General features: G+C 53.8%; 91 protein-coding genes, 1 tRNA gene, 3 rRNA genes and 1 pseudogene. 50 read left to right on the top strand and 46 right to left on the bottom strand.

Annotated elements, in window-relative coordinates:
• Positions 1-126 precede the first annotated feature (126 nt).
• From coaBC to slmA, 3 genes are all read left to right on the top strand, one after another.
• Entirely contained in the window at positions 127-1,344 is a 1,218-nt protein-coding gene (gene coaBC, locus D9980_RS20500; RefSeq protein ID WP_162304304.1) for a bifunctional phosphopantothenoylcysteine decarboxylase/phosphopantothenate--cysteine ligase CoaBC, read from the top strand.
• Complete coding sequence (gene dut / locus D9980_RS20495) at positions 1,322-1,780, top strand: dUTP diphosphatase (RefSeq protein ID WP_039996197.1); 459 nt, start codon at positions 1,322-1,324, stop codon at positions 1,778-1,780. The genes coaBC and dut overlap by 23 nt, the downstream gene beginning before the upstream one ends.
• A gap of 258 nt (positions 1,781-2,038) precedes the next feature.
• Positions 2,039-2,635, top strand: coding sequence for a nucleoid occlusion factor SlmA (slmA, locus tag D9980_RS20490; RefSeq protein ID WP_021181838.1), 597 nt, complete (start codon positions 2,039-2,041; stop codon positions 2,633-2,635).
• Positions 2,636-2,823: 188 nt separating this feature from the next.
• Here slmA and pyrE read toward each other — a convergent pair whose 3' ends face one another.
• Together pyrE and rph are read right to left on the bottom strand one after the other, a co-directional pair.
• Positions 2,824-3,465: an orotate phosphoribosyltransferase gene (gene pyrE, locus D9980_RS20485; protein WP_121608301.1), complete on the bottom strand. Its 642-nt coding sequence runs from the start codon at positions 3,463-3,465 to the stop codon at positions 2,824-2,826.
• 82 nt (positions 3,466-3,547) lie between these two features.
• Positions 3,548-4,264, bottom strand: coding sequence for a ribonuclease PH (gene rph, locus D9980_RS20480; protein ID WP_024482927.1), 717 nt, complete (start codon positions 4,262-4,264; stop codon positions 3,548-3,550).
• 126 nt (positions 4,265-4,390) lie between these two features.
• Between rph and D9980_RS20475 the strand changes: the two genes are divergently transcribed.
• Positions 4,391-5,254, top strand: a complete 864-nt coding sequence (locus D9980_RS20475) for a YicC/YloC family endoribonuclease (protein WP_021181835.1) — start codon at positions 4,391-4,393, stop codon at positions 5,252-5,254.
• A 77-nt stretch (positions 5,255-5,331) separates the two neighbouring features.
• Positions 5,332-5,715, top strand: coding sequence for a hypothetical protein (locus tag D9980_RS20470; RefSeq protein ID WP_121608300.1), 384 nt, complete (start codon positions 5,332-5,334; stop codon positions 5,713-5,715).
• 70 nt (positions 5,716-5,785) lie between these two features.
• On the opposite strand, the gene D9980_RS20465 is transcribed toward D9980_RS20470, so the two are convergent.
• From D9980_RS20465 to D9980_RS20445, 5 genes are read right to left on the bottom strand one after another with little or no spacing between them, the layout of a single operon-like run.
• Positions 5,786-6,463 (bottom strand): ABC transporter ATP-binding protein, encoded by a 678-nt coding sequence (locus tag D9980_RS20465; RefSeq protein ID WP_121608299.1) that lies wholly within the window; start codon positions 6,461-6,463, stop codon positions 5,786-5,788.
• A complete protein-coding gene (locus tag D9980_RS20460; protein ID WP_370454356.1) occupies positions 6,463-7,122 on the bottom strand; it encodes an energy-coupling factor ABC transporter ATP-binding protein in 660 nt (219 codons plus the stop codon). The genes D9980_RS20465 and D9980_RS20460 overlap by 1 nt, the downstream gene beginning before the upstream one ends.
• Positions 7,119-7,829 carry an energy-coupling factor transporter transmembrane component T gene (locus D9980_RS20455; RefSeq protein WP_121608298.1) on the bottom strand — a complete coding sequence of 237 codons (711 nt, stop codon included), beginning with the start codon at positions 7,827-7,829 and terminating at the stop codon, positions 7,119-7,121. Before D9980_RS20455 ends, D9980_RS20460 begins: the two co-directional genes overlap by 4 nt.
• On the bottom strand, positions 7,829-8,407 hold the full coding sequence (locus D9980_RS20450; protein WP_021807285.1) for an ECF transporter S component: 579 nt from the start codon (positions 8,405-8,407) through the stop codon (positions 7,829-7,831). The genes D9980_RS20455 and D9980_RS20450 overlap by 1 nt, the downstream gene beginning before the upstream one ends.
• A gap of 27 nt (positions 8,408-8,434) precedes the next feature.
• On the bottom strand, positions 8,435-8,854 hold the full coding sequence (locus D9980_RS20445; RefSeq protein WP_121608297.1) for a PPC domain-containing DNA-binding protein: 420 nt from the start codon (positions 8,852-8,854) through the stop codon (positions 8,435-8,437).
• A gap of 227 nt (positions 8,855-9,081) precedes the next feature.
• Here D9980_RS20445 and D9980_RS20440 point away from each other — a divergent pair, with 227 nt between their 5' ends.
• Positions 9,082-9,465: a hypothetical protein gene (locus D9980_RS20440; protein WP_121608296.1), complete on the top strand. Its 384-nt coding sequence runs from the start codon at positions 9,082-9,084 to the stop codon at positions 9,463-9,465.
• A 42-nt stretch (positions 9,466-9,507) separates the two neighbouring features.
• Here the strand turns inward: D9980_RS20440 and D9980_RS20435 are convergent, their stop codons facing one another.
• On the bottom strand, positions 9,508-9,897 hold the full coding sequence (locus D9980_RS20435) for a hypothetical protein (RefSeq protein WP_024482934.1): 390 nt from the start codon (positions 9,895-9,897) through the stop codon (positions 9,508-9,510).
• 467 nt (positions 9,898-10,364) lie between these two features.
• Between D9980_RS20435 and fdnG the strand changes: the two genes are divergently transcribed.
• From fdnG to fdnI, 3 genes are read left to right on the top strand one after another with little or no spacing between them, the layout of a single operon-like run.
• On the top strand, positions 10,365-13,412 hold the full coding sequence (fdnG, locus tag D9980_RS20430; RefSeq protein ID WP_121608295.1) for a formate dehydrogenase-N subunit alpha: 3,048 nt from the start codon (positions 10,365-10,367) through the stop codon (positions 13,410-13,412).
• 12 nt (positions 13,413-13,424) lie between these two features.
• Positions 13,425-14,318 (top strand): formate dehydrogenase subunit beta, encoded by an 894-nt coding sequence (gene fdxH, locus D9980_RS20425; RefSeq protein WP_121608294.1) that lies wholly within the window; start codon positions 13,425-13,427, stop codon positions 14,316-14,318.
• The gene (gene fdnI / locus D9980_RS20420) at positions 14,305-14,946 is read left to right on the top strand and encodes a formate dehydrogenase-N subunit gamma (RefSeq protein ID WP_024482937.1); all 642 of its coding nucleotides are present in this window, start codon (positions 14,305-14,307) and stop codon (positions 14,944-14,946) included. The genes fdxH and fdnI overlap by 14 nt, the downstream gene beginning before the upstream one ends.
• 43 nt (positions 14,947-14,989) lie before the next feature.
• Here the strand turns inward: fdnI and D9980_RS20415 are convergent, their stop codons facing one another.
• On the bottom strand, positions 14,990-15,877 hold the full coding sequence (locus D9980_RS20415) for a LysR family transcriptional regulator (protein ID WP_121608293.1): 888 nt from the start codon (positions 15,875-15,877) through the stop codon (positions 14,990-14,992).
• Between the two features lie 108 nt (positions 15,878-15,985).
• Here D9980_RS20415 and D9980_RS20410 point away from each other — a divergent pair, with 108 nt between their 5' ends.
• Complete coding sequence (locus tag D9980_RS20410) at positions 15,986-17,065, top strand: linear amide C-N hydrolase (protein ID WP_121608292.1); 1,080 nt, start codon at positions 15,986-15,988, stop codon at positions 17,063-17,065.
• Positions 17,066-17,255: 190 nt separating this feature from the next.
• The gene (locus D9980_RS20405) at positions 17,256-18,440 is read left to right on the top strand and encodes a NupC/NupG family nucleoside CNT transporter (RefSeq protein ID WP_024482940.1); all 1,185 of its coding nucleotides are present in this window, start codon (positions 17,256-17,258) and stop codon (positions 18,438-18,440) included.
• A gap of 44 nt (positions 18,441-18,484) precedes the next feature.
• Here D9980_RS20405 and D9980_RS20400 read toward each other — a convergent pair whose 3' ends face one another.
• On the bottom strand, positions 18,485-18,922 hold the full coding sequence (locus D9980_RS20400) for a DUF3574 domain-containing protein (protein WP_121608291.1): 438 nt from the start codon (positions 18,920-18,922) through the stop codon (positions 18,485-18,487).
• A 232-nt stretch (positions 18,923-19,154) separates the two neighbouring features.
• Here D9980_RS20400 and D9980_RS20395 point away from each other — a divergent pair, with 232 nt between their 5' ends.
• Entirely contained in the window at positions 19,155-19,772 is a 618-nt protein-coding gene (locus tag D9980_RS20395; protein ID WP_024482942.1) for a trimeric intracellular cation channel family protein, read from the top strand.
• Here D9980_RS20395 and ligB read toward each other — a convergent pair.
• Positions 19,769-21,493 carry an NAD-dependent DNA ligase LigB gene (gene ligB / locus D9980_RS20390; RefSeq protein WP_121608290.1) on the bottom strand — a complete coding sequence of 575 codons (1,725 nt, stop codon included), beginning with the start codon at positions 21,491-21,493 and terminating at the stop codon, positions 19,769-19,771. The genes D9980_RS20395 and ligB overlap by 4 nt on opposite strands.
• Positions 21,494-21,777: 284 nt before the next feature.
• On the opposite strand from ligB, the gene gmk reads away from it, so the two are divergent.
• From gmk to recG, 5 genes are read left to right on the top strand one after another with little or no spacing between them, the layout of a single operon-like run.
• Complete coding sequence (gene gmk, locus D9980_RS20385; RefSeq protein ID WP_024482944.1) at positions 21,778-22,401, top strand: guanylate kinase; 624 nt, start codon at positions 21,778-21,780, stop codon at positions 22,399-22,401.
• Between the two features lie 54 nt (positions 22,402-22,455).
• The gene (rpoZ, locus tag D9980_RS20380) at positions 22,456-22,731 is read left to right on the top strand and encodes a DNA-directed RNA polymerase subunit omega (RefSeq protein ID WP_024482945.1); all 276 of its coding nucleotides are present in this window, start codon (positions 22,456-22,458) and stop codon (positions 22,729-22,731) included.
• Positions 22,732-22,749: 18 nt separating this feature from the next.
• The gene (gene spoT, locus D9980_RS20375; RefSeq protein ID WP_024482946.1) at positions 22,750-24,864 is read left to right on the top strand and encodes a bifunctional GTP diphosphokinase/guanosine-3',5'-bis pyrophosphate 3'-pyrophosphohydrolase; all 2,115 of its coding nucleotides are present in this window, start codon (positions 22,750-22,752) and stop codon (positions 24,862-24,864) included.
• A gap of 5 nt (positions 24,865-24,869) precedes the next feature.
• On the top strand, positions 24,870-25,568 hold the full coding sequence (trmH, locus tag D9980_RS20370) for a tRNA (guanosine(18)-2'-O)-methyltransferase TrmH (RefSeq protein WP_024482947.1): 699 nt from the start codon (positions 24,870-24,872) through the stop codon (positions 25,566-25,568).
• Positions 25,565-27,646 carry an ATP-dependent DNA helicase RecG gene (gene recG, locus D9980_RS20365; protein ID WP_121608289.1) on the top strand — a complete coding sequence of 694 codons (2,082 nt, stop codon included), beginning with the start codon at positions 25,565-25,567 and terminating at the stop codon, positions 27,644-27,646. The genes trmH and recG overlap by 4 nt, the downstream gene beginning before the upstream one ends.
• A gap of 40 nt (positions 27,647-27,686) precedes the next feature.
• On the opposite strand, the gene gltS is transcribed toward recG, so the two are convergent.
• Positions 27,687-28,889 carry a sodium/glutamate symporter gene (gene gltS / locus D9980_RS20360; protein WP_037411300.1) on the bottom strand — a complete coding sequence of 401 codons (1,203 nt, stop codon included), beginning with the start codon at positions 28,887-28,889 and terminating at the stop codon, positions 27,687-27,689.
• A 237-nt stretch (positions 28,890-29,126) separates the two neighbouring features.
• Between gltS and D9980_RS20355 the strand changes: the two genes are divergently transcribed.
• Together D9980_RS20355 and D9980_RS20350 are read left to right on the top strand one after the other, a co-directional pair.
• Entirely contained in the window at positions 29,127-30,524 is a 1,398-nt protein-coding gene (locus tag D9980_RS20355; RefSeq protein WP_121608288.1) for an NCS2 family protein, read from the top strand.
• A 141-nt stretch (positions 30,525-30,665) separates the two neighbouring features.
• Positions 30,666-32,330, top strand: a complete 1,665-nt coding sequence (locus D9980_RS20350; protein ID WP_121608287.1) for an AsmA family protein — start codon at positions 30,666-30,668, stop codon at positions 32,328-32,330.
• 64 nt (positions 32,331-32,394) lie between these two features.
• On the opposite strand, the gene bamE is transcribed toward D9980_RS20350, so the two are convergent.
• The 14 genes from bamE to typA all read right to left on the bottom strand — a co-directional run bounded on the left by bamE (position 32,395) and on the right by typA (position 57,850).
• Complete coding sequence (bamE, locus tag D9980_RS20345; protein ID WP_094981547.1) at positions 32,395-32,745, bottom strand: outer membrane protein assembly factor BamE; 351 nt, start codon at positions 32,743-32,745, stop codon at positions 32,395-32,397.
• Positions 32,742-33,269 (bottom strand): hypothetical protein, encoded by a 528-nt coding sequence (locus D9980_RS27105; RefSeq protein ID WP_223498631.1) that lies wholly within the window; start codon positions 33,267-33,269, stop codon positions 32,742-32,744. The genes bamE and D9980_RS27105 overlap by 4 nt, the downstream gene beginning before the upstream one ends.
• A gap of 283 nt (positions 33,270-33,552) precedes the next feature.
• Positions 33,553-33,858, bottom strand: a complete 306-nt coding sequence (locus tag D9980_RS20335; protein WP_121608286.1) for a hypothetical protein — start codon at positions 33,856-33,858, stop codon at positions 33,553-33,555.
• Between the two features lie 7 nt (positions 33,859-33,865).
• Positions 33,866-34,927 (bottom strand): hypothetical protein, encoded by a 1,062-nt coding sequence (locus D9980_RS20330; protein WP_121608285.1) that lies wholly within the window; start codon positions 34,925-34,927, stop codon positions 33,866-33,868.
• An 825-nt stretch (positions 34,928-35,752) separates the two neighbouring features.
• Entirely contained in the window at positions 35,753-36,790 is a 1,038-nt protein-coding gene (gene xerC / locus D9980_RS20325) for a site-specific tyrosine recombinase XerC (protein WP_121608284.1), read from the bottom strand.
• A gap of 3 nt (positions 36,791-36,793) precedes the next feature.
• Positions 36,794-38,476: a hypothetical protein gene (locus tag D9980_RS20320; protein ID WP_370454277.1), complete on the bottom strand. Its 1,683-nt coding sequence runs from the start codon at positions 38,474-38,476 to the stop codon at positions 36,794-36,796.
• A gap of 382 nt (positions 38,477-38,858) precedes the next feature.
• Positions 38,859-39,242 carry a hypothetical protein gene (locus D9980_RS20315; protein ID WP_121608283.1) on the bottom strand — a complete coding sequence of 128 codons (384 nt, stop codon included), beginning with the start codon at positions 39,240-39,242 and terminating at the stop codon, positions 38,859-38,861.
• A 6-nt stretch (positions 39,243-39,248) separates the two neighbouring features.
• The gene (locus D9980_RS20310; protein ID WP_121608282.1) at positions 39,249-50,873 is read right to left on the bottom strand and encodes a hemagglutinin repeat-containing protein; all 11,625 of its coding nucleotides are present in this window, start codon (positions 50,871-50,873) and stop codon (positions 39,249-39,251) included.
• A gap of 22 nt (positions 50,874-50,895) precedes the next feature.
• Complete coding sequence (locus tag D9980_RS20305) at positions 50,896-52,566, bottom strand: ShlB/FhaC/HecB family hemolysin secretion/activation protein (RefSeq protein WP_074029786.1); 1,671 nt, start codon at positions 52,564-52,566, stop codon at positions 50,896-50,898.
• A gap of 357 nt (positions 52,567-52,923) precedes the next feature.
• On the bottom strand, positions 52,924-53,871 hold the full coding sequence (gene fabY / locus D9980_RS20300) for a fatty acid biosynthesis protein FabY (RefSeq protein WP_121608281.1): 948 nt from the start codon (positions 53,869-53,871) through the stop codon (positions 52,924-52,926).
• 21 nt (positions 53,872-53,892) lie between these two features.
• Positions 53,893-54,330: a D-aminoacyl-tRNA deacylase gene (gene dtd, locus D9980_RS20295; RefSeq protein WP_024482958.1), complete on the bottom strand. Its 438-nt coding sequence runs from the start codon at positions 54,328-54,330 to the stop codon at positions 53,893-53,895.
• Positions 54,327-55,220 carry a virulence factor BrkB family protein gene (locus D9980_RS20290; RefSeq protein WP_121608280.1) on the bottom strand — a complete coding sequence of 298 codons (894 nt, stop codon included), beginning with the start codon at positions 55,218-55,220 and terminating at the stop codon, positions 54,327-54,329. Before D9980_RS20290 ends, dtd begins: the two co-directional genes overlap by 4 nt.
• Before the next feature lie 50 nt (positions 55,221-55,270).
• The gene (gene yihX / locus D9980_RS20285) at positions 55,271-55,861 is read right to left on the bottom strand and encodes a glucose-1-phosphatase (RefSeq protein ID WP_024482960.1); all 591 of its coding nucleotides are present in this window, start codon (positions 55,859-55,861) and stop codon (positions 55,271-55,273) included.
• A 165-nt stretch (positions 55,862-56,026) separates the two neighbouring features.
• On the bottom strand, positions 56,027-57,850 hold the full coding sequence (gene typA / locus D9980_RS20280) for a ribosome-dependent GTPase TypA (protein WP_121608279.1): 1,824 nt from the start codon (positions 57,848-57,850) through the stop codon (positions 56,027-56,029).
• Positions 57,851-58,220: 370 nt separating this feature from the next.
• Between typA and glnA the strand changes: the two genes are divergently transcribed.
• The 4 genes and pseudogenes from glnA to D9980_RS26745 all read left to right on the top strand — a co-directional run bounded on the left by glnA (position 58,221) and on the right by D9980_RS26745 (position 62,701).
• Positions 58,221-59,630, top strand: coding sequence for a glutamate--ammonia ligase (glnA, locus tag D9980_RS20275; protein ID WP_024527823.1), 1,410 nt, complete (start codon positions 58,221-58,223; stop codon positions 59,628-59,630).
• 194 nt (positions 59,631-59,824) lie between these two features.
• Positions 59,825-60,873 (top strand): annotated as a pseudogene (glnL, locus tag D9980_RS20270) (nitrogen regulation protein NR(II)).
• Positions 60,874-60,883: 10 nt separating this feature from the next.
• Complete coding sequence (glnG, locus tag D9980_RS20265) at positions 60,884-62,296, top strand: nitrogen regulation protein NR(I) (protein ID WP_024527821.1); 1,413 nt, start codon at positions 60,884-60,886, stop codon at positions 62,294-62,296.
• A gap of 282 nt (positions 62,297-62,578) precedes the next feature.
• Complete coding sequence (locus D9980_RS26745; protein WP_137751101.1) at positions 62,579-62,701, top strand: YshB family small membrane protein; 123 nt, start codon at positions 62,579-62,581, stop codon at positions 62,699-62,701.
• A gap of 48 nt (positions 62,702-62,749) precedes the next feature.
• On the opposite strand, the gene hemN is transcribed toward D9980_RS26745, so the two are convergent.
• Both hemN and yihI read right to left on the bottom strand, forming a co-directional pair.
• Positions 62,750-64,123, bottom strand: coding sequence for an oxygen-independent coproporphyrinogen III oxidase (gene hemN, locus D9980_RS20260; RefSeq protein ID WP_121608278.1), 1,374 nt, complete (start codon positions 64,121-64,123; stop codon positions 62,750-62,752).
• Positions 64,124-64,309: 186 nt separating this feature from the next.
• On the bottom strand, positions 64,310-64,858 hold the full coding sequence (gene yihI, locus D9980_RS20250; RefSeq protein ID WP_024482966.1) for a Der GTPase-activating protein YihI: 549 nt from the start codon (positions 64,856-64,858) through the stop codon (positions 64,310-64,312).
• Positions 64,859-65,604: 746 nt separating this feature from the next.
• On the opposite strand from yihI, the gene yihA reads away from it, so the two are divergent.
• The gene (gene yihA, locus D9980_RS20240) at positions 65,605-66,252 is read left to right on the top strand and encodes a ribosome biogenesis GTP-binding protein YihA/YsxC (protein ID WP_024482967.1); all 648 of its coding nucleotides are present in this window, start codon (positions 65,605-65,607) and stop codon (positions 66,250-66,252) included.
• A gap of 554 nt (positions 66,253-66,806) precedes the next feature.
• On the opposite strand, the gene polA is transcribed toward yihA, so the two are convergent.
• Entirely contained in the window at positions 66,807-69,602 is a 2,796-nt protein-coding gene (polA, locus tag D9980_RS20235) for a DNA polymerase I (protein WP_121608277.1), read from the bottom strand.
• A 402-nt stretch (positions 69,603-70,004) separates the two neighbouring features.
• A complete protein-coding gene (locus tag D9980_RS27100) occupies positions 70,005-70,244 on the bottom strand; it encodes a hypothetical protein (RefSeq protein ID WP_230326676.1) in 240 nt (79 codons plus the stop codon).
• On the opposite strand from D9980_RS27100, the gene D9980_RS20230 reads away from it, so the two are divergent.
• Positions 70,129-70,992, top strand: a complete 864-nt coding sequence (locus D9980_RS20230) for an acyltransferase (protein ID WP_238393736.1) — start codon at positions 70,129-70,131, stop codon at positions 70,990-70,992. The two genes, D9980_RS27100 and D9980_RS20230, sit on opposite strands and share 116 nt — an antisense overlap.
• A 49-nt stretch (positions 70,993-71,041) precedes the next feature.
• Here the strand turns inward: D9980_RS20230 and dsbA are convergent, their stop codons facing one another.
• From dsbA to D9980_RS20215, 3 genes are all read right to left on the bottom strand, one after another.
• Positions 71,042-71,665 carry a thiol:disulfide interchange protein DsbA gene (gene dsbA / locus D9980_RS20225; RefSeq protein ID WP_121608275.1) on the bottom strand — a complete coding sequence of 208 codons (624 nt, stop codon included), beginning with the start codon at positions 71,663-71,665 and terminating at the stop codon, positions 71,042-71,044.
• 29 nt (positions 71,666-71,694) lie between these two features.
• Positions 71,695-72,681 carry a serine/threonine protein kinase gene (locus D9980_RS20220; RefSeq protein ID WP_121608274.1) on the bottom strand — a complete coding sequence of 329 codons (987 nt, stop codon included), beginning with the start codon at positions 72,679-72,681 and terminating at the stop codon, positions 71,695-71,697.
• A gap of 93 nt (positions 72,682-72,774) precedes the next feature.
• Complete coding sequence (locus D9980_RS20215) at positions 72,775-73,044, bottom strand: YihD family protein (protein ID WP_024482972.1); 270 nt, start codon at positions 73,042-73,044, stop codon at positions 72,775-72,777.
• 151 nt (positions 73,045-73,195) lie between these two features.
• Between D9980_RS20215 and mobA the strand changes: the two genes are divergently transcribed.
• Positions 73,196-73,786 carry a molybdenum cofactor guanylyltransferase MobA gene (gene mobA / locus D9980_RS20210; RefSeq protein WP_121609057.1) on the top strand — a complete coding sequence of 197 codons (591 nt, stop codon included), beginning with the start codon at positions 73,196-73,198 and terminating at the stop codon, positions 73,784-73,786.
• Positions 73,783-74,304, top strand: coding sequence for a molybdopterin-guanine dinucleotide biosynthesis protein MobB (gene mobB / locus D9980_RS20205; RefSeq protein ID WP_121608273.1), 522 nt, complete (start codon positions 73,783-73,785; stop codon positions 74,302-74,304). The genes mobA and mobB overlap by 4 nt, the downstream gene beginning before the upstream one ends.
• A gap of 314 nt (positions 74,305-74,618) precedes the next feature.
• Here the strand turns inward: mobB and rrf are convergent.
• The 4 genes from rrf to D9980_RS20185 all read right to left on the bottom strand — a co-directional run bounded on the left by rrf (position 74,619) and on the right by D9980_RS20185 (position 79,743).
• Positions 74,619-74,734, bottom strand: a 5S ribosomal RNA gene (gene rrf, locus D9980_RS20200).
• Positions 74,735-74,832: 98 nt separating this feature from the next.
• Positions 74,833-77,739 (bottom strand): 23S ribosomal RNA (locus D9980_RS20195).
• Between the two features lie 242 nt (positions 77,740-77,981).
• A tRNA-Glu gene (locus tag D9980_RS20190) sits at positions 77,982-78,057 on the bottom strand.
• 145 nt (positions 78,058-78,202) lie between these two features.
• Positions 78,203-79,743: ribosomal RNA gene (locus tag D9980_RS20185) — 16S ribosomal RNA — on the bottom strand.
• The 16S, 23S and 5S rRNA genes sit together here with 1 tRNA gene alongside, the layout of an rRNA operon.
• Before the next feature lie 519 nt (positions 79,744-80,262).
• Between D9980_RS20185 and D9980_RS20180 the strand changes: the two genes are divergently transcribed.
• Entirely contained in the window at positions 80,263-80,952 is a 690-nt protein-coding gene (locus D9980_RS20180) for a FadR/GntR family transcriptional regulator (RefSeq protein ID WP_121608272.1), read from the top strand.
• Positions 80,953-80,989: 37 nt separating this feature from the next.
• Positions 80,990-82,408 (top strand): multidrug transporter subunit MdtD, encoded by a 1,419-nt coding sequence (gene mdtD / locus D9980_RS20175; protein WP_121608271.1) that lies wholly within the window; start codon positions 80,990-80,992, stop codon positions 82,406-82,408.
• Here mdtD and rbsR read toward each other — a convergent pair.
• The 7 genes from rbsR to kup form a co-directional block, all read right to left on the bottom strand.
• On the bottom strand, positions 82,405-83,406 hold the full coding sequence (rbsR, locus tag D9980_RS20170; protein ID WP_024484667.1) for a ribose operon transcriptional repressor RbsR: 1,002 nt from the start codon (positions 83,404-83,406) through the stop codon (positions 82,405-82,407). The genes mdtD and rbsR overlap by 4 nt on opposite strands.
• A 4-nt stretch (positions 83,407-83,410) precedes the next feature.
• On the bottom strand, positions 83,411-84,337 hold the full coding sequence (gene rbsK / locus D9980_RS20165; RefSeq protein WP_121608270.1) for a ribokinase: 927 nt from the start codon (positions 84,335-84,337) through the stop codon (positions 83,411-83,413).
• Between the two features lie 62 nt (positions 84,338-84,399).
• A complete protein-coding gene (gene rbsB, locus D9980_RS20160) occupies positions 84,400-85,287 on the bottom strand; it encodes a ribose ABC transporter substrate-binding protein RbsB (RefSeq protein ID WP_021181448.1) in 888 nt (295 codons plus the stop codon).
• Between the two features lie 25 nt (positions 85,288-85,312).
• Positions 85,313-86,281 carry a ribose ABC transporter permease gene (gene rbsC / locus D9980_RS20155; RefSeq protein WP_121608269.1) on the bottom strand — a complete coding sequence of 323 codons (969 nt, stop codon included), beginning with the start codon at positions 86,279-86,281 and terminating at the stop codon, positions 85,313-85,315.
• 6 nt (positions 86,282-86,287) lie between these two features.
• On the bottom strand, positions 86,288-87,793 hold the full coding sequence (rbsA, locus tag D9980_RS20150; protein WP_121608268.1) for a ribose ABC transporter ATP-binding protein RbsA: 1,506 nt from the start codon (positions 87,791-87,793) through the stop codon (positions 86,288-86,290).
• 7 nt (positions 87,794-87,800) lie between these two features.
• The gene (gene rbsD / locus D9980_RS20145; protein WP_121608267.1) at positions 87,801-88,220 is read right to left on the bottom strand and encodes a D-ribose pyranase; all 420 of its coding nucleotides are present in this window, start codon (positions 88,218-88,220) and stop codon (positions 87,801-87,803) included.
• A 166-nt stretch (positions 88,221-88,386) separates the two neighbouring features.
• Positions 88,387-90,255, bottom strand: coding sequence for a low affinity potassium transporter Kup (gene kup / locus D9980_RS20140; RefSeq protein ID WP_121608266.1), 1,869 nt, complete (start codon positions 90,253-90,255; stop codon positions 88,387-88,389).
• Positions 90,256-90,564: 309 nt separating this feature from the next.
• Here kup and ravA point away from each other — a divergent pair, with 309 nt between their 5' ends.
• The gene (gene ravA / locus D9980_RS20135; protein ID WP_121608265.1) at positions 90,565-92,073 is read left to right on the top strand and encodes an ATPase RavA; all 1,509 of its coding nucleotides are present in this window, start codon (positions 90,565-90,567) and stop codon (positions 92,071-92,073) included.
• Positions 92,074-92,075: 2 nt separating this feature from the next.
• A complete protein-coding gene (viaA, locus tag D9980_RS20130; protein WP_121608264.1) occupies positions 92,076-93,539 on the top strand; it encodes an ATPase RavA stimulator ViaA in 1,464 nt (487 codons plus the stop codon).
• A 3-nt stretch (positions 93,540-93,542) separates the two neighbouring features.
• Here the strand turns inward: viaA and asnA are convergent, their stop codons facing one another.
• Positions 93,543-94,535, bottom strand: a complete 993-nt coding sequence (gene asnA, locus D9980_RS20125) for an aspartate--ammonia ligase (protein ID WP_121608263.1) — start codon at positions 94,533-94,535, stop codon at positions 93,543-93,545.
• Between the two features lie 155 nt (positions 94,536-94,690).
• On the opposite strand from asnA, the gene asnC reads away from it, so the two are divergent.
• The 18 genes from asnC to D9980_RS20035 all read left to right on the top strand — a co-directional run bounded on the left by asnC (position 94,691) and on the right by D9980_RS20035 (position 113,646).
• Positions 94,691-95,152 carry a transcriptional regulator AsnC gene (gene asnC, locus D9980_RS20120; protein ID WP_021181440.1) on the top strand — a complete coding sequence of 154 codons (462 nt, stop codon included), beginning with the start codon at positions 94,691-94,693 and terminating at the stop codon, positions 95,150-95,152.
• Positions 95,153-95,524: 372 nt separating this feature from the next.
• The gene (locus D9980_RS20115) at positions 95,525-96,133 is read left to right on the top strand and encodes a DUF308 domain-containing protein (protein WP_162304303.1); all 609 of its coding nucleotides are present in this window, start codon (positions 95,525-95,527) and stop codon (positions 96,131-96,133) included.
• 49 nt (positions 96,134-96,182) lie between these two features.
• A complete protein-coding gene (gene hdeB, locus D9980_RS20110; RefSeq protein ID WP_024484677.1) occupies positions 96,183-96,497 on the top strand; it encodes an acid-activated periplasmic chaperone HdeB in 315 nt (104 codons plus the stop codon).
• Positions 96,498-96,691: 194 nt separating this feature from the next.
• Positions 96,692-98,158 (top strand): basic amino acid/polyamine antiporter, encoded by a 1,467-nt coding sequence (locus tag D9980_RS20105; RefSeq protein ID WP_121608261.1) that lies wholly within the window; start codon positions 96,692-96,694, stop codon positions 98,156-98,158.
• A 106-nt stretch (positions 98,159-98,264) separates the two neighbouring features.
• The gene (locus D9980_RS20100; RefSeq protein WP_370454354.1) at positions 98,265-100,607 is read left to right on the top strand and encodes an Orn/Lys/Arg decarboxylase N-terminal domain-containing protein; all 2,343 of its coding nucleotides are present in this window, start codon (positions 98,265-98,267) and stop codon (positions 100,605-100,607) included.
• 72 nt (positions 100,608-100,679) lie between these two features.
• Complete coding sequence (locus D9980_RS20095) at positions 100,680-102,191, top strand: basic amino acid/polyamine antiporter (protein ID WP_121608260.1); 1,512 nt, start codon at positions 100,680-100,682, stop codon at positions 102,189-102,191.
• A 470-nt stretch (positions 102,192-102,661) separates the two neighbouring features.
• Positions 102,662-103,102, top strand: a complete 441-nt coding sequence (gene mioC, locus D9980_RS20090; RefSeq protein WP_024484681.1) for an FMN-binding protein MioC — start codon at positions 102,662-102,664, stop codon at positions 103,100-103,102.
• 380 nt (positions 103,103-103,482) lie between these two features.
• Positions 103,483-105,372, top strand: coding sequence for a tRNA uridine-5-carboxymethylaminomethyl(34) synthesis enzyme MnmG (gene mnmG, locus D9980_RS20085; protein ID WP_021181433.1), 1,890 nt, complete (start codon positions 103,483-103,485; stop codon positions 105,370-105,372).
• 140 nt (positions 105,373-105,512) lie between these two features.
• Positions 105,513-106,133: a 16S rRNA (guanine(527)-N(7))-methyltransferase RsmG gene (gene rsmG / locus D9980_RS20080; RefSeq protein WP_024484683.1), complete on the top strand. Its 621-nt coding sequence runs from the start codon at positions 105,513-105,515 to the stop codon at positions 106,131-106,133.
• A gap of 635 nt (positions 106,134-106,768) precedes the next feature.
• Positions 106,769-107,152 (top strand): F0F1 ATP synthase subunit I, encoded by a 384-nt coding sequence (atpI, locus tag D9980_RS20075; protein WP_121608259.1) that lies wholly within the window; start codon positions 106,769-106,771, stop codon positions 107,150-107,152.
• Between the two features lie 21 nt (positions 107,153-107,173).
• Positions 107,174-107,950, top strand: a complete 777-nt coding sequence (gene atpB, locus D9980_RS20070; RefSeq protein WP_021181430.1) for a F0F1 ATP synthase subunit A — start codon at positions 107,174-107,176, stop codon at positions 107,948-107,950.
• 49 nt (positions 107,951-107,999) lie between these two features.
• Positions 108,000-108,239, top strand: a complete 240-nt coding sequence (gene atpE, locus D9980_RS20065; RefSeq protein ID WP_004393045.1) for a F0F1 ATP synthase subunit C — start codon at positions 108,000-108,002, stop codon at positions 108,237-108,239.
• A 58-nt stretch (positions 108,240-108,297) separates the two neighbouring features.
• Entirely contained in the window at positions 108,298-108,768 is a 471-nt protein-coding gene (atpF, locus tag D9980_RS20060) for a F0F1 ATP synthase subunit B (RefSeq protein WP_121608258.1), read from the top strand.
• 14 nt (positions 108,769-108,782) lie between these two features.
• Positions 108,783-109,316: a F0F1 ATP synthase subunit delta gene (gene atpH / locus D9980_RS20055; protein WP_024527380.1), complete on the top strand. Its 534-nt coding sequence runs from the start codon at positions 108,783-108,785 to the stop codon at positions 109,314-109,316.
• A 12-nt stretch (positions 109,317-109,328) separates the two neighbouring features.
• Positions 109,329-110,870 (top strand): F0F1 ATP synthase subunit alpha, encoded by a 1,542-nt coding sequence (gene atpA / locus D9980_RS20050; protein WP_021181427.1) that lies wholly within the window; start codon positions 109,329-109,331, stop codon positions 110,868-110,870.
• 57 nt (positions 110,871-110,927) lie between these two features.
• Positions 110,928-111,791, top strand: coding sequence for a F0F1 ATP synthase subunit gamma (atpG, locus tag D9980_RS20045; RefSeq protein WP_059199283.1), 864 nt, complete (start codon positions 110,928-110,930; stop codon positions 111,789-111,791).
• A 32-nt stretch (positions 111,792-111,823) separates the two neighbouring features.
• Complete coding sequence (gene atpD / locus D9980_RS20040; RefSeq protein ID WP_024484688.1) at positions 111,824-113,206, top strand: F0F1 ATP synthase subunit beta; 1,383 nt, start codon at positions 111,824-111,826, stop codon at positions 113,204-113,206.
• 20 nt (positions 113,207-113,226) lie between these two features.
• Positions 113,227-113,646, top strand: coding sequence for a F0F1 ATP synthase subunit epsilon (locus D9980_RS20035; protein ID WP_004933814.1), 420 nt, complete (start codon positions 113,227-113,229; stop codon positions 113,644-113,646).
• Here D9980_RS20035 and D9980_RS26740 read toward each other — a convergent pair.
• Positions 113,627-113,893 (bottom strand): hypothetical protein, encoded by a 267-nt coding sequence (locus tag D9980_RS26740; RefSeq protein WP_162304302.1) that lies wholly within the window; start codon positions 113,891-113,893, stop codon positions 113,627-113,629. The genes D9980_RS20035 and D9980_RS26740 overlap by 20 nt on opposite strands.
• Positions 113,894-113,940: 47 nt before the next feature.
• On the opposite strand from D9980_RS26740, the gene glmU reads away from it, so the two are divergent.
• Entirely contained in the window at positions 113,941-115,311 is a 1,371-nt protein-coding gene (glmU, locus tag D9980_RS20030; RefSeq protein ID WP_121608257.1) for a bifunctional UDP-N-acetylglucosamine diphosphorylase/glucosamine-1-phosphate N-acetyltransferase GlmU, read from the top strand.
• Positions 115,312-115,343: the final 32 nt, after the last annotated feature.

Here is a 115,343-nt window from a genome sequence, read left to right as displayed (position 1 = left end):
TGATTGATAATATTGCGAAGTGTTACGAAAACCCGCATGTAACTGGCTGCATACACAGCAGAATCGCTCCACCTGGCAGCGGTTATGCTAAAATGTCCGCCTCTTTCGGATTTCAATCGGACAATCATGATGACGGGACTTTCCGGCAAACATATTGTGCTTGGCATCAGTGGCGGTATTGCCGCTTACAAATGCCCTGAGCTGGTGCGCCGCCTGCGCGACAGAGGCGCCGAGGTAAGAGTGGTAATGACCAGCGCTGCCAAAGCCTTCATTACCCCACTGACGCTGCAGGCCGTTTCCGGCTATCCGGTTTTCGACGATCTGCTGGATCCCGCAGCAGAAGCCGCCATGGGCCATATTGAATTGGGCAAATGGGCCGATCTGGTGATCCTGGCCCCGGCCACCGCCGATCTGCTGGCCCGCGTTGCCGCCGGCATGGCCAACGATCTGCTGACCACGGTCTGCCTGGCTACCGCTGCCCCGATCGCGTCAGCACCGGCCATGAACCAACAGATGTACCGCGCTGCCGCCACCCAGGCCAATCTACAGACCCTACAAGGGCGTGGTTTGCTGCTGTGGGGGCCAGACAGCGGTAGCCAGGCCTGTGGCGATATCGGGCCCGGTCGCATGCTGGATCCGTTGGCGATAGTGGAACTGGCTAACGCTCATTTCTCTGCGCCGCAGGATCTGCAACATTTAAAGATTATGATCACCGCGGGCCCCACCCGTGAGGCACTGGACCCGGTACGTTTCGTCAGCAACCACAGCTCCGGCAAGATGGGTTTCGCCATCGCCAAGGCCGCCGCCGCTCGCGGTGCGCAAGTCACGTTGGTCGCCGGGCCGGTCAGCCTGCCTACGCCGCCTTGGGTAACCCGTGTGGATGTCGTCAGCGCGCTGGAAATGCAGCAAGCGGTACAACAACACGCCGCGCAGCAGAACATCTTTATCTCCTGCGCTGCCGTGGCGGATTACCGGGCAGAACAGATTGCCGATGAGAAAATCAAAAAGCAGGGTGATGAAATCATCCTCAAGATGATCAAGAATCCGGATATTGTCGCGGGCGTTGCCGCGATGAGCAAAAATCGTCCCTTTGTCGTCGGGTTTGCGGCTGAAACCCAGAATGTGGAAGAATATGCGCGACAAAAACTACTGCGTAAAAAACTGGATTTAATCTGCGCCAACGATGTATCGCTTGCAGAGCACGGTTTTAACAGTGATACCAATGCCCTGCATCTTTTTTGGCAGGATGGAGACAAGCGCCTGCCGCATAGCGACAAGGCACTCCTTGGCCAACGTTTACTAGACGAGATAGTCAGCCGTTATGATGAAAAAAATCGACGTTAAGATCCTTGACCCACGTATCGGTCAAGATTTCCCACTGCCGACCTATGCCACCCCAGGCTCTGCCGGGCTTGATCTGCGCGCCTGTCTGGACAGCGCGGTTGAGCTGGCACCAGGCGAAACCACCCTGCTGCCTACCGGCCTGGCTATCCACATCGCCGATACCGGTCTAGCTGCAGTGATCCTGCCGCGCTCCGGTCTGGGCCATAAGCACGGCGTCGTGCTGGGTAACCTGGTTGGCCTGATCGACTCCGATTATCAGGGCCAACTGATGGTGTCCGTATGGAACCGTGGCCAGAAATCCTTCACTATCGAGCCGGGTGAACGCATCGCACAGATGGTATTTGTGCCGGTAGTGCAAGCCGAGTTTAATCTGGTGGAAGAGTTCGATAGCAGCGAACGGGGTACCGGTGGTTTTGGCCACTCTGGTCGCCAATAGAACCTGCCCGTAACCGAATGATTTACAGGGATGGCGCCTGCCACCGCGCCGCTAGCAATGCGGCACGGTTGGTCTGGCAATTGAGAGTAACGCACGGAGAATAAGGGTCTGAAAAGACCTGTTAGCCATTACACCGTACAACAGCGATCTTATAAGCCGCACAGAGTTTACTCTGCAACGGCCGGTGCGCGGGTTTTCGCAAATCTATACCCGAAGAGATTGAGGGGATAAGCCGTTTTAGCAAGGGTCTAATCAAACATGGCAGAAAAAGAAAATACCAAAAGGAATCGGCGTGAGGAGATATTGCAGGCGTTAGCCCAGATGCTGGAATCCAGCGACGGCAGCCAGCGCATTACCACAGCCAAGCTTGCCGCAAACGTTGGTGTCTCTGAGGCTGCCCTTTATCGGCATTTCCCCAGCAAGACGCGGATGTTTGATAGCCTGATCGAGTTTATTGAAGATAGCCTGATAACGCGCATCAACCTGATCTTGCAGGATGAAAAAGAGACGTTCAACCGCCTACGCCTGATTGTGTTGTTGGTACTGGGGTTTGCAGAGCGCAACCCAGGCCTGACCAGGATCATGACCGGCCACGCGCTGATGTTTGAGCAAGATCGCCTGCAGGGCAGGATCAACCAGTTGTTCGAGCGGATTGAAGCACAACTGCGTCAGGTGTTGAAGGAACGCAAGCTTCGGGAAGGAAAGGGCTTTATCGTCGATGAGACCTTGCTGGCCAGCCAGATCCTGGCCTTCTGTGAAGGGATGCTGTCGCGCTATATTCGCTCTGAATTCCGCTACCGCCCAACGCAGGATTTCGATGCCCGCTGGCCGCTGTTAGCAGCGCAACTGCAATAATAAAGGATTGAATCGGTAGTACTCCATAGCCGTTTATACCCTATGGATTTTGAGTTGCAGCTAGGCGACAAACTTACTCATCCCCAGGAGCTTACTTTTCGTAAGTGACTGGGGTGAGTAAGTGCAGGTAACAACGCTGCAGCTTGAAAGACGACGGGTATAACCGGGTTCAACCCGGCGCTATTATTTTAAACCCCGTACTGCTCGCGATAGGCCCGCACTGCCACCAGGCTTTCGGACATTTCCGGCTGCTCTTCCAGGTAAGCAATCAACTCCTTAAGCGTAATAATCGAGATCACTTTGCAGTGATAATCACGCTCCACTTCCTGGATCGCAGAAATGTCGGCACGGCCACGCTCCTGACGATCGAGAGAAATCAGCACACCTGCCAGGCTGGCGTTATGGGCACTGATAATCTCCATCGATTCGCGGATGGCCGTCCCGGCGGTGATAACGTCATCCACCAGCATCACACGCCCCTGCAACGGGCTACCTACCAGCGTGCCACCTTCACCATGTTCCTTGGCTTCTTTGCGGTTGAAGCAATAAGGCACATCGAGATTGTGATGTTCTGCCAATGCCACTGCGGTGGTGGTCGCGATCGGGATACCTTTGTAGGCTGGGCCAAACAGCAGATCGAACTCGATGCCGGAATCCACCAGCGCTTCGGCATAAAAACGCCCTAACAGCGCCAGATCACGCCCGGTATTAAACAGGCCGGCATTGAAGAAATAGGGGCTGGTACGGCCGGATTTCAGGGTGAACTCGCCGAATTTCAATACCTGCTTGCGGAGCGCAAACTCTATAAACTGGCGCTGGTAGGCTTTCATTACTGCTTCTCCTAATTTGGTCGGTAACTTTAGTTCTATTTTCCGGGCATAAAAAAGGCGACTGCTTGGTCGCCTTTAAAAATCAGTCTGCCAGCGCCGCTTTCTGCGCCTGGAAGATGGTTTCGATGCCCCCTCGGGCCAGCGCCAGTAGCGCCAATAGCTCATCGTGGCTGAACGGCTCACCCTCGGCGGTGCCTTGCACCTCGATCATGCGGCCATCTTCCATCATCACCACGTTCATATCGGTTTCTGCGGCGGAATCTTCCACATACTCCAGATCGCACAGCGCTTCGCCGCCAACGATACCGACAGAAACTGCGGCAACCATCCCTTTCATCGGGTTGGCTTTCAGTTTACCGGCGGCAACCAGCGCATTCAGCGCATCGGCCAGCGCCACACAGGCTCCGGAGATAGAAGCGGTACGGGTACCGCCATCGGCTTGCAGCACATCGCAGTCCAGAGTGATGGTGAACTCACCGAGCTTTTTCAGATCCACTGCGGCACGCAGTGAACGAGCGATCAGACGCTGGATCTCCAACGTACGGCCACCCTGCTTGCCTTTGGCCGCTTCGCGGGCATTACGGCTGTGGGTAGAACGCGGCAACATGCCGTATTCTGCGGTGATCCACCCTTGCCCCTGGCCTTTCAAAAAGCGCGGAACGCCCTCTTCTACCGTGGCGGTGCACAAAACTTTGGTATCGCCAAACTCAACCAGCACTGAACCTTCAGCGTGTTTCGTGTAGTGACGGGTCAGTGTCAGGGGGCGAACTTGTTGTGGTGCTCTGCCTGCAGGACGCATGGGCTCTCTCCGGCTTCTTATTAACGTTTGGCTGCGCATTATACGGGCTTCGTGACGTTATGCCTATCCTGCCCGCAGGTGCAACGCTATAATCGTTCCATCTTTTCCTATTTACGGGTACGCACAATGATCCGCAGCATGACCGCCTACGCCCGGCGTGAAATCAAGGGTGAATGGGGCAGCGCAGCTTGGGAGCTGCGTTCCGTTAACCAACGCTACTTAGAAACCTACATCCGCCTGCCTGAGCAGTTCCGCAGCCTTGAGCCAGTGATCCGCGAGCGTATCCGTGGCCGCCTGACACGTGGCAAAGTGGAGTGCAACCTGCGCTTTGAGCTCGACCCAAGCGCGCAAAGCTCGATGATCCTGAACGAAAAACTGGCCAAGCAGCTGGTTGAAGCCGCCAACTGGGTCAAAATGCAGAGCGACGAAGGGGAAATCGATCCAATCGACGTCCTGCGCTGGCCGGGCGTGATGTCCGCTCAGGAACAGGATCTGGACCTCATCAGCAACGAGCTGATGCAGGCGCTGGAAGGCGCACTGGATGATTTCATCGTGGCACGCGAAAGCGAAGGCACCGCGCTGAAAGCCCTGATCGAGCAACGCCTCGACGGCGTGAGCGCCGAAGTGATCAAAGTACGCGCCCAGATGCCTAATATCCTGCAATGGCAGCGCGAACGTTTGGTCAGCAAGCTGGAAGAAGCCCAGGTACAGTTGGAAAACACTCGCCTAGAGCAGGAACTGGTGCTGATGGCACAGCGTATCGACGTCGCCGAAGAGCTGGACCGCCTGGAAGCACACGTCAAAGAGACGCACAACATTCTGAAGAAGAAAGAAGCCGTTGGCCGTCGCCTCGACTTTATGATGCAGGAATTCAACCGCGAATCGAATACGCTGGCGTCCAAGTCGATCAATGCCGAAGTGACTACTTCAGCTATCGAGCTGAAGGTGCTGATTGAGCAGATGCGTGAGCAAATTCAGAATATCGAGTAAGTTTTAAGTGCCATCATTGAACAGAGAGCCCGCATAACAGCGGGCTTTTTAATATCACCACCAATCGAGGTTTTCCTATGTCCAAATATGCCCAGGCAGCCGTTGATACGGTAAGAAAAAACCAGGGAAAATCATCACTCGATATGCGTCAAGAATGGGATAAAACGATGATGGAGTATTTCCCCACTCAAAAACCGTCCAGAGTGAAGGGGTGTCCACGTAACGCATTTCTTGGGCTTAGCGAGGAAGGGTTGATTATCGGCATTCCTGCTGGCGATTATGGTGTTAGAAAGGGAAATGTTAATAAACAATATGCAGTTGATGCAGTAACACTTCTTAAAGCTGGCGACGAACCTGATAAAAAACAGTTGTGGGCAGTGGTCGCCGATGCAAAAAAGGCCCTGAATCATCAGATGGATATTGTCTTGGCTTTACTGCGAGAAGGTATGCTCAATATCTAGCAGCTATCGAGCCCACATGTTGGAAACCATTTCGTTGAAGTCACCAAAAAGCTAACCCTACATCGCAGGGCTAACTCAATATCAGGTCAGCCCCACCATCCTCCGCTATAACCCCATCGGCCAGGCGGATCACGCGCGGAAAGTGCGTTTTAACAAAAGCATAATCATGGCTAATGGCCAGCACGGTGGTGCCTTGCGAACGGCAAACCGCTAACCAGCGGGTAAATACCCCCAACCAATAGCTATCAAAGTCACGACTGGGCTCATCCAGCAGTATCAGAGGCGGTGCTACAGCTGCGAGGCTGGCTACCGCAACCATACGCCGCTGTCCGGCGTGTAAATCCAATGGGTGAGCATCCGCTACATCCGTTAGCTCACAAAGCGCCAGCGTTTGGGCAACTCGCTGCTCCAGACTATCGCCACGCATGCCCTGATGGCGTAAGCCAAAAGCGATCTCATCACGTACCCGGTTGAGAAATATCTGCCGTTCCGCTTCCTGAAATAATACCCCCAGCAACGGCGCACGCTTTGCCGCTTTAAGGGTGGCAATATTTTGCCCCTGTAAGAGAACCTTGCCGCCGGTCGGTTTTAGCAACCCGGCCATCAGGCGTAATAATGTGGATTTCCCGGCGCCGTTATCCCCGATCAAGGCCACCCATTCCCCGGCCCTAATGGTGAGATCCAAACCGTTAATGATGGGTTCGCTCACGCCTGGCCACTGATAGTCCAGCGATTCAATCGTCAGCATTATGAGAGCCAACCTTGCTCCAACGCCCAAGTTTGCAGGCAATAAGCGGCAACCTTGGTGAGCGACCGTTCAAAGAGCAAAATCACGCACTGCTGCTGGTTAGCGTAGGTGGCCAGCTGTTGTAACAGCTTGGTGGTAGCATCGGGTGTCAGGCGGCTAAAGGCTTCATCCAGCAGTAGTAGCCGGGGGCGCATCGCCAGCGCACAGGCCATCACTACCCGTTGCGCCTCGCCGCCAGAGAGCGTGGCCGGGTGACGATGGCGTAAAGCGTGGCAATCGGTAAACGTCAGCGCCTGTTCGATACGCGCCATGATCTCGGCTTCATCCAGGCACAGATTCTCCGGCCCGAAGGCAATCTCCTCTTCGACAGTGAAGGTACAGCCTGAGAGTTGCAGCTGTGGCGCCTGTTGGATGAGCTGCACCTGTTGCGCCATTTCAACCAGCGGGCGCGAACCTATCTCATCGCCGAGGACCTGTCCTGAACCCTGTAATGTGCCGGGTAAGAAGTCGGGGAAACAGCCTGCCAGCAGTTGGGCAAGCGTGGTTTTGCCGCTGCCATTCCCACCGCTAATGCCATATAAACCTGGAACCTCGCAATGTAGAACGATGCTTTCCAACTGCCAGCGACTACCTTGAGGAATAAAGCTCAGCGCATTCAGTGCCACAACCACAGCCAGGCTCCTATTTCCAATGCCGCCACCAACAGCAAGCCATAGCGCACGCTACGTTGCAGTGGGCTGTCGCTCGGTGCCCATAGCGTTGTGCGTCTGGGATGCAGCCGAAAAGCGCGCATATCCAGCGCCGTGCTGCGCGCGGTTAAATCATTCAACGCACTGTGGGTTAACGGGATAACCAATGCCGGAATGTAGCGCAATCGTTGATACCAATAACCGTCTAGCGGTACGCCTCGTGCCAGCTGTGCCTGGTAAATCGCGGCCAGTTGCGCTCGCAGCTGTTCGGCAACCAGCAACGGCCCCGCCAGCAGGTATGCCAGCCCGAGCGGCAAACGGCTGGCAAACAGGGCGCGAATAACACGCTGCGGCGGCACGTATTGCAGCCAGATTTGCCCAAAACTTAACAACGCCAACAAGCGTAGCCAGAGCGCGGCGGCGTTGAGCATTTCGCTATCATCACGCGCCTCCCCCCGTAACCACCACGCCAGCCAACCGCTATGCACCAGCCATAAGCCGCCCGCCATGGGTAACATGATCCACGCCACGTATCGCCAGCGATGCCGGGTACTTTTCATCAGGATCAGCAGAAGAAAGCTCGCCAGGCTATAGGCTAGCAACGGATAGCCAAACGGCATCAGCAAGCTGCTAGTACCCAGTACCAGCCAAAGAGCCAGCGAGGTAAACGGGTGCATTAACGCACGGCGGCCATTGCAGGGAAATTACGCAGTGTTCGCTGCGACATATTGCGCACCAATAACCAGACGATAATGGCAACCAGCACTTTATCTATCAGGTTGATCCCCAGCACGGTCATTGCGACGGATTCGATCAGGTTGCTGCCCATCGAATGCACATAGGCGACAAAGAAATCTGCGCCACTGCCAGTGACCCCGGCAAACAGATAAGTACGGATCGGTACGGCAACTATCGTCACGGCCAAGGTGATCACCACGCCACTCAGGATCACTTTTGGTAACGTCCGGAACCAGCCGATGCTAGCCAATAAGCCAGCCACCAAACCAATCACCATTGCCACCGGTGCGAACGCCGCCGCAATCGGGCCGGTGAGCAGGCCCCAGATCAGGTTGGTCAATAAACCGGTCAACATGCCGATAATCGGCCCGGCGAGGATCGCACTCAGCAAGGTACCGATAGAATCGAGGAAAATAGGCAGCTTCAACATCGATACCAACTGCCCGCCGATCATGTTGATGGCAATTGAAATCACCATCAACACCAACGTCTGACTCGATAACCCATTACGTGCCATAACAACCTCACTTAACTAGTAGGAAAATTAGCGTTGCTCGACGTTTAATTCGTCATAGCCCGAAAGCGCGCAAGGTTGTCGGCTAAATGCGACATCGTTCAGTTCCCCAATCACCAATTCGAGCGTGGTGCGCACGGTGCAGCCTGCCATCACATGGCCGCCGGTCATATGGCCATGCTCATCGGCCACTGCTAGATGCAGATGTTCGCCTCCGGCCTCCAACGTGCCAATCAGTGAGACCACTTCAAATTTTCCGCTCAATAACGTGGTGTCTTCGCACCCGGCATAACGCAAAGCCACGTCGCTCAAGCTGCCGACACAACCGCTGATCCAGGCGGCACGCAAATCCTGCTGCCGGATAAAATCACGTAGTGCAACCAGCAGGTCTTGTTGCGGTAACAGACGCAAGGCATAAAACAGTGCCGTAGACGGCGTTGATGTCTCCACGCTAAGATCCTTTACCCCAGTGGGTTTGGTGATACGGAAAATAGGGAAATGGCGTCGGGAAGGTAGGATGCTGCATGAGGGATGTGACTCCAAATAACTCCGAACCTCGGACGTTATGCAGCATGATAAAGATTGATGCGGCCTATGTATGTGACATAGGTCAGTAAAAGCGGCGGTGCTGGTATGCTGGCCAAAAGCTAAATTGGAATGGGTCTGAAAGAACACTGATGCCAAAAATAAAAAGCCAAGAAACTCTGGTACGCGAGCGTAAGCGCTGGGTAGCGGTAGCAATCCTGGTGGCGGCCATTGTTGGCTGCTACCTGTGGTGGAAACAAGGGACACTGCGATACGAAGAGTGGAGCCCCAACCAGCAGTATGTGGTGCGTTATTATAAAACCTTCGAGTTTATTCCGCGCTTCACCATGCCTGGCGATGGTGGGCATTACTCAGGCTACATGCGGGTTTATGACCGAAACGGCAAGCAGTTCTACGAAGAGTATTCCGACCTGCTCGACTTTGTCGAAGGCCCATTCTGGGCAAAAGAAGGCGTCTATTGGATGGGTAACGACAATCAGGACATCGTTCGCCTGCCCACCTCGCCGGTGGATTGAAGCTTGCTGACAAGTGGCCTCCAGAAGGGAGGCTTAACCCGGTCAGTTATAAGCAGCGGCCTGCTCTTCGGTGATCAACTCCATTTTTTCAAGCTGAACCGCAATGCCGCGCAGGGAGCGCCCAAACTCCACGCTTAACGCCTCTATCGTTTTGCCAGCGCTGTAACCTTCCTCCAATAGCTTCCTGTCTTCTTCCGACCAGGGGAAATTGAAGTTGGCTGGCCTGCCTTCGGCAATATTTTTCTGCCGCCGCTCCTCGGGTGATAACTTTGCCTTTTTCACTCGTTCTCGCTCGGCGTAAAACTCATCAGCCAGGGCAAACAGCATCCGGATCGTCTCAGGGGAATGAACCAGCGAGGTGTGATTCAAAAATTCCCCCGTTTCCGGGTTAATCCCCCTCGCTAACGCACGTAACGTCAGGTAGGTCTGCATCATGGTTTCCGTCCTTAAAAAATCTATCCGTCATTCTCGCGGCTAGTTCCCTACCTATTTTTGCTCATAAAACAAACTATTCAACGATTCGATCGGATTGCGTATTAACTTTGCGAAGCAAATTCCAAATTAACGCCATTTTTCGCAAGAAAATAACCACTTAAAAAAAATACCCATTCGGAAATGGGTAACAAAATACCGTCGATAATTCTCCCGGCAATCGGTGAAACAGGTTTATCTACAATATTCACAGATAGTTTTCACTTGAAATTAATAAGGTAAATTAACCACTTAACAAATTTAGACCTATCGCGATAAATTAAGGATTACTTGCCGCGCCGCTGGCTACTTATTAAGGAGTATTTTCCTGCTAACTCTCCCTTATTTTGATTTCCCTCAATAACGCTTGGGTTATTGCTGTTAGTTTGCCATGACTAAAAAACCACTGATAAGCATTAGGGAAAGCAATGGACGTCAATCGCAGACAGTTTTTTAAAATCTGCGCTGGCGGGATGGCTGGGACCACGGTGGCAGCATTAGGCTTCGCGCCCAAGGCTGCGTTAGCGGAAACGCGCAACTACAAATTATTGCGCGCCAAAGAAACCCGCAACACCTGTACCTACTGTTCCGTAGGCTGCGGTTTATTGATGTATAGCCTGGGCGATGGGGCAAAAAACGCCAAATCGACGATTTTCCATATCGAAGGCGACGCGGATCACCCGGTAAACCGCGGGGCACTGTGCCCGAAAGGCGCCGGCCTGCTGGACTATATCCACAGCGATAGCCGCCTGCGTTACCCAGAGTATCGCGCGCCGGGTTCAGATAAATGGCAGCGTATCAGTTGGAATGAGGCCTTTGACCGCATTGCCAGGCTGATGAAAAATGACCGGGACGCCAACTTCGAAGCCACCAACGCCGCTGGCGTGACGGTAAACCGTTGGCTCTCCACCGGGATGTTATGCGCCTCTGCGGCCAGTAACGAAACCGGCATGCTGACACAAAAGTTTGTCCGATCGCTGGGCATACTGGCAGTTGATAACCAAGCGCGTGTCTGACACGGACCAACGGTAGCAAGTCTTGCTCCAACATTTGGTCGCGGTGCGATGACCAACCACTGGGTTGATATCAAAAACGCCAACGTTGTGATGGTGATGGGCGGCAACGCCGCTGAAGCGCATCCGGTGGGATTTCGCTGGGCGATGGAAGCCAAAAACAACAACGACGCCACGTTAATCGTCGTCGATCCTCGCTTTACCCGTACTGCATCGGTCGCCGATATCTACGCGCCGATCCGCTCCGGCACCGACATTACCTTCCTGTCGGGCGTATTGCTGTACCTGATTTCCAACAACAAGATCAACGCTGAATACGTCAAGCATTACACCAACGCCAACCTGTTGGTCCGGGATGACTTTACGTTTGAAGATGGGTTGTTCAGCGGTTATGACGACAACAAACGTCAGTACGACAAAACCACCTGGAACTACCAGTTTGGTGAAGATGGCTATGCCTTGCGTGATGATACGCTCCAGCATCCGCGTTGCGTCTGGAACCTGCTGAAAGCACACGTCAGCCGCTACACGCCAGAAGTGGTGGAAAATATCTGCGGCACCCCGAAGGAAGATTTCCTGAAGGTATGTGAAGTCCTGGCTTCCACCAGCGCAGCAGACCGAACCACCACCTTCCTGTACGCCTTGGGCTGGACCCAGCACACGGTCGGCGCGCAGAACATCCGTACCATGGCGATGATCCAGTTGCTGCTCGGCAACATGGGCATGGCTGGCGGCGGCATCAACGCCCTGCGCGGTCACTCCAACATTCAGGGGTTGACCGATATTGGCCTGCTGTCCACCAGCCTGCCGGGTTACCTGACGCTGCCTTCGGATAAACAGACCGATCTGGCTATCTATCTGGCCGCCAATACGCCAAAGGCCACCTTGCCTGGCCAGGTTAACTACTGGAGCAATTACCCGAAATTCTTCGTCAGCCTGATGAAGAGCTTCTACGGCGACGCTGCCCAGAAAGAGAATAACTGGGGCTTTGATTGGTTGCCGAAGTGGGATCAGTCCTACGACGTCATGAAGTACTTCCAGATGATGGATCAGAATAAGGTCAACGGCTATATCTGCCAGGGCTTTAACCCGGTCGCCTCCTTCCCGGATAAGAATCAGGTGGTCGCCTCACTGGCCAAGCTGAAGTATCTGGTGATCATCGACCCGCTGGTCACGGAAACCTCCAATTTCTGGCAGAACCACGGCGAGATGAACGATGTCGATACCGCGTCGATCCAAACCGAAGTGTTCCGGCTGCCATCCACCTGCTTTGCCGAAGAAGACGGCTCAATCGCCAACTCCGGCCGCTGGCTGCAATGGCACTGGAAAGGCGGCGATGCCCCAGGTGAAGCGATTACCGACGGCGAGATCCTGGCCGGTCTGTACCATCGTCTGCGCCAGATGTACGGCAGCGAAGGCGGTAAAGGTGTCGAACCGTTACTGAAAATGGGCTGGCACTATGAACGGCCAGATCACCCTGAATCCGAGGAAGTGGCCAAAGACAGCAACGGCTACGCGCTGGAAGATCTGTATGACGCCAACGGCAACCTGCTGGCGAAAAAAGGCCAGTTGCTGGATTCCTTCGCGATGCTGCGCGATGACGGCAGCACAGCCTCAGCCTGTTGGATCTATACCGGCAGTTGGACCAGCAAGGGCAACCAGATGGCCAACCGTGATAACAGCGATCCGTCCGGGTTGGGCAACACGCTGGGCTGGGCCTGGGCATGGCCGCTGAACCGCCGCATTATCTACAACCGCGCCTCCGCCGACCCAATGGGTAAACCTTGGGATCCGCAACGCATGCTGATTGAATGGAACGGCAGCAAGTGGGTCGGGAATGATATTCCAGACTACAACACCGCCGCACCGGGCAGCGGCGTTGGGCCGTTCATCATGCAACCGGAAGGGCTTGGCAGGCTGTTTGCCCTCGACAAAATGGCGGAAGGACCGTTCCCGGAACACTACGAGCCGTTTGAAACGCCGTTGGGCACCAACCCACTGCATCCAAACGTGATCTCTAACCCGGCGGCCCGTCTCTATCCGTCCGACGCCAAGCGCATGGGTGATAAATCCGAGTTCCCTTACGTCGGTACCACCTATCGTCTGACCGAGCATTTCCACACCTGGACCAAGCACGCGCGCCTTAACGCGATCATGCAGCCGGAGCAGTTCGTGGAAATCAGTGAACGTCTGGCGAAGGAGAAAGGGATTGAGCAAGGCGATACCGTCAAGGTCAGCAGCAAGCGGGGCTTTATCAAGGCGAAAGCCGTGGTGACCCGCCGTCTGCAAACCCTGAAGGTTAACGGGCAGGATGTCGACACCATCGGTATTCCACTGCATTGGGGTTTTGAAGGGGCAGCCCGCAAAGGCTATCTGGCTAACACCCTGACGCCGTTTGTCGGCGATGCCAACTCGCAAACGCCGGAATACAAGGCGTTTCTGGTTAACGTGGAAAAGGTGTAAGGAGCCGAATTTATGTCCATGCAATCCCAAGACATTATCAAACGTTCGGCCACCAACACCCTGACACCGCCTCCGCAAGCGCGTGATTACAAGGTCGAGGTCGCCAAGCTGATTGACGTTTCCACCTGCATCGGTTGCAAGGCCTGTCAGGTGGCCTGTTCCGAGTGGAACGACATTCGCGATGAAGTGGGCCACTGCGTCGGGGTTTATGACAACCCCGCCGATCTGAGTGCTAAATCCTGGACGCTGATGCGTTTCTCGGAAGTAGAGCAGAACGGCAAGCTGGAATGGCTGATCCGCAAGGATGGCTGCATGCACTGCGCAGATCCGGGTTGCCTGAAGGCCTGCCCGTCTGCCGGGGCGATTATCCAATATGCCAACGGCATCGTGGATTTTCAGTCCGAGCACTGCATCGGCTGTGGTTACTGCATCAGCGGCTGCCCGTTCAACATTCCACGGCTGAACCCGCAAGACAACCGGGCGTACAAATGTACCCTGTGCGTTGACCGCGTCAGCGTGGGCCAGGAACCGGCCTGTGTGAAGACTTGCCCAACGGGCGCAATCCACTTTGGCACCAAGGCAGAAATGCTGGATGTGGCAGAGGAGCGGGTCGAAAAGCTGAAGAAACGCGGCTTTGAACATGCGGGCGTGTATAACCCGCAAGGCGTTGGCGGCACCCATGTGATGTACGTACTGCACCATGCCGATAACCCCGAGCTGTACCACAATCTGCCAAAAGACCCGCATATCGATCTGTCGATCGGGCTGTGGAAAAGCGTGCTCAAACCCTTATCCGTGGCGGGCTTCATCGCCACCTTTGCCGGTTTGATTTACCACTACATCGGCATTGGCCCGAACAAGGAAGTGGATGATGAGGACGAGGAGGACCATCATGAGCAAAAGTAAAATGATCGTTCGCACCAAGTTTATCGACCGGGCCTGTCACTGGACGGTGGTCATCTGCTTCTTCCTGGTGTCGCTGTCTGGCATTGCGCTGTTCTTCCCCACGCTGCAATGGCTGACCGAGACCTTTGGTACGCCGCAGATGGGCCGCATCCTGCATCCCTTCTTTGGCGTGCTGATCTTTATCGCGCTGATGTTTATGTTCTTCCGCTTTGTGAAACATAACATCCCCGAGAAAGAGGACTTGCCGTGGGTCAAGGGCATTGTGGAAGTGCTGAAGGGCAATGAGCATAAGGTCGCTGACGTCGGCAAATATAATGCCGGCCAGAAGATGATGTTCTGGAGCATCATGAGCATGATTTTCGTGCTGTTGATCACCGGTATTATCATTTGGCGCCCTTATTTCGCCCACAACTTCCCGATCCCGGTGATCCGCTATGCACTGTTGATCCACGCCGCGTCGGCGATCGTGCTGATCCACGCCATTCTGATCCATATGTATATGGCATTCTGGGTGAAAGGCTCGATCAAAGGCATGATTGAAGGCAAGGTCAGCCGCCGCTGGGCGAAGAAGCATCACCCACGCTGGTACCGTAAGGTCGAGGCTGAAGAGCAGAAAGACGAGCAGTAAACCGTTGAAATTCGCCCCTTCGCATGAGGGGGCGACAATCTCCTCAAGCGACCACTGAACCATCAAAGATCTGCTGCATGCTTTCGATCAGGCTCAGCAACTCGCTATTGGCCCCAGGCTTCCACAGTGCCACCATCGGGTGCATCAACCCCTGTTTCCCCAATTCCGTATCGAGCCGCTCAACCTGTGGCAAGTGCTGCATTTTCAGATGAGTTGGCAGGAATGCCCATCCCAGCCCGGCGGTTAACAACGTTTGCAGCAAAGCCGGTTCATTGACGACCTGGATGCGATCGGCGATTTGCAGGCGCTTCGCCATCGGCTCGGGTAGGTCATTAAAGGGAATAAGTTGGGTACTGGATGCTAGCGACAGTAAGGTGACCGGGCTGCCTACGGGGAAAAATCCCTCGCGAGCGTAGACGGCCAACTCAATGGCCCCCAAGGCTCGCCACTTAAACTTTTCGCCAATCGAACGGTTGATCGCCTGATAAACGCCAATATCCGCCACATCGTCTGCCAACGCCTGCTCACCCTCACCACGCTCCATCATCAGCAAATTAAGCTGAATGCCACGCTGGCCCAGAAACATCGCCAGTTCAGTTAAAAAAGCGCGCGGAGTAAACGGGTCATAACACAGCGTCAGTTTCTGCCGCACCTGCTGCGGAATATGCTGAGCCAGCAGGCTAAGGGCCTCTGCCTCCTGCAAAAACAGCCGAGCTTGCCGGTAAAGGCGTTGGCCCGCCTCGGTCAGTTGCAATGGGCGGGTACGGCGATCGCACAGTGAATAGCCTAGATCCAATTCCAGATTTTCGATCAGTTCACTGACAGTGGTGCGATCCTTCCCCAACCGCTTGGCGGCCTGGGTGAGATTGCCGGTCTCGCAAACGCTGGCGAAAGCTTCAATCTGCGCCAACGAAAAACCTATCTTCCCCATCTCTCCTCCACAAAATTGCGGGGGATTTCCCCCGTTCATCCACTCTACGATATTAGTTCGCGGGCTTACCATTATTTTGTTCACCTCATTCAGGTAAGGAAAATAACCATGAAAAAGTTCACACACAGCGTATCAGCCCTACTGGTGGGTGCCGCACTCAGCGCCAGCCTGGCAACCGGGGCGCAAGCCTGCACCCGTGCCTTTATGAATATGTACCCGGGCTATATGGTCAGCGCACGCAATCTGGATTTCTTCGGGCCGGTAGATCCCTCACTGGTGATCACACCACGCGGTATTGCGCATAACGGCGGGGATGCGAAGAACGCCGCCCAGTGGCAAACCCACTACGGCAGCGTCGTGGTATACGCCGATGGTGTGTTCCCAATGGACGGTATGAATGAAAAGGGGCTGGCGGGCCATACGCTGTTTTATATGAATGGCAGCCAAGTGCAGCAGGACAATCAGGACAAGCCAGTGATCGAAAGCCGTGCCTGGTTGAGCTATATCCTGGATAACTACGCTACCGTTGATGAAGCGGTTAAAGCAATCCGCAGCGATGTTCGCCTGGCCGCCGCCCATATGCCTATCGATTACGCTTCGGATACCAAACACATCGCGATCGAGGACGTTAGCGGCGATTCGGCCATCATCGAGATCGATAATGGCAAAGTGAATATCTATCACGACAAAAATTATCGGGTGATGACCAATCCCCCTTCTTACGATAAACAACTGCAGAACCTGGCCAAGTATCAGAATGCCAAGCGCAGCGAGATCCCTGGTGGCTTGGAAGCAGATGAGCGCCTGGTGCGCGCCAGCTATGATTTGAAAAATCTGCCGCAGCCGGACAATAAAAACCAGGCGCAGGGCTTCATCTTATCGGTGCTTAATAATGTGGCTTACCCGATCGGCTCACCGGCAGAGCCAAGCGAACAAAAGGTCACCGACATGTATGCCAAATACAGCAAGCGCCCGGACCAGAACAAAGGCATCGGGACTTACTGGACGGCGATTTCGGATCTGAGCCATGCGGAGTATCACTTCAAGTCTGCCTTTGCGGCCTCGCAGGTTTGGGTTCCGCTGCATGACATCAACTTCAGCCAAGGGCAGCCGGTACGTAAGATCGCCCATCTTAACGACTATGCCCAACAGGGCTGGGAAGGTAACGTGCTGGCCCAGGCGAAATAACGCTTAAGCCACTATTGTTATAGGGGTAATTTCACGATCAAACGCTGCTGGCCGCCGATGGCCAGCAATAATCTGAACGCATAACTCTCGCCCAAAGTATTTTGTTCTAATCGTCATGCAGGGTAATGAAAGGCACCACGGGCTGTGGCTAAATAGCGCTTTCCTAGCCTGTATGCCGTTCGGATTGTTTATGTCGCAAATTTTGCAATTTATTTTAGCCTTGGTGGTGATTGTCGTTCTCGCGTTATTGGTCAGTAATGACCGCAGGAAAATCCGCCCACGTTATATTATTCAGTTGCTGGTGATTGAAGCCGCGCTGGCCTATTTCTTCCTGCATTCAGCCAGCGGACTGGGCGTTATCAAGCACGTGGCCGATTTCTTTGCCATCCTGCTGGCCTTTGCCGCACAAGGCTCCGACTTTGTTTTTGGTGGCATGAGCAACCAGGGGCTGGCCTTTATCTTCCTCGGCGTGTTGTGCCCGATTATCTTTATTTCTGCGCTGATCGGTATTTTGCAGCACTTCCGCATCTTGCCGTTGGTAATCCGCGTCGTGGGCACCTTGCTTTCAAAAGTGAACGGCATGGGCAAGCTGGAGTCCTTCAACGCCGTCAGCACGCTGGTGCTGGGCCAGTCGGAAAACTTTATTGCCTATAAGGGCATCATTGCGGATATCTCCCCACGCCGGATGTACACCATGGCAGCCACCGCGATGTCGACGGTTTCGATGTCGATCGTGGGTGCCTATATGGCGATGATCGACGCACAATACGTGGTAGCCGCGCTAATCCTCAATATGTTCAGCACCTTTATCATTCTCTCGATCATCAACCCTTATCAGGTGGACGACGAGCCGGAACTCAAGCTGAATAAACTGCATGAAGAGCAGAGCTTCTTTGAAATGTTGGGGGAATATATTCTCGCAGGTTTCAAAATTGCGATGATCATTGCCGCCATGCTGATCGGCTTTATCGCCCTGATCGCCGCCGTGAACGCCATTTTTGCCGCCATTTTTGGCATCAGTTTCCAGCAGATCCTGGGTTACGTGTTCTACCCGCTAGCCTGGCTAATCGGCATTCCGGCACCTGATGCGCTGCGCGCTGGCAGCATTATGGCTACCAAGTTGGTCGCCAATGAGTTTGTGGCGATGATTGAACTGAAAAAAATCGCGGCAGAGCTGTCCCCACGTGGTTTGGGGATTCTCTCGGTGTTCCTGGTGTCCTTCGCCAACTTTGCTTCCATCGGCATTGTTGCCGGTGCCATCAAGGGGTTAAACGAACGCCAGGGCAACGTGGTTTCCCGCTTCGGCCTGAAGCTGGTTTACGGCTCCACGCTGGTCAGCCTGCTTTCGGCAGCGGTTGCCGGGCTGGTGCTGTAAAAACGCTACCCGGCTTGAAGCTTTTGCGGCAAGCCGGGTATTCATTAGAACGCGACGCACACCGGCGCATCGACACGCATCACCGAGTCTTGGGCAAACTGCTGTTTATAGCGGTTGCGCAGCGCCTCAATGTTTTGCTCACTGCCCGCATCAGGGCTATGGATCAGCATCAACGCCTTGCTGTTTTCCCGCGCCAGCTTGCCATCGTTCCCCAACCATTGCCCTTTGGCATCAAACACCGATAACCCTTCTTTAAAGCGTGGGGTTACCTGTTGATCGACAAAGGTCTGCCATTCCGCCGCCGTAATTACCGGCCCAGCCGGGCGATTCAAACCAAAATAGAGCGTGGTTTGGGTCATCGGTTCGCCGGTGCTACACGTTGCTGCCGGTTTTGACGGTGATGCCTTTTGTACAGGCGCTACGCAGCCGCTCAACAGCAAGGTTATGGCGACGGCGACTGCCAATATCGGGGTGTTTTTCATCTCGCTTTCATATTCCTTAAATAATCATCAACAGATACTAACGATAAATTTCTAATGCATTGTAAAAATCGCAAGTAGCACTAGAGACTATGAATAAGCAAAAATTACCTATTTAGCATTAGGTAAACTAATTCGAAAGCGACACCAACAAAAAAACTCAGTGGTGCGTTGCCACCAGGCTCGTTACCCTCCGGCGTTGACACTCTAGCCCTCCGACCCTGTGAATCCCCCTATGTTACTGAGCATTCTTTATATCATCGGTATCACCGCGGAAGCCATGACCGGCGCGTTAGCCGCAGGCCGCCGCCAAATGGATTTGTTTGGCGTGATTTTTATCGCTTCCGCTACCGCCATTGGCGGGGGCTCGGTGCGTGATATGCTGCTTGGGCACTTCCCGCTGAGCTGGGTAAAACACCCTGAGTATATTGTTATCATAGCCATAGCGGCAATTATCACCACCTGGATGGCTCCCCTGATGCGCCACCTGCGCCATCTGTTCCTGGTGTTGGACGCCGTTGGGCTGATCGTTTTCTCGATCATCGGCGCGCAGGTGGCTTTGGATATGGGCCATGCCCCACTGATCGCAGCCATTGCCGCCGTGATCACCGGCGTTTTCGGCGGGGTGCTGCGCGATATGTTCTGCAATCGTATCCCGCTGGTTTTCCAGAAAGAAATCTATGCGGGCATCGCCTTTGCCGCTGCCTGGCTGTATATCGGCCTGCAATACCTTAACTTGCCGCATAACATGGTGATTATTATTACCCTGGTTGCTGGCCTCAGCGCTCGCCTGATCGCACTGCGCTTTCGCCTTGGCTTGCCGGTGTTTAACTATCAGCATCCCGATCATTAATTCGCGAACGCATCGCCAAGCGGTTCGGCACGATCGGGAATCGCATCAAAGCCGCTGATATGGTGCTGCTGCAAGGTTTGAACCAGTGCCAGAAAGGCAGGGTATTGCAAAAATTCCTGCACTTTTCTGGCTTTTTGCGCACCCAAGCCAGCAAGTTCCTGCCACTGTGCCAACGTCATCTGCTGTAGCTGTGACCAATTTTGCAACGTGGCCGACTGCAATGGCGAAATGGGTACGCCGAGGGCGATCGGCCAACGCTCGAAAGGCTGCCGCCGCGCCTGACGAAATTGTTGGTAAAGGGCCTGTGCACGCTTTGCCCCCAAACTGGGCACCGCGCTGAGCTGTTCCGGTGTTAACTCCAACCAATCCAGCAGGTTATTCACCAATCCCTGATCGACCAGCACCTGCCAACCAGCTTTATTCAACCCGGTGATGTTCAGCCCATTGGCACTGCTCAACCAAACCAGCCGCGCCAGAAACTGCTGGCGGCATCCGGGTTGCAAGGTAAAGCAGCTCAGCGCATGATAATCTTCCGGTTTTGGCGCAATGGGTGTTGCCCTGGCAACCTCACGCCAGACCACCTGTTTCAAATGCGGGATGCCATGCCCCATCAGGCTAATCGCAATATGATCGCCGGGTACGATATCCCATTTTTGCCACAGGGCTAGCGAGCCCACGTTAACCCGCCGGATCCATTTATCGTCCATACGCACCGGATCCAGGCGTAGCATCACGGCAATTTTGCCGGTGCGGCCAATAGCAAACTCAACATCCGTGACTCTGGCCACTTGCTGGACCGGGGGATATTTCCAGGCAACCGCCCAATCATTGGGTTTGGCCTGCCAGTAGCGCCCCCGAGGTTCTTGCCCTTGGTGGATCACCACGCCATCGGTGACAAACGGCAAAGGGCCGCTGTACCAAGCTGCCCGCCACTGCTCCACCTCCGCCAACGTGGCGACCGGCTGTGAATATTGCTGCGGCAGCGTAAACCCCATGGCGGCAAGCTGTTGCAAGCGTTCGGCCATGGTTGGCGGGCCATCGGGCCACGCCCAGACGAACAGGCCAAGCTGCTCAAGTTGCGCAGTGCGCGGATTACGCATCAGCATCCCGGCAACCTTCGAGCGGGCGTTAATGCCCCCTTGGGTTTGCTGGTGATGATCGTTCACCATCAGGAACAGCTCCCCTTGCAGTACCAAATTGGCCGTAACCTCCGGTAAAACGTTGGGGATAGCGGGGATCGCCTTGACCTTTTCCAGCCAGTTTTCCCCCTTTTGCCCATCTCCCCGGCTAATGGCGTTCACCAATACGCCTTGCCGGTAAACCAAAGTGACCGCCACACCATCAACCTTGGGTTGCACCCACAGATCGTGACGGCCCTGCATCCATTGCTCAACGGCACGCGAGTTGCGCAGTTTACGCAATCCGGTATGCGCCACCGGATGCGGTACTTTGCCCGCTGGCAATGGCCGCGTATCCTCTTCCACTGCACCGACACAACGCCGCCAATCTTGCAGTTGCTGCAACAGGCTGTCGTAGAGCTCGTCGTCGATTGGGCTGTTGCCTAGGCGATAATAAGCCTCATCCCAGCGCCCCAGTTGATCATCCAGCGCCGTAATTTCCGCCTGTAAACGCTCTGGCGACCACACTGGACAGTCTCCAGCCCATACCGAGCTACACAGCATTCCAACCAACACTAGCGCCCGGTAAATACCTCTCCACATTGAGCACCTCCTTGCTTCCCGACAGTAAATACTCAATCGCCTTTGCTAGCTAACGCCAAAAACCGGAGGTGCGAAACGCTTTCCAAAACGAATGCGCATTTGCTGAAAACGGCAAAAATTTCCAGATCCGCCGCGCAAATTGACTTTTTCACGCTGTTTTTAGCAGAAAGCGACGGCCAAAATGCGAGCTAACGCTGCATACCGCCCGTTAGCCGTGTATACTGTGCGGAGAATTTACACATCCGCTGTAACTGACTCATCAACCGCTAGCAACGAACATCATCATGGCTCAAGGCACGCTTTATATTGTCTCTGCCCCAAGTGGCGCAGGGAAATCAAGTCTGATTCAGGCTTTGTTAAAGACGCAACCGCTGTACGATACGCAGGTTTCGGTTTCACACACCACGCGCGATAGCCGCCCGGGTGAAAATCACGGCGAGCACTACTTTTTCGTCTCCAAAGACGAATTCCGCCGGATGATTGAGCAGGATGCGTTTCTTGAGCACGCAGAAGTGTTCGGCAACTATTACGGCACGTCCCGCGCGGCCATCGAGCAGGTACTGTCGACCGGCGTTGACGTCTTCCTGGATATCGACTGGCAGGGCGCACAGCAGATCCGTGCCAAAATGCCCCAGGCGCGCAGCATCTTTATTCTGCCGCCGTCGAAGGAAGAGCTTGGCCGCCGCCTGCGTGGCCGTGGGCAAGATGCGGATGACGTGATCGCCAAGCGCATGGCGCAGGCCGTCGCGGAGATGACGCATTTCGCGGAGTATGATTATTTAATCGTGAATGACGATTTCGATCTGGCCCTGTCCGATCTGAAGACCATTATTCGCGCCGAACGCTTGCGTTTGGGCCGTCAAATGCTGCGGCATGATGCTTTAATCAGCAAACTATTGGCAGACTGAAGACAGTTTCAGTATTATGCCCAGTCTTTTCGTCACCTGTGGAGTAGCACAAATATGGCACGCGTAACTGTTCAAGACGCTGTAGAGAAAATTGGTAACCGTTTTGACCTGGTGTTGGTCGCTGCTCGTCGGGCACGTCAAATCCAGACCGGTGGTAAGGATGCACTGGTACCTGAAGAGAATGATAAGTACACCGTTATCGCTCTGCGCGAAATCGAAGAAGGCCTGATCAACAGCCAGATCCTCGATGTTCGTGAGCGCCAGGAGCAGCAAGAGCAGGAAGCCGCAGAGATCCAGGCGGTTACCGCGATTGCTGAAGGTCGTCGTTAATTAGACTGTGAGTCTGCCTTGTACCTGTTTGAAAGCCTGAATCTGCTGATTCAACGTTACTTGCCTGAGGAGCAGATTAAGCGCCTCAAACAGGCATACCTCGTCGCACGTGATGCTCACGAGGGACAGACACGCTCCAGTGGTGAGCCCTACATTACTCACCCGGTTGCCGTGGCCTGTATTCTGGCGGAAATGCGTCTCGATCATGAGACGCTGATGGCAGCTCTGCTGCACGACGTCATCGAAGACACCCCGGCCACCTATCAGGATATGGAACAACTGTTTGGCAAAAGCGTTGCCGAACTGGTTGAGGGCGTATCCAAGCTAGACAAATTAAAATTCCAGGATAAGAAAGAAGCGCAGGCGGAGAACTTCCGCAAGATGATCATGGCGATGGTGCAGGATATCCGCGTCGTGCTGATCAAGCTGGCGGACCGCACCCACAATATGCGAACGCTTGGCTCGCTGCGCCCGGACAAACGACGGCGTATCGCCCGTGAAACCCTGGAAATCTATAGCCCATTGGCCCACCGCCTGGGTATTCATCATCTGAAAACCGAGCTGGAAGAGCTGGGTTTTGAAGCGCTTTACCCGAACCGCTACCGCGTCATCAAAGAAGTGGTGAAAGCCGCGCGCGGTAACCGTAAGGAGATGATCCAGAAAATCCTCTCCGAGATCGAAGGTCGTTTGACCGAAGCGGGTATCCCTTGCCGCGTCAGCGGCCGGGAAAAGCACCTCTACTCCATCTACTGCAAGATGCACCTGAAAGAACAGCGCTTCCATTCCATCATGGATATTTACGCGTTCCGGGTGATCGTCAAGGAAGTGGATACCTGCTACCGGGTGCTGGGCCAGGCACACAGCCTGTATAAGCCGCGCCCGGGCCGGGTAAAAGACTATATCGCCATTCCCAAGGCTAACGGCTATCAATCGCTGCATACCTCACTGATCGGCCCGCACGGCGTGCCGGTTGAGGTACAGATCCGTACCGAAGATATGGATCAGATGGCCGAAATGGGGGTCGCCGCGCACTGGGCCTATAAAGAAAAGGAACAGGGCGAAACCGGCGGCACTACCGCACAGATCCGCGCCCAGCGCTGGATGCAGAGCCTGCTGGAGCTGCAACAAAGCGCCGGTAGCTCGTTTGAATTTATTGAAAGCGTAAAATCCGATCTGTTCCCCGATGAGATTTACGTTTTCACCCCGGAAGGGCGCATTGTCGAGCTTCCTGCCGGTGCCACACCGGTCGACTTTGCCTACGCCGTGCATACCGATATCGGCCACGCCTGCGTTGGTGCACGGGTCGATCGCCAGCCGCATCCGTTGTCACAAGCTTTAGCCAGTGGCCAGACGGTAGAGATCATCACCGCTCCGGGTGCGCGGCCAAATGCTGCCTGGCTGAACTTTGTGGTGAGCTCCAAAGCCCGCGCCAAGATCCGCCAGATGTTGAAAAACCTCAAGCGCGATGATTCCGTCAGCCTGGGCCGCCGTTTGCTCAACCATGCACTCGGGGGCAGCCGCAAACTTTCGGAAGTGCCGCCAGAGAATATCCAGCATGAGCTGGATCGCATGAAGCTGGCCACGCTGGACGATCTGCTGGCAGAAATCGGCCTCGGTAATGCCATGAGCGTGGTAGTCGCGAAGAACCTGCAGGGCGATCAGTCCAGCCTGGGCTCCTCGAACGGCGTGCGCAACCTGGCCATCAAAGGCGCCGATGGCGTCCTGATCACCTTTGCCAAGTGCTGCCGCCCAATTCCAGGCGACCCGATTATTGCCCATGTCAGCCCGGGCAAGGGCCTGGTGGTTCACCATGAATCCTGTCGTAATATCCGCGGCTACCAGAAAGAGCCAGAGAAATTCATGGCGGTCGAGTGGGATATGGAAACCGAGCAGGAGTTCATTGCGGAAATCAAGGTGGACATGTTCAACCATCAGGGTGCGTTGGCCAACCTCACGGCGGCGATCAACGCGGCCGAATCGAATATTCAGAGTCTGAATACCGAAGAGAAAGATGGCCGGGTCTACAGCGCCTTTATCCGCCTGACCACCCGCGATCGCATCCACCTGGCAAATATTATGCGTAAGATCCGTATCATGCCGGATGTGATTAAAGTTAACCGTAACCGAAACTAGCGCCTATGAGCCCCGAACGCTATGCGCGGATTTGTGAAATGCTGGCCACCCGGCAGCCCGATCTAACGGTCTGCCTGGAGCAGGTTCACAAACCGCATAACGTCTCTGCGATTATCCGTACCGCCGATGCCGTCGGCGTACATCAGGTGCATGCCGTGTGGCCTACTCCACGGATGCGTACCCTGGTCTCCTCCGCTGCAGGCAGCAATAGCTGGGTGAGCGTAAAAACCCATCCCACCATCGCCGATGCGGTCACGCACCTGAAAGGCCAAGGGATGCAGATCCTGGCAACTCACCTTTCTGCCCGCGCCGTCGATTTTCGCGAAATAGACTATACCCGCCCCACCTGCATACTGCTGGGGCAGGAAAAAACCGGCATCACCGAAGAGGCACTAGCCCTGGCCGATCAGGACATCATTATTCCGATGATCGGTATGGTGCAGTCGCTGAACGTCTCTGTCGCTGCGGCTCTGATCCTGTATGAGGCCCAACGCCAGCGGCAAAACGCCGGTATGTATCGCCGCGATCTCAGCGCGTTAGATGAGCAGGAACAGCAACGCCTGCTGTTTGAAGGCGGCTATCCGGTGTTAGCCAACGTGGCTAAGCGCAAAAAGCTGCCGCGCCCGCAGATTGACGATCAAGGCCAAGTGGTTGCCGACGCCGAATGGTGGGCAGCCATGCAGGCAACGACGGTACGCCGATGAAAGGCCGCCTGCTGGATGCCGTCCCACTCACTACGCTTTCCGGGGTTGGAGCCAGCCAGGCGGGGAAACTGGCCAAAATCGGCCTGAATACCATCCAGGATCTGCTGCTGCACCTCCCGTTACGTTACGAAGACCGCACCCGCCTCTACCCAATCAACGATCTGCTGCCTGGCATTTTTGCCACGGTGGAAGGGGAAGTGCTGCGCAGCGATATCAGCTTTGGCCGCCGCCGCATGCTCACCTGCCAGATCAGCGACGGCACCGGCATCCTGACTATGCGCTTCTTCAACTTCAACGCGGCGATGAAGAACAGCCTGGCGACCGGCCGCCACGTAACGGCCTATGGCGAAGTCAAACGCGGCACCCACGGCGCAGAAATTATCCACCCGGAATACCGTGTCCAGGGGGAAAACAGCGAGGTCGAGCTACAAGAAGTCCTGACGCCGGTGTATCCCACCACCGAAGGGATCCGCCAAGCCACGCTGCGCAAGTTGACCGATCAGGCGCTGGAGTTGCTGGATACCTGTGCCATTGCCGAGCTGCTGCCACCGGAATTAAGCGGTGGCTTGATGAGCCTGCCGCAGGCGCTGCATATGCTGCACCGTCCGCCGCCAGATATCCAACTGGCTGATTTGGAACAGGGCAAGCACCCGGCACAGAAACGCCTGATCCTTGAAGAGCTGCTGGCGCATAACCTCAGCATGTTGGCCGTCCGCGCCGGAGCGCAAAGCTATCGGGCATTATCGCTAACGCCTGACGATCGGCTGAAAAACCGCTTCCTGGCCCAGCTCCCCTTCTCGCCTACCGGTGCACAAACGCGGGTTGTGGCAGATATTGAAGCGGATCTGCAAAAAGGTTTCCCGATGATGCGCCTGGTGCAGGGCGACGTCGGCTCAGGTAAAACCCTGGTTGCTGCCCTGGCCGCACTACGCGTCATTGCTCACGGTAAACAGGTGGCGCTGATGGCTCCCACCGAATTGCTCGCCGAACAACATGCCAATAACTTCCGCCAGTGGTTTGAACCCTTGGGGATTGAGGTGGGTTGGTTGGCCGGCAAGCAAAAAGGCAAGGCACGCCTCGCCCAGCAGGAAGCTATTGCCAGCGGCCAGGTGTCGATGGTAGTCGGGACGCACGCCATCTTCCAGGAGCAGGTGCAGTTCAATGGCCTGGCCCTGGTGATTATCGATGAACAACACCGCTTTGGTGTGCATCAGCGGCTAGCGCTGTGGGAGAAAGGCGAAGAACAAGGGTTCCATGCTCATCAGTTGATCATGACCGCCACGCCAATCCCGCGTACGCTGGCGATGACCGCCTACGCCGATCTGGACACCTCGGTGATCGATGAATTGCCGCCGGGCCGTACGCCGGTGACAACGGTGGCGATCCCCGATACGCGCCGGGCCGATATTATCCAGCGGGTGAAAAGCGCCTGTATCGAAGAAGGCCGTCAGGCGTATTGGGTCTGCACGCTGATCGAAGAGTCTGATTTGCTGGAAGCCCAAGCCGCAGAAGCAACCTGGGAAGAATTGAAGATTGCGCTGCCGGAACTGAAAGTAGCGCTGGTGCATGGCCGCATGAAGTCAGCGGAGAAACAGGCCGTGATGCAGGCCTTCAAGCAGGGCGAACTGCAATTGCTGGTTGCCACCACGGTGATTGAGGTGGGGGTCGACGTACCAAACGCCAGCCTGATGATCATAGAAAACCCGGAGCGACTTGGTTTGGCCCAGTTGCACCAGCTGCGTGGCCGGGTTGGCCGTGGTGCGGTAGCCTCTCACTGCGTGCTGCTGTATAAAACCCCACTCAGCAAAACCGCCCAAAAACGCCTGCAGGTGCTGCGCGACAGTAACGACGGCTTTGTGATTGCCCAGCAAGATTTGGAAATCCGTGGACCAGGTGAGCTATTGGGGACGCGCCAAACCGGAAGTGCAGAGTTTAAAGTGGCCGATTTGTTGCGCGATCAGGCCATGATCCCCGAAGTTCAGCGCGTTGCGCGCCATATTCACCAGCAGTATCCACAGCATGCGCATGCCTTAATTGAGCGCTGGCTGCCGGAAACCGCTCGCTACTCCAACGCCTAATCAATTAACCCCTCTTGTCGCCAAGAGGGGTTATCTTCACTTAACCGAACACCGGCAGCATCAGGTACAGCTTAATCACGATGGCGTTAGCGATATCGATAAAGAACGCGCCCACCATCGGCACCACCAAAAATGCCAGATGCGAAGGGCCGAAACGATCGGTGATCGCCTGCATGTTGGCAATGGCCGTTGGCGTCGCCCCCATGCCAAAACCACAGTGCCCCGCAGCCAGCACGGCAGCATCGTAGTTTTTACCCATCACGCGGTAGGTCACGAAGATGGCATACAGTGCCATGACCAGCGTCTGCACCGCCAGGATCGCCAGCATTGGCAAGGCTAGCGAAGCCAACTCCCACAGGCGCAGGCTCATCAACGCCATCGCCAGGAACAGCGACAGGCTTACGTTACCCAACACGGAGACCGCACGCTCAAACACCTGGTAGAAGCCCGTTGCCGACAGGGTATTACTGAGGATCACGCCGACAAACAGCACGCAGACAAAGGTCGGCAGTTCGAAGGCGGTACCATTCAATAACCCGGCAATAAAGTTACCGAGGCTCAGGCAGATGGCAATCATGGCGATGGTTTCTACCATCACCAGCGAGGTGATCAGACGGCCACTTTCCGGCTTTTCAAAGCCGCTTGGCTGCACGCTGTCATCCGGTGTACCTTCAGGCGTTGAAGAGTGTTTCACCAGATAGCGAGCCACTGGGCCACCAATCAGGCCGCCCAGCACCAGACCAAAGGTGGCGCAGGCCATGGCCACTTCGGTGGCATTCTCAAACCCATAGCGCTCGATGAACACCTTGCTCCAGGCCGCCCCGGTGCCATGCCCGCCCGAAAGCGTAATCGAGCCCGCAATCAGCCCCATTAACGGATCCAGCCCCAGCATTTTCGCCATGCCGATACCGATGGCATTCTGTACCAACAGCAGACCCAGTACCACAAACAGGAACACGACCAATGCCTTGCCCCCCGCCCGCAGACGCGCCAGGTTGGCATTCAGGCCGATAGTGGCGAAGAAGGCCAGCATCAATGGGTCTTTCAGCGACATATCAAAGCCGATTTCCCAGTTCACCGTTTTCTTCAAAACCAAGAGCAGGACCGCCACCAGTAAACCACCAGCAACGGGAGCAGGAATAGTATATTTTCTCAGCAGAGGAATGGAGCGCACGCATTTGCCCCCAAGCAACAGGACCAGCGTGGCGGCAACTAACGTGCCGTAAGTATCGAGATGAAACATCTAGCTACTCCGTGTAGTAATTAAATCCAATAAATTAATAAGTTATAAAATTTACTCAGTTTTTTAACTTGATGAAGGGGGGATTAAAAGTAAAAACGGCTAATAACACAAGAAAAAATGAACGAAAATGCGACATTAATGGGTTCAGCATCGTAAAAAATATTAATGCGCAACCGTTTGCTTTTGTGAAGCAGATCATTAAAATGCCTTCTTTGCCGCCTTTGGGAAAGCCACACCATGTCCAGCCAAACCGCCGAGCTTGATGCCGAGCAAAAAGCATCAGCCCCCGTTTCACACAATAGTGAACTGATTTACCGCCTGGAAGACCGCCCGCCGCTGCCGCAAACATTGTTTGCCGCCAGTCAGCATTTGCTAGCGATGTTTGTTGCCGTGATCACCCCGGCCCTGTTGATCTGCCAGGCGCTTGGCCTGCCAGCGCAGGATACGCAGCACATCATCAGCATGTCGCTGTTCGCTTCCGGTTTGGCCTCGATACTGCAAATCAAAACCTGGGGCCCGGTGGGGTCTGGCCTGCTGTCCATTCAGGGCACCAGCTTCAACTTTGTCTCACCGCTGATTATGGGCGGGCTGGCACTGAAAAACGGCGGCGCAGACGTGCCCACCATGATGGCAGCGTTGTTTGGCACCTTGATGGTCGCCTCTTGTACCGAAATCCTGCTGTCGCGCGTACTGCATCTGGCACGCCGCATCATTACCCCGCTGGTCTCCGGCATTGTGGTGATGATTATCGGCCTGTCGCTGATCCAGGTCGGGCTGACCTCTATCGGTGGCGGCTATGCGGCGATGGGCGATCACACCTTCGGCGCGCCCAAGAATCTGCTGCTGGCAGGCGCGGTGCTGGTAGTGATTATTCTGCTTAACCGCCAGCGTAACCCTTACCTGCGCGTCGCTTCGTTGGTGATCGCCATGGCCGTGGGTTATCTGTTGGCCTGGGCCATGGGCATGCTGCCGGAAACCGAACCGGCCACCCAAACAACCTTGATCACCGTTCCTACCCCGCTGTATTACGGCCTGGGCTTTGACTGGAACCTGTTGCTGCCGCTGATGCTGATCTTTATGGTCACGTCGCTGGAAACCATCGGTGATATCACCGCTACCTCCGACGTTTCTGAACAGCCGGTCAGTGGCCCGCTATATATGAAGCGCCTGAAAGGCGGTGTGCTGGCCAACGGCCTGAACTCGATGCTGTCGGCGGTATTCAACACCTTCCCGAACTCCTGCTTTGGCCAGAACAACGGGGTGATCCAGCTGACCGGCGTTGCCAGCCGCTACGTCGGTTTTGTGGTGGCACTGATGCTGATCCTGCTGGGGCTGTTCCCGGCCGTTGCCGGTTTTGTGCAGCATATTCCTGAACCGGTACTGGGCGGCGCGACCATCGTGATGTTCGGTACCATCGCAGCCTCCGGCGTGCGTATTGTTTCCCGCGAGAAGTTAAACCGCCGCGCCATCATGATTATGGCGCTGTCGCTGGCCGTCGGTATGGGGGTTTCCCAACAGCCGCTGATCTTGCAGTTTGCACCGGACTGGCTGAAAACCCTGCTTTCTTCCGGTATCGCCGCCGGTGGTATCACCGCCATTGTGCTGAACCTGCTGTTCCCACCAGAAGAAAAATAAGCACTTCCCGCAGCAAACCAACGGCCATTGGCAAACCGCTACTGGCCGTTTTTTTATTGTCTTTCAGGCCATTGCCCTTGAGCTGGAAGGCTAATTGCGGCATAAACAGGGTATCTTTTCAGTCCGCTACGGATCCACACGATGAAATTTATCGGAAAACTATTGATCACGTTGCTGCTGCTGATAGTGCTGGCCATTGTGCTGCTCTACGTAGTGGGGCAAACCCGCTGGGCCGCAGGCTGGTTGAGTCACTGGATCAGCGATCGTGGTGATTACCAACTGTCGGTAGAAAAAATAACGCATTCGTGGAGCAAACCAGGGCAGCTCAGCCTGGAGGGTGTAACTCTCGCCCGTGCCAACCAACCGCAGCTCTTGGCGGCCAAGCAGGTCGATATGGCTTTCAGCCTGCGGCAAATTACCGAGCCACGCTATTTCGATAGCATCACGCTACGCGACGGCACCTTAAACGTTCAGCCTTTGCAGGGCGCACCGCTGCCAATACAGGCCGATGTGCTGCAACTGAGTAATATGGCACTGCAATCCAACGATGAGAGCTGGCAGCTTAACGCGCAGAAGGTCAATGCCGGGATCAACCCGTGGCAGCCAACGGCAGGCCATTTACTCGGGGATAACAATCAGTTCCAGTTCAGCGCCGGTTCGATGGTGGTCAACGGTATTCCAGCCTCGCAGGTGTTGATCCAGGGCGAAATCAAACAAAACCAGCTGATATTGAGCGACTTTGGTGCCGATCTGGCACAGGGCGATTTGACCGGGGTAGCCAGCCGAGCTGCCGATGGCAGTTGGTTGGTTGAACGGCTGCGGCTGAGCAACGTCCGCCTGCAAGTGCCAATGACGCTAGAACAGTTCTGGAGCCGCTTCACGGCGTTGCCACCCATTACGTTGAAACGCTTTGATCTGATTAACGCCCGCCTGGAAGGTAACGCCTGGGCGGCGAACGATCTCGATCTGTCGATGCAAAATATCACCTTCCAACAAGGGGATTGGAGCAGTCAGGATGGCGCGATCAACTTCACCGCCGACGACCTGATCAATGGCAACTTCCATCTCATCGATCCGATTATGGATATGCAGCTCTCGCCAGCCGGGATTGCCATTGGCCAGTTCAGCACCCGCTGGGAAGGTGGATTGCTGCGTACCACCGGCAACTGGCTGCGCGCCAATAAGCGCCTGCAACTTGACGAGGTGGCCGTCTCTGCGCTGGAGTACACCTTGCCTAGCAACTGGCGTGAACTCTGGTTACAGCCGCTGCCAAACTGGCTGGCGGAGGTGTACGTCGCCAAGATGAGCACCAACCGTAACCTGATCATTGATATCAATCCGGATTTCCCCTTCCAGCTCACCTCGCTGGATGGTAACGGCAGCAATCTGCTGTTGGCCAGTGACCATCAGTGGGGGATTTGGTCCGGCTCGCTGAAACTCAACGCCGGTGGTGCCACCTTTAACAAGATCGACGTACGCCGCCCTTCGCTGGCGTTGGATGCGGATGCACAGCAGATCAACGTTACCGAGCTGAGCGCCTTTATGCCCGATGGCCTGTTGGATGCCAAAGCCAACGTCAGCCAACTGCCTGGTAAACCATTCACCTTGTCCCTTAACGGACGTTCGGTGCCTGTTAATACCTTGCTGCAATGGGGTTGGCAGCATGTGCCGCTGGAGGGGGATGGAAATCTGCAGTTACAGCTGAAGGGATTACTCAACAGCGATGGGCCGTTTAAGGCGTCTTTGAAGGGCCAGTTGCAGGCTACCAGCAAGGATGGGCAGACGCTGGAGCAGCAGGTACCGTGACCTAAACAGGGTTCGGCATTGCCGAACCCTGTTTTCTTCTCTGAATAATGCAGTGAGACGCTATTTACTGTTTTAGTTCCTGATATTTCATATCCTTGAGGATCTTTGCATCATTAAATGTTAGTTCCAAAACTTGGTTTTTATCATTGATAACAGGAATTAAAAAAATTACTCTTCTATCAGTCTTTTTAGAATTATACAACCATACATTACGCCCGTTATAATCTTCTGGAGAATTTGGTCTACCAAGGAGTTTAATGACATCTTTTTTTGTTGTTGAGCCAACAATCAAAGATTCTTTGATTGTTTTTTCTGTATATTGGTCAAGCGCTGTAACCTTTGTTCTATCAACATTAGAAGCACAACCCACTAATAAAAAAAACATAAAAACAACTGGACACTTACTCATTTTCATTTTATTTTCTCTTCAATATAAGTTTCATTGATGCTGTCGTACTTGATTTCATTCCCATATAAAACACAATATCCAGATTTGTCTGAGTAGTTATATTTAAACTCATACAACCCTTTTTCATTAGGAGTAAAATCCAAACTTACGCTACATCCCCCTCCATCTGGATTACTAATTCTATGAGAAATTGTTGTTTTGATTCCTGGAGTTACCGTAACCTCAGTATAAGTGTCACTGTAATCACCTTGTGGTAACTTAGGCATACCTATTGACTTCGTACTATCAGGAATAATATTTAGGAAACGCCTATGCTTTTGTACATATCCACCACTAGACTCACCATTTGATTTTTTCTGACTAATCGAATAGGTCAGCGGGTTTCCTAGAAGTCGAACTTTTGCAACCGAACCATCATTTGGCGGTGGAACGTACATAGGCGGGTCAGGAAACAGACTACAACTGGCTAATGACATGGTAGCCATCAATGAAAAAAATATAACACTTACTCTGGTTTTCTTATAAAGCATATCAACTCCTTGATAAGATATAATTAATACACTACCCCCGACCGAAGTGGGAGCCCCTGCTCCGGTTGCAACGGTAGGAATTACAAATATTTAGGCCTTAGTAGTAAGAGTCCCGATCAGTTAGCAGAGATCCATCACAGGAAGCGATCCAACTGAAGATGTAGCTCAGAAACTAAAAACTTGGTGTAACATATTATATTTATTGACATATACCCTCATTTTACCGGTCGTGTCCCGTACACAACAAAGATCCCGGCCAACTGGCCGGGATTTATCACGAGATTTAGATTAGATCTTCACCATTTAAAAGCACGATGACATTGTCCGCCCCTAGAGCTTCCCTAACCATATCAGCCATTTCATCTGTAGATATTTTAAGAGATTTATCATTTACTGATATATAACAATAAGATATCGGATCCAATCCAAATTCATTCGATACCTCTTTTTGGATTGGATGTGGTATACCCGCAGTAGATAAATAGTAGTGTGCGGGAAATACATCCGGATATCTCGCCGCAAGTTCATTCAACTTATTTTGCAACTCAGCAAAAGCCAGTTTAGTAAAACATGTTAACCCTATAGACATACCACCCTCACTTCACCCTAATAGCATTGCCGGTTTTATCAATAACGATAACTTTATCCAGCCCCATTATTGGCCACTGAGTTAGCTGTTTTTGAAGTTCTGGAATGCTAACTTTAGTATCAGACATATTGATCACAACATTAGATGTCTGGCCTTTGTCTATTTTAGTTTTAACTTCGCTATAGATATTTCGCACACTATTAGATTTAGGGGCATAGTTATCAAAGATCTCGCCATTAATCCGGTAATCTGGATTCTTATTTCCAGCTACAGAAGGGTTCTGCTCCACATAAAATCCTGATTGTGAAAGAATTTGAGCACTCTCATTTTCCCGGTTGAGCGAGCGGATATTCTCCTTCGTCATCCCTGAGTCCATCTTGGTGACAGGCCCCGTTAACACCCCTTCAGATTTCGTAATCACATTACCGATAGAGCCGGTTTGCCATATGTTAGAGTTACCCGGTGACGCTATTGCACCATCAGTCTTGCCTATAACACTATTCCCAGCTACACCACCAAAGATAGCCGCTGTTCCCAAGCCGATATTTAATGCACCTTCACCATAATTACCATCAACGACCTGGCCAATCCCTGTCCCCGTCTGATAACCCCCACCCGCAGCCAGAGCTGAGCGGGCAATGATTCCTGGCGCGCCCGGCAAAGCGAGTAAAGCATCGGTTCCTAATGCAGCCTGGCCGGATTGTACGCTATACCCTTTCAGATAACTCAGCCCCTCGTTATACGCTTTGGTATCTCCTGTTGAGGCAACAAACGCCTTGCCTGCAACCAATGACTGAATAGCGTCAGCCGCTTGCTGTGGGGTATATCCGTACATAGACTGAAGTTCATAACCATACTGGTTAAGCAATCCAGCTAGCTCTTGCTTCTGGCCTTCTGTCAGTGGTTGGCCTGATTGGTACTGTTGCAGCAACACATTGCTAGCTCGGTCTTCATTCGTCAGCCTGACGATATTCTGTGAAGCCTCTAGCAGGTTTTTACCAGCTTTCTGATCCTCAATAGACTTATTCAGCGTTTCAGCTTGTTGTGGGCTAAGGAAGTTATTCTCCACAACAACTTTATCCAGTGCGGAGTCAACCAGCGAACAGCATTTTTCCTAGCACACTCAGCAGCTTACAACCACTTTTTCCCTGTGTATTTTGGCCCGGGCAACTTTTTTCCCAGACGCGCTTTTTCAGCCCGTTACGCCATTTTCCCCAACGCTGTTAAAGAGCAACCTCCAACACATCATAACCAGCATCCTCCCCAGCTGTCATTACGGGTTTTCTCCGGGCGCTGAGGAGGCCACAGCTTGCCTGTGGCCGACGAAGGGCCTGCCGGGTGCGGGCTGGCGAGGCCCGCTAGTGACGGAACGGCACTCGGGAACGCAGAAGGGGGAGGGAGCGCAGGGTGTGCATGCTAGCCCCGAACCAGGGCGGGTGCGGAAGCTGGCGAGGCGGGAACGAGCAAGGAGGTACGACTGCGAGCCGCCGCAGACAGACGCAGCCGGGCGGGCATTAAGCCCTTCAGCGGAGGCCGTCAGGCCGACTTCCGCTTGGGGTTGGCCGCGTGTTTGCACCCAACCTGACGCCGCCAGGGACGGCGGCCCCACCCCACAGCCCAACGCGGTGGCGCACGACATAATGCAGATTATCCGCATACGGACCGCTTATCGTGGGTGAGGTGGCCTTGGTGGCTCGCCGGGGCGGGTGCGCATAATCTCCTGCATTATGTTTAATGGACGTTCGGCCAGCAACTGACCACCAGAGAACGCCGATACCGAGGGCTGGACGGGCGACCATTGACCCCCGCGCACTCCGCACCTGATGAAGGCAGATCGCGGCATGGACGCCGCGCTCTGCCGTCCACCGAACGTCCCGCACTCACAGGGAGTGAGCTAGCTTGGCAGACTGTCCGGCGACTCCACACTGTCCGACTGCTCCGCCGGATGGGTCGAGGCATGCACCGCCTGCAACGCCCGGATCGACACCTGCGTGTAGATCTGCGTACTCTCCACGCTGCGGTGGCCCAACATCGCCTGGATCCAGCGCAGGTCCGCGCCGTTCTCCAGCATCTGGGTTGCCATCGCATGCCGGAACAGGTGGCAGCTGCCCTTCATGATCCCCGCCGCTCTCAGGTACGGTACAACAGCCATGGTCACACCGCTCGCCGTCAGCCCGGCCACGCCATCCATCGCCAGGAACAGCGCTCTGCACCCGGGGTTACTCAACATCTCCAAGCGGGTATGCTGCATATAATATTGTACCCACCACAACGCACGTTCTCCGACCGGGATCACCCGATCCTGCTTCCCCTTGCCCTGCACGATGGTGAGGATGTGCCGCGAACCGTCCACGCTGTAGAGGTCCAGCGCCGGCACCTCACCCCGCCGGATCCCCGTTGACCACAGCAGTTCCATCAGCGCCCGGTCACGGATCCCCTGTGCCGTCGTCAGATCGCAGTGGTTCAGCACATCCTCCACCTGTTCCACACTCAGGATGGTGCGCGGCAGTCGCTTCTCCAGCCTCGGCAGTTCGAGGTCCGCCGCCGGGTTCGCCAGTATCAGACGCTGTTTGGCCATCCAGCGGAACCACACCTGAAGTGGCTGTAACGCACTCCGTTGCGTCCGGCTACCCAGCGGTTCGCCGTTGGCTTTGCGGTAGTTGAACAGATGATGTTGGTAGCGTTCCAGGATCGGCAAGCTGATCTCTTGCGGGTAATGCAGCCCACGCTCGGCGGCCCACAGGATGAAGCGGTATTGATGGTGAGTCTGGGTTTTGAGGGTGGTTGCCGACCAGTTGCGCTCTCGCCGCCACACCACGAACCGCAGCAGCAAGGCATACAGGCTTTTAGGGTCATGCGCCGGACCAACCGGCTGGCGGTACACTTCATCGACGGTTAGCAGCGCATCGGCGCGGGGCTTGCGATAGGCCATCCGCTACACCTCCGGCAACGGGGGCGAAGGCAGTGAGGTCGCTTTCTTTTTTCCCTTTATTACTGCATTTTCGCCAACACCGACTGGCTGAGCCGCTGGGCCTTGGGCTGCCTGCTCTGAGGCCACTTCTCGACTACCCGACCGACCACCGACCACACCCCGACCGGGGGCCGACCGATGGCTCACCCCGTCCGACCGGTCAGCCTCAGACCCCGACCGGAGCATATTGCCCTCGCTGTTCGTTGCCGCCGTTTCTGCCTCGGCCACGTCCAACAAGCCACACAGATGCGTCCCGCCGTTATCCTCGCCGTCCCACAGCAACCCGTATTCATACGTCAGTCCGCGCCGGTGCAGCACGAGGTATTCCATTTCCAGCAGCCGGGCCAGGTGGACCTTGAGCTGGGTATCGCCCCACTGGAGCGCCGCCCGGATATCCCGCCGGGTGAACCGTACTTCTTCCGCCTTCAACGCCTGCCATCGAGCCGCTTCACCGACCCAGTCCTTCAGCAACACCAACAGCTTGCGCGTCTGCGGCGGCATCTCGTCCAGCGTCCGTCCCAGCACCTCATGGGCCAGCCGATTGGCCAACGCGATATCCTCCCGTGTCACCTCGATATACTCGATAACGCTGCCCCGGTGCTCGGCCCGTTTTACTTCCCGCTGGTACTGGTGCAGCAGCGCTATCGACTGTATCAGGGTGAGGTATTTCATATGGTCGCGCCGGGTGCGGGTCTTGTCAGACAGGAACGTGAGCCGATGCGCGAACGGGTTCACCACCTTCAGCGGCCTGAGCAACCGCTGCGCGTTCTGGTGCAACGCCGTCAGATAGCCCTTTTCACTCACCGCCAACAGCCCTTCCAGCGTCTGGCCGTGGCGCTGCATCGCGTGTATCGCCTGCGTCTGCTCCCGGCTTTCGTTCACCGTCAGTACCAGGCAGCGGTTCAACAGTTCCTCGTCCACGTCGATCGCCGTGGTGGTCAGCATCAGCATCACTGGCCCCTGCACCTTGTACTCCCGCGTCATCAGTTCGCCGCTCTGCTCGTCTTTGCCGGTCGAGGCGATCTTCAGCTCTCCGTCCGACTGCAACAGCTTCAGCGCATACGCCGCCTGCCGTACCCCTTCCTCTTCCGCTATCGCCAGGATCTTGTGTTGCAGACTGGTTTCACCCAGATAGTAGAGGCTCTGCCCAGTCATCGCCGAGTACTGTATGCGTTCTTCTTCCGGCATCATCCCCAGCACCGCATCCATCAGCGATGACTTGCCCGCCGCCGAGCTGCTCTGGATCAGCACCGCCAGCGGCTTGTCCAGTTTGCGACTGGTCGCCACCAGATACCCAGTCAACAGATTGGTGGACTCGCCCACCACCCCGCAGGCCGCCAGATCACTCACGATACGCCCGGCCAGATCCGGGGATTTCAGCAGTGCCAGCGCGGCGGCTTCATCCTCGGCACTCAACGCCACGGCAGCAGGCGCGGCCTGATCCACAGCCTGGCGGGCTTCATCCTGCTTCTGCTCCAGCATCAGCAACACCCGGCCACATTCACGCTTGATCACGCTCAGCTCACAGCCCAGCTCGACCACCGCCGTACTGATATAGCTCTGCCGCTGCTTGGCGTGGTACATGTCGAGCTGGTCAACATGGAACGCCCCGCTGGCCTCGTCCCGCACCTGCACATTGACCTTCATCACCTCCGGCAACGTATTCTTCTGCCAGCCCCGCACCCGCCAGACACGCGGGCCACAGCGTAACAACAGCTCACCCGTGGCGGTCTGCTCGCACGGCACGGCGTCAACGCCCGGCGCAGGGACGGCTAACGAAGAAGCGGATATTCCATCTCAGGTATACAGTTTGTAGTAATAGTTGAGAGTAGGAACGTTACTGAACGCTCCTGCAATTACAACTTTACTTGTAATCTTCTCCGCAACGGATCCCTGTCTTGCTTGTAGATGCAAGATTTCGAAGCCAACAGGCAAAAAAAACCCGGCTCAATGGCCGGGCTGCGGTGACAGGAAGTGAACGCATTTAGGGCTTAATAACATTAACTTCAGCCACTGGCCGGAGTTAATGTTACTTACTGATTGATATTGAAGGACTAATGGCGGCTAAAATATCTATAACATCGTCCACCGTCGAGAGCATATAATGAACGACTCCATCGTGCACATTACCATTTTGCTCATTAAACCATTCTAGATACTTAGATTTTTCAACGCGATAAAGTCCTGTAAGCATCTCCCCTTTCTGCTCTTCCTGCATTTTCAATAGGTCACCTTCATCGGTCACTCGGAAGGAATAAATCCAATCGAACAACACCTTAATTTTGCTGCCTTCAGCGTTATCCCCTGAAGATAAAATCAGCTCAAGGGAACCAGAGGAATATCGAAAATCCTCTAGTTGACTATTTTGAAGAGAACCCTCAGCAAGGGGGATTTTAATCAACTTTTCAGTCATATATGGTCACTTGTCATACCTAAACTTGATCCTGTTCTTCCCTGATTGGATCTCCAATGTTGGACGACCATCAGTACTACGCTCACGTACGATAACCGTTCGCCCATCGGGTAACTTACCGACCCTTCCACCTGGTATGTCTTTAATTTCTGTAGGAGATAAGGCATCGAACTCTTTGTTAGCCGCATTACTACCGCCTGTTCTTTCGAAGAGTTTTGAACGCCCTGTCGTCTCATTCCCTTTCGATGATGTCGAGGTTAAATCCTCAACGGTAATATTCTGCTTTTCACTGTTCCGCGCATTTTCTTCATCTTCCGGCCCATGACCGCCAGGAGTTCCAGACCCTACCCCACCCGCTTCCGCTTTCTCTTCATCCGTCAGATCCTTCGCCACATTCGGCTGACGCGCGTTCTCTTCACGAGACTTGCTTGGATCTGAGCCATCATCCGCATCCCAGGCTTCATTTCCGCCTGCACCATTGATGGACGTATTCGGCAGCGCTACCGGTGGCGGAACCGGCACAGGAACCGCCAAGAAGTTATTCTCCACCGCATTCTTACCGGCCTGAGCACCCGCCAGAGCATTCGCAGTGCTATCCCCCGTCACTCCACCAGCCAAACCTGCTGCCAGCGTCGATAGCGCACTGAGACTCTGCTTCTGCTCCTCACTCAGTTTAGCAATTTTTTCCGGCGTGTCTGCACCATATAATTTCTCTGCCAGATAACGCGCGGCCAATTCACCACCAGCAGCCCCCGCAGCACCAGCGGCGGCCGAGTTGCCACTCACCTGCGCCGCTATCGCCCCCCACACCGCATGGGCAAGCGCGTTGGCCGTTTCATTCGTACCGGTATACTTCTTGATTTGCTCTGCCGCGTACGGGCTCAAACCACCAGCAAGAGCCTGGGAGATATTTCCCCCTGCCAGCCCCTGCAACGCAGCCGTTACCGCCTGCGCCGCTTTCTGCAAGTCACTGCCCGTACCATACTGCTTCATGGCCTCTTTATACGCAGTGGTGTCTTTCAGGATGCTGACGTACTGATCAATCTCTTCCTGCTTGGCATTTTTTCCCGGCTCCGGCGGCAGTTTCCCATCTTTCGCCAGATCGGCCTTAGCCGCATTCAGCCCGTTTATCTCACCCTGCGTACGGATGATATCCGCTGCCTGCCCGCCGATCTCACCGATCAACTGCGCCTGTTTCAACCGGTTCTGCTCTTTCTCCTTGTCGAAGATCGGCGCAATGCTGCCGTTGGCATTCTCGGTATCCCGGCTCAGGTCGGCGACATTTTGTTGCTGGTTGTCCTTGTCACGGACAGTGATGTTACCTTCGCTCACCGCCGCCTGCGTAGTGCCGCTAGCATGGCCGCTGCCGTTCAGGCCCGATAGCATCCCGCCCGCCAGGTTGCCCTGAAACTCCTTACCACCAAAGTCACCACCGCCACTTATCCCGACCCCGACATGTTCGACGTTGTAGTCCGCCTTATTGTGCAGGTCACTGAAGCCCAACGTCCCCGTATCCAGGCTGTTTTTGTCCGCCGTGCCCGTTGAACTGATTACCGCGCCATCCAGTTGGGTATGCTCGCCGACCTTAACGTCAAAGCCGCCCTTGCCCGCATAGATCCCGGTCTGCTCCTGCACAGAGTCGTAGTTGCTGTGCATCTTGTCCTGACTCAGGTTCAAGTAGCCAGAACCGCTCATCGAGCCCCAGGTGAAGCTGCCACCCGCACTGGCGTTCTGCTGCTTCATGTCGTAGAGATCGCTGTCCTGCTGGCTGGAAAGTGTCAGATTACGTCCGACGTCAACATCCACCTTGTCACCGCTGACCTGTGCACCGGCCAGGGTGGTATCGCGCCCGCTGTTCATGGCAAGCGTCTTACCGCTGTCGATGGTTGTCTCTGTCCACTGCGTACCGGTGCCTTTCTCACTGCCTTTGCCAGCGTTGACGTTGGCGAACACCTTGATACCCGTGTCTTTACCCAGGCTCAGGCCGATACCGATTTCACCGCCGCTGCTCTTGTTACTCCCCGTCTGCTGCTGGGAATTAGCAGCCCCGGCAAGCAAGATGTCGCGAGAGGCATCGATGGTGGTATCGCCACCCGCCTTCAACTGGCTACCCGCAATCACCACATCGCCACTGTTGGCACCACTGCCTTTGCCGGTTGCGGTCACCGACAAATTATTACCCGCCGTCAACGTCGAACCGGTGACATTATCAGAGACCTGTTTTTGCGTGGATGACGACTTTTGGGCCCCCAGGGAAAGGCTGATACCAATCGCATTACCCGCATCGCCCTTGGTATTATCCAACACCGCGGCCTGCCCTGCCTGCACCCCAGACAACGCGGCTTTGGTGCCCTGCAAGGCAGCCAAACGGCCATCGCTTTCACTTTTGGCACTCTGCGCTGCCGCTATTGCTGAGTTGGCTGCTGCACCTGCCGCACCGGACAACGCCACCGTCAGGCCACTCTGCTTCTGCTCAAACCGTTCTTCTACCGTACGCAGGTCATGCCCCGGTTCGATAACGACGCTGTCGCCAGTAACGCTGAGATTTTTACCGGCAATCAGATCCGCACCGCCAATGTGTGCCTTGCCGCCCGCAACGATATTCACATCGCCACCGGTCGAGCCGATAGTGCTCACACTCTGGCTCTGCGTGGTACCGTCTTCGTTCACCTGATGGCGAGAGCTTGAGCTACCAATCGTCACCCCGATACCACCGGTGCCCATCAGTCCGCTCTTTTTCTTCTCATCCAACCGATAGCTGGACTGCTCTTCCGTCGCTGCCACGATCTCGATGTTGTTGCCTGCTTGCAGGTTAACTTTACCGTCACCCACAACCGAAGATCCCTTCACCGTCAGGTCATTACCCGCAGACAGCGACACATTATCGCCGCTCAGCAGCGTGCCTTTTTCCTGCGTGGCGTAATCTTCCCGCACCGTGTGGGTGGTGGTTTTCGACAGGAACCCTTTCTTGGTCTTGGTTTCTTCGAAGAAGGAGTAGTCACTTTCGGTGGCGCTGTTGAGCGTCAGATCGCGTCCGGCGCTTACCGCTATATCACCGCTGGCCTGCACCTGTGCCGCATTCAAGGTGGCATCTCGATCGGCGCGAATGGTGGTGTTGCCCCCGCTGGCAATTTCAGTACCTTGCTGACGGATAGACTCATCCACCTGCTGGCGTTTACCTTCCTTGCTCTCGCGGTATTCGCTGGTTTGCTGGGTGTTGAGGTTCACGTCACGCCCGGCGTTCAGGTTGACGTTGTTGTCCGCCACCATCGCTGCGGCCTGCGAGTTCACATCCCGGCCTGCATCCAGCGTTAAATCGCCGCCGCTGGTGAGGGTGGAGCGCGTGGCATCGTTACTGCGCTGTTCGGTGCCGTTATCTTTCTGCCGGGTGCTCGCTTCCTGCGTTTGCAGGTTGATATCGCGCCCAGCCATCACGGTGGTATCACTCTGGCTGCCAACCTGGCTGGCCTTCACGTTGACATCACGGCCTGCATCGGCCGTCAGCGGCCCACCAGCACTAATTTCGCTGCCCTGGCTGCTGTGAGTTTCGCTCTCTCTTACGTTCCGCCAGCTCTGATATTTATCGGCGCTGTAGGTGGTGTTGGCCAGGACGTTGATATCGCCCCCCGCCAGCAGGTCCATCGCACCACCGGAAGTCAATTTGGCCCCCAGGATATCGATGTTGTTACCAGCGCTCAGGCTCAAGCTGTCCAAGGCCTGGATGGTGCCGATATCGCCGATTTCCGTGCGTGACAGCGACAGGCTTTCCGGCATCCAACCGCCCAGGGAACCCTGGGTATTCCACTGATTCGTCAGCGTCTGGTTGATGATGCTGCCATCAAGGCTTTCCAACTGCACCGTTTTGCCGCTGATGATTGAGCCGATATTGTTGATATCGCCAATCGCGCTCAGTTGCAGGTTGCCGCCCGCATTGAGCAGGCCAGCATTGAGGTTGCTGATGCTGTTCTGACTATCAAGCGTCAGCGCGTTCTGTGCGGTCAGTGTGCTGCCGCTGTTGGTGATATTACCGGCGGTGAGCGAGACATTTTTCCCTGAAATCACGCTGCCGTTATTGATCGTCACATCTTTTGGTGACAGGTAGAGCTTCGGCACCATCACCGTCTGGCCATTGATGCTGGTCGCTTCCCACCACAAGATGCTGTGATCCAAAGAGGCGATCTGCTCCGCCGTTAGCGCAACCCCAAACTTCAGCCCCAGAGACTGTTGCGCCCTGGCGGCGTTGTCCATCAGGGTTTGCATCTGCTCCAGGTCTGAACCCACGCCGTTCAGATAACGGCTGCCCGTCTGATTCAGCATGGCATTGCTGACGTAACGGGTATCAAAGGCCGCATCCCCCAGGAAACGGTAGTCGTAATCCGGGTGGAGGTTCAGGCGGTCAAGGAAATAGGAAGAGCCGATAAATTTGTCTTCCACCGTGAACTGTTCGTTGGTTTCACGCGGGCTCTGGCCTGGGGTGATCCCCAGCAATGCGTAGAGATCGCCAAACAGGCTCGGATCGAGTTGCCCCAGCCCGTTAAGTTTCGGGTTGGTGGTGATCAGATACGGGCTGTCCGGATCGGTAGACGCCACAAAATAGCCATTCTCGCCCGTAGGCAGAGGATACGCACTGGTATCGACCGTTTTGCCTTGATACTGGTTTAAGGCCTTACCGTCCGTGCCGATCAGGTCCTTGCCATCGGTGGTGGTGTTTTGTAACTTGGCTCCATCACCCAGATTGGCGTTACCCTGGTCACCTTCGCTGTATTTTCCTAACCCGGTGAGCTCAGGCGTGACGTTATCCAGGCCGCTGCCCCCGTTAATCTGTTGCAGGGCATTTTGCAGGCTGTCTTGCCATTCAGGCGAATTGACCGCCGCCTTATCACCGGCTGACAACGCCTGTTTCTCTACGGCATTACCGATTGTCTGTTGGCTCAGGGTATTGAGCGTTGGGGCATTGATAGTGTGACTTACACCACCTGCGTTGGGTGAGGTGGTGGTATTACTCAGATCGTTGGCAAAGTTGGCCACGACATTACCACCCGCCTGAATAACGGCACGGTAGATCTCACCTTCTGAGCGCTCAGTGCGCACCTCTCCGTCGGAGGTATAGGTCACATAACGATCGGTGATCTTGCCAAACGCGTAGTCATTCATCGGCTGTAACTTGGACACCACGTACCCGCGCCTGGACTCAGGAAGTTCGTCAGTGCGATAGGTTTGATAGCGAGTTTCAGTTCCCGCCAGCCAAGACTGATTATTCAGCGTATTACCCATCAGGTAAGCATTGCTGTTAGCAAGAATATTGCTGGCCTGGTTATCAAACGCTTGCGCGGTAAGATAGAGATCTCTGCCAGAGGCAATGCGACCCGCACCACCGTTGCTGCTAACCTCAATGCTGGAAACGGATAACGCCAGATCTTTGGTTTTCTCAAAAGGCGCTGCGTAAGTATACGTACGAGTGACCTCTCGCCCGGCATCCCCTGCTAACTGAGTGGTCACATCTATCGTGTAGTAACCCAGCTCACCTTTCTCGAAGAAATCCAACGGAACCTTCACCAAGGCCCCGTTCAACCAAGGGTACTCGCTGGTCAGATCCTGGTTGGTTTGAGTCACACTCAGCCCATCGCGCTGATTCAGCAAATGGGCGGTGTTAATGGTGATATCACCATTTTGTGTCTCAATGGTGCCAGAGCTGTTCACCACCTCGGCGTTGGCATTGCCCGCCCTATCACGCTGCATCCACAGGCTGTTGCCCGCCAGGATGTCACCGCGCAGGTTTTTGATGCTGTTGGCCAGCAGGTACAGGTTGTTACCGGCATACAGCAAGGCGGTGTTAATCAGGCTGCCAGCCGCATTCAGCGTCATTGAGCCCTGCGTGCCGGTAAACCCGTCAACGGTGATATCGCTCTGGCTGTTCAGGGTTACGTCGCCCCCTGATTGCAGCGTTCCAGCCGCATTCATGGCAATGGCGCTGCCACTGAGGGTGCTGGCCCCACTTCCGCCGGTGATTTGCCCGTTGTTGGTCAAGATGCCGTACGCCGTGAGGTTGACGCTTTGCCCCTGGAGAGTGCCTTGGTTGGTCAACGCCCCCTGGCTGTTAACGTTCAGGCTCTGGCCTGCGGCAATCACATTCTGGCTGGTAAAGGCGTTTACCAGTTGTAGCGTCAGGTTACCCAACGCCACGACCTGGCCACGTTGGTCAAAATCGCCACTGCTCAGCAGTAAATCGCCCCCGCTGAATATTTTCCCTGTCTCTTGAAGCGCCACCTGACTGGCATTGATGCCAAGCCCGGAGGTGCCAAGCAGCGTGCCACCGTTAGTCAGTTGCTGGGTATTCAACGCCAGGTTGCTTCCCTGGATCGTGCCCTGATTGTTCAGGCTGCCTGCGGTCAACGTTCCCTGCAGTTCTGCCAGCAAGGTACCGCTGTTGTCCAACGCATCCGCATTCAGTAACAGGGAGCCTGCCTGTAGCCAACCGGTGTTGGTAAATTGCGAGCCATGGAGTGACAGATCGGAGCCAGCAAGCAGGCTACCGTCATTACGCCCTGATATCGTCCCCTCAAACCGGGTGTCAGCACCGCTTTGCATCAGACCGCTGTTGACCCAGTACGGCGAGGTAATGGTGAGTGAGTTCTGGCTGAGAAGGGTACCTGTGGCGTTATTGGTCAACCCACCGGTAAGGTTCAGCGTTAGACCTGTTTCACCTTGCACACGACCGCTGTTGGTTAGCGTACCGCTGTTAACCCACACGCCGTTCCCCTGGATACGCCCAAGGTTGGTGACCGAGGCCGCATCCAGTTTCAGGTCACCCGCCGTCAGCAGGGTTTTATCTTGCTGCTGGGTGAAATCCCCGCTCAGCGCGACCGTCAGGCCGTCAACGCCGCTGATTTCGCCCTGATTATTCAGGGTGTCAGCGCGTAGGGTGAGATTTTTTGCCAGCCACTGCCCGGCGTTGGTCAACGACTGTGCCTGTAATACAGCTGCACCATTGGCGGTAATTTTGCTGCCAGCCGTCGAATTCAATGCCCCAGACAGAGCCATTTGCAGCGCATCCGCACTCTGGATTGCGCCACTGTTATTCAATGTCTGAGCATTCAGCAGGATCTGTTGCCCCTGCCAGAGACCGTCATTGGTCACCGTACTGCCATTAACAGAAAGCGTTCCCTGCGTCAGAAGTGATCCCTGACTGTGGTTCACCAGCGTCAACAACGGGACGGAGAATGCCTGAATGCCTAACGTCAACGACTGCAGGCCGATCAGCGTACCTGCGTTATTCACCAAGTTCTGCGTCAGGTTGAGGATGTTACCCTGTACGGCACCTTGGTTGTTCAACGTAGCGCCCGCCAAAGACAGATTTCCGTCGCTCAGGACGGCACCGTCATTGGTCAGCGTCTGCGCCTGTATTTCGCTGTTACCCTGGCTAAGCAGTGACCCTTCATTCACCAGTTCATCGGTGACGTTGACGGCCAGAGAATCGCTCCCCAGCAGGCTGCCACGGTTCAACCAGCTAGTGGCAGTGACGTGGGTTTGTCCACCCTGAACCAACCCTTCTGAGGTAAGTTGCCCAGCATTCAGCGACAATGCGCCCCCGGCCAACGTGCGGCTTGACGCACCCAGCGTCAGCGCATCACCGTGGGCATTCAGCCACTCGCTACCTTGCCATAATCCCGTGTTATTCAGCGTAGCGGCATCCAGCGTCAACCGGTTGGCCACCAGCTTGCCGCTGTTGGTCAGATAGTCGCCGCTCAGGTTCAGAGTCCCCAGGCTGCCCATCTGCCCGCTGTTTTGCAGCGTATTGAACACCGTGCCTGTCAGGCCCGCAACCGCGTTTATCGATCCGCTGTTATCCAGGCTATCGACGCCAAAGGTCAGGCTATTCCCCTGCCAGGATCCGGCGTTGGTAACTGCGCCACCGTTGACTGCCAGCTCACCATCGCTCAACAGTTGTGCACCGGCCAGCACGTGCAGCGCGGTGCTGTTCAGAGTCAGCCCGGTATTGCCCTGCATGATGCCGCTGTGAGTCACGGTGCCACTGTCCACCGCCAGCGTATTACCCGCCAAGACTCCGGCATTGTTCACCGATTGGCTGCGGAAGGTGGCATTTTCACGGGCCACTAGTTGGCCGCCTTGCTGGTTTACCAAGCCACCCTGCACATCCAGGTTCAGGTTGTTCGCCAGGATGCTGCCCTGGTTGGTGAATTGCTGGCCGGTGAGAGACAAATCATCGTTCACCTGCAATAGGCCAGCGTTGTCCAGTTGATCGAGCGCCAGCTCCAGCGCACCGCCGCTGACCAGCTTCCCGCTGGCAAGGTTACTGATATTGGGGATAGCCAGTTGCAGATGGCTGTTGCCCTGTAGCAAACCACTGTTGGTTAGCTCTGGCGCGGTCAATACCACCTTGTCTGCCGCCAGGGTGCCCTGATTCAGAATATGGGCCGCTTTGAGATCAAACCGATCCTGGCTCAGTAACAGGCCACTGTTGAGCATGTCACCGGTCAGGTCTGCCGTCAGGCGATCTTGCGCCTGGGCACTGCCACTGTTCTGCCAGGTCTGGGCTTTCACCGCCAGTTGTTGCCCCTGCAGAGCACCCTGGTTGACCAACTGTTGGCCTTCAAGGTGCAACGTCCCGCTCGATAACATCTGGCCTGTGGCTGCGTTATTGAGATGAGTGCCGGAAAGTTGCAGGGATTGGCTACCCTGCATCAGCCCCTTGTTGATAACGTCGCCCACGACGGAGAGCACGGTGGCCGCCAGCCATCCCGCGTTGTCCACTGAGCCCGCAGAGACAGTCATCCCTTGCTGGCCGAGGATCTTCCCTTGGTTGGTCAACGTATTGGCGACTACCAGACTCGCCGTTTGTTCACTCAGCGCATTGCCGTTGTTAAGCCACTCTTGGGTTGACAGATCCAGTGTCTGGCCCTGAAGCAATCCGATGTTGGTCAGCGAGTCCGCCCGTAATGTCAGTGCTCCGCCACTAAGTAAAACACCACCGAGCTGGTTATCTAACGTGGAGGTGCCGATATTCAGCTGACGGCTGCCTTGCAGAGTCCCCGTATTGAACAGGGCCGTGGTATCCAAAGTCAGCGTCGCTGCGGCCAGCAGGCCGTCATTACTGAACTGAGGGGTGGCCAGCGCCAGCGAACCACTCACGTTGACGGAGCCGTTTTGCTGGTTGCTGAACTGTTTGGCCAGTGACAAGACCATCAGGACCGCCTGCATCGTCCCGGCGTTGGTCAAGGTGTCTGCAATCAGGTTTAGCGCACCGCCGGTGAGGATACGCCCACGGTTGGTGGCTTCCGCAGCCTTGATAGCAAGGGCGCTGTCACCCTGCAACGTGCCGCTATTGGCGATGCTGTTGGTGTTCAGGGTCAGTTGATCGGCAGCTAGTTGCCCGGCATTGGACAACGCCATACCGTTCAGTGACAGCTTATCTTTCGCCAGCAGCAAACCGCTCTGCTGGTTATCGACTCGCAGAGTTTTGGCCGTCAGGTTCACGGCATTGATTTCACCGCTGTTGAGCAGTTGATCGCCACTGAGCACCAAATCCCGATCGGTGGTGATCAGTCCGGCGTTTTTCAGCGTCGGGATGGCCAGCGACAGGGCATTGGCCGTATACACGGTGCCCCCCTTCTGGTTGTCCATCAGGCGGGCGATAAGATCCAGGGTCTGGCTGCCTTGTAGCAAGCCGCTGTTGGTCAGCGTCTGGCTGTTGATCTTCAAGACAGGAGCGACCAGCGTGCCCTGGTTTGTCAGGGTGTCCGCCTTCAGGGCCAGGGTTGCGGCATGGCTTTTACCACTGTGCAGCAGTGAATCCGCCTCTACCGTTAATGCCCCTTTCGCCGTTTGGGTACCCGCCAGCGTGGCTTGTTGTGCCTGGAGGGTGAGATTGCCCCCGCTTTGTATCTGAGCACCCGGCTGCGTGTTCAACGTCATGCCATGCCAGGCCAGATCGCCACCCGCATTCCATTCCCCGCCTAACGTGGCGTTACCCGCGTTAACCGTGATATTGCCTTGGCTGGTGGTGAGGGCATCTGCCGCCGTGCTCAGCGTATCGCTGTTGAGGGTTAACCCCGTCGCGCCAGAGAGCAGGCCGTTCTGTTGCAGTGTTCCAGCCCACAGCGTCAGGCTGTCGTCGCTCAGCAACTCGCCGTAACTGCCATTTCGCAACGTCCCGCTGACGGTAAGATCGGCTTTACCTTTGGCACTCAAGGTGCCGTCTTGATCCAACGTCTGGCTGGTGACAGCCAGCGCTCCCCCACTCAGTATCTTGCCGTTGTTGGTGAGCGACTGACCGCTCAGCGACAGGTTACCCTGGCTCTGAACGGTTCCACTATTCTCCAGATGGGAGAGGGTGCTTTGTATCGCCCCATTGGCCGCCAGCGTACCGCTGTTGACCAAGCTGGCACCGCTGAGGGTAAGGTTTTGCCCGGCGGTCACTTGCCCCTGCGTCATGCCGCTATTAAACAACGTCATGTCGACATGGCGGGCAGCATCAATCTGGCTGGAACTGTCCACCCGCGCGTCACGAGCCCGCAGGTTGACATCGTTGCCAGCGGTCAGTTTGCCGCTGCTCATCTGCAACGTACCGCCGCTGCTGAGAGCGATATTCTGGTCACTGACCAGCGTGCCGCCCTGCTGGGAGAGATCCCCCTGGCTGTTTAACGTAATGGACTGGGTGGCCTTGTGGTCGCCCAACATGCTGATACTTTGCCCTGTCGCCGTTAATGCACCGCCTTGGGCCAGCGAATTATTGAGCGTCAATTTGCCGTTGGCATCCAGGGTGATATCCCCGGCACGGGCATTGAGGTTACCGAGGTTAACGCCGACGCCTTTGTCGCTGGAAACCAGATGGATACGGTTGGCATACATGCCGCCCAGCGCACCGGTATCGACCGCCACTTTTGGCGCTTCGCCCTGGCCCGCGATCGGGGTCGCATTACCCTGTGCATCCACACGGTTGGCACCCAGTGTAATGGTGGCATCCTGGGCATACAGCTGGGCGTTGATTTCGGTGGCACGGGCAATCAGGGCAAATTTCCCGCTCTGGCTGGCATCCAGCCCTTTGCCCTGAATGCTGATGGCCCCTTGCGTGACTTCCAGCGCCTGCAGTTTGCCGTCGGGCCCTAACACCGGTTTACCGGTCGTCAGCGTCGCATTCGGGGTGTTGATGAAGCCACAGCCGTCGCAGGTGATGCCGTAAGGGTTGGCAACCATCACGTTGGCCTGCTTGCCCGCCACCTCCAAATAGCCTTGCAGCTGGGAGCGGTTCGGGGCGACAACCTCGTTAATGATGCCTTGGGCTTCCTGCCCGGCCTTCAAATTGGGGTTATTCTGGATCAGGCCGCCAAGCTGGGTCTGATTGAGCTGTCCGGTGGCGTTGTTGAGGATCAGCCCCTCTTTGCCCACGTTGAATTCATTGTATTTATTATGGGAAATGCCCGCCTGATTAGGCGTAGCAATATTGACCACCGGCACACCATTACCAGCCTGATCGAGCCGGGTATTCCCTTCGGCGACGTTAACACCGTTCGCCAAGGCGGGCAGCAACGGCTGCCAAGCTAACAGGCTGCACAGGGTATAGCTCAACCAACGCTGGCTGGCATGAATGGGCCGATCGTCTTTTTGCGTCATCCTTGAAACCTTTCCCTGTAAATTAAAGAACGATGTTAATACGGTAGTAAATCGACACCCGATCCGGCTCTAACCAGCTCGGATGCGCCAGCGGCCAGCCCACGGTAAATTGGCTGCTGAAATAGCGGTTGCGGCTGCCCAGCCCCACCGCGCCGCCCCACAACGTGCCGGAAGCGTAGGCATCCACGGAATCGTGGCGCAGATAACCGCCATCTACGGCAGCCAATACGGAAATATCGCCCAGATACGGCAGGCTGAACGGCGACCAGTTGACCTCGTTACGCCAGTAGCCGCCTTTATCGCCGGAGAGATACTGCTCCTTGAAGCCACGCACCGAACTTTCGCCGCCGAGGGTCAGGCGCTCGCTGCCGTAAAGGCGATCGGGCGTCCACTGGCCGTACAGGCTGGTGAGGTAGTTCCAGTTCTGCGCCAACGGCAAGTAATAGCTGCCGGAGAGCGTGTATTTATTAAACTCTGCCTTGGGAGCCTCGCTGGCTTTACCGCTGTCATCTTCCGCGCCTAACCAGGGAACGCCACGGCTGTAGGAGGGGTTGAGCGTGGCAAAACCGCCCCACAGTTTTTGGCTATGGCTCACGCCCAGAGATACGCTGGTCAGTTTACGGCTGCTGCTGTCTAGCCGGGTGTCATTCAGATAGTTGCGGTTGATACGGTGGGTCAGGCCCAGCGCCAGGCCGGTTTTCATGTCACTGTTACGGAACAATACGCGCGAAACGTTGAAGCGATGGGTCTGGCTGTCGCCGGTGGATCGCCAGTCAAAACCCTGATTGTCGATCGTCGAGAGATAGTCGCTGTAGGAGTAGTTGTAATCCATCAGCCAGTAGCCGTAAGGCAAGCTGACACCAGCCTGGACGCTGCGGGCATCGTGGTCGTTGGCAAAATCGCTGCTGCGCGCGCCGGTCACAAACCACTGATCCGCCAGCCCCAGCAGGTTATTGCCGGTCAATGAGCCGTTGATCTGCCCGGTGCCGGTACTTTTTTGCCCGCTGTTGTCAAAACCCAGCCCCAGCATCACCGGGAACTCTGGCTTGGCGGTCAGGTTGACCACCGAATAGCCCGGTTGGCTACCGGGCAGGATTTCAATCTGCACCGGTTGCTGGCGCAGGCGGTTGATCTGCTCCATGCCCTGTTCGATATCGCGCAGGTTAAGGATGTTGCCCACCAGGCCGGGGAACGCCATCTTCAGCATTCGGTCATCCCGTTGGTCCAGCAAGATCTTTTCCAACTGCCCTTCCAGTACCAACAGCTTCAATTCCCCATGGGACAGGTCTTGCTCGGTCAGGAAAGCGCGGCTGGTGATATAGCCCCGTTCGATATACCAATCGGAAACCTGCTGCACCAGGGTGTTGATCTGGGCCAGATTCAGGCAGCGTTGCAGATAGGGTTGCGTCAAGGCTTGCCGCGCACGGGCGGGCAGATGGCTGGCACCTTCAAGGCGAATGGTCGTGATGGCGAAGCACGGCCCACCAGGGGCTGTGGCTGCTGGCGTTTGTGGCAGCACCGGCGTCAGGCTGCGTTGCAATTCCTGACGTTGTTGTTGGTTTTGCTGCAACAATTCACGTTGTTGCTGTTGGATAGTATCTCGATCCGCCGGGCTGAGCATATTGGCGCCAACAGCCGAACTGAGAGAAAGAAACAACAATGATACTGCCAACCGCTGAGCTACTGAGTCCATTCAGATAAACCGCCTTAATGATTTTGCGGCATTCTAACGACATAATTCGGCATCAGACAAGCAAGAGATCGTGACTTTGCGGGACTTAGAGGCATCGGAACTGGCATAAATCTCAGAGCGGGGCGGGGTAAATATTCTGAAACTGTTTTAATGCCTGCACTTTATTTGCTGTATGTAAACTAAACAGTCAATTATGCTAAATAGAGGCGGACTTTTCTGATTAAAAAAATAATCGGCAGCCGTGCCCAATTTATACGACAGATTAAGTCATCAATTAAGCCCAACCCGTTAAGTGGGCGCAGCATGCAGCGCCCACCAGAATAAGTTTGGTCACAGAATCTATTCTGAGCTTGATGCTCAGCTCGCTATCGGCTCTGAACCGCCCTTGTCCAACGGCTCTTCCGGTTCGGCTGGCAGCACCATATAAGTGCCCTCAAATACTGCCCCTTTGTCATCGTCACCGAATAAATGCACTTCTGCCTGCACCCGCGCCCGGCGGCCACGCGCCAAACGAGCCAGATCGCCACTCAATGAGCTCAGGTCGGCAACGGCTCTCGGCCTGCCGGTGATCGGTTTGCTGTAGCGAATATGGGCGTCTGCCAGAATAATCGTGCCCCCCAGGTGGCGCTCACGCAGCAGCAGCCAGATCAGCCCCCAGGCGGTCAGCGTTGCCAAGGAGAACAGGCTACCGGCAAACAGCGTATGGTGTGGATTCTGATTGCCCACCTCCGGCATGGTGGTAACAAAACGCTGGCCGGTATATTGGCTGATGCGCACCCCCATTTTTTCACTGAGCGGGATATGTTCATACCAGGCTTGTTGTAGCTGCCCGCACCAGTCGGGGCGATGCAGAATATCATCCAGCGTGGCCACGGGTTTGATCATCAGGTAATGGCGGATCGGCGTAGTTTGCGGCGCAGTGATTTCGCCCTGGTTGATAAAGCCCAGCTTGGCAAAGAAGTCCACTGCATCCTCACGGGCGCTACACACCACCCGCTTTACCCCTTCCTGGCGCGCTACTGACTCCAGGGTCATTGCCACCAGCGTGCCAAGGCCTTTATCCTGCACCGTGGGATCGACCGCCATGAAGCGGATAGCGGCTTCGTTATCGGCATTGATATACAGACGGCCAATGGCCACAATCCGGCCGTTCTCATCCACCACCATTTGATGGTGCGCCATGGCGTCGTAGGCATCCTTTTCCGAACCCACCGGCTGGTGTAATGGCTTACGCAGCATCTCCCAGCGAAACTGGTAATAGTCTTTCAGTTCTTGTTCTGTAACGGGTACTCGTAGGTGATACATAGACGCCTTCTCTTGTGATCTTTAAACCTGCAGCCAGAACGTCACCGGGCCATCGTTCACCAATGCCACCTGCATATCGGCGGCAAACTCACCGGTCTGGGTTTCAATACCACGTTCCTGGCACTGCCCAACAAAATAGCGGTATAGCCGATCGGCCTCCTGCGGCACCGCACCGCGCGAAAAACTTGGCCGCATGCCTTTCTGGGTATCGGCTACCAGGGTGAACTGCGACACCACCAACAGGCTACCGCCAGCCTGCTGAACGTTGAGATTCATCTTGTCATCCTCGTCGCCGAAGATGCGATACCCCAGCACTCGCTCACACAGGCGTTGGGCTTTTTGCTCGTTATCGTCCTGCTCGACACCCAATAACACTAACAAACCGGGGCCAATCTTGCCTACTGTCTCACCTTCTACCGTAACGCTGGCGTTTAATACCCGTTGAATTAACGCAATCATAACGATCCTTCCTGCTCCTGTTTTTGCTGTTGTTCTGCTTTCTGCTGCTGGTAAAGGCGGTGCTCACCCAGCGTAACGGTGATTTCGGCACCCAATAACACGATACACCAGCTCCAGTAGACCCATAAAAATAAAATCGGGATCACCGCCAGCACGCCGTAGATCAGCTGGTAGGAAGGGAACATGGTGACATACAGAGCAAAAGCTTTCTTACCCAGCTCGAACAACACCCCTGCCACCAGCGCCCCGATCAACGCATCTTTCGCAGGCACGCGTACCGTGGGCACCACGCTGTATAACAACCAGAAAGAGACCCAGGACAGGATCAGCGGGAAGATGCGCAGCACCTCATCCACCAGGCTGTTAACGCCGCTTTGCGCTAACCAGTTTAGCGACAACAGATATGAGCTGATCGCCATACTGGCCCCCACCAACAGCGGGCCGAGGGTCAGCACCATCCAGTAAACGGCAAAGGAAACCACGATCGGCCGCTGGTTCTTACTGCGCCAGATGGTGTTCAACACGCTATCCACCGAATAGATCAGCAGCAGCGCGGTGACAATCAGGCCGCAGATCCCCACGGCGGTCATCTTGCTGGAGTTGGCAACAAACTGCTCCAGGTAACGTTGCAGCACATTACCGGCGGCAGGCATAAAGTTGGAGAAAATAAAACTTTTTAGCTGCACGCTGATATCCGCAAACATCGGGAAAACGGCAAACAGCGCAAACACCACGGTGATCAGCGGCACCAGGGAAAGTAGCGAGACATAGGCCAGATGGCCCGCCAACATGGTCAGGCCATCCTCATCAATACGTTTAAACAGCAACCGCCCGAAGGTTATTCCGGGTTTGATCGACGATGGCAGCTTTTTGCGGCGGAAAAACGACATAGCTTCATCCTAAATGTCAGTCTGGACGCCTTAAGCTTAACGTACGGTGATTATTGAGCAAAATAAGCTGGCACGACCTGGCGATCGATGACGTGTACCGCCTTGATCCCCAGTGCCGCGGCCGCTTCTACGTTCGCCGCCACATCGTCAAAGAATACCGCCTGATCCGCCGGGGTGTTTTCCGCCTTCAGTACGTGCTGATAGATGTTGGCATCGGGTTTACGCATGCCAAGATCCTGCGACAGATACATGTGATCGGCAGCTTCAGCGACCTGTGGGTAGTGCTGAGGCCAATAATTACAGTGCAGGCGGTTGGTATTCGATAACACCACCACGCGATGCCCTTCGTTGCGCAGGCGATGCATAATCTCGATCACTTCAGGGCGCAGGGCGACAAACACCGCCTGCCAGCCGGTGGCAAACTGCTCGAAGCTGAGCGCTATCCCCATTTCTTCACAGAGTTTTGCCGCAAAGTCTTCGTCGCTAATCTCGCCGCGCTCGTGCTGTTGGAATACTTCACCCATGCTAAAACGTTCGGACAACGTCGCCAGCGGTGTGCCGCTCAGGTTGCTCCACACGCCCAGTACACGTTTGAAATCGATATCGACAATCACATTACCTAAATCAAAGATATACAGCATAGTCCTCTCCCATGGGCCAGTGAGATTTCACTGTAACGGGAAAAGTTAAGGCTGAACAGGGAGCAGTGTGAAAAGCGCATGGCGCGCCGCAGAAAGGGGGAAAGACAGAGGAAAAAACTCAGGGCGCTGTGACACGCCCTAAGTATTGCGGATTAAATCGGCGAATTAAGCTTCTTTAGGACCGCGGTTGGCACGCTTACGATCGTTTTCCGTCAGGTGACGCTTACGGATACGGATCGAGATTGGCGTCACTTCTACCAGTTCGTCATCATCGATGAATTCCAGAGCTTGCTCCAGAGACATTTTGATGGCCGGAACCAGGGTAGTCGCTTCATCGGTACCCGATGCGCGCATGTTGGTCAGTTTTTTACCGGTCAGGCAGTTCACGGTCAGGTCGTTAGAACGTGAGTGGATACCGATGATCTGGCCTTCATACACTTCAGCACCGTGGCCCAGGAACAGCTTACCGCGATCTTGCAGACCGTACAGAGCGAACGCTACCGCTTTGCCCTGGCCGTTAGAGATCAGCACGCCGTTCTGACGCTGGCCCACTTCGCCTGGACGCACATCGTCGTAGTGGCTGAAGGTGGAGTACAGCAGACCGGTACCAGAAGTCATGGTCATGAATTCGTTACGGAAACCGATCAGGCCACGGCTTGGGATCACGTAGTCAAGACGCACACGGCCCTTGCCATCTGGATCCATGTTTTTCAGGTCAGCTTTACGCTCACCCATCGCCTGCATCACAGAACCCTGGTGCTGTTCTTCGATGTCCAGCGTCACGTTCTCGAACGGCTCTTGCTTGCGGCCATCGATTTCGCGGAAGATAACTTTCGGACGGGAAACCGCCAGTTCAAAACCTTCACGACGCATGTTTTCGATCAGAACCGACAGGTGAAGCTCACCACGGCCAGAAACACGGAATGCATCAGCATCTTCGGTTTCTTCAACGCGCAACGCCACGTTGTGTACCAGTTCCTTGTTCAGACGCTCAAGGATTTGGCGTGAAGTCACGAACTTGCCTTCTTTACCACAGAACGGTGAGGTATTGACGTTAAAGAACATGCTTACGGTAGGTTCATCAACCGACAGTGCTGGCAACGCTTCAACCGCGCTCACATCACAAATGGTGTCAGAGATGTTCAGCTCGCCCAGACCGGTGATGGCAACGATGTCGCCCGCTTCGGCAACGGTGGCTTCGATACGTTCCAGACCCATATGGGTCAGCACTTTACCGATTTTACCGTTACGGGTTTTGCCTTCGCTGTCGATCAGGGTGATCTGCTGGTTAGGCTTGACTTTACCACGCTTGATACGGCCGATGCCGATAACGCCCACGTAGTTGTTGTAGTCCAGCTGCGAGATCTGCATCTGGAAAGGTGCTTCCAGCTCAACCTGCGGCGCAGAAACGTGATCGACAATCGCCTGGTACAGCGGAGTCATGTCTTCGGACATATCGTTATGGTCAAGACCCGCGATACCCATCAATGCGGATGCATAGATGATTGGGAAGTCGAGCTGTTCGTCGGTAGCGTCCAGGTTAACGAACAGGTCGAAGACCTGATCCACAACCCAGTCAGGACGCGCGCCAGGGCGGTCAACCTTGTTGATTACCACGATCGGTTTCAGACCATTGGCAAACGCCTTCTTGGTCACGAAACGGGTTTGCGGCATTGGGCCATCCATTGCATCCACAACCAGCAGCACCGAGTCGACCATTGACATCACGCGCTCTACCTCGCCGCCGAAGTCGGCGTGTCCTGGGGTGTCTACGATGTTGATGCGGTAGTCTTTCCAATTAATGGCGGTGTTTTTTGCGAGGATGGTAATCCCACGCTCTTTCTCCAAATCGTTGGAGTCCATTACGCGTTCTGTCGCTTCTGAACGCTCTCCGAAAGTACCGGATTGTTGCAGCAACTTGTCAACCAGGGTGGTCTTACCATGGTCAACGTGGGCAATAATGGCGATGTTACGCAAATTTTCGATCACAGCTTTGCCTCAGGCATTAGAAATAGCGCGCTATTGTACACGTATTAAGCGAGGTACTAAACAAGATCACAACACTCTCTTATAAACAACTGTGTACAGGCTAGTTTGTGATCCCTTTCACGGTGCAAAAAGCAGCAATCGATGATGTTTTGCACCATTCCAGTGCCCCACCCCAGGTTATTTGCACCACCATAGTGCATTGCATCGCTAATGGTGCATACTGGCAAAGAGCAAAACCCGCACAAACCGGCGATTTTTTCGCTTTTATAAAGTTGGCACAGTTTTCGCTTTAGTCTACACAGGGCAAAAACAGGCCATCACACAGATTCGTTCCACGACGATGACAACGATAAATCCGGGAGAGTTAAGTATGTCCGCTGAACACGTTTTGACGATGCTGAATGAGCATGAAGTGAAATTCGTAGACCTGCGTTTCACTGACACCAAGGGTAAAGAACAACACGTCACCATCCCTGCTCATCAGGTAAATGCCGACTTCTTCGAAGAAGGTAAAATGTTTGACGGCTCCTCAATCGGTGGTTGGAAGGGCATCAACGAATCTGACATGGTACTGATGCCAGACGCCAGCACGGCGGTTCTGGATCCGTTCTTCGAAGAATCTACCCTGATCATTCGTTGTGACATCCTCGAGCCAGGCACCATGCAGGGCTACGATCGTGACCCACGTTCGATCTCCAAGCGTGCGGAAGACTTCCTGCGCTCTTCCGGCATCGCCGATACCGTGCTGTTCGGGCCTGAACCTGAGTTCTTCCTGTTTGACGACGTGCGCTTTGGCAGCAGCATCCGTGGTTCCCATGTCAGCATTGATGACATCGAGGGCGCCTGGAACACCAGCACCAAATACGAAGGCGGCAACAAAGGCCACCGTCCAGCGGTAAAAGGCGGTTACTTCCCAGTGCCACCGGTCGACTCTTCACAGGACATCCGTTCTACCATGTGTCTGACCATGGAAGAAATGGGCCTGGTGGTTGAAGCTCACCACCACGAAGTGGCAACCGCAGGTCAGAACGAAGTGGCTACCCGCTTCAACACCATGACCAAGAAAGCCGACGAAATCCAAATCTACAAATACGTGGTTCACAACGTGGCTCACGCATTTGGCAAAACCGCGACCTTCATGCCAAAACCGATGTTCGGCGATAACGGCTCAGGTATGCACTGCCACATGTCACTGTCCAAGAACGGTACCAACCTGTTCGCTGGCGACAAGTACGGCGGCCTGTCTGAAATGGCGCTGTTCTACATTGGCGGCATCATCAAACACGCTAAAGCGATCAACGCCCTGGCCAACCCGACTACCAACTCATACAAGCGTCTGGTCCCAGGCTACGAAGCGCCGGTTATGCTGGCTTACTCTGCCCGTAACCGCTCTGCGTCTATCCGTATCCCAGTGGTTGCCAGCCCGAAAGCGCGCCGTATCGAAGCCCGCTTCCCGGACCCAGCGGCTAACCCATACCTGTGCTTCGCTGCACTGCTGATGGCAGGCCTGGATGGCGTGATCAACAAGATCCACCCTGGCGATGCCATGGATAAAAACCTGTATGACCTGCCGCCGGAAGAAGAAGCTGAGATTCCAAAAGTAGCTGGCTCACTGGATGAAGCAATGGCCGCACTGAACGAAGACCGTGAATTCCTGACCCGCGGTGGCGTATTCACCGACGACGCGATCGATGCCTACATCGAACTGCGTAAAGAAGAGATGGATCGCGTGCGCATGACGCCACACCCGGTTGAGTTCGAACTGTACTATAGCGTTTAAGTCATACCCGCGCTGTCTACGGATGGCGCATCGCTCGCTATTTATCTAAGCCGTTTTTTTGTTGCCGTGGAAACTTTTAGCCCATCTTCGGATGGGCTTTTTTCTCCACCGTATGTTCTGCAAAACTATTTCATACCGTGATGGTTGCGGATGGAGTAGGATGGATGCACTAAAAAGGTGCAGGAGACTGCTGTATGGCAACCGGCAAGCTGCCCGATGCTGGGCAGATCCTCAATTCTCTCATCAACAGCATTTTGCTGTTGGATGACACACTGGCGATCCACTACGCCAATCCGGCGGCGCAACAGCTGCTGGCACAGAGTTCTCGTAAACTTTTCGGTACACCGCTGCCCGATTTACTCGGTTATTTTTCGCTGAATATCGATCTGATGCGCGAAAGCCTGCATGCCGGCCAGGGCTTTACCGATAACGAAGTGACCCTGGTGGTAGACAGCCGCGCCCATATCCTCTCCTTGACCGCTCAGGCGCTGCCTGAAGGCTTTATTCTGCTTGAGCTGGCCCCAATGGACAATCAGCGTCGCCTTAGCCAGGAGCAGTTACAGCACGCTCAACAGGTTGCGGCTCGCGATCTGGTGCGTGGCTTGGCCCATGAAATCAAAAATCCGCTCGGCGGTTTGCGGGGTGCCGCGCAGTTGCTGGCGAAAGCTTTGCCAGACCCTTCGCTGACGGAATACACCAAGGTGATCATCGAACAGGCCGATCGGCTGCGTAATCTGGTAGATCGCCTGCTAGGGCCACAGCGCCCCGGCCAACATATTACCCAGAGTATCCATCAGGTAGCGGAACGGGTCTTCCAACTGGTGTCGTTGGAGAAACCCGATAACGTCACGCTGGTGCGTGATTACGACCCAAGTCTGCCGGAACTGGCGCACGATCCCGATCAAATCGAGCAGGTGTTGCTCAATATCACCCGCAACGCGCTGCAGGCGCTGAGCGAAACCGGTGGCACCATCACGCTGCGCACGCGTACCGCGTTTCAGATCACCCTGCACGGCACCCGCTACCGGCTGGCGGCACGGATCGATGTTGAGGATGACGGCCCGGGCGTACCGGCCCTGTTACAAGACACTCTGTTCTACCCGATGGTCAGCGGCCGCGAAGGCGGTACCGGCCTGGGTTATCCATCGCCCGTAATCTAATCGATCAGCATTGCGGAAAAATTGAATTTAACAGTTGGCCAGGTCACACCGAATTCTCGGTTTTCCTGCCTATTCGCCAGTGAGGTTTGTGCTATGCAACGAGGGATAGTCTGGATCGTCGATGACGATAGCTCCATCCGCTGGGTGCTCGAACGTGCGCTCACCGGAGCCGGGGTGAACAGCGTCACCTTCGACAGCGGCAATGCCGTGTTGGAAGCATTGGCCACGCAAACTCCCGACGTGCTGCTGTCAGATATCCGCATGCCGGGTATGGATGGCCTGGCGCTGCTCAAGCAAATCAAACAGCGTCACCCGATGCTCCCGGTCATCATAATGACGGCGCATTCGGATCTGGACGCGGCGGTTAGCGCCTATCAACAAGGGGCGTTCGATTACCTGCCAAAACCCTTTGATATTGATGAGGCCGTCGCGCTGGTAGAGCGTGCCATCAGCCACTATCAAGAGCAGCAACAACCCGCTCGCAGCCAACCCGCCAACGATCCCGTCGCCGATATTATTGGTGAAGCCCCGGCAATGCAGGATGTGTTCCGCATTATCGGCCGCCTGTCGCGTTCCTCCATCAGCGTGCTGATCAACGGGGAGTCGGGAACCGGGAAAGAGCTGGTCGCCCATGCGCTGCATCGCCACAGCCCGCGCGTCAAATCACCGTTTATCGCCCTGAACATGGCCGCGATCCCCAAAGATCTGATCGAATCTGAACTGTTCGGCCATGAGAAAGGGGCGTTTACCGGCGCCAATCAGATCCGCCAGGGCCGTTTTGAACAGGCCGACGGAGGCACGCTGTTCCTGGATGAAATCGGGGATATGCCGCTGGATGTGCAAACCCGCTTGCTGCGGGTATTGGCGGACGGACAGTTTTATCGCGTGGGTGGCTATGCACCGGTGAAGGTGGACGTGCGTATCATTGCCGCTACCCACCAGAACCTGGAGTTGCGCGTCCAGGAGGGCAAATTCCGTGAGGATCTGTTCCACCGCCTGAACGTGATCCGCGTACATCTGCCGCCGCTGCGTGAACGCCGTGAGGATATTCCGCGCCTGGCGCGCTATTTCCTACAGGTGGCCGCGAAAGAGTTGGGTGTGGAGGCGAAGAACCTGCATCCGGAAACCGAAACCGCCCTAACTCGCCTGCCGTGGCCGGGCAACGTACGCCAGTTGGAAAACACCTGCCGCTGGCTGACCGTGATGGCCGCCGGGCAAGAAGTGCTGATCCAGGATCTGCCCTCGGAACTGTTTGAAACCGCCGCGCCACAAGCCAGCAGCCACGGCTTACCGGACAGTTGGGCCACGTTGTTGGCACAGTGGGCTGACCGGGCGTTACGTTCCGGTCATCAAAACCTGTTGTCCGAAGCTCAGCCGGAAATGGAGCGCACCTTGCTCACCACCGCGCTACGGCATACCCAGGGGCACAAGCAGGAAGCTGCCCGCCTGTTGGGATGGGGCCGGAATACCTTAACGCGTAAGCTGAAAGAATTAGGGATGGAGTAAGTAATACCCCTCACCCTAACCCTCTCCCAAAGGGAGAGGGGACTGAACGTGCTACAAATTACCCCTGCGCTCAACTGCTACATTGTTCTTGAGAAGTGCCACAGAATAACTCCATACCTGATATCAACTCCGTACCAGCTCCCTCTCCCTGTGGGAGAGGGTTGGGGTGAGGGGAAATTGATGATTAAAAATACAATCCAGCGCACAAAAAACCAGCGATTTAAGGCTTTTACCGGATATGCGGCAGCAGTATGATCGAAACGCAAACTCAGGAGGCTTTTGATGCTGGATACACTCATCGTCTTTCTTACCCAAGGCGCAGACGTCGGCTCTGCCGTCAGCCATTCACCGCAGGCGGCCGTTGCCACGGTGTTGTGCGCCGCACTGATAAATTTCTTCAGTTAGCAGGGCGCAGCACGCTGCGCCTCTACACATCCGCCGTGGTGTTGCGCGTCAGATAACCCGGGAGAACTGTTGGGCGCGGGCCTGTTTACGCAGGTAGATATCGAAGCACATGCAGATATTGCGGATCAGCAAGCGCCCACGAGGCGTGACGCGAATGCCGTGGTCATCGCGCTCCACCAGCCCGTCACGTTCGAACGGCGCCAGCAATTCCAGATCGGCGGCAAAGTAATCCGCAAACGCAATGCCGTATTGCTGCTCAATCGGTTGATAAGCCAGCTGGAAATTACAGATTAGCGTCTTGATCACATCACGGCGCAGGCAGTCATCTTCCGTCATCGCCAGGCCACGCCACAGGGCGTTCCCCTGCTCTTCCACATTAGCGTAATACACCTTCAGCTCTTTCTGGTTCTGCGCGTAGCTGTCACCCAGCATGCTGATGGCGGAAACGCCCAAACCCAGCAGATCGCTGTCCCCTTGGGTGGTGTAACCCTGGAAATTGCGGTGCAGCTTGCCTTCGCGTTGGGCAATGGCCAGCTCATCGTTCGGCCGGGCAAAATGGTCCATGCCGATAAACTGATAGCCCGACTCCGTCAGCGAAGCGATCGTTTGCTGCAGAATATCGAGTTTCTGCTGGGCGCTAGGTAGATCGGCGTCCTTGATTTTACGTTGGGCAGCAAACAGGTTCGGCATATGAGCGTAGTTAAATACGCTCAGGCGATCCGGATTGAGCTCCGCCACCCGCTGCAGCGTGAAGGCAAAACTTTCTGGCGTCTGCTTCGGCAGGCCGTAAATCAGATCGATATTGGTCGAGTTGAAGCCTAGCGCTTTAGCCCGGGCGATCAGGGCAAAAATGAACTCTTCATCCTGCTCGCGGTTAACCAGACGCTGCACTTCTTTATTGAAGTCCTGCACCCCCATGCTAAGGCGGTTGAAGCCTTCGGCACGCAGGTGGTCCAGCACGTCCAGCTCGATTTCCCGTGGATCAACTTCGATCGACATCTCCATTTCTGGCTGGAAATCAAAGTGCTGGCGTAGCATGGCGACCAAGCGGCTGATTTGCTGCTTATCGAGATAGGTTGGCGTACCGCCGCCCCAATGCAGTTGGCTGACCTTGCGGCCGGCAAACAAGGGGGCACGTGCGATGATTTCACGCTCCAGCACGGCCAGGTATTCATCGGCCTTGTGAGTCTGGCGTGTGACCAGCTTATTGCAGCCGCAGAAATAGCAGAGCTTATGACAGAAGGGAATATGGACATACAGCGACAGCGGGCGCTCAGGGTAGCGCGTAGCTGCGCGTTGGAACGCAGCTTCGTCGTAGCCCTGGTTGAACTCCAGCGCCGTGGGGTATGACGTATAACGCGGGCCTGAATAGTTATATTTTTGGATCAGGGCCAAATCCCAGACAATGGTCTGTTCTGACATGCTTGCTCACTCCTTCCGATATTTTTTCCTACCGGGCCGGGAAATGGGCAGTTGTCTACGCTGTCTGGCCGCGGAAGCGCTGCTAAAACGCGTTTTGCGCTTCGACAGCCGCCACAGTTTACCGAATAACCACAGTAGATAACATGTCAACAGTAGGGCTATTGCCGGGATCAGCCACATAACCGCTTAAAATACGTCTTTCGGGTTACCGCCTTTCAGCAGTTTCAGAATGTCTTCCTGCTTCTCTTCCGGCTCTTCGTCGTCTTCATCGCCCAGTTCGATGCCCAGTTGTTCCATCAACGCATCGATACGATCCAGGGTTTGATCGACGTAAGCCTGATCTTCCGCGCTCAGCTTGGCGCCTTCATCCAGGCGATCCAGCAAGGCATCCAGACGCTCATCGTTTTCCAGCTTGGTCAGTTCTTCTTCTGGCGTGAGGCGCGGTTTTTCTGCCTTCGGTTTTGGCTGCGGCTTGGTCGCCTTCACTTTAGCGTCAACCACCAGCGCAACCGGCACTTTACTGCCGAGACGAGGATCTTTGGGTTGCGCACCGGTTTTATTTTTCTGGTTGGCAGACTCAACCTGGGTACGTGAACCGGAAGCCAGGCCACGGCGCTTTTTCAGACGCTTGCGCTCGCGCGCTTCCTGATCGAGCTCCACACGACTTTTCTTTTTACTTTTTGACGTCGCCGCGCTGCTGCGTGGGCCGCGAGGTGCTTTTGATGGCTGGTTCATGGCTTTTACTCTTAGGTATGTAGATCCAGTATAGAATTGCTATACGGTTGCGGCGGAATCTAGCAGAAAGCAGACAAAGAAAAAAGGCGGCAGGTTAAAACCTGCCGCCTATTTCGCACCTTCACTCGAAGGATATTCCTGCTCCGCGCTCCATGCGCACACTCAACATCCCGGTTTTTCCATCTGCGATAACCGCGCTCCCTGCTACTACGTCTTTCATCCTGAAAGAAAAAATCATCCGTGCTGCGATCCATTCGCTTCCACTCTTCCTGAGTGCGCTTCCCGCGGGCGTCCTGATTGCAGTCACTTCATCATCCGTGTACTATTCGTGCGCTCCGGCACCAATAGTTTCAATTCCATCTGCCATCATCCTGGTACTCATTACACTACCTGTGCATTCCCTGAGATTTTTCACCCTTCCTGGATGTTCCTGTTTCCTTGGCCTCCTGCCTTGCAACCTACTTTACGCTTTTATGGGATGTGCTCAAGATACCTACAGGCGGCTTACGGCGATCTTTTACTTAACGAAATTACAACATGCTGTTTTATAACAAATAAAATATTTACAGCTTTCGAATAAAGCGACATTACCCCCAATTCGAATGGTCAATGTCTCACACGGCAGGCGACCTTTTGCCACAAGGACTCTGTGGTTAAAACGCTTAAAAACCGAGAAACACACCCTTTTAGCGCTGATGCAGTTATAATCGCCCACCAGATAGCCATCCTCACGGAGACGAAAAATTTTGACCAGCAAGAACTACAATTACCATGTGACCCATTTCGTCACCAGTGCGCCCGATATTCGCCACCTGCCGGGGGATGAAGGTATTGAAGTTGCGTTCGCCGGCCGCTCCAACGCCGGGAAGTCCAGCGCACTGAATACCCTGACCAATCAGAAAGGCCTGGCACGTACCAGTAAAACGCCGGGGCGTACCCAGCTGATTAACCTGTTCGAGGTCGAAGAAGGCATTCGCCTGGTCGACCTGCCAGGCTATGGCTATGCCGAAGTGCCAGAAGAGATGAAGAAGAAATGGCAGCGGGCGCTGGGTGAATACCTGCAAATGCGTAACTGCCTGAAAGGCCTGGTGGTGCTGATGGATATCCGTCATCCGCTTAAAGACCTGGACCAACAGATGATCCAGTGGGCCGTCGACGTTGGCACGCCAGTGCTGGTCCTGCTGACCAAGGCCGATAAGCTGGCCTCTGGCGCTCGCAAGGCGCAGCTCAATATGGTGCGTGAGGCCGTGCTGCCATTTATGGGTGACATTCAGGTAGAAGCCTTCTCGTCACCGAAAAAGATCGGTGTCGATAAACTGAGCCAGAAGTTGAATACCTGGTTTAACGAGATCCCACCGGAAGTGCTGCCGGAAGACGATATCGGCGGGGAATGATACCGCTGCGGGTATTTCGTAGGGGCGCCGCATGCTGCGCCCAATGAGCCGATGCTGAGACATCGGCTTTTTTACGCCCGATATCACACCGCACGAGGCCACATTTCGTTATCTAATTACAATTTTGACTAAAAACCATCACAAAAACTTATGGCAGATGTTGCGCTGTCAGGAGATAAATGCAGATAAATCAGCCAAGGGAACGGCGGGAGAGAGAAAGGTGAGGATAACTAAAATCGATGGTTTTGACGTTGTTTTTACAATAAAAAACGCCCCAGTCAATACTGACTGGGGCGGCTAAATATTCAGCCAAATCCGATTACGTGAAGTAAAAGGTCTGAAAGATAGAACATCTTACCTCTGTACCCTACGCCTGTAACTCTACATCATTTTTTCACGCTGCAAAAGAATTTTTTGTAGTTTACTTACACGATCCGGGCACTAACAACGCCAATTTAGTCGAAACAATCGCCGAAGGATGTTGCTCAGTTACCAAAAATGCTTATGTTTTCGCCAGTTAGCGAAAACTAGCCATAACACATCACCCAGGGTAATCAGTGAGCCTCATCCCAGTTTTTACCTACGCCGATATCCACCCGCAGCGGAACAGCCAACTGCATGCTGTTTTCCATCAACTCATGAATACGCAGGCTGGCCTCTTCGATGGCGGACTCGTGGATTTCAAACACCAGTTCATCGTGTACCTGCATGATCATGCGCACCAGAGGCTTCTCAGGCCCTTGCAGCCAGGCATCCACCTCAATCATCGCACGTTTGATGATATCCGCAGCAGTGCCCTGCATAGGGGCGTTAATCGCCGCTCTCTCGGCCGCCTTGCGACGCATACCGTTACTGGAGCGAACGTCCGGCAGATACAACCGGCGGCCATCCAGCGTGCTGACGTAGCCCTGCTCGGCAGCCTGCTGACGGGTGCGTTCCATATACTCCAACACGCCAGGGTAGCGCTCGAAGTACAGATCCATATAACGCTGCGCTTCGCCGCGCGGGATCCCCAGCTGGCGAGCCAAACCGAATGCGCTCATGCCATAGATCAGGCCAAAGTTAATCGCCTTGGCACTGCGACGCTGTTCGTTGGTGACCTTCTCCAACGCCAGACCAAAGACTTCTGCCGCCGTTGCCCGGTGTATGTCCTTACCTTCAGCAAACGCCTTGAGCAAGCCTTCGTCCTGCGATAAATGGGCCATAATGCGCAGTTCAATCTGCGAGTAGTCCGCCGCGACAATACGGTAGCCCTCAGGCGCAATAAATGCCTGACGGATACGGCGCCCTTCATCGTTACGTACCGGGATGTTTTGCAGGTTTGGATCGCTTGATGACAGGCGACCGGTGGCGGTGACCGCCTGGTGATAAGAAGTATGCAACCGCCCGCTAACCGGGTTGATCATCAACGGCAGTTTGTCGGTATAGGTGGTTTTCAGCTTCGCCAGGCCACGGTATTCCAGGATCACTTTCGGCAACGGATAATCCAGCGCCAACTCGGCCAGCACTTCCTCATTGGTTGAAGGAGCACCGCCTGGGGTCTTTTTCAGCACCGGCAGCTTTTGCTTTTCATACAAAATGGCCTGCAATTGCTTGGTTGAGGCCAGATTGAACGGCTCTTCTGCCAGTTCATGGGCCTGCACTTCAAGCTCGCCAAGGCGCTTGGTCAACTCAATGGAGTGAGCAGCGAGGATGTTAGGATCGATCAGCACCCCGGTGCGTTCAATATGGGAAAGCACCGGCAACAGCGGCATTTCAATCTCATTGAATACCGTCAGCAGGCCTTCACTCTCTTTCAACTGCGGCCACATCGCCAAATGCAGCTGTAGCGTAACGTCGGCATCTTCTGCCGCATAAGGGCCCGCCTCTTCAAGAGCGATCTGGTTGAAGGTTAGCTGTTTTTTGCCTTTGCCCGCGATCTCTTCGAAGGTAATGGTTTTATGGCCCAGGTAGCGATCGGCCAGGCTATCCATATCGTGGCGGCCACTGACGCTGTCGAGCACGTAGGACTCCAGCATGGTGTCGTAGGCGATACCGCGTAGATCGATGTCATAGCGCGCCAGCAGGCTCTTATCAAACTTCAGGTTCTGCCCCACCTTCAACGCCTTCTCGTCTTCCAGCAGCGGCTTCAGGGTGGCCAGCACGTGGTTACGATCCAGCTGTGGGGGAGCATCCAGATAATCGTGTGCAACCGGCAGATACGCCGCCACGCCTGGCTCAATGGCGAAGGACAGGCCGATCAGGTTGGCCGTCAGGGTATCCAGGCCGTCAGTTTCGGTATCGAAGGCGAAAACTTCGGCCTGTTTCAGGCGCTGCATCCAATCGGCGAAGGTTTCCTCATCCAGAATGGTGACATAGCCTTCCTGCGACAGGGTAGGCTCTGCAGCAGCTCTTGGTGCTTCTGCCGTTGCGGCTGGCTTGGCCGCCGCGCTGGCCTTACGGCCTGACCCTTTGTTTTCTAACCAGGTCCCCGCTTCAACATCGGCCATCCAGCGTTTGAACTCGTAGCGCTTAAACAGTGCCTGCAGTTGATCGACATCCGGTGGGGTCACTTCCAGCTCACTGCATTTCAGATCCAGTTCAACATCGGTTTTGATCGTCGCCAGTTTGTAAGAGAGGTAGGCCACCTCTTTATTCTGCTCCAGCTTGGCCGCCATGGTCTTGGCACCGCGGAAACTTAGCGTGGCAATGCTATCCAGATTGGCATAGAGCTGATCCAGGCCCCCTAACCCTTGCAACAGCGCCTGGGCCGTTTTCTCACCCACCCCAGGTACGCCAGGGATGTTATCTGAGGAATCCCCCATCAGCGCCAGGAAATCGATGATCAGTTCAGGAGGGATGCCGTATTTATCACAGACCTCCTGCGGGCCGAGGATGGTGTTGTTCATGGTATTGATCAGGGTGACATTCGGCGTCACCAACTGAGCCATGTCTTTGTCGCCGGTGCTGATCAAAACAGCATGACCCGCTTTTTCTGCCTCTAGCGCCAGGGTGCCGATCACATCATCAGCCTCTACACCGGGTGTAACCAGCAGCGGTAAGCCCATGGCTTTAACCATCTGATGCAGCGGTTCGATCTGCGCTCGCAAATCGTCCGGCATCGGTGGCCGATGTGATTTATATTCGGCAAACAGCTCGTCACGGAAGGTCTTCCCTTTGGCATCAAACACCACCGCCACATGGCTGGGAGTATACTGCAGCAGCAGGCTGCGCAGCATGTTCAGCACACCGTACATCGCTCCCGTCGGCTCACCGACCGAGTTTGTCAGCGGTGGGAAGGCATGGTAGGCGCGGTAAAGGTAAGAGGAACCATCCACCAGGATTAATGGGTTTTCTGCAATCTGGGCCATAACGTTTCTTTTTCGTGAAAAGGACTGGGGTAAGCATGCCATAGCTAGCCGCTGGTGACGAACCTTAGCGTGCAATATGGCCAAATTAGATGAGATCCTGTGAAGCGATCCGCAAGATCCTGCCTGTGGATAACTTTGTGCATAGTTTAGCGACTGAATTATAACGAAGATAATATCGTTATAATGGGAAATAAAATTCCTAGACAAATCACACTGTTGAAAGAGGGAGTGGGCGGTTTTGCTATTTATCGTGTTTTCGGTAATTTGTGGATATAACTGGGGCCGGAGTTTAATCGCACGTTTAATCAATTTAGGCACCTCAATGACCATAGCACAAGATTGAAAATCTGCACGCCAACGGCAAACAACTGGCAATTTCTACCCGGTTAAGATCGCTTACTTTTAGCCGCGTATTCTTGGCCGGGATTCTGTTAAAATATTTTTTTGTTGGTACGTACTGACGTATCTAACGATGTTTCCTTCAACCGTCAGCACTAAACCCATGCCAAAATTGCTAGCCCCTGTTATTTTTATCTTTTCTGCGCTGCTTGCCATTGGCGTAACGATGCTGTGCTCCATTCCCATTGTTTTGGCCGGTATCATTAAGCTTTTGATCCCCATACCCGCGGTTTGGCGATACATTTCAGCCTTTGCTGACCTGATAATGTGGTGCTGGTGCCAATGCCTGGCGGTATTGTTACGAATTAACCCCCGCTTGCAATGGGATATTCAAGGGCTGCACGGGCTGGAGAAAAAGAATTGGTATTTGCTGATCAGCAACCATGAAAGTTGGTCGGACATTGTGGTGCTGTGTGTGTTATTCCGTCACCATATACCTATGAGTAAGTACTTCCTGAAACAGCAACTGGCCTGGATCCCCTTCGTCGGCCTGGCCTGCTGGGCGCTGGATATGCCCTTTATGAAGCGCTACTCGCGGGCCTACCTGCACAGACATCCGGAGAAAAGCGGGCAGGATATCGAAACCACACGGCGTTCCTGCGAGAAGTTTCGCCTACGCCCGACCACCATCGTCAATTTCGTTGAGGGCTCTCGTTTCACCGAGGCCAAGAAAATTAAAAGCCGCTCACCCTATCGCAATTTGCTCGCCCCCAAAGCTGCCGGGATCGCCTTTACGCTTAGCGCGCTTGGTCAGCAATTTGATAAGATCCTGAATGTCACCTTATGCTATCCGGATAACCGTGAGCATCCCTTTAGGGATATGTTGTGTGGCCGTTTGCAAAGGGTAGTCGTCAGGATTGAATGCCTGCCGATTGATGAATCGCTGCACGGGGACTACTTCAATGACAAACTGTTTAAACGTAAATTCCAGATTTGGCTGAATACGTTGTGGCAGGAAAAAGATGGTTTGCTTGACAGGCTCAAGCGTTAATAAGTTAAAAAAAACGCCGGGTTAACCGGCGTTGATTTCTTGCTGCGGGTTACTTTTGTTCGGTCAGGAACTTAACGACATCAGCAAATTGCTTGACGTAAACGTCCATGCTGCTGGTATCCAGGCCATCATTTTTCACCATGTATTTGCCGTTAACAAATACCGCTGGCACGCCACGCAGTTGCAAATCTTCGGCTGCTTTCTCTTGCTGAGCCACCAGAGATTTCACCACGAAGCTGTTTAAAGCCGCGTCAAAGTCTTCGCCTGCTACGCCAGCATTGACGAATACCTTGCGGATATCGTCAGGCGTTTGCACGGTTTGAGTTTTCTGAATCGCTTCAAACATTGGCTGAGTAATTTTGTCTTCTACACCCAGAGCCATGGCAACTGCCCAGGCTTGAGTTAATTGCTTACCCAATGGCCCCAGGAATTCCACATGGTACTTGGTCATCTTGGTGCCTTCAGGCAGCGCTTTTTTGACCGCATCAGAGATATGGTAAGTCTCTTCAAACTGGTAGCAGTGCGGGCAGTAGAAAGAGAAGAATTCCAGCACCTGTGGTTCGCCAGTTACCGGCTTATCCAAAGTGATGTATTGCGTACCGTCACTGAATTGCGCAGCGGAGGCACTGAATGCCATCACCATACCAACGAGTGCCAACCAAATTTTTTTCATAACACTAAACTCTCCATTATGTTAATGCTTCAATACATTGGCATGAGCTGCAGAGGAGGTTCCTGCAACAGCTTAACCTGTTCAGTAAATGCCGCAGTCTGAGATAACCAGAAATCAGACTCCGCCATCCACGGGAAACTTTTTGGAAACGCGGGATCCTGCCAACGGCGTGCTACCCATGCCAGGTAATACACCATGCGCATGGCCCGCAAGGGTTCGATCAACGCCAGCTCGCGCTGATCAAATTCGGCAAATTCGCCATAGGCCTCCAGCAGGATATCCAGCTGCATCAGCCGATCGCGACGTTCGCCGTGTAACAACATCCACAAATCCTGTATTGCTGGCCCGTTGCGCGCATCGTCAAGATCGACGAACAGCGGACCATCACGCCACAAGATATTGCCTGGGTGGCAGTCGCCATGCAAACGCAGCGGCTGCCAATCCAGCTGCCAGTGCGGTTTGATAGCGTCAATCAGCGTATCCGTAGCCCGCAGGAAAGTCTCGCGCTGGGCCTTGGGAACTAAATCACAGCTGGCCAGAACCTGCCGTGGCTCCGTGAGATACTCTTCAATGCCAATGGTCGGCCGCTCGGTAAACAGGCTTTCGCTGCCCACCTGGTGGATACGGCCAAGAAAACGCCCGACCCACTCCAGCTGTTCCAGATTATCGATCTCATACTGGCGGCCACCGACGCTCGGAAATACGGTAAAGAAAAAGCCTGCATGGGTGTGCAGCGTATTTCCCTGTAATACCAGTGGCGCGACCGCCGGGATTTCGTTGTGCGATAAATCCAGCGCGAACCGATGCTCTTCGCCGATTTGCTCTGCACTCCAGCGTTCTGGGCGATAAAATTTCACCACGTAACGCTGACGATCTTCATCCATAAACTGGTAAACGCGGTTTTCATAGCTGTTGAGCGCCGTCAGCCCAGAATCAACACGCAAACCTATCCCTTCCAACGCATCCATAATCAGGTCGGGAGAAAGGGTTTCAAAATTAAATGCAGAGTTGTTCATAACAACCGTTCAGTTCGCCAGATGACAACAGCGTGCCAAGAATAAGAATGAGTAGCACTAATCACCGCCACTGATGACCGCACCGTATGAATGCTAATCTTTTATCACGCCACGGGCACGCAGCAACGCCGTTTTAAAGTCGTCTTCGTAGTCTTTCTTCAAGCCTGGGATCTGTTCTGTGCCCGCACTGCCGCGCATTTTCAGGTGATAGATCAAGATGTCATCGCTCAGATCGCCTAACTCACCCTGAAAACCCGCTTCCTGCGCCAGCTTTTGCAAAAACTGAATCAGGTTGAGATCGGGATCCTGCTGCCAGGCCGGCTGCAAAAGCTCAATCAGTTCGTTTACGCGATGCGTTTTCATATCAAAATATCATCCAGTGAAGTGATAAACCCACAAAGTAGCAGGCTTGACTACGTAGTGAAAGAACCAGCGTGTCAATAAAGGTAAATCATGATGTCTGAGCAGGTTTAGCGCTACAATCAGGACATTGGAGAGGGGTTGGATGATGACTATGCATGCAAATATAACCGGCGTTATTCTGGCCGGTGGGCGCTCTACCCGCATGGGAGGGAAAGATAAAGGATTGGTGCAAGTGGGGGATAAAACCCTGTACCAGCACGTACTGGGCCGATTAACACCGCAAGTGAGCCAGGTGATCATCAGTGCCAATCGCAATCAGCTATGTTATCAGCAAAGCGGCTTAGAGGTCGTCGGCGATCTGACCGCAGATTACCCCGGCCCTTTAGCCGGCATATTGGCAGGCCTCACTTATGCCCGCACACCATGGATTGTCTGTGCACCCTGCGACGTTCCCGACTTCCCTCTCAACCTGGTAGAACAGCTTTGGCTGCATAAGGGCAATGCCTTGGCCTCCTATGCCAGCGACGGTGAGCGTGAACATCCCACCTTCGCTTTACTGCATACCAGTCTGGCAGAGGAACTCACCCGTTATCTAACCCGAGGGGAACGCAAATTGATGCTGTTCATGGCGGCTATTGGTGCACAACAAGTGATGTTCAGCGGGCAGCAAGATGCCTTCCGTAATTTGAATACCCCGGAAGATTGCCAACAGTGGCAGCAGGAAAAGGGAGGCGATCAATGACGGAGTTATTGCCACCCTTGCTGGCTATCGCCGCCTATAGCGGCACAGGTAAAACCACGCTGCTTAAGCAATTGATCCCGCTATTAAAACTGCAGCAGGTGCGCGTTGGCCTGATCAAGCATACCCATCATGATATGGATGTAGATACGCCGGGTAAGGACAGCTATGAACTGCGCAAGGCCGGTGCAGACCAGACGCTGGTTGCCAGCGATCGGCGCTGGGCATTAATGAGCGAAACACCGGAGCAACAGCCTTTAGATCTCCAGTATCTAGCCAGCAGATTCGATCACAGTAAGGTGGATTTGATCCTGGTGGAAGGATTCAAGCATGAGCCGATCAGCAAAATTGTTCTCTATCGCGAGGAAGTCGGTAAACCACTTGCAGACATGTTGGATCAGCACGTTATTGCCGTGGCCAGCGATAAGAAGATAGAAGGTGTTGCGCCGTTACTGGATATCAACCAGCCTGAAACGATCGCTGGGTTTATCGTTCAGTGGCTAAAGCAGACAAAGGCATAGTCCCCTCACCCTAACCCTCTCCCACAGGGAGAGGGAACCGATCGAGTCCGCTGATATTCCTGCGCAATACCCCATCTTTCTTCTTGCTCCCAACGTTCTGAAGCAGTACAGGCTAATCAAAGGTTCCGACTTGCCGAAGCCGCACGGGCTTATCCACGACACCGGACTGCTCCCTCTCCCCCGCACAAGTGTTCAGGGTGTTCTCGGTGGGTACTCTGGGAGAGGGCTGGGGTGAGGGGTTTTCACTGTTATTTCCTGTTTTCTGCGCATAGCAAAAAGGCCATCCTTGCGGATGGCCTCTTGGCTTAATTGATGCCTGGCAGTGTCCTACTCTCGCATGGGGAGACCCCACACTACCATCGGCGCTACGGCGTTTCACTTCTGAGTTCGGCATGGGGTCAGGTGGGACCACCGCGCTATTGCCGCCAGGCAAATTCTGTTTCATTTCAACCGCCTTTTGGGCCATTGAAACCAATCTCGGAACTTCGCTGAAAATTGTCGTCTACTCTAAAACACCTTTGGTGTTGTAAGGTTAAGCCTCACGGATCATTAGTACTGGTTAGCTCAATGCATCGCTGCACTTACACACCCAGCCTATCAACGTCTTAGTCTTAAACGTTCCTTCAGGGGCCTTAAAGGCCCAGGGAAGACTCATCTCGAGGCAAGTTTCGCGCTTAGATGCTTTCAGCGCTTATCTTTTCCGCACTTAGCTACCGGGCAGTGCCATTGGCATGACAACCCGAACACCAGTGGTGCGTTCACTCCGGTCCTCTCGTACTAGGAGCAACCCCTCTCAATCTTCCAACGCCCACGGCAGATAGGGACCGAACTGTCTCACGACGTTCTAAACCCAGCTCGCGTACCACTTTAAATGGCGAACAGCCATACCCTTGGGACCTACTTCAGCCCCAGGATGTGATGAGCCGACATCGAGGTGCCAAACACCGCCGTCGATATGAACTCTTGGGCGGTATCAGCCTGTTATCCCCGGAGTACCTTTTATCCGTTGAGCGATGGCCCTTCCATTCAGAACCACCGGATCACTAAGACCTACTTTCGTACCTGCTCGAGCCGTCACTCTCGCAGTCAAGCTAGCTTATGCCTTTGCACTAACCTCACGATGTCCGACCGTGATTAGCTAACCTTCGTGCTCCTCCGTTACTCTTTGGGAGGAGACCGCCCCAGTCAAACTACCCACCAGACACTGTCCTCACCCCAGATTATGGGGCCGAGTTAGAACATCAAACATTAAAGGGTGGTATTTCAAGGTTGGCTCCATGCAGACTGGCGTCCACACTTCAAAGCCTCCCACCTATCCTACACATCAAGGCTCAATGTTCAGTGTCAAGCTATAGTAAAGGTTCACGGGGTCTTTCCGTCTTGCCGCGGGTACACTGCATCTTCACAGCGAGTTCAATTTCACTGAGTCTCGGGTGGAGACAGCCTGGCCATCATTACGCCATTCGTGCAGGTCGGAACTTACCCGACAAGGAATTTCGCTACCTTAGGACCGTTATAGTTACGGCCGCCGTTTACTGGGGCTTCGATCAAGAGCTTCGCCTTGCGGCTGACCCCATCAATTAACCTTCCAGCACCGGGCAGGCGTCACACCGTATACGTCCACTTTCGTGTTTGCACAGTGCTGTGTTTTTATTAAACAGTTGCAGCCAGCTGGTATCTGCGACTGGCTTCAGCTCCGAGAGCAAGTCTCTTCACCTACGCGCCAGCGTGCCTTCTCCCGAAGTTACGGCACCATTTTGCCTAGTTCCTTCACCCGAGTTCTCTCAAGCGCCTTGGTATTCTCTACCTGACCACCTGTGTCGGTTTGGGGTACGATTTGATGTTACCTGATGCTTAGAGGCTTTTCCTGGAAGCAGGGCATCAACTACTTCTGCACCGTAGTGCATCGTCATCACGCCTCAGGGTTGATAGCGTTCCGGATTTACCAGGAACACCCCCCTACACGCTTAAACCGGGACAACCGTCGCCCGGCTAGCCTAGCCTTCTCCGTCCCCCTTCGCAGTAACACCGAGTACAGGAATATTAACCTGTTTCCCATCGACTACGCCTTTCGGCCTCGCCTTAGGGGTCGACTCACCCTGCCCCGATTAACGTTGGACAGGAACCCTTGGTCTTCCGGCGAGCGGGTTTTTCACCCGCTTTATCGTTACTTATGTCAGCATTCGCACTTCTGATACCTCCAGCAAACCTCACAGTTCACCTTCAACGGCTTACAGAACGCTCCCCTACCCAACAACGCCTAAGCGTCGCTGCCGCAGCTTCGGTGCATGGTTTAGCCCCGTTACATCTTCCGCGCAGGCCGACTCGACCAGTGAGCTATTACGCTTTCTTTAAATGATGGCTGCTTCTAAGCCAACATCCTGGCTGTCTATGCCTTCCCACATCGTTTCCCACTTAACCATGACTTTGGGACCTTAGCTGGCGGTCTGGGTTGTTTCCCTCTTCACGACGGACGTTAGCACCCGCCGTGTGTCTCCCGTGATAACATTCTTCGGTATTCGGAGTTTGCATCGGTTTGGTAAGCCGGGATGGCCCCCTAGCCGAAACAGTGCTCTACCCCCGAAGATGAGTTCACGAGGCGCTACCTAAATAGCTTTCGGGGAGAACCAGCTATCTCCCGGTTTGATTGGCCTTTCACCCCCAGCCACAAGTCATCCGCTAATTTTTCAACATTAGTCGGTTCGGTCCTCCAGTTAGTGTTACCCAACCTTCAACCTGCCCATGGCTAGATCACCGGGTTTCGGGTCTATACCTTGCAACTATTCGCCCAGTTAAGACTCGGTTTCCCTACGGCTCCCCTATACGGTTAACCTTGCTACAAAATATAAGTCGCTGACCCATTATACAAAAGGTACGCAGTCACACCACGAAGGTGCTCCCACTGCTTGTACGTACACGGTTTCAGGTTCTATTTCACTCCCCTCGCCGGGGTTCTTTTCGCCTTTCCCTCACGGTACTGGTTCACTATCGGTCAGTCAGGAGTATTTAGCCTTGGAGGATGGTCCCCCCATATTCAGACAGGATGTCACGTGTCCCGCCCTACTCATCGAACTCACAGTTAATGCATTTTAGTGTACGGGGCTATCACCCTTTGCTGCGCGACTTTCCAGACGCTTCCACTAACACAAGAACTGATTCAGGTTCTGGGCTGTTCCCCGTTCGCTCGCCGCTACTAGGGGAATCTCGGTTGATTTCTTTTCCTCGGGGTACTTAGATGTTTCAGTTCCCCCGGTTCGCCTCGTATGGCTATGTATTCACCATACGATAGTGTGTCGAAACACACTGGGTTTCCCCATTCGGGTATTGCCGGTTATAACGGTTCATATCACCTTACCGACACTTTTCGCAGATTAGCACGCCCTTCATCGCCTCTGACTGCCTAGGCATCCACCGTGTACGCTTAGTCACTTAACCTCACAACCCGAAGGTGTTTCTGTAAACAGAGACACTGTCGCGCTGTTTATTTGAGAGACTCTATGACAGGTTAATCCTTACCCCAATACATCTACGGAGGGATAAGTTTCAGCTGTCATGTTTCAATTTTCAGCTTGTTCCAGATTGTTAAAGAGCAATATCTTAAACACGACTCGCAAGAGTCATCTTTAAGATAATCAGTCACGAATGACCGGTGATAATGTCTTTCACTCATTATCGGATGGCGTCCCCAAGGGGATTCGAACCCCTGTTACAGCCGTGAAAGGGCAGTGTCCTAGGCCTCTAGACGATGGGGACACGAAAATCCGATTAAATAAAACTTCTTAATCGGTTCGTATCAGCATGAGTCCAGAAGACTCATTACATCAACAGGTAGCGCTTTGCTCATTACTTTTCATCAGACAATCTGTGTGGACACTGCACTTAACTGCATATCTTTAGGTAAGGAGGTGATCCAACCGCAGGTTCCCCTACGGTTACCTTGTTACGACTTCACCCCAGTCATGAATCACAAAGTGGTAAGCGCCCTCCCGAAGGTTAAGCTACCTACTTCTTTTGCAACCCACTCCCATGGTGTGACGGGCGGTGTGTACAAGGCCCGGGAACGTATTCACCGTAGCATTCTGATCTACGATTACTAGCGATTCCGACTTCACGGAGTCGAGTTGCAGACTCCGATCCGGACTACGACATACTTTATGAGGTCCGCTTGCTCTCGCGAGTTCGCTTCTCTTTGTATATGCCATTGTAGCACGTGTGTAGCCCTACTCGTAAGGGCCATGATGACTTGACGTCATCCCCACCTTCCTCCGGTTTATCACCGGCAGTCTCCTTTGAGTTCCCACCATTACGTGCTGGCAACAAAGGATAAGGGTTGCGCTCGTTGCGGGACTTAACCCAACATTTCACAACACGAGCTGACGACAGCCATGCAGCACCTGTCTCACAGTTCCCGAAGGCACCAATCCATCTCTGGAAAGTTCTGTGGATGTCAAGAGTAGGTAAGGTTCTTCGCGTTGCATCGAATTAAACCACATGCTCCACCGCTTGTGCGGGCCCCCGTCAATTCATTTGAGTTTTAACCTTGCGGCCGTACTCCCCAGGCGGTCGACTTAACGCGTTAGCTCCGGAAGCCACGCCTCAAGGGCACAACCTCCAAGTCGACATCGTTTACAGCGTGGACTACCAGGGTATCTAATCCTGTTTGCTCCCCACGCTTTCGCACCTGAGCGTCAGTCTTTGTCCAGGGGGCCGCCTTCGCCACCGGTATTCCTCCAGATCTCTACGCATTTCACCGCTACACCTGGAATTCTACCCCCCTCTACAAGACTCTAGCTTGCCAGTTTCAAATGCAGTTCCCAAGTTAAGCTCGGGGATTTCACATCTGACTTAACAAACCGCCTGCGTGCGCTTTACGCCCAGTAATTCCGATTAACGCTTGCACCCTCCGTATTACCGCGGCTGCTGGCACGGAGTTAGCCGGTGCTTCTTCTGCGAGTAACGTCAATGAACGGTGCTATTAACACCGAACCCTTCCTCCTCGCTGAAAGTGCTTTACAACCCGAAGGCCTTCTTCACACACGCGGCATGGCTGCATCAGGCTTGCGCCCATTGTGCAATATTCCCCACTGCTGCCTCCCGTAGGAGTCTGGACCGTGTCTCAGTTCCAGTGTGGCTGGTCATCCTCTCAGACCAGCTAGGGATCGTCGCCTAGGTGAGCCATTACCTCACCTACTAGCTAATCCCATCTGGGCACATCCGATGGTGTGAGGCCCGAAGGTCCCCCACTTTGGTCCGAAGACGTTATGCGGTATTAGCTACCGTTTCCAGTAGTTATCCCCCTCCATCGGGCAGTTTCCCAGACATTACTCACCCGTCCGCCGCTCGTCACCCAGGAGCAAGCTCCTTGTGCTACCGCTCGACTTGCATGTGTTAGGCCTGCCGCCAGCGTTCAATCTGAGCCATGATCAAACTCTTCAATTAAAAGCTTGATTTGCTTCAACTCGTGAAGCGATGCTCGAAAATTAACTTTCGTAATAATTCATTCGCATGAATTACTGCTTGGTCACTCTTCAAGACTTGATATTTTTTTGCTACCGAAGTAGCTGGATATCGTCTTGTGAGTGCCCACACAGATTGTCTGATAAATTGTTAAAGAGCAGTGAGTTACGCGCTTTCGCTTGCTAACTCGAGGAGGCGTATACTACGCGATTCCCCTGAAGAGTCAACCTTTATTTCGGTGTTTTCACCGGGTTGGTCTTCCTGGCTGGGTGACTTGGTTCTCGTTAGAGGAGTCGTTGTTCCCGGTCAGTGGAGGCGCATTATAGGGAGTTCTCAGAAGGGCGCAACCCCTAAATTCAAAAAACTTTTCAAGCGCGGCTTTTTTCGGCAAAACGCTGTCTTGTTCGTCGTTTTTGCCACTTTTTCCCGAAAACAGCCGTAAAAGCTGGCGCTCCCTGGCGTAAAATGAAAGATAACAATGCAGTTAAAGGAACCGCAGCCATGCAATTCGATGCTCAACAACAGGCCGCACAGCGTAATCTTTCTTATCTGCTGGCAGAAAAACTCGGCCAACAGATCCTGGCCGGTGAATATCAAGCCGGCAGCATCCTGCCAGGCGAGATGGATTTGGCAGAACAGTTTGGCGTCAGCCGCACTGCGGTACGTGAAGCGGTAAAAATGCTGGCGGCCAAAGGCATGCTGTTACCGCGCCCCCGCATCGGCACCAGGGTCATGCCGCAAAGCCAATGGAACTTCCTCGATCAGGATCTGCTGACCTGGTGGATGACCAGGGAGAACTTCGACCAGGTCATGCAGCACTTCCTTATCCTACGCACGTCGCTGGAACCTCAGGCCTGTTCATTGGCAGCCATCAACGCCACCCCGGAGCAAAAGGCGCAATTGGTCACGCTGATGGCAGAAATGCAGGCGCTACACGTGGATTTTGACCGCGAACGCTGGATTGAAGTCGATACCCAGTACCATCAGCTGATCTATGAAGCCAGCGCCAATCCGTTTCTCACCTCGTTTGCCAACCTGTTCAGCTCGGTGTATCAAAGCTATTTCCGGGCGATCACCGGTAATGAAGTGATTAAGCTGCAACACCATCAGGCCATTGTGGATGCCATAGTCGCCAGTGACAGCACCGCAGCCCTCACAGCATGCCAAACATTGTTGCAGGGAAATGCGTAAACTCCGCAGCTATATATAGAAGGAAAATGGGATCACGATGACAAAATCTGCACGCAGCATGGCAGGGTTGCCTTGGATCGCCGCGATGGCGTTCTTTATGCAGGCGTTGGATGCCACTATTCTCAATACCGCCTTACCGGCGATAGCCCACAGCCTCGACCGTTCCCCCTTGGCGATGCAGTCGGCGGTGATCAGTTACACCCTGACGGTTGCGATGCTAATCCCGGTGAGTGGCTGGCTGGCCGATCGCTTCGGTACCCGGCGGGTGTTTATTATCGCCGTATCCCTGTTTACCTTTGGCTCGCTATTGTGTGCCTTGTCCCCAACGCTGAGTTTCCTGGTCGCCTCACGTATTTTGCAGGGGATTGGCGGCGCGATGATGATGCCGGTAGCACGCCTTGCCCTGTTGCGGGCCTATCCGCGTAGTGAGCTGTTGCCGGTACTGAACTTTGTCACCATGCCTGGCCTGGTTGGACCAATAATGGGGCCACTGCTTGGCGGCTGGCTGGTTACTTACGCCACCTGGCATTGGATCTTCCTGATTAACATCCCGATAGGCTTGCTCGGCATCGTCTACGCCCGTAAATATATGCCAGACTTCACCACGCCGAAGCGGCCGTTTGATTTCATCGGTTTTATGCTGTTTGGCCTTAGCCTGGTACTCATCTCCACCGGCCTGGAGCTGTTTGGCGAGCAGGTGCTGGCCAATTACATTTCTCTGGGGGTGTTCCTGAGCGGCTTTGTGATGCTGTTTGGCTATATCATTCACGCCCGCCGCCACGCTCAGCCACTGATTGGGCTGGATTTGTTCAAGACCCGCACCTTTTCCGTCGGCATTGCCGGTAACGTGGCCTCGCGGCTGGGGACCGGCTGCGTTCCCTTCCTGATGCCGTTGATGCTGCAGGTGGCCTTTGGCTATTCGGCGATCGTCGCCGGTTGCATGATGGCCCCGACGGCGGTGGGTTCTCTGATGGCCAAGTCTACCGTTACCCAGGTGTTGCGCTGGTTCGGCTATCGTAAGACATTGGTGGGTATCACTATCATTATCGGCGTGTTGATTGCGCAGTTCTCACTGCAAAGCCCAGGCATGCCGCTGTGGCTGATGATTTTGCCGCTGTTTGTTCTAGGGATGGCGATGTCGACGCAGTTTACTGCCATGAATACCATCAGCCTGGCAGATCTGAACGATGGCAACGCCAGTTCCGGTAATAGCGTACTGGCAGTAACGCAGCAGTTGTCTATCAGCTTTGGCGTGGCGATCAGCGCCGCCGTGTTGCGCTTCTATGGCTCAATGGAGATCGGCACCATGATCGATCAGTTCCACTACACCTTTATTACCATGGGGATAGTGACCGTCGCTTCGGCCTTCGTCTTTATGCTGTTAAGAAGAAAAGACGGCAATAACCTGATCACCGGCAAAGAGAAACCACGCAAAGAAGCGAAGGCGAGCCGTTAGCGGTAACCGACGGAGTCTCTCTCCACCAACTCTGGCGTCAGCACCAGGATCTGGGCATCACGTTCGGGGTTTTGCAGGCGGTTGATGAGCGCATCGATCGCCAGCTCCCCCAATGAATCTTTGGGCTGATGAATGGTGCTGAGCGGTGGGGCCAGATATTTGGCCAGTTCGATATCGTCGTAACCCATCACAGCCATATCCTTTGGCACCACCAGCCCGGCCTGATACAGCGCCTGATAAACGCCTACGGCGACAGCATCGTTGCCAGCAAACACCGCATGAGGAGGCTCGGCCAACGCCAGCAGTTGTTTCATGGCGTGCACGCCCCCTTCAAACTCAAAGTCGCAATACACCTCATAGCCCGGCAGGATTTCAAGACCGGCACGCTTCATGGCGCGGCGATAGCCTTCCAAACGATGGCGCGCGGTCGTTTTATCCAGCGGCCCGGCGATACAGGCGATTTGGCGATAGCCGCGAGCGATCAGATGATCGGTAGCCATTTCCCCCCCCAGCAACGAGTTATCCTGAATGATATCGTTGGCCCCTTCGAACGGCGACCAGTCCATCATCACGATCGGCAAAGAGGGGTAGCGGCTCAGTGCATCCTGCGAAGGGCGGTGGTTTTCGGTACACATCACCAGCAGGCCATCCACCCGCTTTTGCAGCAGCGTTTCCATGCTGCTGTTCATACGCGCCACATCTTCCTCTGTGTTGCACAGAATCAGGCTGTAGCCACGCTCGTAGCAGCTGCGTTCCACGCCGCGCACCACTTCGGCATAAAACGGGTTATTGCTGGAGGTCACCAGCATACCAATGGTACGCGTCGTATTGAGTTTCAGGCTACGCGCCAGTGCGGAAGGGGCATAGTTAAGCTGTTCCACGGCCACCATGACTTTGTCACGCACGCTGTCGCTGACAAAGCGATTGTTATTGATCACGTGCGAGACCGTCGAGGTTGAAACACCCGCCAGGCGGGCGACATCTTTCATGGTAGCCAAAGCGTTATCCCTGTTGCTGCAAGAAGGCGTCAATCTCTTCACGCCATGGCACAGAAGGCTGTGCACCGGGCCGGGTAACGGCAATGGCGGCAGCCGCATGGGCGAAACGCACCGCATCACTCATCACTTTTCCTTCAAGCAAGGCCGTAACCAAGGCACCGTTGAACGTATCACCGGCCGCGATAGTATCTACCGCCTTGACCTTAAAGCCCGGTACCAATTTGCCTTTACCGTTTTCGCTCAACCACACGCCACGGCTACCGAGGGTGATAATCACGCAGCCGATGCCTTTATCATGCAGGCTGTTGGCAGCACGTTCGGCGTCAGCGTCATTATTCACCGCGATACCGGTCAGCCGCTGGGCTTCGGTTTCGTTCGGAGTGATCATGTCGATCATGGCTAGCAGTTCGTCAGGCAGCTCACAGGCCGGAGCCGGGTTGAGGATCACCTGGGTTTGGTGCTGCTTGGCCAGTTTGGCGGCGGCAATCACCGTTTCCAGCGGTGACTCAAGCTGCATCAATAACGCATCGGCATCGATCACCCGTTGCCGATAGCGGTTGAGATAATCGGGAGTGACCGCCGCGTTGGCACCGGCATCGATACCAATCACGTTCTCGCCTTCGGCATTGACGAAAATCAGCGCCACGCCGGTGGTGCTGTCGGCGATAGCTTCAATCGGTTGGGTATCAATGCGATCGGTTGCCAGCTGTTGGCGAATACGTTCACCAATATCGTCTGCGCCTACGCAGGCAATAAAGGCGATATCCGCACCGCTGCGCCCGGCAGCCACCGCCTGGTTAGCCCCTTTGCCACCAAAGGCGACCTTATACTGCTGGCCGATCACCGTTTCGCCCGGCTGGGGAAACTGGTTGATATTGAGGATATGGTCGGCATTGATGCTGCCCAAAACCACCAGCTTTGCTGTTTCCATCACAGGGATCCCTTAAATTGCGCGCCATCGTCACGCCCCGTTCCGATGGCGCTGGAGATGACTTACTTGGTAACCAGTTTCAAATCAACCGGGATAGTCGCCGGTACTTTCTCGCCTTTCAAGATCTTATCAGCCGTTTCTACGCCAATCACACCGATCTGATCCGGACGCTGTGCCACGGTGGCAGCCAGTTTACCGCCTTCAACCGCTTTCACGCCGTCTGCGGTGCCGTCAAAGCCAACCACGATGACATCTGTTTTACCGGCTGTTTGCAATGCACGCAGCGCGCCCAGAGCCATTTCATCGTTCTGTGCAAACACTGCTTGCACGTCTGGATGCGCGGTCAGCAGGTTCTGCATGACGTTCAGACCCTTGGTACGATCGAAGTCCGCCGGCTGGCTGGCCAGCAGTTTAAACTTGTTCTGCTCCAGTGACTGTTGGAAGCCTTCGCCACGTTCACGGGCAGCAGATGTCCCGGCAATGCCTTCCAACTGAATCACCTTGGCATCGGCTCCTACTTTGTTGGCGATAAAGTCACCGGCCATTTTACCGCCCACGCGGTTGTCGGAAGCGATATGGCTAACCACTTCGCCTTTCGCTGCCATACGGTCAAGCGTAATGACTGGGATCTTGGCCTGGTTGGCCATCTTGATGGCGTTACCTACCGCGTCAGAGTCGGTTGGGTTAATCAGCAGCAGTTTCGGGTTCTGCACCATCAGATCCTGCACGTTGGCCAACTCTTTCGCCGGATTGTTTTGGGAGTCCAGCACCACCAGGTTGTAACCCAGTTTGTTGGCTTCCAACTGCGCCCCCTCTTTCATCGAAACAAAGAACGGGTTGTTGAGCGTAGAAACCACCAGCGCGATGGTGTCTTTTGCCAGGGCGTTAGCACTCAGGGTGGCGGTTAACGCGATGGCCGAAACTAAGGTTGCCAGTTTTTTCATTTTCATGGTCGTGATTCCTGTAGGGGAGAGGTTACTTGTTACTTTTGTTGTCTACCAGAACCGCCAGCAGAATAACGGCTGCTTTCACGATCATTTGGTAGTAGGAAGAAACACCCAGTAAATTCAAACCGTTGTTCAGGAAGCCAAGGATCAGCGCCCCGATCAGGGTACCGACGATGCGCCCTTTACCCCCAGCCAGGCTGGTTCCACCCAGCACCACCGCGGCGATGGCATCCAGCTCATAGCCGGTACCCGCAGTAGGTTGCGCAGAGGACAGGCGCGCCACTTCAATGACCCCAGCCAGTGCCGCCAGCAGGCCGCACAGGGAGTAAACGATGATTTTAACCCTATCGACGCTGATACCGGAAAGGCGGGTAGCCGCTTCGTTGCCGCCCAGCGCATAAATATAGCGGCCAAGACGGGTGTGATGCAGCATATACCAGGCGGCGATAAACACGATGGCCATGATCCAGATCGGAGTAGGAATGCCCAACGGGCGGCCAATCCCAAACCAGCCGAAGGTGTCGGCAACGTCAGTAAAACCGGTATTGACCGGGCTACCGTTGGTGTACACCATGGTCACGCCGCGCAGTAACAGCATCATCACCAGGGTGGCAATAAATGCCTGAACCTTGCCTTTGGCAACGATAATCCCGGTGCAGGCCCCTACGGCAGCCCCCAACGCCAGCGCAGCTGCCACAGCCACTACCGCATTGACTTCAAATCCGACAATCGAAGCGGCTACCGCCCCGGTCAGCGCCAACAGCGATCCGACCGACAAATCGATGCCGGAAGTCAGGATCACCAACGTCATACCGACCGCCATGATGGCGTTCACCGAGGTTTGCTGCAGAATATTGAACAGGTTATTAACGGTGAAGAAATTCGGGCTCATCGAAGACACCACGGCAATCAGCACCAGCAGGGCAATCAGCGATTTCTGCTCCAACAGCCACTCTTTACTGAACCAGCGCTTAGCTGCGACACTTTGTGAACTCATATCTGATTACTCCTGCTTTACGCCGTATTGCTTGCCGACGGCTGCTGCCATCAGCACTTCCTGGGTGGCCTGTTCAATCGGGAATTCGCCGCTGAGGTGGCCTTCGTGCATCACCAGGATGCGGTCGCTCATGCCCAGCACCTCCGGCATTTCCGAAGACACCAGAATGATGCTCAGCCCTTCCTGCTTGAACTGGTTGATTAACTGGTAGATCTCTTTTTTGGCCCCGACGTCGACGCCGCGTGTAGGTTCGTCGAGGATCAGCACCTTTGGCCGGGTCATCAAGCCACGGGCAATCGCCACTTTTTGCTGATTGCCGCCGGAAAGCAGGCCAATCGGTTGCTCCATCGACGGCGTTTTGATATTGAACAGGCGGATAAAATCGCTGACGGCGATCTGCTCGTCGGCATGTTTCAGGCCACCCCCTGCACGGCTGAAGTAGCGCAGCGCGGTCAGCGACATGTTTTCCTTCACCGACATCCCCAGCACCAGACCATCACGTTTACGGTCTTCGGAGATATAGACGATACCGTTGGCCAAGCCGTCCTGAGGAGTACGAGTGACCACTTCATGGCCATCCAAGTTCACGGTGCCGCTTTTACGTGACGCCGCTCCGTACAGGATCTTCATCAGCTCGGTACGCCCAGCCCCCATCAGGCCAGCCACACCCAAAATCTCACCACGGTATAAAGTAAAGCTGACGTCATGCACGCCAGGGCCGGAAACGTGGCTCACCTGCAGGCGTTTTTCACCGCGCGGCAGATTCAGGCGTGGATACTGCTCTTCCAGCTTGCGGCCCACCATCATTTCAATCAGCGAATCTTCATTCAGTTCGGCAACCGACCGCTCAGCAATAAATTGCCCGTCACGGAATACGGTCACATCGTCGCAGATTTCGAAGATCTCTTTCAGGCGGTGGGAGATATAAACAATGCCGCGGCCTTCGGCTTTTAGCTCGTTGATCACTTTAAACAGCGAGGCGGTTTCGGTATCGGTCAGAGCATCGGTCGGCTCATCCATGATGATCACTTTGGATTCAAAGCTCAGCACCTTGGCAATTTCCACCATTTGCTGATCGCCAATCGACAATTCCCCCACCAGCCGGTGGCTGCTGTAACGCAGGTTCAAACGCGCCAGCAGTTTGTCCGCTTCGGCATACATGCGTTTCCAGTCGATGCGGCCAAAGCGGTTAACGAACTCGCGGCCAAGAAAGATGTTCTCGGCAATGGTCAGCTGCGGGATCAGGTTCAGTTCCTGGTGGATGATGCCGATACCCGCTTCCTGCGAATCCTTCGGCCCGTTGAAGGCCACTTCCTTGCCAAGGAAATATTGGCTGCCCGCATCTTTGTTGTAGATACCGGTCAGCACTTTCATCATGGTGGACTTGCCGGCACCGTTTTCCCCCACCAGTGCCATCACCCTGCCGGGATAAACGCTCAGGGCGGCCCCAGAAAGCGCCTTCACGCCGGGAAAGGCCTTATCGATCCCTTTCAGTTGCAGTAAAGGTTGCATAGGCGCCTCAGAAAGTTACGCCGGAGCACAGGATCACGTTCGCGTAGGGCGAACATTCTCCGCTGCGGATCACGGCCCGGCTGTGTTCGGTTTGCGCTTTAAACGCGCTGTGGCTGATATAGCTGATGCTGATGGTATTGCCCTGGCGTTGGCCAAGCTGCGTAAGTTGATCCAGCAGCGCTTGGTGGAGCGACGGGTTATGCTTGACGATCTCTTCCGCCAAGATGGCGCTCTCTACCTGCATTTCCTGCGTCACGACACCGACAACCTGTAAGAATGTCGGCACCCCTTGGGTCAGCGCCAGATCGATACGCGGCGTCACTGCCGGGATCGGCAAGCCTGCATCGCAAATCGCGATCTGATCGGTGTGGCCGAGACGAGAGACCACCGCAGAAACATCAGAATTCAGTAGTACGCCTTTTTTCATGAGTAAACTCCAGCAGCGAAACGTTTCGCTATTGAGTCAGTGTAGAAAATCAGCAGGGGAAGACAACCCTGTAATAGCGGAAATGTGATCGCCATCGAAACGTTTCGCTCACGTTCGACAAAGCGTAGCTAAAAAAGAAGGGCCCAGCAAATGCTGAGCCCCTGATTTAGATTTCGACCTGGGTTCCCAGTTCGATGACCCGGTTAGGCGGGATCTCAAACTGGTCGGCAGCCCGCAGCGCATTGCGGCTCAGGGCGATAAACAGCTTGCCGCGCAGGAACAGATACCACGGCCGTTTGGTGAGGATCAGCGATTCATGGGACATAAAGAACGACGTCTCCATCATCCGGCATGGCAGCCCTTCCAACCCACAGCGGTGGAAGACTTCCTCAACGTTCGGCGTTTCACGCCAGCCATAGCTGGCCACCACCCGCCAGAAGGTCGGCGACAGTTGTTCAATCGTCACCCGCCGGACGTTATGCACATAAGGGGCATCTTCGGTACGCAAGGTCAGCAACACCACTCGCTCATGCAACACTTTGTTGTGCTTGAGGTTATGCAGCAGGGCAAACGGGATCACGTTAATGGCGCGGGACATAAACACTGCAGTGCCTGGCACGCGAACCGGCGGTGATTTTTCCAGTGAGGCAATCAGCGCTTCAAGGGAGTTGCCGTGCTCATGCATCCGGCGCAGCAGGCGGAAGCGTTCGCTCTTCCAGGTGATCATGATCAGGAACATCACCAGGGCCAACGTCAGCGGCAACCAACCACCAGAGAACAGCTTCAGGGCGTTAGCCGAGAACATCGGCACATCGATAATCAGCAGGATCGCCAGAATGCCCCCCACCAGGAAGCGATTCCAATGCCAGTTCTTGATGGCAACGGAGGTGATCAGGATGCTGGTCAATACCATGGTGCCAGTCACCGCGATGCCATAGGCTGCGGCCAGGTTGCTGGAGTGTTCGAAGCCCACAATCACCAACACCACGGCGATATACAGGGTCCAGTTGATCACCGGGATATAGATCTGGCCGGACTCCATTTCCGAGGTATGAATGATACGCATCGGTGACAGATAGCCCAGACGAACGGCCTGGCGGGTCAACGAGAAGACGCCGGAAATGACCGCCTGCGAGGCGATCACCGTGGCCAGCGTGGCCAATATCAGCAGCGGGATCAGCGCCCAGTCGGGGGCCAACAGGAAGAACGGGTTCTTGATCGCCTCCGGATTTTTCAGCAGCAATGCCCCTTGGCCGAAGTAGTTAAGCACCAGCGAAGGCAGCACTACGGTGAACCAGGCCAGGCGGATCGGGAATTTGCCAAAATGGCCCATATCGGCATACAGCGCTTCCACACCGGTAATCGACAGCACCACCGCACCGAGCGCGAAGAACGACACCTTCTTATATTCAATAAAGAAGTTGAGGGCCCATTTCGGGTTCAGCGCCTGCAACACTTCCGGGTTGGAGATAATGCTGCGCGCTCCCAGGACTGCCAACACGACAAACCACAGCAGCATCACCGGGGCAAACAGCTTGCCCACACTGCCAGTGCCGTGTTTTTGGATTGCAAACAGTAAGGTCAGTACCAGAATAGAGAGCGGGACGATATAGGGATCCAGCGACGGGGCGGCAATCTCCAGCCCTTCGATCGCCGACATCACCGAGATCGCCGGGGTGATCACCACCTCGCCATAGAAGAAGCTGCCACCAATCAGGCCCAGGATCACCAGAAAAGACGTGGTCCGCGCCGAGGTATGGCGCCCTGCCAAAGACATCAACGTCAGTATCCCGCCTTCACCGGCGTTATCCGCACGCATGACGTAGGTGAGATACTTCAGGGAAACGATGACGATCAACATCCAGAAGATTAAGGAAAGGAAACCAAACACCACATCGGGCCGGACGTCAAAACCGTAATGGCCGGAAAAACATTCTCGCAAGGTATAGAGCGGGCTGGTGCCGATATCACCGTAAACGACCCCAATAGCCGCCAGGGTAACCGCCGATAAAGACTGTTTATGTTCTGTGCTCATAGTTTGCTTCTTTTGCTAGATCATCCGTCAACCGACGCATCCGCATCAGGCTTAAGATATGGGCTCTAAGATCCGTTACACCCGGTAAAAGGCGCACAGTATGCATCATTTATACTACTTGCCTACTCTTATATCGGGTCCCAAAAATAAACAAAATGTGAATCAGCCCCCTTGTTGAGCATAGAAAAATTTTACTAATCAACCAGCTATAGGGCTAAAAATAATGATGGTTTATCATCGGATTCTCTAGCAAGATTGGCTGTCGGCCTGGGTGGCAGGCTCTAACCTCCGGACAACGCGAGCTATTTTATGGCGTCATCAACACTTCTGGCAGAACGGATCTCCCGCCTCAGCAGTGCGCTGGAGAGCGGTCTTTATGAACGGCAAGAGGCTATCAGGCTGTGCTTGCTGGCGGCCTTGTGCGGCGAAAGTGTGTTCTTGCTCGGCCCGCCGGGGATCGCCAAGAGTCTGATCGCCCGCCGGCTGAAATTTGCCTTCCGCAGCGCTCGTTCATTTGAATACCTGATGACGCGCTTTTCCACACCGGAAGAGGTGTTTGGCCCACTGTCGATCCAGGCTCTGAAAGATGAAGGCCGCTATCAGCGCCTGACTGCGGGTTATCTGCCTGAAGCAGAGATCGTGTTTCTTGATGAAATCTGGAAGGCTGGCCCGGCAATCCTCAATACCTTGCTTACCGCGATCAACGAGCGCCGCTTCCGTAACGGCAATAGTGAAGAGCCCATTCCGCTGCGCCTGCTGGTCACCGCCTCCAATGAATTACCCGAGGCCGATAGCAGCCTTGAAGCGTTGTATGACCGTATGCTGATCCGGCTGTGGCTTGATAAGGTGCAGGATAAGCAGAATTTCCGCTCGCTGTTGGTGGCCCGCCAGAATGAAAGCGACAACCCGGTGCCCGAAGCGCTGAGCATCAGCGATGAAGAGTTCCACCAATGGCAACCACTGATCGATAAGGTCAAACTGCCGGAAAACTGCTTTGAACTGATTTTCCTGCTGCGCCAACGGTTAGACGCCTTGGAACAGGCGCCTTATGTTTCCGACCGGCGTTGGAAGAAATCCCTGCGCTTACTGCAGGCCTGCGCCTTTTTCAGCGGCCGCGACACCATTGTGCCGTTGGATTTAATGCTGTTGAAGGATTGCCTGTGGCACGATCGGACATCATTAAAGTTGTTACAGCAACAAATCGATCAGTTGCTGACCGAACAGGCCTATCAGCAGCAAACCTTGTTGATCCAGCTACAGCAGATCCACACCCGCTGGATGCAGCATCAACAGCAGCAGAGCCATCGTCAGGCCATCCAACTGGTGAAAAAAGGTGGCATGTTCAGCCGCAAGCCACAATACATGCTGGAGCATCCGCTCACTGGCACCACTTTGACGCTGCTGCTGCAAAAGCCATTACAGCTGCACGACATTCAGGTTAACCACCTGAGTATCGAAAGCAGCATGCTGGAAAACTGGCTGCAAAAAGGCGGTGACGTGCGCGCCAAGCTCAACGGTATTGGTTTTGCCCAGCAGATCGATCTGGAAGTCGATGAGCAACTGCACCTGACCGTGTTAGACGTCAGCCGCCAGCCCTCCCTGCTGGCCATGCCGGGTAAGCCGACTGGGGGAACACCACCAGAATTCCTGGACGAAATAGAAACACTAAGCCAGCGCCAGGCGGAACAGCGGCGGTTATTCAGCCAGCATCAGCCTTGCCTGTTCACCCCTGCCGCCGGGTTGGCGAAAATTGAAGCCAGCCTGTTGCAGGTGGCCGAGCAGATCAAACAGCTGTCCCAGCAAATGCGCGGCCAGTAACCATGCTGAGCCTCGAAACGCTCGATATGCTGTTGTCGATCTCCGAAGGCGAGCTGATCGAAGAGCTGATCATTGGCCTGTTGGCCACGCCGCAGTTGGCGGTATTTTTCAATAAATTCCCGGCGATACGCCGGGCGATCAACCGCGATCTGCCTCAATGGAAGCTGCAACTGAAAGATCGCATTCAGCAAGCCGTGGTGCCGCCGGTGCTGGCGCAAGAGTTTTACCGCTATCAGCAGTGCCAGTTGGAAAGCCACGGCCAGTTCTCGCAAAACCTTAACGAGACGCTCGATCTGTTACGCCAATGCGCGTCGCCGTTTTACGCCCAGGCACGGAGCATGGTGGACGCCGCCGATCTCCCCTCTCATCCGCTCGATGGCAGTTTCCAGACCCTGTTTCTGCAACGCTGGCGCATTAGCCTGACGCTGCAGGCCACGATGCTGCACCATAAGTTACTAGAGCAGGAGCGTGAACAACTGATGGCCGAGCTGCAAGAACGGTTGGCGCTGAGCGGCGCACTGGAGCCGGTGCTGGCAGAGAACGATACGGCCGCGGGCCGATTGTGGGATATGAGCAAAGGCCAGTTACAACGCGGTGACTACCAACGGCTGGTGGAGTACGGAGACTTCCTGCAACAACAGCCAGAGCTACAAAAGCTGGCGCAGCAACTGGGCCGCAGCTATGAAGCCAAGGCGGTGCAGCAACAAGACGCGCAGCCGGAACCGTACCGGGTGATGGTGCAGGTACCCGCCATTCAGCCGGAAGAGGTCAGCGGTATACACCAAAGTGACGACATCCTGCGGCTACTGCCTCCCGAACTGGCGGCGTTGGGCATTGAAGAGTTGGAGTTTGAATTTTACCGGCGGCTGCTGGAAAAGCGGTTGCTGACCTATCGCCTGCAAGGGGATGCCTGGCAGGAACAGATCATGATGCGCCAAGTCACTCATCAGCAGCAGGACCGGCAGCCACGCGGGCCGTTTATTGTCTGCGTAGATACCTCCGGCTCAATGGGCGGCTTTAATGAACAATGCGCCAAGGCCTTTTGCCTGGCACTGCTGCGTGTCGCACTGGCAGATAATCGCCGCTGCTACATCATGCTGTTTGCCAGCCAGATTGTGCACTATGAACTGACGGCCGCCAGCGGTATCGAACAGGCGGTGCGTTTCTTGGGCCAGCATTTTCGTGGCGGGACGGATTTGGCCGCCTGCCTGAATGCCACCGTCAGCAAAATGGCGGAAAGCGACTGGTTTGACGCCGATGCGGTGATTATTTCCGATTTTATTGCCCAGCGGCTGCCGGAAGAGGTGATCAAGAAAGTGAAGTCACAGCAGCACAGCCACCAGCAACGCTTTCACGCGGTGGCCATGTCAGCCTATGGTAAACCCGGCATCATGCGCATCTTCGATCATATCTGGCGCTTTGATACCGGGTTAAAAAGCCGTTTACTGCGGCGCTGGAGTCGCTAGCTGTTACAGCAGCCCTTCAACGCTCTCGCGTACTTCTGGTCCCCACACGCCACACTGTACCTGCCCAATATGCGACAGTTGCAGCAACAGCATCACCAGGCGTGATTGACCAATACCACCACCAATGGTCTGAGGCATTTCACCACGCAGCAGGGACTGGTGCCATTCTAGCTTCAGGCGATCCAGATCGTCGGTTAACGTCAGCTGATGTTGCAGCGCTGCCGCATCAACACGGATGCCCATCGAGGAAAGTTCAAACGCATCCTGCAACACCGGGTTCCACACCACGATGTCACCGTTCAATCCTTTCAGCCCTTCGATACCTGGCGTGGTCCAGTCATCATAATCCGGTGCACGCACGTCATGGGATTTGCCATGTGACAGTTTGCCACCAATACCAATCAGGAATACTGCTCCCAATTCTTTGGCGATCGCACGTTCACGGCCTTTGGCATCCAGCTCAGGGTAACGTTGCAGCAGTGTTTCGCTGTGAACAAAGTGGATCTGTTCTGGCAGGAACGGTGCCAGACCAAATTCACGGCTCACCGCGGCTTCCGTTTCTTTTATAGAGGCATAGATCCGCTTAACGGTATCTTGCAGGTAAGCCGGGCTACGTTCGCCATCTCCCATTACACGTTCCCAATCCCACTGATCGACATACACCGAGTGGATCGGCGTCAGGCGATCTTCATCCGGGCGCAGCGCTTTCATATGGGTATACACACCTTCACCCGCGCTGAAATCGTGCTCACCCAGGGTCTTACGCTTCCATTTAGCCAGCGAGTGCACGACTTCAAACGTCGAGTCCGGCAGGCTTTTGACTTTCACCTGAACGGCTTTTTCGCTGCCAGAAAGGTTATCTTGAGTACCGTCACCCAGTCGGCTGAGGATCGGAGCCTGCACTTCAATCAGGCCAAGCTGCTGTTCCAACTGGCGGGAGAAGAAGGATTTTACGAAGCTGATTTGTTGTTGTTTTTGGATAAACTGCTTTTTCATTGCCGTATCTCTTGAATAATCTGTCTAGTTGCCAATGATTAAGCAACAGAATGGCACCTAAATTCAATATCCATCAATCAATATTGCCTTTTCGCTTTTAATCGGTCATTTTTAAGCGGTGATAATTCAACAATCAGCAATTAAAGGGGCATTTAATGGCAGAAATTTATCAGATCGATAATCTCGATCGCGGCATCCTCAACGCATTAATGGAGAATGCCCGTATGCCTTACGCCGAACTGGCGAAGAATTTTGCCGTCAGCCCCGGCACCATTCATGTGCGGGTGGAGAAGATGAAGCAGGCCGGGATCATCACCGGAACGCGGGTTGATGTGAACCCAAAACAGCTGGGCTACGACGTCTGCTGCTTTATCGGCATCATATTGAAGAGTGCCAAGGACTACCCTTCGGCGCTGAAAAAGCTCGAAAGCCTGGAGGAAGTGGTGGAAGCCTATTACACCACCGGCCACTACAGCGTGTTTATCAAGGTGATGTGCCGCTCGATCGATGCGCTGCAACAGGTACTGATCAACAAAATCCAGACCATCGACGAGATCCAGTCAACGGAGACGCTGATCTCGTTGCAGAATCCTATCATGCGTACCATTACGCCTTAATAAGCGATTTTTCACAGCCCACAAGCCTCTATGATAGGCCCGTGGTGCTGTGTAAGGCAGCCCAAACCTGATTGAGTAAAATCACTTTGCCAGAAAGGAAAAGATAGAACGTTTAAAAAAGATTGAAAATCGGGTCTACGGAGGTCACGTTTGCATCAATAGGGTGTTCCTGAAGAATGTGAGGCATTTGTTAAATTATTGGGTCATACACGTCAATATCACTAATCTGTTAATCATTATAAATGCAAGTCTTACATATGTAGGAATCATACGACATCTGTAGTTATCTGCTCTTATATACCTGATGAGTCGTTTAAAATATTATTCTCTCACTTTATAAAACTACACTTTGATCATGCACTGATAGCAGGCGTGGCAAGCAAGGGAGAGATGATGGTTTATATTGACAGTGATACCATTAACAAACTTAGTCACCGGGCACTGAGTAAATATAAAAAAATTGTTTTATTTTTAGCCGTACTGCTTTTACTGTGCGGTACTTTATGTCTACTCGTTCCTGTCTATTCAGGTATTGCTTTGAGCTATCTTTTAGGAAGCTTGTTTGTTATTTCAGGGATATACTCCTTCGTCAGCGCATTGGCTTTCAGAAAAAACACTTCGAGTTTCATTTCATTGTGTCTATTTTGCATTATCTATATTTTTCTAGGCGTTAGCTTTTTATCAAGCCCAATGGTCGGAATGAATATTCTTTCAATGCTCATTTGTATTCTATTTTTGTTAGGGGGTATGAGTCGCCTGACTACCGCGTTTAACAATAGCGAAATGATTGGGCGTTACTGGTGTATTTTTATCGGTATCCTGGATTTTGCTATTGCATTCATCTGGCTGAGTGCTGGTGAAGACACATCATACCTATTAACCGTAATGTTAATCGGCCTTGAAATGGTATTAACTTCATGGTTTTTGTTCATTCTTAACTATGGTTTTAACCAACATAAAGACAGACACTCCGTTGCTTAATCTCGATACATTTTTCAATATATACAATATTAATTAGGAGATAGTTATCATGACTAAATTTACGAAAAAGATCCTTATCGCTTCAGCTTTGATTGTGGCTAGTATTAATGTAGCCAACGCAGAAACTACGGGTAAAACAACCCCACAGGATATGACTTGCAAAGAATTCATTGATCTTAACCCTAAGGCGATGACCCCCGTAGCATTCTGGGTGGTCAATAAAGATAATGTTTATCAGCAAGGTGACTATGTTGACTGGAATGAAGTAGAAACCATCTATGTTCCGCAGGTCATCAAAGCCTGCAAGCAAAAACCTGAAAGCAAGCTGGAAGAATTTAAGCAGTGGATTAACGAAATCAAATAATACCATCAGGTAAAGTCAGCTATCTACGATAACTGACTTTATCTGTATAACAAGAATTAACCTCACCCAACACTCCCTCAAAATAAGATAAGACTCTCAGTTGGGATTTAGGGGCTTTTACTTTAAAAGGCAGAAGGATTTTCGCTAAAAAATAACAATCCATACTGTTGTTTTTTATAATAGGAAGATAAATTATGCCTACAGGCTTAGCAGCAAAAGATAGCAATCAAAAATTAGGACTATTGGCATTAGTTGCTATCGTAGTCAGTTCGATGATTGGCAGTGGCGTTGATGGGCTACCACAGAATATGTCCGCCAGTTCAGCTGTGGGTTCTGTGGCTATAGCTTGGTTAATCTGCGGCTTCGGAATGTTTTTCATTTCTCGTACATTCATTATTCTTTCGGATATTCGTCCAGACCTACAGGCTGGCATCTACATGTATGCTCAGGAAGGTTTTGGTACCTTCTGCGCATTTATTGTCGTATGGGGCTATTGGCTGATGACTATTTTCAGCAACGTCGCCTTTGGTATCATGGTGATGGATACCCTGAATTATTTTATCCCGGGAGGGTTTAGCGGCGGAAACAATATCCCTTCAATTATTGGCATATCTATTCTTATCTGGGGATTCAATTTTTTAGTGTTGTCTGGGACAAGACTGGCAGGTGCGGTAAATATTATAGGGACGTTAGCAAAACTAATACCGCTAGTTATATTTGTATTCGTTCTGGTTTATTTCCTTAACGTTAACGAACTCACCAGTAACATCTGGGCAAACAATCCTTTATTTCCTAAGGAGTATCTAGGCTCGGTATTCTCCCAGATAAAGTCGCCACTTGATGTTGCACTATGGTGTTTTATTGGTGTTGAGGGAGCCGTTGCGTTGTCTGGAAGAGTAAAAAACAAAAAAGATGTCGGCAGGGCAACCTTAATTGGTTTTATCATTTCACTTATCATATGTATCTTGATTTCTATCCTGCCTTTCGGGGTCTTGACGCAAAAAGAACTGAGCGTGATCGCCACACCGTCAACGGCAGGGATCCTGAAGATTGTTGTCGGCGAGTGGGGCGAAAGACTGATTAATATTGGTGTGCTGATCTCGGTGTTAACCAGTTGGTTAGCCTGGACCATGATTTGTGCAGAAATTCCTATGGTTGCAGCTCAAAATTCAGCCTTCCCAGAAAAATTTGCTAGACGAAACCATCAAGGAGCGGCATCGGTTTCGCTATGGGTCAGCAGCGCTTTAATGCAGCTTGTGGTTTTGATGGTTTACTTTTCAAGTAACGCCTGGATAGCCATGCTCTCGATTTCAGCCTTGACAGTTTTACCTGTCTATCTGCTGTCCACCGCTTACTTATGCAAGTTATGTATCAATGGTGAATATAATAATTATGCTCGTAATGGCCGTATTAGTGCACTAATCAGTGGTGTGATAGGGCTGTTATTTTGCTTGTTTATGTTTTACGCCAGCGAACCGAAATATCTTGCCATGGTGCCAATGCTATTAACGCTGGGCCTACCGTTATTCTTTTGGGCGCGAATTCATGAGGGAGGTATGAAAAACATATTTAAAGGTAATGAAATGAAAGTTTTCTTATCATTAATCGCTCTTGATGCATTTACAGGGTTTCTCTTTATCAACGGTACGATAAAGTTATAACCAATTTTTAGACGTCATTTTTTGTCGCCGATTAATCGGTGGCTACTAATTTATTTATTCAAAAAAGGTAATTGATTATGAAGTTTAATCACAATATTTTGTTTGTATCCTCTCAAGGATTAAAACAAGATACCCCGAGATACAAGCTCTCGAAGAGCTCAACGCGGCGGTTAAAGCCAGAGGATTTACCACCTTCATTGTGGATCAGATTAGCGATGCAGTTAAGGTTATTAATGAAAGCCAAAAGTACAGTGCGGTAGGGATTTACTGGGACCCAAGCAATCCTAAAATAGATATTGAATGTCAGGAGTTCATTGATAATTTCCGTAAGCGAAATGCCACTGCGCCACTTTTCTTATTATCTGAAGACAATGTCACTGACAGGGTACCCCTTGCTATACTCAAAGAAGTAAATGAGTATATTTATTTATTTTCTGAAACCCCGACCTTCACAGCCAATCGTATTTATACGCTTATTCACCGATATGCTGAAAACCTGCTGCCGCCTTACTTTAAAACGCTAAAAAACTTTACCGAAGACGGCGATTATTACTGGGACTGCCCAGGGCACATGGGCGGTATGGCCTATTTAAAGCATCCTGTCGGTACTGAGTTTATCAACTTCTTCGGCGAAAACATGATGCGGGCCGATATCGGAGTCGCGACAGCGGAAATGGGGGATTATCTCATCCATGCTGGGCCGTCCAAAAAATCAGAAGACATCGCCGCAGAGCTTTTTGGCGCTGATTGGACGTTCTATGGCGTTTCCGGCTCATCCGGCTCCAATCGTATCGTGGCTCAAGGGGCGGTCGCAGCGGATGAAATTGCCATAGTCGACCGTAACTGTCATAAATCGCTAAATCATGGCCTAACGCTTTCCCAGGCACGCCCGGTCTACCTTAAGCCCACGCGTAATGCCTATGGGTTGATTGGCCCAATACCGACCCAACGCCTGAAAAAAGAAAGTATTGATGAGTTGATCGCCAAAAGCCCGCTGACTTCAGATGCGGTAGACACCTCGCCCACTTATGCAGTTGTCACTAACTGTACCTATGATGGTTTCTGTTACAACGTTAATGACGTGGTGAAATATCTGGGAGCCAGCGTACCACGCATTCATTTTGACGAAGCCTGGTATGCGTATGCCCGTTTCCATCCGATGTATAAGAACCGTTTCGCAATGGACGTTGAAGACACTCCCGATCGCCCGACCATTTTTGCCGTGCAGTCGACACATAAAATGCTGCCTTCTTTATCAATGGCCTCAATGATCCATGTGAAAAAAAGCCACCGTGCTCCGCTGGATTTTGATGATTTTAACGATTCATTCATGATGCACGGCACCACATCTCCCTTTTATCCGATTATTGCTTCCATTGATGTAGCGGTAAGTATGATGCAGGGAGATTCCGGTCGTTCCTTGGTACAGGAGTCGATCGATGAAGCCATCGCGTTCCGTAAAGCCGTCGTTTCCGTTAAACGCCAGATTCGTGAGCAAGAGGGCAAATCAGCCTGGTTTTTTGACGTTCTACAGCCGGCAGAGGTTCATGATAAGGCAACGGGTAAACAGTACAGCTTTGAAGAGGCTCCGCTTGAGCTACTCAACCAAGGTCCTGAATGTTGGGAATTATGTGCGGGCGATAGCTGGCACGGCTTTCACGATGAAGATCTGGTTGATACCAATAGCATGCTTGATCCGGTAAAAGTCACCATTACCTGTCCAGGCATTAACCTGGATGGTAGTTACCAAGAACAGGGTATACCTGGCTATTTGATTACCAAATTCCTCGATGACAAAAGGATTGAAATTGCCCGCACCGGCGATTACACGATCCTCATTCTGTTTTCTGTTGGTATCACCAAAGGAAAATGGGGCACGTTAATTGAAAACCTGCTGACCTTTAAAAAACTCTATGACTCCGATGCGCTTGCTGTTGATGCTATTGCGTCTTTGAAAGGCCAATCACCGCATTACGATAACTTGACCCTGAAACAACTCTGCCAGCAGATGCATGAAAAAATGTGCGAGCTGGATCTGATGAACCACATTAATGAGGCGGTTAATACCGACCCTGAACCTGTGATGACTCCGGCTGCGGCCTATCAGAAAGTGCTGCGCTATAAGGCGGAACACATCCGCCTGGATGATTTTTCTGGCCGTATTGCCGCCAGCATGTTGGTTCCTTACCCACCAGGTATCCCGGTCCTAATGCCAGGTGAACGTCTGCCAGTTGGCGACAAAGGCATTATGGGCTATCTGCGAGCTTTACAGGACTTTGATAAACACTTCCCAGGTTTTGAACATGAGATCCAGGGTATCAACGTTGATGAAAATGGTGACTTTTGGGTAAGAGCCATCATTGAAGATGAACGCAAAGCTGTAAAGCGGCCGGAACAGCTCCGTTTTAAACGCCGGGTTTCTGCAACAATTAAAAAAGGTCGCCAATAATCAGCTGGTTATCTCATCACTCCGACCTGCCAGGGCCGGGGTGATGTCTATTCCGATGCAAGGGTTTTATTTATGTCAAATCAATCTTCAACATCATCAACGAGTGCTACTGACACAGCAAAGACAGACGGCGAGCACAAGCTCGGGCTAATTGCATTAATCGCCATTGTTGTAGGATCTATGCTTGGCGGTGGTGTATTTAGCCTTCCCCAAAACACAGCTGCTACCTCGGCAGTAGGGCCGATCATAATCGCGTGGCTTATCGCAGGTATTGGTATCTACTTTATCGCAAACTCATTCCGCCTGTTGTCCGACCTGCGCCCCGACCTACAGGCGGGCGTCTATATGTATGCCCAGGAAGGCTTCGGGTCATTTATTGCTTTCAACGTCGCCTGGGGATACTGGCTGATGACTGCCTTTGGCAACGTCGCCTTCGCCGTAATCTTGATGGACGCGTTAAACCAGTTTTTCCCCGGTGTATTCACCGATGGCAATAACCTGAATTCAATTATCTGCGGTTCGGTTTTGATTTGGGGTTACAACTTCCTGGTGTTATCCGGGACGAAAGTTGCGGGTTTTGTGAACACTCTCGGTACCATCGCCAAACTTGTACCACTGGTGCTGTTTGTTGTCATACTGGGCTTCTTAATCAATTATTCTCAGCTGTTCAGCAACTTTTGGGGAACTGCACCACAAATCGTTGAAGGGGTCGGCAACCACGCTAAACCCGTATCACTGATGTCGCAAATTCTTGCCCCTATGACGGTAACACTATGGGCATTTATTGGCGTAGAGGGCGCCGTCGTTCTTTCTGGACGCGCTAAAAACAAGAAAGATGTTGGTAAGGCCACGCTGCTGGGCTTTTTGTTGGCGCTGATCATCTACATATTGATGTCGATATTACCGTTTGGCGTTATGCCGCAGGCAGAACTCGCTCAGGCCAGTAATCCTTCAACTGCAGGCGTCCTGGCGAAAGTGGTCGGTCACTGGGGCGGTTGGTTAATGAACGTAGGACTGATTATTTCAGTACTGGCAGGCTGGCTAGCCTGGACGATGCTCTGTGCTGAAATTCCCATGGTTGCCGGGCAAAAAGGCGCTTTCCCACGGGCTTTTGCGCGCACCAATAGCAAACAGGCCGCCAATGTTTCCCTTTGGGTCAGCAGTTTTGTGATGCAGGCCGCGATGTTATTAGTCTATTTTTCTAATGACGCGTGGAACACGATGTACAACATCAGTGCGTTGATGGTGGTGCCTGCATATATCACTACGACCTTGTATATGGCGAAAATTTGCCTCAATCGTGAGTATGATCAGTATGCCAAAAAGGGGCGTAACTTTGCCCTTGTCAGCGGCATTCTTGGCGTCATATTCTGCCTGTTTATCCTTTATGCCAGCCAAATCCAGTATGTGGCGCTGGTTCCCATTCTGCTTACCTGCGGGCTACCGGTGTTCATATGGTCTCGTAAAGAGAAGGGCGACAATCAGCCGCTGTTCCAGAATAAAGAAATTTTTTATCTGGCTATCCTGTTGCTGCTTGATGCCATCGTCATCTGGTTGCTAATGATGGGACGCATCACGCTATAACCGATCTTTTGCCCCCTAGCCCGGGAGAACCTAGGGGAGCAAAACTACGATTTGATGACCTCAGGCTTCATTGAAAGAGCCAGTGTTTAAGGAATTGGTGACATGGTTAACCATAGCCGCGGTTGATCATGTCATCATACCGCCAGTAACGCCTGCTTCTGCGCTCATGCACAGGGCTTTCGCCCCACCCTCTATCTTATCCACCAGCTGAAAAATAAAACTTATCCTTATAAAGGAACAACTACTGCAAGGTTGGCAAAATGGCTTCAGACCCCACCCAATGATTTTCTAGCTATTTAAATCAATCAATTATGAAAAAATAGCGCCATAATTGTGTCTGATGAACCGTTGATGTTGTTGATGGATCCTGGTTCCCCCGATCGTTATACCCATATTATCCACAGGTAGATCCCAGCTGATTCACAGAGTACAATACGGCCTCTTGAGTTTAAGGTTGGGATCATTCATTCATGGCAGACATCACTCTGATCAGTGGCAGCACGCTTGGCAGCGCAGAATATGTGGCTGAACATTTGGCCGAGAAACTCGAAGAAGCAGGTTTCTCAACGGAAATGCTGCATGGCCCTGAATTGGATGAATTGACACTGTCAGGCCGCTGGCTGGTGGTTTCCTCCACTCACGGTGCCGGTGATTTACCAGATAACTTGCAGCCGCTGTTGGAACAACTGGCAGAACAGCAACCTGATTTATCGCAGGTGCAGTTCGGTGCCGTCGGTTTGGGCAGTTCTGAGTACGATACCTTCTGCGGTGCGATCAAACAGATCGATGATCTTTTCCAGGCTCGTGGAGCGAAAAGGATCGGCGATCGTCTCGAGATCGACGTGACCCAACATGAAATTCCCGAGGATCCTGCCGAAGAATGGCTGAAGAATTGGATTATTTTACTCTAATTCGGTTAAAGATCGCGCGAACGATTGTGTATAACTAGGCTTGAAAGCAGGGTATAACCGGTAGTTATCCCAATAACAACCGTCGTACGCTTTCTGTCCTGTGGATAACATGCCATTTAGATCCCAGCTTATACTGGCCAGGATCACCGATCATTCACAGCAAACGATCCTGCTTAATCGGCTGATCTTTATCTGGAATAATCACTTATCCACAGAGGATCGCGATCCTAATAAGAGATCTAATAAAGAGATCTTTAAATAAAAAAGATCTTCTTTTAATTACCTAAGATCCTGACCGCTTGGTCGATCGACTAAACTTGAGTAGAATCCTCCCCCAGGGCAAACAACGATCGTTCGCAAGTACTCCGAGGTGCTGTTCCATGTTTTATCCAGAGCAATTTGACGTCATTATCATCGGTGGTGGCCATGCCGGAACCGAAGCCGCCATGGCTGCGGCACGTATGGGACGTCAGACTTTATTACTGACCCACAATATCGACACGCTGGGACAAATGTCCTGTAATCCGGCGATCGGTGGTATCGGGAAAGGGCATCTGGTCAAGGAAATCGATGCACTCGGCGGGCTGATGGCCAAGGCGATCGACCATGCAGGCATTCAGTTTAGGATACTAAACGCCAGCAAAGGCCCGGCAGTGCGAGCCACTCGAGCTCAGGCAGATCGCGTCCTGTATCGCCAAGCCGTTCGTACCGCATTGGAGAACCAGCCAAACCTGATGATCTTCCAACAACCGGTTGAGGATCTGATCGTCGAGAACGATCGCGTGGTGGGTGCAGTGACCCAGATGGGGCTGAAATTCCGTGCCAAAGCGGTAGTACTGACCGTGGGCACCTTCCTGGATGGCAAGATCCACATCGGCCTGGAAAACTACAGCGGTGGCCGTGCCGGGGATCCTCCGTCGATCTCTTTGTCACAGCGTCTGCGTGAACTACCTCTGCGTGTCAATCGCCTGAAAACAGGTACACCTCCCCGTATTGATGCACGCACCATAGACTTCAGCGTTCTGGCTGAGCAGCATGGCGATACGCCAATCCCAGTGTTTTCTTTCCTGGGCAACGCCAGCCAGCATCCGCAACAGGTGCCGTGCTACATCACGCACACCAATGAAAAAACTCATGACGTGATCCGCAATAACCTCGATCGTAGCCCGATGTATGCCGGGATCATCGAAGGGATCGGCCCACGCTACTGCCCATCGATCGAAGACAAAGTGATGCGTTTTGCCGATCGTAATGCACACCAGATCTTCCTGGAACCTGAAGGGTTAACCAGCAACGAGATCTACCCGAACGGGATTTCCACCAGTTTGCCGTTTGACGTACAGATGCAGATCGTGCGTTCGATGGAAGGGATGCAAAATGCCCGTATCGTTCGTCCTGGCTATGCCATCGAGTACGATTTCTTCGATCCACGCGATTTGAAACCAACGCTGGAAAGCAAATTTATCCAGGGGTTGTTCTTCGCAGGCCAGATCAACGGCACCACCGGTTATGAAGAAGCTGCTGCACAAGGCCTGTTGGCCGGGTTGAACGCCGGGCGTTATGCCGTTGAAGACGAAGGCTGGTCACCACGCCGCGATCAGGCTTACCTGGGGGTGCTGGTGGACGATCTCAGTACGCTGGGCACCAAAGAACCGTACCGCATGTTTACCTCACGTGCCGAATACCGTTTGATGTTGCGCGAAGACAATGCCGATCTGCGCCTGACGGAAAAAGGCCGCGAATTGGGGCTGGTTGACGATGAACGCTGGCAGCGCTACTGCGAAAAGCTCGAGCACATCGAACAGGAACGCCAGCGTCTGCGTGATATCTGGGTGCATCCGCATTCAGAGAACGTCGAGCAGGTTAACGTCTTGCTGAAAGCGCCTCTGTCACGTGAAGCCAACGGCGAAGAACTGCTGCGCCGCCCGGAAATGGATTATGGTCAACTGACTGCGGTGGCAGCTTTTGCTCCCGCACTGGCAGACACCGAAGCCGCTGAGCAAGTGGAAATTCAGGTAAAATACGAAGGCTACATCGCTCGCCAGCAGGATGAGATCGACAAACAGCAGCGCAACGAGAACACCGTGTTGCCGCTGGATCTCGATTATCGTCAGGTCTCCGGATTGTCCAACGAGGTGATCGCCAAACTGAACGATCACAAGCCTAACTCGATCGGCCAGGCTTCGCGCATTTCCGGTATCACACCTGCAGCGATCTCCATTTTGCTAATCTGGCTGAAAAAGCAGGGCTTACTGCGCCGCAGCGCATAAAATCCGTTCACCGAGTGGCCGTTTGCCTATCTGCTGAGCAAACGGCCGCTGACATCACTTCAAGCCTGAATTATCATAGACTGCCTTAGTGAGCAGTTGCAGATTGGCCTGCTGTTCCACGCCTGTCAGAGGACTCTGTTGTGCAAAAAAAATTGGATTCGTTGCTTGCAGCGGCTGGAATTTCGCTTCCCGATCAACAAAAACAGCAATTGTTGGGTTATGTCGCTATGCTCGACAAGTGGAACAAGGCTTACAACCTCACTTCTGTGCGCGATCCGCAGCAAATGCTGGTGCGCCATATCATGGACAGCATCGTGGTGAATGCTCATCTGACGGGTTCACGCTTTATTGACGTTGGCACCGGCCCTGGTTTGCCAGGCATTCCGTTGGCTATAGTGCGGCCCGATGCCCATTTCACCCTGTTAGACAGCCTGGGCAAGCGCGTACGCTTCCTGCGCCAGGTACAGCATGAGTTGGGGCTGAACAATATCGAACCGGTACAGAGCCGCGTAGAAGAGTTTGTGGCAGAACCGCCGTTTGATGGTGTGATCAGCCGGGCTTTTGCCTCACTGCAAGACATGTTGGCTTGGTGTCACCATCTGCCAGCCAAAGGGCAGGGGCGTTTTTATGCGCTGAAAGGGGTTTGCCCACAAGACGAGTTGGCCCAGTTGCCAGAAGGGGTTTCTCTGGAGTCGGTGGTGCGTTTGCAGGTGCCGGAGCTGGATGGCGAGCGCCATTTGATCGTCTTAAAAGCCCACTAAAGCCAAATCAGAATTGTTTAGCATCAAATAATCAGCGATTGGTGTAGGGTACAGAAGGTAAATAGCAAGCAGGCTAATCAGATAGGTCCCCCCTTCGTTTATTTACCTTTAATTAACATTGTGATGTCAAAAATGCATCATTTCAGTGGGTGATAGTCACGTTAGCAACAATGTGTGAAAGATTCCGATTTGCTGTCAGTGTTAATTGAGTGTTGCTTTATTATTCCTGTGAATGTCAATAAAAGGTTTTTACGGGGTATAAGGATTGTTTTTGAACGGTTACGTTGTAATGATTTGATTTATAATATTTTTTGATCGCCCAAAAAGCTAAAGACCTAGGTCGTTAACCTGGGCTATAACTCATTAATAGTCAGTATTGTGATCGGTTGCACGTTTCTTACCGCAACCGTGGAATAGTCAGACAAATAAATGCGAGCGATTATTCCGGCCATTTTCTTGTGAAAATAGCCCGAAAAGGGGAAATTTAAATAATTGTTCACCTTTTCGCTACTTATCGATTGAATTCGTTGGAGTGGCCCGTATAATTTGCACGTTTTTTGCTGCTTGACTCAGAACCGCAAAGGCAGTTTTATACGTCGGCATACCCCCTCAGGGGTACGGAGAGAACAAACGTCATGTCTGTGTCCCTGTACAGCGGAAAAGTTGCACGCAAGTTGCTGTTGCTGCAGTTAATGACTTTTGTTTTGATCAGCGCTGCTTTCGGCCTGAAAAGTCTGGAGTGGAGCGGTTCGGCACTGGCAGGTGGCCTGGCTGCCTGGTTACCCAATGCCATGTTTATGCTGTTTGCCTTGCGTCATCAGGCACAGACGCCGGCACCCGGACGGGTTGCCTGGTCGTTCGCCATTGGTGAAGGGCTAAAGGTCGTGATCACCATCGTTTTGCTGATCGTGGCGCTTGGGGTGTTCAAAGCGGTGTTGATACCGCTTGGCCTGACCTATTTAGCGGTGTTAGTGGTGCAGATAGTGGCACCCGCCGTGATTAACAGTTACCGAAATTAACTAAATAAGGGTAGAGGCATCATGTCTGCAGAGGGATTCAACAGTCCACAGGAGTATATCGGTCACCACCTGACGCAGCTTCAGGTCGGGACTGGTTTTTGGTCGATTAACCTCGACTCGATGTTTTTCTCCGTCGTCCTCGGGGTGGTTTTTCTGGCTATTTTCCGCAAGGTAGCCAAAAACGCCACCAGTGGTGTTCCCGGCAAGCTGCAAACCGCCGTTGAGCTGATCGTTGGCTTTGTCGACAACAGCGTCAAGGATATGTATCACGGCAAGAGCAAGGTGATTGCTCCGCTGGCGCTGACGGTGTTCGTCTGGGTGTTCCTGATGAACCTGATGGACCTGATCCCGGTTGACTTCCTGCCGTATATCGGAACCCAGCTTGGTCTGCCAGCACTGCGTGTCGTACCTACCGCTGACGTGAACATCACGCTGTCGATGGCGTTGGCCGTATTTGTCCTGATCCTGTTCTATAGCATTAAAATGAAAGGCATTGGTGGGTTCGTTAAAGAGTTAACCATGCAGCCGTTCAACCACCCGGTATTTATTCCCATTAACCTGATCCTTGAAGGTGTCAGCCTGCTGTCCAAACCTGTTTCACTGGGTCTGCGACTGTTCGGCAACATGTATGCGGGTGAGTTGATCTTCATCCTGATTGCTGGTCTGTTGCCGTGGTGGTCACAGTGGATGCTGAGTTTGCCTTGGGCAATCTTCCACATCCTGATCATTACGCTTCAAGCCTTTATTTTCATGGTTCTGACGATCGTCTATCTGTCGATGGCGTCTGAAGAGCACTGATTTTCTTAAAACACTTGCACTATTAAACTGAAACAAACTGGAGACTGTCATGGAAAACCTGAATATGGATCTGCTGTACATGGCTGCCGCTATTATGATGGGGTTAGCGGCAATCGGTGCTGCGATCGGTATCGGCATCCTGGGTGGTAAATTCTTGGAAGGCGCTGCACGTCAGCCCGATCTGATCCCGCTGTTGCGTACACAGTTCTTTATCGTTATGGGCCTGGTTGACGCCATCCCGATGATCGCTGTTGGTCTGGGTTTGTACGTGATGTTTGCTGTCGCGTAAGTAGGGTTCACACTCTACAAAGAAACCACATTATTAACTTTTAAAGAGGCATTGTGCTGTGAATCTTAACGCAACAATCCTCGGCCAGGCTATCGCGTTCATCCTGTTTGTCTGGTTCTGTATGAAGTATGTATGGCCGCCAATTATGGCTGCCATCGAGAAGCGTCAGAAAGAAATTGCTGATGGCCTCGCTTCTGCAGAACGTGGCAAAAAAGATTTGGACTTAGCGCAAGCCAATGCGACCGACCAGCTGAAAACTGCCAAAGCGGAAGCCCAGGCGATTATTGAGCAAGCAAACAAACGCAAGGCTCAGATCGTGGACGAAGCGAAAGCAGAAGCCGAGCAGGAACGTAACAAAATCGTGGCGCAGGCTCAGGCTGAGATCGAAGCCGAACGTAAGCGCGCTCGTGAAGAGTTGCGTAAGCAAGTCGCGATGCTGGCAATTGCCGGTGCCGAGAAGATCATCGAACGTTCCGTGGATGAAGCTGCTAACAGCGACATCGTTGATAAACTGGTCGCTGAACTGTAAGGAGGGAGGGGCTGATGTCTGAATTTATCACCGTAGCTCGCCCCTACGCCAAAGCAGCTTTTGACTTTGCCGTTGAGAACCAAAGCGTAGAACGCTGGCAGCAAATGCTGGCGTTTACTGCTGTTGTCACCCGTAATGAACAGATGGCGGAACTGCTTTCCGGTGCGGTTGCACCTGAAACCTTGTCCAACACGTTTATTGCGGTTTGTGGCGATGAGCTCGACGAACATGGCCAGAACTTTATCCGTGTAATGGCCGAAAATGGGCGTTTACTGGTCCTTCCTGCGGTGCTGCAACAGTTCATCGAACTACGCGCCGCGCTGGAATCCACCGTCGAAGTCGAGGTGCTCTCATCGAGCGCACTGAACGACACACAGCAAGCCAAGATTATCGCTGCGATGGAAAAACGTCTGTCACGCAAAGTTAAGCTGAATTGCAAAATTGACAAGTCTGTACTGGCCGGTGTCATTATCCGTGCCGGTGATCTGGTGATCGATGGCAGCGTACGTGGCCGTCTCGAGCGCCTGGCAGACGTCTTGCAGTCTTAAGGGGACTGGAGCATGCAACTGAATTCCACCGAAATCAGCGAACTGATCAAGCAGCGCATTGCTCAGTTCAATGTAGTGAGCGAAGCTCACAATGAAGGTACCATCGTTTCCGTTAGCGACGGGATCATCCGCGTACACGGTTTGGCCGAGGTTATGCAGGGCGAAATGATCGCACTGCCAGGCAACCGTTACGCAATTGCATTGAACCTGGAGCGTGACTCTGTAGGTGCCGTGGTAATGGGTCCGTATTCGGATCTGGCCGAAGGCATGAAGGTAAAATGTACCGGCCGTATTCTGGAAGTTCCGGTTGGCCGTGGCCTGCTGGGCCGCGTAGTCAACACTCTGGGCGCACCTATTGATGGTAAAGGCCCGGTTGACAACGACGGTTTCTCTCCAGTTGAAACTATCGCACCTGGCGTTATCGAACGTCAGTCTGTTGATCAGCCAGTACAGACCGGCTATAAATCGGTCGACGCCATGATCCCAATCGGTCGTGGCCAGCGTGAGCTGGTGATCGGCGACCGTCAAACCGGTAAAACCGCCCTGGCGATCGATGCGATCATCAACCAGCGCGATTCCGGCATCAAATGCGTTTACGTGGCTATTGGCCAGAAAGCGTCCACCATCGCTAACGTGGTGCGCAAGCTGGAAGAGCACGGCGCATTGGCCAACACCATTGTGGTTGTGGCTACCGCGTCAGAATCCGCCGCACTGCAATACCTGGCGCCATATGCCGGTTGCGCAATGGGCGAATACTTCCGTGACCGTGGTGAAGATGCGCTGATCGTATACGATGACCTGTCCAAACAGGCCGTTGCTTACCGTCAGATCTCCCTGCTGCTTCGCCGTCCACCAGGTCGTGAAGCTTACCCAGGCGACGTATTCTACCTCCACTCCCGTTTGCTGGAGCGTGCTGCGCGTGTTAACGCCGACTACGTTGAAGCCTTCACCAAAGGTGAAGTCAAAGGCCAAACCGGTTCACTGACCGCTCTGCCGATCATTGAAACCCAGGCGGGTGACGTTTCCGCGTTCGTTCCGACCAACGTAATCTCGATTACCGATGGTCAGATCTTCCTGGAATCCAACCTGTTTAACTCCGGTATTCGTCCGGCGGTTAACCCGGGTATTTCCGTATCCCGTGTGGGTGGTGCAGCACAGACCAAGATCATGAAAAAACTGTCCGGTGGTATTCGTACCGCTCTGGCACAGTATCGTGAACTGGCTGCGTTCTCTCAGTTCGCTTCCGATCTGGACGATGCAACGCGTAAACAGCTGAGCCACGGTCAGAAAGTGACCGAGCTGCTGAAACAGAAACAGTATGCGCCGATGTCCGTCGCACAACAGTCTCTGGTGCTGTTTGCCGCCGAGCGTGGCTACCTGAACGACGTAGAAGTGGCGAAAGTTGTCAGCTTCGAAGCCGCTCTGGTTGCTTTTGCGGACCGCGAGCATGCCGAACTGCTGAACCACATCAACCAAACTGGTGCTTATAACGATGAGATCGAAGGCAAGCTGAAAGGCATCCTCGATACCTTCAAGGCAACCCAGTCCTGGTAACGCATAGCGGCCTGCCGTTGCAAGACGGCAGGCCGCTGGCAATGAGGAGAAGCAGAGATGGCCGGCGCAAAAGAGATACGTAGTAAGATCGCCAGCGTGCAAAACACGCAGAAGATCACTAAAGCGATGGAAATGGTCGCCGCCTCCAAAATGCGTAAATCGCAGGAACGCATGGCGGCCAGCCGTCCTTATGCAGAGACCATGCGCGAGGTGATTGGTCACCTGGCTTTAGGGAATCTGGAATATAAGCACCCGTACCTGGATGAGCGTGACGTTAAGCGCGTCGGGTATCTGGTGGTGTCTACTGACCGTGGTCTCTGTGGCGGCTTGAACATCAACCTGTTCAAGAAGCTGTTGGCAGAGATGAAACGCTGGTCTGAAAAAGGCGTTGAAGCTGATTTAGCGCTGATTGGCTCAAAAGCGGCCTCTTTCTTTGGTTCCGTGGGCGGCAACGTGGTTGCCCAGGTGACCGGCATGGGGGATAACCCTTCCCTGTCGGATCTGATCGGTCCAGTGAAAGTGATGCTGCAAGCCTACGACGAAGGTCGTTTAGACAAGCTGTACGTTGTCAGCAACAAATTTGTTAATACGATGTCCCAGGAACCGCAGTTACTGCAACTTCTGCCATTGCCACCTTCTGATGACAGTGAACTGAAGAAAAAATCCTGGGATTACCTGTATGAACCCGATCCAAAAGTGCTGCTTGATACCTTGCTGCGCCGTTATGTGGAATCGCAAGTTTATCAGGGCGTCGTGGAAAACCTGGCCAGCGAGCAGGCCGCACGAATGGTCGCGATGAAAGCCGCAACCGATAACGGCGGTAGCCTGATCAAAGAGCTGCAGTTGGTATACAACAAGGCGCGTCAGGCCAGCATCACTCAGGAACTCACCGAGATCGTTTCGGGAGCCTCCGCGGTTTAAGCTAGGTTTACGAATTACGTAGAGGATTCAAGATGGCTACTGGAAAGATTATCCAGGTAATCGGCGCCGTGGTGGACGTCGAGTTCCCTCAGGATGCCGTACCGAAAGTGTACAACGCTCTTGAGGTTGCAAACGGCACCGAGAAATTGGTGCTGGAAGTTCAGCAACAGCTGGGTGGCGGCGTGGTTCGCTGTATCGCAATGGGGACCTCAGACGGTCTGCGTCGTGGTCTGGCCGTAACCGACCTGCAGCACCCAATTGAAGTACCGGTAGGTAAAGCTACCCTGGGCCGTATCATGAACGTATTGGGTGAACCAATCGACATGAAGGGCGACATCGGCGAAGAAGAACGTTGGGCTATTCACCGCCCGGCGCCAAGCTACGAAGAGCTGTCCAGCTCCCAGGATCTGCTGGAAACCGGTATCAAGGTAATGGACCTGATCTGCCCGTTCGCCAAGGGTGGTAAAGTCGGTCTGTTCGGTGGTGCTGGTGTAGGTAAAACCGTAAACATGATGGAGCTGATCCGTAACATCGCGATCGAGCACTCCGGTTATTCTGTGTTTGCGGGCGTGGGTGAACGTACTCGTGAGGGTAACGACTTCTACCACGAAATGACCGATTCCAACGTACTGGACAAAGTTTCCCTGGTTTACGGCCAGATGAACGAGCCACCAGGTAACCGTCTGCGCGTTGCGCTGACCGGCCTGACCATGGCTGAGAAGTTCCGTGACGAAGGTCGTGACGTACTGCTGTTCGTCGATAACATCTACCGTTATACCCTGGCCGGTACCGAAGTGTCCGCACTTCTGGGCCGTATGCCATCGGCGGTAGGTTATCAGCCAACGCTGGCGGAAGAGATGGGTGTTCTGCAAGAACGTATCACCTCTACCAAGACTGGTTCAATCACCTCTGTGCAGGCCGTTTACGTTCCTGCGGATGACTTGACTGACCCATCACCAGCCACCACCTTTGCTCACTTGGATGCAACCGTGGTACTGAGCCGTAACATCGCTTCTCTGGGTATCTACCCGGCCGTTGACCCGCTGGATTCCACCAGCCGTCAGCTGGATCCGCTGGTAGTTGGCCAGGAGCACTACGACGTAGCGCGTGGCGTGCAGTCTATTCTGCAACGCTACCAGGAACTGAAAGATATCATCGCCATCCTGGGTATGGACGAGCTGTCAGAAGATGACAAGCTGGTTGTATCCCGTGCGCGTAAAATCCAACGTTTCCTGTCTCAGCCGTTCTTCGTGGCAGAAGTCTTTACCGGTTCTCCGGGCAAGTTCGTATCGCTGAAAGACACCATCCGTGGTTTCAAAGGCATTATGGACGGCGACTATGACCACCTGCCGGAGCAGGCGTTCTACATGGTTGGCACCATTGAAGAAGCAGTGGAAAAAGCCAAGAAACTGTAACGCCTTGAGAGGAGGGTGATATGGCTATGACTTACCATCTGGATGTCGTCAGCGCGGAAAAACAGATGTTTTCCGGCCTGGTGCAGAAGATCCAGGTGACAGGCAGCGAAGGCGAACTGGGGATCTTCCCTGGCCATGCGCCGCTGCTGACTGCCATCAAGCCTGGCATGGTGCGTATTGTTAAACAGCACGGTGAAGAAGAGTTCATCTACCTGTCCGGCGGTATCCTTGAGGTACAGCCGAGCGTGGTAACCGTGCTGGCGGACACTGCCATCCGTGGAACGGACCTCGACGAAGCGAGAGCGCTGGAAGCTAAGCGTAAAGCTGAAGAGCACATCCGTAGCTCTCATGGCGATGTCGACTATGCTCAGGCATCTGCTGAACTGGCGAAAGCGATCGCGAAACTGCGCGTTATCGAGCTCACCAGAAAAGCGATGTAAATTCCCACGTTGCCTGCAGCGTGTGGAAATAAGAAAGCGGCCCCTGTGGGTCGCTTTTTTTTTGTTTTAAAATAAGCGTTTCAACCGGCCAGGCATTGTGCTGTATTAGCGCTTCCAGTGGAATTAAGCGTCGCCGATCGCCGACAGTTTTTTCACTGTACGGTTGGATTGCAGCCCTTGGCGGCAGGCTAGGAGCCATGCGGCCTGCGCCGGATTCGTGTAGAGAAATATGTAGTAATTCCGCCATCAAACGGTTTTACTTTCGTCCATCAAAATGGAGTTATCAGGTTGCTTATGTCTAACAGCGCAATGAGCGTGGTTATCCTCGCCGCGGGCAAGGGAACACGCATGTATTCCGACCTTCCCAAGGTGTTACATCCGCTGGCGGGTAAGCCAATGGTGCAGCACGTCATTGATGCTGCCATGAAGCTGGGGGCCAAAAACGTCCATCTGGTTTATGGCCACGGCGGCGAGCTGCTGAAAAGCACCCTGCACAATGATGCACTAAACTGGGTGTTGCAGGCCGAGCAGTTGGGAACCGGCCATGCGATGCAGCAGGCAGCACCGCATTTTGCCGATGATGAAGACGTGCTGATGCTGTATGGCGATGTGCCATTGATCGCCGTTGAAACGCTGACCCGCCTGCTGGCAGCCAAGCCTCAGGGTGGTATTGGTCTGCTGACGGTGAAGCTGCAAGACCCGAGCGGTTATGGCCGCATCGTACGTGAAAACGGCACTGTGGTGGGCATTGTCGAACATAAAGATGCCAGCGATGAGCAGCGCCAGATTAATGAGATCAACACCGGCATTCTGGTGGCCAACGGTCGCGATCTGAAGCGCTGGCTGGGCAAGCTGAACAATAATAATGCCCAGGGTGAATTCTATATCACCGACATCATTGCCCTGGCGCATGCCGAGGGTAACAAGATTGAGGCGGTACACCCGGCGCGCCTTAGCGAAGTTGAAGGCGTGAATAATCGCTTGCAATTGTCGCAGCTTGAACGCGTGTATCAGGCCGAGCAGGCAGAGAAACTGCTGCTGGCTGGCGTGATGCTGCTGGATCCGGCACGCTTCGATCTGCGTGGCGTGCTGGAACATGGCCGTGACATCTCCATCGATGCCAACGTGATTATCGAAGGCATGGTCAAGCTGGGTAACCGCGTGAAGATCGGTGCTGGCTGCATACTGAGAGACTGCGTGATTGGCGACGACTGCGAGATCAGCCCTTACAGCGTGCTGGAAGATGCGCAGCTGGAGGCGGCCTGTACCGTTGGTCCATTTGCCCGTCTGCGCCCTGGTGCCGAACTGGCGGAAGGTGCCCACGTTGGCAACTTCGTGGAAATCAAGAAGGCCCGCCTGGGCAAAGGCTCCAAGGCTGGCCATCTGAGCTATCTGGGCGACGCCGAGATTGGTGACGATGTGAATATCGGTGCCGGTACCATTACCTGTAACTACGACGGTGCCAACAAGCACAAAACCATTATCGGCGACGGCGTGTTTGTCGGTTCGGACACTCAGTTGGTGGCTCCTGTCACCGTAGGCAAAGGGGTGACGATAGCTGCCGGTACCACGGTGACCCGTGATATTACGGATAATGAGCTGGTGTTGAGCCGGGTCAAGCAGGTGCACATTCAAGGCTGGCAGCGTCCAACCAAGAAGAAGTAAGTCCCCTCACCCCAACCCTCTCCCACAGGGAG

The sequence above is a fragment of the Serratia sp. 3ACOL1 genome, assembly GCF_003668775.1.
GTDB lineage: Bacteria > Pseudomonadota > Gammaproteobacteria > Enterobacterales > Enterobacteriaceae > Chania > Chania fonticola.
The sequence above is the reverse complement of the archived record's forward strand: the minus strand, read 5'-3'. Positions and strand labels throughout refer to the sequence as shown.

Coding starts and splice junctions, on each gene's coding strand:
- xerC (WP_121608284.1), bottom strand. CDS start 36,790: ATGGCCTATCGCAAGCCCCGCGCCGATGCGCTGCTAACCGTCGATGAA.
- D9980_RS20335 (WP_121608286.1), bottom strand. CDS start 33,858: ATGTCTATAGGGTTAACATGTTTTACTAAACTGGCTTTTGCTGAGTTG.
- kup (WP_121608266.1), bottom strand. CDS start 90,255: ATGAGCACAGAACATAAACAGTCTTTATCGGCGGTTACCCTGGCGGCT.
- D9980_RS20105 (WP_121608261.1), top strand. CDS start 96,692: ATGCCTACAGGCTTAGCAGCAAAAGATAGCAATCAAAAATTAGGACTA.
- polA (WP_121608277.1), bottom strand. CDS start 69,602: ATGGCCCAGATTGCAGAAAACCCATTAATCCTGGTGGATGGTTCCTCT.
- D9980_RS20220 (WP_121608274.1), bottom strand. CDS start 72,681: ATGAACAACTCTGCATTTAATTTTGAAACCCTTTCTCCCGACCTGATT.
- D9980_RS20400 (WP_121608291.1), bottom strand. CDS start 18,922: ATGAAAAACACCCCGATATTGGCAGTCGCCGTCGCCATAACCTTGCTG.
- atpI (WP_121608259.1), top strand. CDS start 106,769: ATGTCTGTGTCCCTGTACAGCGGAAAAGTTGCACGCAAGTTGCTGTTG.
- hemN (WP_121608278.1), bottom strand. CDS start 64,123: ATGTCAGAACAGACCATTGTCTGGGATTTGGCCCTGATCCAAAAATAT.
- ligB (WP_121608290.1), bottom strand. CDS start 21,493: ATGTGGAGAGGTATTTACCGGGCGCTAGTGTTGGTTGGAATGCTGTGT.
- D9980_RS20290 (WP_121608280.1), bottom strand. CDS start 55,220: ATGTCGTTTTTCCGCCGCAAAAAGCTGCCATCGTCGATCAAACCCGGA.
- rbsB (WP_021181448.1), bottom strand. CDS start 85,287: ATGAAAATGAAAAAACTGGCAACCTTAGTTTCGGCCATCGCGTTAACC.
- coaBC (WP_162304304.1), top strand. CDS start 127: ATGATGACGGGACTTTCCGGCAAACATATTGTGCTTGGCATCAGTGGC.
- glnG (WP_024527821.1), top strand. CDS start 60,884: ATGCAACGAGGGATAGTCTGGATCGTCGATGACGATAGCTCCATCCGC.
- atpD (WP_024484688.1), top strand. CDS start 111,824: ATGGCTACTGGAAAGATTATCCAGGTAATCGGCGCCGTGGTGGACGTC.
- D9980_RS20095 (WP_121608260.1), top strand. CDS start 100,680: ATGTCAAATCAATCTTCAACATCATCAACGAGTGCTACTGACACAGCA.
- D9980_RS27105 (WP_223498631.1), bottom strand. CDS start 33,269: ATGCTTTATAAGAAAACCAGAGTAAGTGTTATATTTTTTTCATTGATG.
- rbsA (WP_121608268.1), bottom strand. CDS start 87,793: ATGCAACCTTTACTGCAACTGAAAGGGATCGATAAGGCCTTTCCCGGC.
- D9980_RS20465 (WP_121608299.1), bottom strand. CDS start 6,463: ATGCTGACGATTGAATCGCTGGACTATCAGTGGCCAGGCGTGAGCGAA.
- D9980_RS20415 (WP_121608293.1), bottom strand. CDS start 15,877: ATGGGGAAGATAGGTTTTTCGTTGGCGCAGATTGAAGCTTTCGCCAGC.
- asnC (WP_021181440.1), top strand. CDS start 94,691: ATGGCAGAAATTTATCAGATCGATAATCTCGATCGCGGCATCCTCAAC.
- D9980_RS20450 (WP_021807285.1), bottom strand. CDS start 8,407: ATGGCACGTAATGGGTTATCGAGTCAGACGTTGGTGTTGATGGTGATT.
- glmU (WP_121608257.1), top strand. CDS start 113,941: ATGTCTAACAGCGCAATGAGCGTGGTTATCCTCGCCGCGGGCAAGGGA.
- fabY (WP_121608281.1), bottom strand. CDS start 53,871: ATGTATCACCTACGAGTACCCGTTACAGAACAAGAACTGAAAGACTAT.
- rbsC (WP_121608269.1), bottom strand. CDS start 86,281: ATGAGTTCACAAAGTGTCGCAGCTAAGCGCTGGTTCAGTAAAGAGTGG.
- D9980_RS20470 (WP_121608300.1), top strand. CDS start 5,332: ATGTCCAAATATGCCCAGGCAGCCGTTGATACGGTAAGAAAAAACCAG.
- D9980_RS20440 (WP_121608296.1), top strand. CDS start 9,082: ATGCCAAAAATAAAAAGCCAAGAAACTCTGGTACGCGAGCGTAAGCGC.
- D9980_RS20405 (WP_024482940.1), top strand. CDS start 17,256: ATGTCGCAAATTTTGCAATTTATTTTAGCCTTGGTGGTGATTGTCGTT.
- D9980_RS20215 (WP_024482972.1), bottom strand. CDS start 73,044: ATGAAAACGCATCGCGTAAACGAACTGATTGAGCTTTTGCAGCCGGCC.
- D9980_RS26745 (WP_137751101.1), top strand. CDS start 62,579: ATGCTGGATACACTCATCGTCTTTCTTACCCAAGGCGCAGACGTCGGC.
- gltS (WP_037411300.1), bottom strand. CDS start 28,889: ATGTTTCATCTCGATACTTACGGCACGTTAGTTGCCGCCACGCTGGTC.
- D9980_RS20455 (WP_121608298.1), bottom strand. CDS start 7,829: ATGCACCCGTTTACCTCGCTGGCTCTTTGGCTGGTACTGGGTACTAGC.
- ravA (WP_121608265.1), top strand. CDS start 90,565: ATGGCGTCATCAACACTTCTGGCAGAACGGATCTCCCGCCTCAGCAGT.
- mioC (WP_024484681.1), top strand. CDS start 102,662: ATGGCAGACATCACTCTGATCAGTGGCAGCACGCTTGGCAGCGCAGAA.
- atpB (WP_021181430.1), top strand. CDS start 107,174: ATGTCTGCAGAGGGATTCAACAGTCCACAGGAGTATATCGGTCACCAC.
- D9980_RS20315 (WP_121608283.1), bottom strand. CDS start 39,242: ATGACTGAAAAGTTGATTAAAATCCCCCTTGCTGAGGGTTCTCTTCAA.
- rpoZ (WP_024482945.1), top strand. CDS start 22,456: ATGGCACGCGTAACTGTTCAAGACGCTGTAGAGAAAATTGGTAACCGT.
- mobB (WP_121608273.1), top strand. CDS start 73,783: ATGACGGAGTTATTGCCACCCTTGCTGGCTATCGCCGCCTATAGCGGC.
- D9980_RS20305 (WP_074029786.1), bottom strand. CDS start 52,566: ATGGACTCAGTAGCTCAGCGGTTGGCAGTATCATTGTTGTTTCTTTCT.
- atpA (WP_021181427.1), top strand. CDS start 109,329: ATGCAACTGAATTCCACCGAAATCAGCGAACTGATCAAGCAGCGCATT.
- dtd (WP_024482958.1), bottom strand. CDS start 54,330: ATGATTGCGTTAATTCAACGGGTATTAAACGCCAGCGTTACGGTAGAA.
- trmH (WP_024482947.1), top strand. CDS start 24,870: ATGAGCCCCGAACGCTATGCGCGGATTTGTGAAATGCTGGCCACCCGG.
- rph (WP_024482927.1), bottom strand. CDS start 4,264: ATGCGTCCTGCAGGCAGAGCACCACAACAAGTTCGCCCCCTGACACTG.
- rbsD (WP_121608267.1), bottom strand. CDS start 88,220: ATGAAAAAAGGCGTACTACTGAATTCTGATGTTTCTGCGGTGGTCTCT.
- gmk (WP_024482944.1), top strand. CDS start 21,778: ATGGCTCAAGGCACGCTTTATATTGTCTCTGCCCCAAGTGGCGCAGGG.
- slmA (WP_021181838.1), top strand. CDS start 2,039: ATGGCAGAAAAAGAAAATACCAAAAGGAATCGGCGTGAGGAGATATTG.
- D9980_RS20035 (WP_004933814.1), top strand. CDS start 113,227: ATGGCTATGACTTACCATCTGGATGTCGTCAGCGCGGAAAAACAGATG.
- hdeB (WP_024484677.1), top strand. CDS start 96,183: ATGACTAAATTTACGAAAAAGATCCTTATCGCTTCAGCTTTGATTGTG.
- bamE (WP_094981547.1), bottom strand. CDS start 32,745: ATGAAAATGAGTAAGTGTCCAGTTGTTTTTATGTTTTTTTTATTAGTG.
- fdnI (WP_024482937.1), top strand. CDS start 14,305: ATGAGCAAAAGTAAAATGATCGTTCGCACCAAGTTTATCGACCGGGCC.
- D9980_RS20350 (WP_121608287.1), top strand. CDS start 30,666: ATGAAATTTATCGGAAAACTATTGATCACGTTGCTGCTGCTGATAGTG.
- D9980_RS20180 (WP_121608272.1), top strand. CDS start 80,263: ATGCAATTCGATGCTCAACAACAGGCCGCACAGCGTAATCTTTCTTAT.
- D9980_RS20355 (WP_121608288.1), top strand. CDS start 29,127: ATGTCCAGCCAAACCGCCGAGCTTGATGCCGAGCAAAAAGCATCAGCC.
- dut (WP_039996197.1), top strand. CDS start 1,322: ATGATGAAAAAAATCGACGTTAAGATCCTTGACCCACGTATCGGTCAA.
- D9980_RS20475 (WP_021181835.1), top strand. CDS start 4,391: ATGATCCGCAGCATGACCGCCTACGCCCGGCGTGAAATCAAGGGTGAA.
- mnmG (WP_021181433.1), top strand. CDS start 103,483: ATGTTTTATCCAGAGCAATTTGACGTCATTATCATCGGTGGTGGCCAT.
- dsbA (WP_121608275.1), bottom strand. CDS start 71,665: ATGAAAAAAATTTGGTTGGCACTCGTTGGTATGGTGATGGCATTCAGT.
- pyrE (WP_121608301.1), bottom strand. CDS start 3,465: ATGAAAGCCTACCAGCGCCAGTTTATAGAGTTTGCGCTCCGCAAGCAG.
- recG (WP_121608289.1), top strand. CDS start 25,565: ATGAAAGGCCGCCTGCTGGATGCCGTCCCACTCACTACGCTTTCCGGG.
- D9980_RS27100 (WP_230326676.1), bottom strand. CDS start 70,244: ATGTATCGCCAAACCGCGGGTATGGGGATCAAAAGCTTAATGATACCG.
- viaA (WP_121608264.1), top strand. CDS start 92,076: ATGCTGAGCCTCGAAACGCTCGATATGCTGTTGTCGATCTCCGAAGGC.
- yihI (WP_024482966.1), bottom strand. CDS start 64,858: ATGAACCAGCCATCAAAAGCACCTCGCGGCCCACGCAGCAGCGCGGCG.
- D9980_RS20310 (WP_121608282.1), bottom strand. CDS start 50,873: ATGACGCAAAAAGACGATCGGCCCATTCATGCCAGCCAGCGTTGGTTG.
- D9980_RS20320 (WP_370454277.1), bottom strand. CDS start 38,476: ATGAAGGTCAATGTGCAGGTGCGGGACGAGGCCAGCGGGGCGTTCCAT.
- mdtD (WP_121608271.1), top strand. CDS start 80,990: ATGACAAAATCTGCACGCAGCATGGCAGGGTTGCCTTGGATCGCCGCG.
- rbsK (WP_121608270.1), bottom strand. CDS start 84,337: ATGGAAACAGCAAAGCTGGTGGTTTTGGGCAGCATCAATGCCGACCAT.
- atpG (WP_059199283.1), top strand. CDS start 110,928: ATGGCCGGCGCAAAAGAGATACGTAGTAAGATCGCCAGCGTGCAAAAC.
- yihX (WP_024482960.1), bottom strand. CDS start 55,861: ATGCTGTATATCTTTGATTTAGGTAATGTGATTGTCGATATCGATTTC.
- atpE (WP_004393045.1), top strand. CDS start 108,000: ATGGAAAACCTGAATATGGATCTGCTGTACATGGCTGCCGCTATTATG.
- fdxH (WP_121608294.1), top strand. CDS start 13,425: ATGTCCATGCAATCCCAAGACATTATCAAACGTTCGGCCACCAACACC.
- mobA (WP_121609057.1), top strand. CDS start 73,196: ATGCATGCAAATATAACCGGCGTTATTCTGGCCGGTGGGCGCTCTACC.
- D9980_RS20410 (WP_121608292.1), top strand. CDS start 15,986: ATGAAAAAGTTCACACACAGCGTATCAGCCCTACTGGTGGGTGCCGCA.
- D9980_RS20395 (WP_024482942.1), top strand. CDS start 19,155: ATGTTACTGAGCATTCTTTATATCATCGGTATCACCGCGGAAGCCATG.
- asnA (WP_121608263.1), bottom strand. CDS start 94,535: ATGAAAAAGCAGTTTATCCAAAAACAACAACAAATCAGCTTCGTAAAA.
- D9980_RS20435 (WP_024482934.1), bottom strand. CDS start 9,897: ATGCAGACCTACCTGACGTTACGTGCGTTAGCGAGGGGGATTAACCCG.
- atpH (WP_024527380.1), top strand. CDS start 108,783: ATGTCTGAATTTATCACCGTAGCTCGCCCCTACGCCAAAGCAGCTTTT.
- glnA (WP_024527823.1), top strand. CDS start 58,221: ATGTCCGCTGAACACGTTTTGACGATGCTGAATGAGCATGAAGTGAAA.
- D9980_RS26740 (WP_162304302.1), bottom strand. CDS start 113,893: ATGGCGGAATTACTACATATTTCTCTACACGAATCCGGCGCAGGCCGC.